General features: G+C 73.5%; 93 protein-coding genes (2 of these 93 running past the window's edge). 54 read left to right on the top strand and 39 right to left on the bottom strand.

The window, feature by feature from the left end:
* The 4 genes from rny to EV189_RS11525 all read right to left on the bottom strand — a co-directional run.
* A protein-coding gene (gene rny / locus EV189_RS11540) for a ribonuclease Y (protein ID WP_231116309.1) crosses the window boundary here: on the bottom strand, positions 1-1,307 show its 5' portion. Its footprint begins 208 nt before the window's first position; 1,307 of the gene's 1,515 nt are visible here — the first part of the coding sequence; its start codon is at positions 1,305-1,307; its stop codon lies beyond the left edge, outside the window.
* Positions 1,308-1,413: 106 nt separating this feature from the next.
* Positions 1,414-2,316 (bottom strand): regulatory protein RecX, encoded by a 903-nt coding sequence (locus tag EV189_RS11535; RefSeq protein WP_130493130.1) that lies wholly within the window; start codon positions 2,314-2,316, stop codon positions 1,414-1,416.
* 2 nt (positions 2,317-2,318) lie between these two features.
* Positions 2,319-3,365 (bottom strand): recombinase RecA, encoded by a 1,047-nt coding sequence (recA, locus tag EV189_RS11530; protein ID WP_130493733.1) that lies wholly within the window; start codon positions 3,363-3,365, stop codon positions 2,319-2,321.
* Positions 3,366-3,608: 243 nt separating this feature from the next.
* Complete coding sequence (locus EV189_RS11525; protein WP_130493129.1) at positions 3,609-3,800, bottom strand: DUF3046 domain-containing protein; 192 nt, start codon at positions 3,798-3,800, stop codon at positions 3,609-3,611.
* Between the two features lie 9 nt (positions 3,801-3,809).
* On the opposite strand from EV189_RS11525, the gene miaB reads away from it, so the two are divergent.
* The 8 genes from miaB to EV189_RS11490 all read left to right on the top strand — a co-directional run bounded on the left by miaB (position 3,810) and on the right by EV189_RS11490 (position 13,891).
* The gene (gene miaB, locus EV189_RS11520; protein ID WP_130493128.1) at positions 3,810-5,372 is read left to right on the top strand and encodes a tRNA (N6-isopentenyl adenosine(37)-C2)-methylthiotransferase MiaB; all 1,563 of its coding nucleotides are present in this window, start codon (positions 3,810-3,812) and stop codon (positions 5,370-5,372) included.
* 30 nt (positions 5,373-5,402) lie between these two features.
* The gene (locus EV189_RS20200) at positions 5,403-5,564 is read left to right on the top strand and encodes a hypothetical protein (RefSeq protein ID WP_165400266.1); all 162 of its coding nucleotides are present in this window, start codon (positions 5,403-5,405) and stop codon (positions 5,562-5,564) included.
* 10 nt (positions 5,565-5,574) lie between these two features.
* The gene (locus EV189_RS11515) at positions 5,575-6,264 is read left to right on the top strand and encodes a class III extradiol ring-cleavage dioxygenase family protein (protein ID WP_231116307.1); all 690 of its coding nucleotides are present in this window, start codon (positions 5,575-5,577) and stop codon (positions 6,262-6,264) included.
* A complete protein-coding gene (gene miaA, locus EV189_RS11510) occupies positions 6,189-7,172 on the top strand; it encodes a tRNA (adenosine(37)-N6)-dimethylallyltransferase MiaA (protein ID WP_231116305.1) in 984 nt (327 codons plus the stop codon). Before EV189_RS11515 ends, miaA begins: the two co-directional genes overlap by 76 nt.
* A 95-nt stretch (positions 7,173-7,267) precedes the next feature.
* Positions 7,268-8,245: a gamma-glutamyltransferase gene (locus EV189_RS11505; protein WP_165400265.1), complete on the top strand. Its 978-nt coding sequence runs from the start codon at positions 7,268-7,270 to the stop codon at positions 8,243-8,245.
* A gap of 36 nt (positions 8,246-8,281) precedes the next feature.
* Positions 8,282-9,136 (top strand): diaminopimelate epimerase, encoded by an 855-nt coding sequence (dapF, locus tag EV189_RS11500; RefSeq protein WP_130493124.1) that lies wholly within the window; start codon positions 8,282-8,284, stop codon positions 9,134-9,136.
* 78 nt (positions 9,137-9,214) lie between these two features.
* Positions 9,215-10,696: a GTPase HflX gene (gene hflX, locus EV189_RS11495; RefSeq protein WP_130493123.1), complete on the top strand. Its 1,482-nt coding sequence runs from the start codon at positions 9,215-9,217 to the stop codon at positions 10,694-10,696.
* A 189-nt stretch (positions 10,697-10,885) separates the two neighbouring features.
* A complete protein-coding gene (locus EV189_RS11490; RefSeq protein WP_130493122.1) occupies positions 10,886-13,891 on the top strand; it encodes a bifunctional YncE family protein/alkaline phosphatase family protein in 3,006 nt (1,001 codons plus the stop codon).
* A 61-nt stretch (positions 13,892-13,952) separates the two neighbouring features.
* Here EV189_RS11490 and EV189_RS11485 read toward each other — a convergent pair whose 3' ends face one another.
* The 6 genes from EV189_RS11485 to EV189_RS11460 are packed head-to-tail and all read right to left on the bottom strand — an operon-like array spanning position 13,953 to position 19,835.
* Positions 13,953-14,372, bottom strand: coding sequence for a hypothetical protein (locus tag EV189_RS11485; protein ID WP_130493121.1), 420 nt, complete (start codon positions 14,370-14,372; stop codon positions 13,953-13,955).
* Positions 14,372-15,175, bottom strand: coding sequence for an ABC transporter permease (locus EV189_RS11480; RefSeq protein WP_130493120.1), 804 nt, complete (start codon positions 15,173-15,175; stop codon positions 14,372-14,374). Before EV189_RS11480 ends, EV189_RS11485 begins: the two co-directional genes overlap by 1 nt.
* Positions 15,172-16,080 (bottom strand): ABC transporter ATP-binding protein, encoded by a 909-nt coding sequence (locus EV189_RS11475; RefSeq protein ID WP_231116304.1) that lies wholly within the window; start codon positions 16,078-16,080, stop codon positions 15,172-15,174. The genes EV189_RS11480 and EV189_RS11475 overlap by 4 nt, the downstream gene beginning before the upstream one ends.
* A 53-nt stretch (positions 16,081-16,133) precedes the next feature.
* Positions 16,134-16,631, bottom strand: coding sequence for a hypothetical protein (locus EV189_RS11470; protein ID WP_130493119.1), 498 nt, complete (start codon positions 16,629-16,631; stop codon positions 16,134-16,136).
* Complete coding sequence (locus tag EV189_RS11465; protein ID WP_130493118.1) at positions 16,628-17,182, bottom strand: RNA polymerase sigma factor; 555 nt, start codon at positions 17,180-17,182, stop codon at positions 16,628-16,630. Before EV189_RS11465 ends, EV189_RS11470 begins: the two co-directional genes overlap by 4 nt.
* A 55-nt stretch (positions 17,183-17,237) precedes the next feature.
* Positions 17,238-19,835, bottom strand: a complete 2,598-nt coding sequence (locus EV189_RS11460) for a zinc metalloprotease (protein WP_130493117.1) — start codon at positions 19,833-19,835, stop codon at positions 17,238-17,240.
* A gap of 108 nt (positions 19,836-19,943) precedes the next feature.
* On the opposite strand from EV189_RS11460, the gene EV189_RS11455 reads away from it, so the two are divergent.
* From EV189_RS11455 to EV189_RS11435, 5 genes are all read left to right on the top strand, one after another.
* Positions 19,944-21,905, top strand: a complete 1,962-nt coding sequence (locus tag EV189_RS11455; protein WP_231116303.1) for an ATP-dependent DNA helicase — start codon at positions 19,944-19,946, stop codon at positions 21,903-21,905.
* Complete coding sequence (gene ligD / locus EV189_RS11450) at positions 21,902-22,855, top strand: non-homologous end-joining DNA ligase (RefSeq protein ID WP_231116302.1); 954 nt, start codon at positions 21,902-21,904, stop codon at positions 22,853-22,855. The genes EV189_RS11455 and ligD overlap by 4 nt, the downstream gene beginning before the upstream one ends.
* 197 nt (positions 22,856-23,052) lie before the next feature.
* Positions 23,053-23,565 (top strand): DUF6318 family protein, encoded by a 513-nt coding sequence (locus EV189_RS11445; protein ID WP_130493115.1) that lies wholly within the window; start codon positions 23,053-23,055, stop codon positions 23,563-23,565.
* An 80-nt stretch (positions 23,566-23,645) separates the two neighbouring features.
* Positions 23,646-24,437 (top strand): PKD domain-containing protein, encoded by a 792-nt coding sequence (locus tag EV189_RS11440; protein WP_130493114.1) that lies wholly within the window; start codon positions 23,646-23,648, stop codon positions 24,435-24,437.
* A gap of 218 nt (positions 24,438-24,655) precedes the next feature.
* On the top strand, positions 24,656-24,856 hold the full coding sequence (locus tag EV189_RS11435; RefSeq protein ID WP_130493113.1) for a cold-shock protein: 201 nt from the start codon (positions 24,656-24,658) through the stop codon (positions 24,854-24,856).
* Between the two features lie 80 nt (positions 24,857-24,936).
* On the opposite strand, the gene lexA is transcribed toward EV189_RS11435, so the two are convergent.
* Complete coding sequence (gene lexA, locus EV189_RS11430) at positions 24,937-25,611, bottom strand: transcriptional repressor LexA (RefSeq protein WP_231116300.1); 675 nt, start codon at positions 25,609-25,611, stop codon at positions 24,937-24,939.
* Between the two features lie 201 nt (positions 25,612-25,812).
* Here lexA and EV189_RS11425 point away from each other — a divergent pair, with 201 nt between their 5' ends.
* From EV189_RS11425 to EV189_RS11390, 8 genes are all read left to right on the top strand, one after another.
* Positions 25,813-26,205, top strand: a complete 393-nt coding sequence (locus EV189_RS11425; RefSeq protein WP_130493111.1) for a LysM peptidoglycan-binding domain-containing protein — start codon at positions 25,813-25,815, stop codon at positions 26,203-26,205.
* A gap of 26 nt (positions 26,206-26,231) precedes the next feature.
* Positions 26,232-26,837 (top strand): DUF7002 family protein, encoded by a 606-nt coding sequence (locus EV189_RS11420; RefSeq protein WP_130493110.1) that lies wholly within the window; start codon positions 26,232-26,234, stop codon positions 26,835-26,837.
* A 328-nt stretch (positions 26,838-27,165) separates the two neighbouring features.
* Positions 27,166-27,642 carry a transcriptional regulator NrdR gene (gene nrdR / locus EV189_RS11415; protein WP_130493109.1) on the top strand — a complete coding sequence of 159 codons (477 nt, stop codon included), beginning with the start codon at positions 27,166-27,168 and terminating at the stop codon, positions 27,640-27,642.
* A 204-nt stretch (positions 27,643-27,846) separates the two neighbouring features.
* Positions 27,847-30,642: a vitamin B12-dependent ribonucleotide reductase gene (locus EV189_RS11410; RefSeq protein WP_130493730.1), complete on the top strand. Its 2,796-nt coding sequence runs from the start codon at positions 27,847-27,849 to the stop codon at positions 30,640-30,642.
* A gap of 30 nt (positions 30,643-30,672) precedes the next feature.
* Positions 30,673-31,494: a type II restriction endonuclease gene (locus EV189_RS11405; RefSeq protein WP_130493108.1), complete on the top strand. Its 822-nt coding sequence runs from the start codon at positions 30,673-30,675 to the stop codon at positions 31,492-31,494.
* 15 nt (positions 31,495-31,509) lie between these two features.
* Positions 31,510-32,568 carry a DNA cytosine methyltransferase gene (locus tag EV189_RS11400; protein WP_130493107.1) on the top strand — a complete coding sequence of 353 codons (1,059 nt, stop codon included), beginning with the start codon at positions 31,510-31,512 and terminating at the stop codon, positions 32,566-32,568.
* A 102-nt stretch (positions 32,569-32,670) separates the two neighbouring features.
* On the top strand, positions 32,671-32,949 hold the full coding sequence (locus tag EV189_RS21145; protein ID WP_407938138.1) for a DUF262 domain-containing protein: 279 nt from the start codon (positions 32,671-32,673) through the stop codon (positions 32,947-32,949).
* Positions 32,843-34,438 (top strand): DUF262 domain-containing protein, encoded by a 1,596-nt coding sequence (locus EV189_RS11390; protein WP_130493105.1) that lies wholly within the window; start codon positions 32,843-32,845, stop codon positions 34,436-34,438. Before EV189_RS21145 ends, EV189_RS11390 begins: the two co-directional genes overlap by 107 nt.
* Positions 34,439-34,581: 143 nt before the next feature.
* On the opposite strand, the gene EV189_RS11385 is transcribed toward EV189_RS11390, so the two are convergent.
* Together EV189_RS11385 and EV189_RS11380 are read right to left on the bottom strand one after the other, a co-directional pair.
* On the bottom strand, positions 34,582-35,313 hold the full coding sequence (locus tag EV189_RS11385; RefSeq protein ID WP_130493104.1) for a VWA domain-containing protein: 732 nt from the start codon (positions 35,311-35,313) through the stop codon (positions 34,582-34,584).
* Positions 35,313-35,894, bottom strand: a complete 582-nt coding sequence (locus tag EV189_RS11380) for a TerD family protein (protein ID WP_130493103.1) — start codon at positions 35,892-35,894, stop codon at positions 35,313-35,315. Before EV189_RS11380 ends, EV189_RS11385 begins: the two co-directional genes overlap by 1 nt.
* A 90-nt stretch (positions 35,895-35,984) precedes the next feature.
* Here EV189_RS11380 and EV189_RS11375 point away from each other — a divergent pair, with 90 nt between their 5' ends.
* The 4 genes from EV189_RS11375 to EV189_RS21140 all read left to right on the top strand — a co-directional run bounded on the left by EV189_RS11375 (position 35,985) and on the right by EV189_RS21140 (position 38,138).
* Positions 35,985-36,422 (top strand): very short patch repair endonuclease, encoded by a 438-nt coding sequence (locus EV189_RS11375; protein ID WP_231116297.1) that lies wholly within the window; start codon positions 35,985-35,987, stop codon positions 36,420-36,422.
* A gap of 60 nt (positions 36,423-36,482) precedes the next feature.
* Positions 36,483-37,382, top strand: coding sequence for a nuclease-related domain-containing protein (locus EV189_RS11370; RefSeq protein ID WP_231116296.1), 900 nt, complete (start codon positions 36,483-36,485; stop codon positions 37,380-37,382).
* 94 nt (positions 37,383-37,476) lie between these two features.
* The gene (locus tag EV189_RS20680; protein ID WP_231116295.1) at positions 37,477-37,956 is read left to right on the top strand and encodes a hypothetical protein; all 480 of its coding nucleotides are present in this window, start codon (positions 37,477-37,479) and stop codon (positions 37,954-37,956) included.
* On the top strand, positions 37,956-38,138 hold the full coding sequence (locus EV189_RS21140; RefSeq protein WP_407938137.1) for an HNH endonuclease: 183 nt from the start codon (positions 37,956-37,958) through the stop codon (positions 38,136-38,138). The genes EV189_RS20680 and EV189_RS21140 overlap by 1 nt, the downstream gene beginning before the upstream one ends.
* A 200-nt stretch (positions 38,139-38,338) precedes the next feature.
* Here the strand turns inward: EV189_RS21140 and EV189_RS11360 are convergent, their stop codons facing one another.
* Together EV189_RS11360 and EV189_RS11355 are read right to left on the bottom strand one after the other, a co-directional pair.
* The gene (locus tag EV189_RS11360; RefSeq protein WP_231116420.1) at positions 38,339-38,611 is read right to left on the bottom strand and encodes an excalibur calcium-binding domain-containing protein; all 273 of its coding nucleotides are present in this window, start codon (positions 38,609-38,611) and stop codon (positions 38,339-38,341) included.
* A gap of 1,144 nt (positions 38,612-39,755) precedes the next feature.
* On the bottom strand, positions 39,756-41,051 hold the full coding sequence (locus EV189_RS11355; RefSeq protein ID WP_130493101.1) for a hypothetical protein: 1,296 nt from the start codon (positions 41,049-41,051) through the stop codon (positions 39,756-39,758).
* A gap of 296 nt (positions 41,052-41,347) precedes the next feature.
* On the opposite strand from EV189_RS11355, the gene EV189_RS11350 reads away from it, so the two are divergent.
* Both EV189_RS11350 and EV189_RS11345 read left to right on the top strand, forming a co-directional pair.
* Positions 41,348-41,779, top strand: a complete 432-nt coding sequence (locus EV189_RS11350; protein ID WP_130493100.1) for a hypothetical protein — start codon at positions 41,348-41,350, stop codon at positions 41,777-41,779.
* A 486-nt stretch (positions 41,780-42,265) separates the two neighbouring features.
* Positions 42,266-42,508 carry a PspC domain-containing protein gene (locus EV189_RS11345; protein ID WP_130493099.1) on the top strand — a complete coding sequence of 81 codons (243 nt, stop codon included), beginning with the start codon at positions 42,266-42,268 and terminating at the stop codon, positions 42,506-42,508.
* Between the two features lie 75 nt (positions 42,509-42,583).
* Here EV189_RS11345 and EV189_RS11340 read toward each other — a convergent pair whose 3' ends face one another.
* Positions 42,584-43,462: a hypothetical protein gene (locus tag EV189_RS11340; protein ID WP_130493098.1), complete on the bottom strand. Its 879-nt coding sequence runs from the start codon at positions 43,460-43,462 to the stop codon at positions 42,584-42,586.
* 238 nt (positions 43,463-43,700) lie between these two features.
* Between EV189_RS11340 and EV189_RS11335 the strand changes: the two genes are divergently transcribed.
* A complete protein-coding gene (locus EV189_RS11335; protein ID WP_130493097.1) occupies positions 43,701-44,393 on the top strand; it encodes a helix-turn-helix transcriptional regulator in 693 nt (230 codons plus the stop codon).
* Between the two features lie 30 nt (positions 44,394-44,423).
* Here the strand turns inward: EV189_RS11335 and EV189_RS11330 are convergent, their stop codons facing one another.
* The gene (locus tag EV189_RS11330) at positions 44,424-44,798 is read right to left on the bottom strand and encodes a hypothetical protein (protein ID WP_130493096.1); all 375 of its coding nucleotides are present in this window, start codon (positions 44,796-44,798) and stop codon (positions 44,424-44,426) included.
* A 273-nt stretch (positions 44,799-45,071) separates the two neighbouring features.
* Entirely contained in the window at positions 45,072-45,668 is a 597-nt protein-coding gene (locus EV189_RS11325) for a dual specificity protein phosphatase family protein (protein ID WP_130493095.1), read from the bottom strand.
* A gap of 63 nt (positions 45,669-45,731) precedes the next feature.
* Between EV189_RS11325 and EV189_RS11320 the strand changes: the two genes are divergently transcribed.
* On the top strand, positions 45,732-46,499 hold the full coding sequence (locus EV189_RS11320; protein WP_130493094.1) for an SDR family NAD(P)-dependent oxidoreductase: 768 nt from the start codon (positions 45,732-45,734) through the stop codon (positions 46,497-46,499).
* 4 nt (positions 46,500-46,503) lie between these two features.
* On the opposite strand, the gene EV189_RS11315 is transcribed toward EV189_RS11320, so the two are convergent.
* From EV189_RS11315 to EV189_RS11300, 4 genes are all read right to left on the bottom strand, one after another.
* On the bottom strand, positions 46,504-47,919 hold the full coding sequence (locus tag EV189_RS11315; protein ID WP_130493093.1) for a gamma-glutamyltransferase: 1,416 nt from the start codon (positions 47,917-47,919) through the stop codon (positions 46,504-46,506).
* Between the two features lie 18 nt (positions 47,920-47,937).
* Positions 47,938-48,399, bottom strand: coding sequence for a DUF4262 domain-containing protein (locus EV189_RS11310; protein WP_130493092.1), 462 nt, complete (start codon positions 48,397-48,399; stop codon positions 47,938-47,940).
* Positions 48,400-48,472: 73 nt separating this feature from the next.
* A complete protein-coding gene (locus tag EV189_RS11305; RefSeq protein WP_130493091.1) occupies positions 48,473-50,875 on the bottom strand; it encodes a helicase-associated domain-containing protein in 2,403 nt (800 codons plus the stop codon).
* 10 nt (positions 50,876-50,885) lie between these two features.
* Positions 50,886-52,373 (bottom strand): MFS transporter, encoded by a 1,488-nt coding sequence (locus EV189_RS11300; RefSeq protein ID WP_130493090.1) that lies wholly within the window; start codon positions 52,371-52,373, stop codon positions 50,886-50,888.
* 48 nt (positions 52,374-52,421) lie between these two features.
* Between EV189_RS11300 and EV189_RS11295 the strand changes: the two genes are divergently transcribed.
* From EV189_RS11295 to EV189_RS20195, 9 genes are all read left to right on the top strand, one after another.
* On the top strand, positions 52,422-53,057 hold the full coding sequence (locus tag EV189_RS11295) for a TetR/AcrR family transcriptional regulator (RefSeq protein WP_231116294.1): 636 nt from the start codon (positions 52,422-52,424) through the stop codon (positions 53,055-53,057).
* Positions 53,058-53,151: 94 nt separating this feature from the next.
* Positions 53,152-53,838, top strand: coding sequence for a DUF1345 domain-containing protein (locus EV189_RS11290; RefSeq protein WP_130493089.1), 687 nt, complete (start codon positions 53,152-53,154; stop codon positions 53,836-53,838).
* Positions 53,839-54,128: 290 nt separating this feature from the next.
* The gene (locus EV189_RS11285) at positions 54,129-55,157 is read left to right on the top strand and encodes a LacI family DNA-binding transcriptional regulator (RefSeq protein WP_130493088.1); all 1,029 of its coding nucleotides are present in this window, start codon (positions 54,129-54,131) and stop codon (positions 55,155-55,157) included.
* Between the two features lie 87 nt (positions 55,158-55,244).
* Complete coding sequence (locus EV189_RS11280) at positions 55,245-56,525, top strand: ABC transporter substrate-binding protein (protein ID WP_130493087.1); 1,281 nt, start codon at positions 55,245-55,247, stop codon at positions 56,523-56,525.
* Between the two features lie 34 nt (positions 56,526-56,559).
* Positions 56,560-57,471 carry a carbohydrate ABC transporter permease gene (locus EV189_RS11275; protein WP_130493086.1) on the top strand — a complete coding sequence of 304 codons (912 nt, stop codon included), beginning with the start codon at positions 56,560-56,562 and terminating at the stop codon, positions 57,469-57,471.
* 91 nt (positions 57,472-57,562) lie between these two features.
* Positions 57,563-58,357 (top strand): carbohydrate ABC transporter permease, encoded by a 795-nt coding sequence (locus EV189_RS11270; RefSeq protein ID WP_165400264.1) that lies wholly within the window; start codon positions 57,563-57,565, stop codon positions 58,355-58,357.
* Between the two features lie 31 nt (positions 58,358-58,388).
* Positions 58,389-59,915, top strand: a complete 1,527-nt coding sequence (gene arfA / locus EV189_RS11265; RefSeq protein ID WP_231116292.1) for an arabinosylfuranosidase ArfA — start codon at positions 58,389-58,391, stop codon at positions 59,913-59,915.
* Positions 59,912-60,844, top strand: a complete 933-nt coding sequence (locus tag EV189_RS11260) for a glycoside hydrolase family 43 protein (RefSeq protein WP_130493084.1) — start codon at positions 59,912-59,914, stop codon at positions 60,842-60,844. Before arfA ends, EV189_RS11260 begins: the two co-directional genes overlap by 4 nt.
* 25 nt (positions 60,845-60,869) lie before the next feature.
* Positions 60,870-61,037, top strand: coding sequence for a hypothetical protein (locus EV189_RS20195; RefSeq protein ID WP_165400263.1), 168 nt, complete (start codon positions 60,870-60,872; stop codon positions 61,035-61,037).
* Positions 61,038-61,039: 2 nt separating this feature from the next.
* Here EV189_RS20195 and EV189_RS11255 read toward each other — a convergent pair whose 3' ends face one another.
* The 3 genes from EV189_RS11255 to EV189_RS11245 all read right to left on the bottom strand — a co-directional run bounded on the left by EV189_RS11255 (position 61,040) and on the right by EV189_RS11245 (position 64,424).
* Positions 61,040-61,627 (bottom strand): TMEM175 family protein, encoded by a 588-nt coding sequence (locus EV189_RS11255; protein ID WP_130493083.1) that lies wholly within the window; start codon positions 61,625-61,627, stop codon positions 61,040-61,042.
* A gap of 116 nt (positions 61,628-61,743) precedes the next feature.
* Entirely contained in the window at positions 61,744-62,064 is a 321-nt protein-coding gene (locus EV189_RS11250; protein WP_130493082.1) for a hypothetical protein, read from the bottom strand.
* 146 nt (positions 62,065-62,210) lie between these two features.
* Positions 62,211-64,424 (bottom strand): LamG domain-containing protein, encoded by a 2,214-nt coding sequence (locus EV189_RS11245; protein ID WP_165400262.1) that lies wholly within the window; start codon positions 64,422-64,424, stop codon positions 62,211-62,213.
* Positions 64,425-64,501: 77 nt separating this feature from the next.
* On the opposite strand from EV189_RS11245, the gene EV189_RS11240 reads away from it, so the two are divergent.
* Together EV189_RS11240 and EV189_RS11235 are read left to right on the top strand one after the other, a co-directional pair.
* Entirely contained in the window at positions 64,502-67,687 is a 3,186-nt protein-coding gene (locus EV189_RS11240) for a DEAD/DEAH box helicase (RefSeq protein ID WP_130493080.1), read from the top strand.
* A gap of 546 nt (positions 67,688-68,233) precedes the next feature.
* Positions 68,234-69,004 (top strand): hypothetical protein, encoded by a 771-nt coding sequence (locus EV189_RS11235; protein WP_130493079.1) that lies wholly within the window; start codon positions 68,234-68,236, stop codon positions 69,002-69,004.
* A gap of 10 nt (positions 69,005-69,014) precedes the next feature.
* Here the strand turns inward: EV189_RS11235 and recD are convergent, their stop codons facing one another.
* Genes recD through recC form a run of 3 tightly spaced genes read right to left on the bottom strand, consistent with a single transcriptional unit; the run spans position 69,015 to position 77,343 of the window.
* Entirely contained in the window at positions 69,015-70,760 is a 1,746-nt protein-coding gene (gene recD / locus EV189_RS11230; RefSeq protein WP_130493078.1) for an exodeoxyribonuclease V subunit alpha, read from the bottom strand.
* Positions 70,757-74,041, bottom strand: coding sequence for a UvrD-helicase domain-containing protein (locus EV189_RS11225; RefSeq protein WP_231116291.1), 3,285 nt, complete (start codon positions 74,039-74,041; stop codon positions 70,757-70,759). Before EV189_RS11225 ends, recD begins: the two co-directional genes overlap by 4 nt.
* Positions 74,038-77,343: an exodeoxyribonuclease V subunit gamma gene (recC, locus tag EV189_RS11220; RefSeq protein ID WP_130493076.1), complete on the bottom strand. Its 3,306-nt coding sequence runs from the start codon at positions 77,341-77,343 to the stop codon at positions 74,038-74,040. Before recC ends, EV189_RS11225 begins: the two co-directional genes overlap by 4 nt.
* 141 nt (positions 77,344-77,484) lie before the next feature.
* Between recC and EV189_RS11215 the strand changes: the two genes are divergently transcribed.
* Positions 77,485-77,955, top strand: coding sequence for a DUF2505 domain-containing protein (locus EV189_RS11215; RefSeq protein ID WP_165400261.1), 471 nt, complete (start codon positions 77,485-77,487; stop codon positions 77,953-77,955).
* A gap of 8 nt (positions 77,956-77,963) precedes the next feature.
* Positions 77,964-79,343, top strand: coding sequence for an MFS transporter (locus EV189_RS11210; RefSeq protein WP_130493074.1), 1,380 nt, complete (start codon positions 77,964-77,966; stop codon positions 79,341-79,343).
* Positions 79,344-79,395: 52 nt separating this feature from the next.
* Here the strand turns inward: EV189_RS11210 and EV189_RS11205 are convergent, their stop codons facing one another.
* The 4 genes from EV189_RS11205 to EV189_RS11190 all read right to left on the bottom strand — a co-directional run bounded on the left by EV189_RS11205 (position 79,396) and on the right by EV189_RS11190 (position 85,358).
* Positions 79,396-81,114, bottom strand: a complete 1,719-nt coding sequence (locus tag EV189_RS11205) for an alkaline phosphatase family protein (RefSeq protein ID WP_130493073.1) — start codon at positions 81,112-81,114, stop codon at positions 79,396-79,398.
* A gap of 104 nt (positions 81,115-81,218) precedes the next feature.
* Complete coding sequence (locus EV189_RS11200) at positions 81,219-81,812, bottom strand: PRC-barrel domain-containing protein (protein ID WP_130493072.1); 594 nt, start codon at positions 81,810-81,812, stop codon at positions 81,219-81,221.
* A 95-nt stretch (positions 81,813-81,907) separates the two neighbouring features.
* Entirely contained in the window at positions 81,908-82,915 is a 1,008-nt protein-coding gene (locus tag EV189_RS11195; protein WP_130493071.1) for a LacI family DNA-binding transcriptional regulator, read from the bottom strand.
* Between the two features lie 10 nt (positions 82,916-82,925).
* Positions 82,926-85,358, bottom strand: a complete 2,433-nt coding sequence (locus EV189_RS11190) for a glycoside hydrolase family 3 N-terminal domain-containing protein (RefSeq protein WP_130493070.1) — start codon at positions 85,356-85,358, stop codon at positions 82,926-82,928.
* Between the two features lie 357 nt (positions 85,359-85,715).
* On the opposite strand from EV189_RS11190, the gene EV189_RS11185 reads away from it, so the two are divergent.
* From EV189_RS11185 to EV189_RS11175, 3 genes are all read left to right on the top strand, one after another.
* Complete coding sequence (locus EV189_RS11185; protein WP_231116289.1) at positions 85,716-87,143, top strand: extracellular solute-binding protein; 1,428 nt, start codon at positions 85,716-85,718, stop codon at positions 87,141-87,143.
* 80 nt (positions 87,144-87,223) lie between these two features.
* Positions 87,224-88,066: a carbohydrate ABC transporter permease gene (locus EV189_RS11180; RefSeq protein WP_130493068.1), complete on the top strand. Its 843-nt coding sequence runs from the start codon at positions 87,224-87,226 to the stop codon at positions 88,064-88,066.
* A gap of 1 nt (position 88,067) precedes the next feature.
* Positions 88,068-88,964: a carbohydrate ABC transporter permease gene (locus tag EV189_RS11175; protein ID WP_130493067.1), complete on the top strand. Its 897-nt coding sequence runs from the start codon at positions 88,068-88,070 to the stop codon at positions 88,962-88,964.
* Between the two features lie 119 nt (positions 88,965-89,083).
* On the opposite strand, the gene EV189_RS11170 is transcribed toward EV189_RS11175, so the two are convergent.
* Positions 89,084-89,623, bottom strand: coding sequence for a hypothetical protein (locus EV189_RS11170; protein ID WP_130493066.1), 540 nt, complete (start codon positions 89,621-89,623; stop codon positions 89,084-89,086).
* Positions 89,624-89,702: 79 nt separating this feature from the next.
* Between EV189_RS11170 and EV189_RS11165 the strand changes: the two genes are divergently transcribed.
* Positions 89,703-92,843 carry a glycoside hydrolase family 2 TIM barrel-domain containing protein gene (locus EV189_RS11165; protein WP_130493065.1) on the top strand — a complete coding sequence of 1,047 codons (3,141 nt, stop codon included), beginning with the start codon at positions 89,703-89,705 and terminating at the stop codon, positions 92,841-92,843.
* A 4-nt stretch (positions 92,844-92,847) separates the two neighbouring features.
* Here EV189_RS11165 and EV189_RS11160 read toward each other — a convergent pair whose 3' ends face one another.
* Positions 92,848-93,381, bottom strand: a complete 534-nt coding sequence (locus EV189_RS11160; protein ID WP_130493064.1) for a hypothetical protein — start codon at positions 93,379-93,381, stop codon at positions 92,848-92,850.
* A gap of 71 nt (positions 93,382-93,452) precedes the next feature.
* On the bottom strand, positions 93,453-93,908 hold the full coding sequence (locus tag EV189_RS11155) for a MarR family winged helix-turn-helix transcriptional regulator (protein WP_130493063.1): 456 nt from the start codon (positions 93,906-93,908) through the stop codon (positions 93,453-93,455).
* An 87-nt stretch (positions 93,909-93,995) separates the two neighbouring features.
* On the opposite strand from EV189_RS11155, the gene EV189_RS11150 reads away from it, so the two are divergent.
* Together EV189_RS11150 and EV189_RS11145 are read left to right on the top strand one after the other, a co-directional pair.
* On the top strand, positions 93,996-94,364 hold the full coding sequence (locus EV189_RS11150) for a cupin domain-containing protein (protein WP_130493062.1): 369 nt from the start codon (positions 93,996-93,998) through the stop codon (positions 94,362-94,364).
* A 357-nt stretch (positions 94,365-94,721) separates the two neighbouring features.
* Positions 94,722-95,999 carry an HNH endonuclease signature motif containing protein gene (locus tag EV189_RS11145; protein ID WP_130493061.1) on the top strand — a complete coding sequence of 426 codons (1,278 nt, stop codon included), beginning with the start codon at positions 94,722-94,724 and terminating at the stop codon, positions 95,997-95,999.
* A 112-nt stretch (positions 96,000-96,111) separates the two neighbouring features.
* Here the strand turns inward: EV189_RS11145 and EV189_RS11140 are convergent, their stop codons facing one another.
* Positions 96,112-97,254: a DUF1015 domain-containing protein gene (locus EV189_RS11140; protein WP_130493060.1), complete on the bottom strand. Its 1,143-nt coding sequence runs from the start codon at positions 97,252-97,254 to the stop codon at positions 96,112-96,114.
* The gene (locus EV189_RS11135) at positions 97,254-97,820 is read right to left on the bottom strand and encodes an HhH-GPD-type base excision DNA repair protein (protein ID WP_130493059.1); all 567 of its coding nucleotides are present in this window, start codon (positions 97,818-97,820) and stop codon (positions 97,254-97,256) included. The genes EV189_RS11140 and EV189_RS11135 overlap by 1 nt, the downstream gene beginning before the upstream one ends.
* A gap of 56 nt (positions 97,821-97,876) precedes the next feature.
* Here EV189_RS11135 and EV189_RS20190 point away from each other — a divergent pair, with 56 nt between their 5' ends.
* Positions 97,877-98,053 carry a hypothetical protein gene (locus EV189_RS20190; RefSeq protein WP_165400260.1) on the top strand — a complete coding sequence of 59 codons (177 nt, stop codon included), beginning with the start codon at positions 97,877-97,879 and terminating at the stop codon, positions 98,051-98,053.
* 17 nt (positions 98,054-98,070) lie between these two features.
* On the opposite strand, the gene EV189_RS11130 is transcribed toward EV189_RS20190, so the two are convergent.
* Both EV189_RS11130 and EV189_RS11125 read right to left on the bottom strand, forming a co-directional pair.
* On the bottom strand, positions 98,071-98,352 hold the full coding sequence (locus EV189_RS11130) for a DUF427 domain-containing protein (protein WP_130493058.1): 282 nt from the start codon (positions 98,350-98,352) through the stop codon (positions 98,071-98,073).
* A gap of 12 nt (positions 98,353-98,364) precedes the next feature.
* The gene (locus tag EV189_RS11125) at positions 98,365-98,646 is read right to left on the bottom strand and encodes a hypothetical protein (protein ID WP_130493057.1); all 282 of its coding nucleotides are present in this window, start codon (positions 98,644-98,646) and stop codon (positions 98,365-98,367) included.
* A gap of 95 nt (positions 98,647-98,741) precedes the next feature.
* Between EV189_RS11125 and EV189_RS11120 the strand changes: the two genes are divergently transcribed.
* The 5 genes in view from EV189_RS11120 to EV189_RS11100 are tightly spaced (at most 1 nt apart) and all read left to right on the top strand, a layout consistent with a single transcriptional unit that may run on beyond the window.
* Entirely contained in the window at positions 98,742-99,500 is a 759-nt protein-coding gene (locus EV189_RS11120; protein WP_130493056.1) for a hypothetical protein, read from the top strand.
* Positions 99,497-109,195, top strand: a complete 9,699-nt coding sequence (locus EV189_RS11115; RefSeq protein ID WP_130493055.1) for a DUF6603 domain-containing protein — start codon at positions 99,497-99,499, stop codon at positions 109,193-109,195. The genes EV189_RS11120 and EV189_RS11115 overlap by 4 nt, the downstream gene beginning before the upstream one ends.
* 1 nt (position 109,196) lies before the next feature.
* Positions 109,197-111,224 (top strand): hypothetical protein, encoded by a 2,028-nt coding sequence (locus EV189_RS11110; protein ID WP_130493054.1) that lies wholly within the window; start codon positions 109,197-109,199, stop codon positions 111,222-111,224.
* Positions 111,221-112,276: a hypothetical protein gene (locus tag EV189_RS11105; RefSeq protein WP_130493053.1), complete on the top strand. Its 1,056-nt coding sequence runs from the start codon at positions 111,221-111,223 to the stop codon at positions 112,274-112,276. The genes EV189_RS11110 and EV189_RS11105 overlap by 4 nt, the downstream gene beginning before the upstream one ends.
* Positions 112,273-115,343 carry the 5' portion of a hypothetical protein gene (locus EV189_RS11100; protein ID WP_130493052.1) on the top strand. 820 nt of this gene lie beyond the right edge of the window, so the window shows 3,071 of its 3,891 coding nt (coding positions 1-3,071); it begins with the start codon at positions 112,273-112,275; its stop codon lies off the right edge, out of view. The genes EV189_RS11105 and EV189_RS11100 overlap by 4 nt, the downstream gene beginning before the upstream one ends.

Here is a 115,343-nt window from a genome sequence, read left to right as displayed (position 1 = left end):
GCGATCTCCTCGAGCCGCTCGAGGCGCTTGACGTAGGCCTCGACCGGCTCGCGGCGCGCACCGGGGCGCGAGCCGCTGATGGCGTCCGCCGCCTGCACGAGCACGGCCTCGACCGTCCGCGGCTCGACCTCGTTGTGGTGGGCCTCGATGGCGTGGACGACCTCGGCGTCCTCGCCGTACTTGCGGGCGACGTCGGCCCCGACCAGCGCGTGGCTGCCCTGCGCCTCGTGGGTCAGCGCCTTGCCGAGGTCGTGGAGGAACGCGGCGCGGCGCAGCAGCTGCTGGTCCAGCCCCAGCTCCCCCGCCATGAGGCCGGCGAGGTGAGCGCTCTCGACCGAGTGGCGCAGGACGTTCTGGCCGTAGGAGGTGCGGTAGCGGAGCTTGCCGAGCAGCGCCACGAGCTCGGGGTGGAGGTCGGTGACGCCGACCTCGACCAGGGCGTTCTCCGCGGCTCGCAGGCAGCGGGCGTCGACGTCGCGCTGGGCCCGCTCCACGGCCTCCTCGATGCGCGAGGGGTGGATGCGCCCGTCGAGCACGAGGGCCTCCAGCGCGGTCCGGGCCACCTCGCGGCGCACCGGGTCGAAGCTGGAGAGCAGGACCGCCTCGGGCGTGTCGTCGACGAGCAGGTTCACGCCGGTGACGGCCTCGAAGGCGCGGATGTTGCGGCCCTCGCGGCCGATGATGCGGCCCTTCACGTCGTCGCTCGGCAGGTGCAGGGCGGTGACGACGGACTCCGTCGTCTGCTCCGAGGCCACGCGCTGGATGGCGGAGGTGACGACCTCGCGGGCGCGCGCGTCGCCCTCCTCCTGGGCGAGCCGCTCGATCTCGCGCACGCGGAGGACGGCGTCGCGCTTGGCCTGCCGCTCAGCTGCTGCGAGGACCTCGGCACGGGCTTGCGCCACACCGAGCCCCGCGGTCCGCTCGAGGACGGCGAGGCGCTCCTCCTCGAGGCGGGAGAGCTGCTCCGCGCGCTCGGCGAGGGCCCGCTCGCGCTCGGCCAGGGCGGCCTCGCGCTCCGCCGCCCGCCGGGCCAGCTCCTCGACCCGGTCCTCGCGGTCGGACGCGCGCCGCTCGCGGCGCTCGAGGTCCTCGCGCAGGCGGGTGAGCTCGCTCCGGGCGGCGCCGAGCTCCTCGTCCACGCGCAGGCGCACGGCAGCGGCCTCGTCCTGGGCGGCGCGGAGCAGGGCCGCGGTGTCGAGCGCGCGGGAGGCGCTGTGGCGCTGCTGGCGCAGCAGCAGACCGAGGGCGAGCAGGGCGACCGCACCCAGCACGAGCAGGGCCAGCAGCTGCGCGGCTCCGCTCGACACCGGTCGCTCCTTCCGCCTCCGTCCCCCTCCCGGGGGCCCGTCCCACCTGGGGTGGAAGGTCCCACGGTACGCCGTGGGCGGGCCAGGTCGTGCCCGGGGACACCCGTCAGGACCAGCCGCGCCGGCTCCCGGCCCTGCCCCCGAGGGGCCGTCGGCCGGCCGACCGGAGGCGCCCGCCGCGCCCGTCGCCGAGGGGGCCACCGGGATCATCGCCGGGGTCCTCGCTGGCGCGAGTGCCGGTGGTGCTGGAGGCGCCGGGCTCGCCGTCGTGCTCGCCGTCGTGCTCGCCGTCGTGCTCGCCGTCGTGCTCGTCGCTGTCCTCGTCGAGGCCGCCGACGCCGTCGTCCAGCGACCAGGCGCCGGTGTCCGCCTCCCCGGTCGCCACGGCGTCCAGCTCCTCGCGCACGAGGGCGAAGGCCGTCCCCGGCGAGTGCCCCTTGCGGGCGAGCATGGCCACCAGGCGCCGTTCGGCCACCTCCCGCGGGAGGCTGCGGGCCGCGCGCACGCGCTTGCGGACGAGCGCCCGGGCCGCCTCGCGCTCGTCGTCGGGGTCGACCTGCTCCAGGGCCGCCTCGACGTCGTCCCGGTCCACGCCGCGCTCGCGCAGCTCCATGGCGACCGCCCGCCGGGACAGGCCGCGCGAGGCCACCCTGCTGCGCGCGAAGCCGGCGGCGTACGCGGCGTCGTCGACGTAGCCGAGCTCGGTGAAGCGGTCGAGGACGCGTGCCGCGACGTCGTCGGGCACGCCCTTGCGGCGCAGCGCCTGCTCGAGCTGGCCGCGGGTGCGGGCCGCGGCCGTGAGCTGGCGCAGCACGGCCTCGCGCGCGACGGACTCGTGCTGCTCGGGGGTCCGCGCGGCCGCGGCCTCGGCAGCGCGCGCCGCCCGGTCGGCGGGGGAGGGCCGGGAGCGGGCGCCCTCGGTCCTCGTCCGCCGACCGCGCCGTCCTCCGGCCGGCCGGCCGCGGCCCTCGTCGGGCGCGTCGGCCGGCCCTGGGGCTCCGGAGTCCACCGCTAGAAGTCGACGTCCTCGATGCTGACGTCCTCGGCGGGGGCGTCCAGCTGCGGCCCGACGCCGAGCTTCTCCTTGATGCGCTTCTCGATCTCGTCGGCGAGGTCGGGGTTGTCGCGCAGGAAGGCGCGGGCGTTCTCCTTGCCCTGGCCCAGCTGGTCGCCCTCGTACGTGTACCAGGCGCCGGACTTGCGGACGAAGCCCTGCTCGACGCCGAGGTCGATGAGCCCGCCCTCGCGGCTGATGCCGATGCCGTAGAGGATGTCGAACTCGGCCTGCTTGAACGGCGGGGCCATCTTGTTCTTCACGACCTTGACGCGGGTGCGGTTGCCGACGGGGTCGGCCCCGTCCTTCAGCGTCTCGATGCGCCGCACGTCGAGGCGGACCGAGGCGTAGAACTTCAGCGCCTTGCCACCGGTCGTCGTCTCCGGCGAGCCGAAGAACACGCCCACCTTCTCGCGCAGCTGGTTGATGAAGATCGCGGTGGTGCCCGACTGCGACAGCGCACCCGTGATCTTGCGCAGCGCCTGGCTCATGAGGCGGGCCTGCAGGCCGACGTGCGCGTCGCCCATCTCGCCCTCGATCTCGGCGCGCGGCACGAGAGCGGCGACCGAGTCGATGACGATGACGTCGAGGGCGCCCGAGCGGATGAGCATGTCCGCGATCTCGAGCGCCTGCTCGCCGGTGTCCGGCTGCGAGACGAGCAGGGCGTCGGTGTCGACGCCGAGCTTCTTCGCGTACTCCGGGTCGAGGGCGTGCTCGGCGTCGATGAAGGCCGCGATGCCGCCGGCGCGCTGGGCGTTGGCCACTGCGTGCAGGGCGACGGTCGTCTTGCCCGAGGACTCCGGGCCGTAGACCTCGACGATGCGGCCGCGGGGGAGCCCGCCGATGCCGAGCGCGACGTCGAGGGAGATGGCGCCGGTCGGGATGACCTCGACGGGGGCGCGCCCCTCCTCGCCGAGCCGCATGACGGAGCCCTTGCCGAACTGCCGCTCGATCTGCGCGAGGGCGGTGTCGAGCGCCTTCCCCCGGTCTGCTGCTGGTGCCACGGAGATCCTCCCGGTCTTGGTGCCCACTTGTCTCGCCACGTCTCCGGAGGCTAGGGCCGGGCACCGACAGAGCCGCTCCGCGCGGGCCGCGCCTGTGGACGACGGGCCCTGCGTGCGCGCCTGTGGACGACCGGCGTGCTGCCGCACGCGAGGTGCGTACGGTGTGCTCCCAGTGAAGCGAACACGTGTTCGAGGATCAACACGACACGCCGCAGCGGGCGGCGGGGAGGAGCGGGCGTGCGACTACCTCAGCGCCGCGGGCAGCTGCAGCTCGGCGTGGACCACGCGCCACACCTCGCGGGCGTCCTCGCCGGCGGCGAGCGCCTCGTCGACCGTGCGCTGCCCGAGCCCGAGCAGGACGTGGTCGCGCGCCACCCACTCGGCCTGCGCGCCGAAGGCCTCGCGCATCCGCTCCTGGAAGTCCGTGAGCCTCACCCCTCCAGGATGCCCCGGCGCCGGCGGTGCGGCCAGGCGCCCGCTCCCCGCGCCGGGACCGCGCACCGCCCCCCGGCCGTACCCTTGTGCCTCGTGGCCCGCACGTACCAGGTGCGCACCTACGGGTGCCAGATGAACGTCCACGACTCCGAGCGGCTCTCCGGCCTGCTCGAGGCCGCGGGCTACGAGCGCGCCGAGGGGGACGGGGTGGCGGACCTCGTCGTCCTCAACACCTGCGCGGTGCGCGAGAACGCCGACAACAAGCTCTACGGCAACCTCGGGCACCTGGCGCCGGCGAAGGCCGCCAACCCCGGGATGCAGATCGCCGTCGGCGGCTGCCTCGCCCAGAAGGACAAGGGCGAGATCGTGCGCCGCGCCCCCTGGGTCGACGTCGTCTTCGGCACCCACAACCTCGGCTCGCTGCCGGTGCTGCTCGAGCGCGCCCGGCACAACGCCGAGGCGCAGGTGGAGATCCTCGACGCCCTCGAGACCTTCCCCTCGACGCTGCCGAGCCGGCGCGAGAGCCCCTACAGCGGCTGGGTGAGCATCAGCGTCGGCTGCAACAACACCTGCACCTTCTGCATCGTGCCGGCGCTGCGCGGCAAGGAGCGCGACCGCCGCCCCGGCGACGTGCTCGCCGAGGTGGAGGCGCTCGTCGAGCAGGGCGTCGTCGAGGTGACGCTGCTCGGGCAGAACGTCAACGCCTACGGCGCGGAGTTCGGCGACAGGGGGGCGTTCGCCAAGCTGCTGCGCGCCTGCGGGGGCGTCGACGGCCTGGAGCGGGTGCGCTTCACCTCACCGCACCCGCGCGACTTCACCGACGACGTCATCGCCGCCATGGCCGAGACGCCCAACGCCATGCCGAGCCTGCACATGCCGCTGCAGTCCGGGTCCGACGACGTGCTGCGGCGGATGCGCCGCTCCTACCGGCAGGAGCGCTACCTGCGGATCGTCGAGGACGTCCGCGCCGCGATCCCCGACGCCGCCATCACCACGGACATCATCGTGGGCTTCCCCGGAGAGACCGAGGCGGACTTCCAGGCGACCCTCGACGTCGTGCGGGCTGCGCGGTTCTCCAGCGCGTTCACCTTCCAGTACTCCAAGCGCCCGGGCACGCCCGCCGCCGAGATGGAGGGCCAGCTGCCCAAGCAGGTCGTGCAGGAGCGCTACGAGCGGCTCGTCGAGCTCCAGGAGCAGGTGTCCTGGGACGAGGCCAAGCGGCTCGTCGGCCGCCGGGTCGAGGTGCTGGTCGCCGAGGGCGAGGGCCGCAAGGACGGGGAGACCCGGCGGCTCTCCGGGCGCGGGCGCGACGGGCGCCTGGTGCACTTCGCCCCTGGAGCGACGGCGCCCAGGCCGGGCGACCTGGTCGAGGTCGGCGTGACCTACGCGGCCCCGCACCACCTCGTCGCCGACGAGGCGCCGACCGGGGTGCGGCGCACGAGGGGCGGTGACGCGTGGGAGGCGGCGCAGGCCCGGCCGCCGGCCCAGCGGCGCGCGGTCTCCCTCGGCCTGCCCGCTGTCGGCGCGCCTGAGCCGCTGCCTGCCGACGCCCCGGCCTGTGCGGCGTCCTGAGGCGGAGCGCCCGCCGTGCCCTCCCACGCGATGCCTGACGCGGTGCCCGACGTGATCCCCGGCGTGATCCCTGGCGTGGTCCCTGGCGTGGTCCCTGGCGTGGTCCCTGGGAGGCTGCCCGGCGTGCTCACCGAGATGCCGTCCCGCTCGCTGACCGCGGGCGCCGACGTGCTCGACGGCGTGGTGGTCTGACGTGGCGCTCGTGGCCGCAGCGGTCGTCCCCTCGCCGCCTGCCCTCGTCCCCGAGCTCGCCTCCGGCGCCGCGGGCGAGCTCGACGAGCTCCGTGCCGCCTGCGACGCGGCCGTCGCCGCTCTGGTGGCCCACGCCCCCGACCACGTCGTGGTCGTCGCCACGGCCCCCTCGACCGGACCGCGGGAGGCCGACGAGCGGGCCGACCTCGCGGCGTACGGGCTGGACCTGCGGCTGGGTGGCGGCGAGGGCCCGGGGCGGTTCCCGCTCGGGAGTGCGCTCGGCGCTTGGCTGCTCGGCCGCGCCGGCTGGACCGGACCGGTCGAGCACCTCGGCGTCGCGACGGACGAGCCCACGGCGACGTGCCTCGCGCTCGGGCAGGCCCTGGCGGACGGGAGCGGCCGTACCGCGCTGCTCTGCGTCGGCGACGGCAGCGCCCGGCGGGGCCCCGGCTCCCCGCGCTGGCCGGACGAGCGGGCCGTGCCGTGGGACACCGCTGTCGAGGAGGCGCTCGCTGCCGGCGACCCGGCGGCCCTCGCCGCCCTCGACCCGGCGCTCGCCGTGGAGCTGGCCGTCGACGGGCGGGCGCCCTGGCAGGTGCTCGCCGGTGCCGCCGCCGGCCGGTCGTGGAGCGGCGAGCTGCGCTGCTCGTGCGCGCCCTGGGGCGTGGCGTACGCGGTGGCGAGCTGGACCCCGGCGTGACCCTGGTCGCCGTCGTCGGGGCGACGGCCACCGGCAAGACCGAGCTCGGCGTCCGGCTGGCGCTCGCGCTCGGCGGCGAGGTCGTCAACGCCGACTCGATGCAGCTCTACCGCGGCATGGACATCGGCACGGCCAAGGCGAGCGAGGAGGAGCGGCAGGGCGTCCCGCACCACGTGCTCGACCTGTGGCCGGTCACCGAGCCGGCGGACGTCGCCCGCTACCGGACGGCCGCCCGTGCGGCGGTCGCCGAGATCGAGGCCCGCGGCCGTACCCCTGTCCTCGTCGGGGGCTCGGGGCTCTACGTGCGCGCGGTCCTCGACGACCTCGAGCTGCCCGGCACGGACCCTGAGGTGCGCCGGGCGCTGGAGGCCGAGCTCGCCGAGGTCGGTCCAGCCGCCCTGCACGCGCGGCTCGCGACGAGGGACCCCGCTGCGGCGGCGGCGATCCTGCCGAGCAACGGGCGCCGACTGGTCCGCGCGCTGGAGGTCGTGGAGCTGACCGGCTCGTTCCGCGCGCAGCTGCCGGAGCCGCGCTACCTGCGCCCGACCGTCCAGCTCGGGGTGCGCCGTGAGCGGAGCGTCCTCGACGAGCGGATCGCCGCCCGCGTGGACCGGATGTGGGAGCGCGGGCTCGTCGACGAGGTCGAGCGGCTCGTCGGGGAGGGCCTGGCGGAGGGGCCGACCGCGAGCCGGGCGCTCGGCTACGCGCAGGTGCTGCGCGCGCTCGAGGGTGCGACGACGCTCGACGCCGCGCGCGAGGAGACGGTGCGGGCGACGCGGCGCTTCGCCCGCCGCCAGGAGTCGTGGTTCGGGCGGGACCCGCGCGTGCGGTGGGTCGACGGGGGCGACGCGGCCGGTCTCGACGCCCTTGTCGCCGAGCTCGCCGCGTCACCCAGCACGTCGCGTTGATCACCTGTGCAACACGCCCGTAACACGAGCGTGAGTCGATCGCCGCGGGCGGGTACAGCCTCGTCATGCGAGCGAGATGTCGGGTTTCTCCCCACATGGGATTGCTCGGCGCGATCTGCCTCGGGCTCCTCGTCGTCCCCCCGCCGCTCGGCGCGTCGGTGGCCGAGCCCGGCAGCGCGGCGAGCGCGGCGGGCTTCGGGGGCGGGGTCGCCAGCCAGGACGACGAGGCGACGCGGGCGGCCCACGACATCCTCGCCTCCGGCGGTACCTCGACCGACGCGGCGGTCGGAGCGGCCGCTGTCCTCGCGGTCCGCCAGCCGAGGGTCGCGGGCCTGGGAGGCGGGTCGGTGGTCGTCCACGTCGACGCCTCCGGTGCCGCAGCGGTCGACGGCTGCGCCCCGCTCTCCGCGCCGGACGCCTGGCGCGCTGCCGAGGCCGCGTGGGGCGCGAAGGAGGAGGACCTCGACGTCTACGGCGCGGCGGAGCACCTCGCCGCGGCCCCGCTGCGCCGTGCCCTGGCGAGCGCGACGGCCCATCTGTCGCGTACCTCGTCGGCTGTCGCCCCCCAGTCGCTGCCGACCGAGCGCCTCGGCGACCTCGACGTGGCGGGCGGCGCCGTCGGGGCACGAGCCGCGCACGTCGCGGGCGACGCGTACGCCACGGTCGTCGTCGCCGACCGCTGGGGCAGCCTCACCGCCGTCGTCAGCTCGATGGGCCGCGTCGGCGGGAGCGGCGCTGTGGACCGGACGACCGGCGTCGCGCGGGGCGCGGACCTGCCGGCGCTCTGCGGGGACGCCCTGCCCACCGTGCTGCTCGCGCCCGGCGCGGGCGGCCAGCTGGACCCGCTGCTCGCGGTCGCCCCGGGAAGCGCGCGGAGGCCGGCGACAGCCGACAGCCGGGCGGCGGTGCGCGACGTGCTGCAGGCGCGGACGAGCGACGGCAGCGGTCTCCGCGACGCCGTACGCGCCCAGGCCGCGCCGCTCGTCGCCGTCGAGTACGTCCGCGACGGGCGGGTCGAGGCCGTCGGTGACCCCCGCGGCGGGGGCAGTGCCGCGGTCGTGCACGCGGAGTGAGGACGACCGGGTGACCGGTCCGGGCACACTGGAGCCATGAGCGGCTTGCTGCAGCTGACCAAGGGCCACGGCACGGAGAACGACTTCCTCCTGGTCGCCGACCCCGACGGGCTGCTCGACATCGGCCCCGACCTCGTCGCCGCGCTCTGCGACCGCCGGGCGGGGATCGGCGCGGACGGGCTCATCAGGGCGGTGCGCAGCGGCGCGCTGCCCGAGGGGGCGGCGTACGACGAGGCGACGTGGTTCATGGACTACCGCAACGCCGACGGCAGCATCGCGGAGATGTGCGGCAACGGGGTGCGGGTCTTCGCCCGGTTCCTCGCCGCGCAGGGGCTCGTCGAGCCCGACCTGCCGCTGTCGGTGGCGACGCGCGGCGGCCTGAAGGCCGTGCGCTTCGAGGACGACGGCGCCATCACGGTCGGCATGGGCGTGCCGGGACCGGGGCCGGAGCGCGTCACGGTGACGACCGGGGCCGGGCAGTGGACGGCGAGCGGCGTGCACCTGCCGAACCCGCACGCGGTCGCGCTCGTCGACGACCCGGACGCGGTCGGCACGCTCGTGGACGTGCCGCTCGTGGAGCCGGCCACGGCGTACCCCGAGGGCGTCAACGTCGAGTTCGTGCAGGTCGTCGCGCCGGGCCTGCTGCGCATGCGGGTCCACGAGCGCGGGGTGGGGGAGACCCGCTCCTGCGGCACGGGCATCTGCGCGGCGGCGGTCGTCGCGGCGCGCAGCCACCCCGGGACCAGCACGTGGCAGGTCGAGGTGCCGGGCGGGACCTGCTCGGTGGCGCTGCTGCCGGACGGCACCCTCGAGCTGACCGGGCCGGCCGTGCTCGTAGCCACGCTCGAGGTAGACCCCTCCGCGCTGACCCGCTGGCGGATTCCCGCGTGACGCGACGGGGTCGGCGTGCCACCCTCGTGGGAAGCATCGCCGACCCCGGAGCGTTGACCCCGACGTATGACGAACCCCATGACGGCCGCCACGGCCGAGACGTACGCCCTCGACGACGAGCTCGAGGACACCACCGACATCCACCTCGACGACACCGGGCTCGACGACACCGGGCTGGATGACGACCCCGAGACCGGCGAGCTCGACCGCTCCGACCGCCAGGCCCTGCGCCGCGTCGTCGGGCTGTCGACCGAGCTCCAGGACGTCACCGAGGTCGAGTACCGCCAGCTGCGCCTCGAGCGCGTGGTCCTCGTCGGCGTGTGGACCGAGGGCACCGCGGAGGACGCGGAGACGAGCATGGCCGAGCTGGCCGCGCTCGCCGAGACCGCCGGCTCCGAGGTCCTCGACGCGCTGATCCAGCGCCGCGACAAGCCCGACGCCGGCACCTTCATCGGCTCGGGCAAGGCCAAGGAGCTCCGCGAGGTCGTCATCGCGACCGGCGCCGACACCGTCATCTGCGACGGCGAGCTGACCCCTGGCCAGCTCATCGCGCTGGAGAAGGCGGTCAAGGTCAAGGTCATCGACCGCACCGCGCTGATCCTCGACATCTTCGCCCAGCACGCGAAGTCCCGTGAGGGCAAGGCGCAGGTCGCGCTCGCGCAGATGCAGTACATGCTGCCGCGCCTGCGCGGCTGGGGTGAGTCGATGTCCCGGCAAGCCGGTGGTCGCGTGGCCGGCGGTGGGGGCATCGGCACCCGCGGCCCCGGTGAGACGAAGATCGAGACCGACCGCCGCCGCATCCGCCACAGCATGGCGAAGCTGCGCCGCGAGATCCGCGAGATGGGTACGGCGCGCGAGACCCAGCGGGCGTCCCGTCGTCGTGGCGGCGTCCCGTCGGTCGCGATCGCGGGCTACACCAACGCGGGCAAGTCCTCGCTGCTCAACCGGCTGACCGGTGCCGGCGTGCTCGTCGAGGACGCGCTGTTCGCGACCCTCGACCCGACCGTGCGCCGGGCGGAGACGCCGGAGGGGCGGGCGTACACCATCACCGACACCGTCGGGTTCGTGCGCCACCTTCCGCACCAGCTGGTCGAGGCGTTCCGCTCGACGCTGGAGGAGGTCCGCGACTCCGACCTCATCCTCCATGTCGTCGACGGCTCGCACTCCTCCCCGGAGCTGCAGCTGGCCGCGGTCCGCGAGGTGCTCGGCGAGATCGACGCGCGGCACGTCCGCGAGCTCGTCGTGGTCAACAAGGCCGACGCGGCCGACCCGGCGGTGCTCGACCGGCTGCGGCGCAACGAGCGCGACGTCGTCATCGTCTCCGCGAAGACCGGCGAGGGCATCGCCGAGCTCAAGCGCGCGGTGGAGGAGGCGCTGCCGCGGCCCGAGGTGACGGTGGACGTCGTGCTGCCGTACGCCGCGGGCGCCCTGGTCGCGCGGGTCCACGAGCGCGGCGAGGTGCTGCGCGAGGAGCACCTCGGTGAGGGCACGCGCCTGGTCGCCCGCGTGAGCGAGGCGCTGGCAGGCGAGCTGGCGGCGTACGCGCCCAGCGCGGTGTAGCCAGCAGGAGCAGGTCGGAGGGGCGGGGTGCCGAGCACCCCGCCCCTCTCGCCGTCCCCGGGGGCGGGCACGGCAGCGAGGAACGTGCAGGTCGAACCCCCCTTTCCGGAACTCTTCGGGCGGGCGTAGCGTTCGGCTCGCCGGGCGCACAGCACCCGGACAGCCGGTGCTCAGGTCCAGGAGGACTGCATGCGTGTCCGTCGTCTCCTCCCGCTCAGCGCGGCGCTGGCCCTCCCGGGCCTCGCCCTCGCGCCGAGCCTGCTGCCGGGCGGCGCGTCCGCCGGCACCGGGCCCGCGCCGCTGCACGGTGCCCAGCTCGCCGCCCTCGGGTCGCCGGCGCGCAGCGTCCCCGGCCCGGACGGGCCCAACCTGTTCTCGGCGACGCTGCCCAACGGCCGTCGCATCACCCCGGCCGGCCGCAGCATCCAGGTCGGGCAGAACCCGCTCAACTCCGTGCTGACGCCGGACGGGCACTTCCTCGTCACGAGCAACTCCGACGAGCGGAACACCCCGCCGAAGGTCGGCACCATCATCGACCCGGCGGACCGCAAGCGCGGGTCGGGCGCGGCCCTGTCGTCGTACGCGCTGAGCATCGTCGACACGACGACGATGACGGTCGTCGCGTCGGTGACGCCGCCGAAGACGAACTACCCGCACCCCGGGTCCACCTCCAACGGGCGCGTCGACTCCGACGCCAGCAACGGGCTCTTCCTCGGGGTGGCCGTGCAGGCCAACCCCGACGGCACGCCCGGCTACCGCGTCTTCGCGAGCGGCGGCGTCGCCGACGTCGTCTACGTCTACTCGGTGGGCGCGGACGGGACGATCGCCGCCGCGCCGCAGCAGATCCCGCTGCCGGTGCCGACGGACACGACGCAGGCGACGTACGGCATGGCGGCTCCCGGCTGGCTGACGCTGTCGGCCGACAAGCAGACGCTCTACGTCGTCAACAACAACGGCAACAGCGTCACCCCGGTCGACCTGCGGACGTTCACGCCCGGCACGCCGGTGCCCGTCGGCTACTTCCCGTACGCCGCGCTGCAGGTCAAGGACAAGCTGTTCGTCAGCAACTGGGGCGTGACCACGCGCACCTTCGCCGACGGCCAGGGCACGGTCGACCCGAAGACCGGCGTCGCGACGCACGCGTTCACCACCAAGATCGGCGGCGGGACGACCAACCGCTTCGCCAACCCGGACACCGACCCGGCGAAGTCCTCCAGCCTGTCGGTGCTCGACCTCGCCAGCGGCCTGACGGCGAAGACCTCGGTGAGCCTCGCCCGCCCGATCGACGGGATCAACGTCGTCGGCGGCACGCACCCCTCCGCCCTGGCGTACGCCGCCAAGCGCGGCAAGCAGGCGGTCTACGTCGCCGACGCCAACGAGGACGCGATCGCGGTCGTCGACCCGACGAGCGAGAAGCTGCTGCGCCGCGTGCTGCTCCCGGTGCCGACGCTGCCGGGTGCCGTGCAGGGCGGGGAGGGCACCGGCCCGACCACCTTCGGCCTCACCCCGAACGCCCTCGCGGTCAGCCCGGACCAGAAGACGCTCTACGCCGCCGAGGCCGGGCTCAACAGCATCGCGGTCTACGACCTCAAGGACCCGACGGCGCCGTCCTTCCGCGGCCGGATCCCCACGGGCTGGTACCCGGTCGGGGTGACCGTCTCGCCGGACGGCTCCCAGCTCTACGTCACCAACGCCAAGGGTGCGGGCGCGCCGTACCACTACCAGGGCACCTACGTCTCGCCCGGCGTCTACACGAACCCCGACGTCAACTGGTTCTACGGCTCGGTGCAGAAGGTCGACCTCTCGCGCATCAACCTGCCGCGCTCGACCGCGCAGGTCGTGAAGAACACCGTCGTGAAGAAGGCCGCGGACACCGCGAAGCTCGGCGTGCTGCAGAAGAACCTCAAGCACGTGGTGTTCATCCTGCGGGAGAACAAGTCCTACGACACCTACTTCGGTGACGACGCGGTCCTCAACGGCCGCGGCGCCCGCGGCAACCCCGACTACGCGCAGTACGGCCCCTACGTCCGCAACGCCAAGTCGCTCGCCGAGACCTTCAACGTCGGCGACAACAACTACGCCGACTCGGAGGAGTCGAACGCCGGTCACTCGTTCGCGCTGGCGGGCACGTCGACGGACTACCAGCAGAAGACCCTGCTGTCGCGCTTCCAGCGGCCCCTCGTCAACATCAAGAACGAGGACCCCGAGGACTACCCGCTGCAGGGCTACATCTACAACGCCATGGCGCGCAACGGGAAGTCCTACCGCGACTACGGCGACAACATCCGCATCAGCGGCTACGACGACGGGTCGAGCAACGACTTCTGCAGCGACGACCCGAAGCCCGGCTGCAGCAACGCGACCTACAACACGATCGCCGACACGACGTCGCCGACGGCGGGACTGGGTGGCACGTACAGCGAGACGCTGCCGGCGCTGAAGGTCCTCGGCGGCCACCTCGACGAGAACTACCCGGGCTGGAACCTCCGGATCTCGGACCAGCGGCGCGCCAAGGAGTTCATCTCCGACTACGGCTCGCTCGTCAGCAAGGGCACGGCGCCGCAGTTCGCGTCCGTGTGGCTGCCGGGTGACCACACTGGCGGGTGCGCGACCCCGACGACGAAGTGCACTCCCAACCAGGAGGTCGCCGACAACGACGTCGCCCTGGGCCAGATCATCGACTACCTCACGCACTCGCCGATCTGGAAGGACACCGCGATCTTCCTCACGCAGGACGACGCGCAGAGCTCGCCGGACCACATCAACGCGCACCGCACCTACACGACGGTCATCTCGCCGTACGCCGTGCGCGGCCAGGTGGTCCACGACTTCGGCTCCACGGTCTCGGTGCCGAAGACGATCGAGGAGATCCTCGACCTGCCGGCGATGAGCTACGGCGACCTGCTCGCCAACGACCTGCTCGGCTACTTCACCACCAAGCCCGACCTGACGCCGTGGAGCCCGGTCGCGACCCAGGCTGCGGCGCACGTCCCGGCTGAGGTGGCGAAGGTCTGGTCGCTGGCGTCGAAGCTGCCGACCGGGACCTACGACACGGGGACGGGCCAGCTGCAGAAGCTGACCTCGGTCTACTTCCAGTCGCTGGCGCTGTCGAAGCACAAGGCGGCGCTGTCGGCTCCCGCGTACGCGAAGCAGCAGGCGGCGCTCTACGCGAAGGCGGAGCGGATCGTCTCGTAGCACCGCAGCGACGCACGACGCCCCCGGGGAGATCCCCGGGGGCGTTCGTGCGTCTGGACGCTCAGGTGCCGAAGCAGCCGTCGATGCCGTAGACCGGGTTGACGAACCGCGAGCCGTCCGGCGCCGAGAGCTCGGGCGCGCCGACGACGGCCTGCTGGCCGGTCGCCGTCCAGCAGCCGCCGGCCTTCGCACTGACGTCGTAGTCGGCCTCGAGCGGAGAGCCGTCGGCGGCGAACCAGCGCAGCGTGCACGTCCACTCACCGGCACCGGAGCGCGACGCCGACCCGGGCTTGGCGCAGGAAGCCCGTGCTGACACGGCTTCTTCGGACAGCCCGGCCGTGCCGAGCCGCGCCTGCTGGCGCACGTAGAGCCGGTCGAAGCTCGTCTGCAGCGACGTCTGGAGGCGGTCGACCGTGACGTCGTCGGGCCCGCAGGCAGCGATCAGCAGCGCGAGCGGCAGCAGTGGGAGCGCGCGGCGCATCAGCCCACCTCGTCGCGGTCGTGGAACCGCCACCAGGCGACCGACACCAGCACGACGACGTACGCCGCGCTGACGGCGAGCGACTCGACCAAGGGGCGCAGGAACACCGGTGCCGCAGCCAGTCCGTGCCAGGCGCCGAAGTCCAGCGTCAGCAGCAGGTGGCCGAGCAGGTCGGAGCGGCCGAGGAAGGCGTAGAGCTGCATGAGCAGCCCGAGGACGACCGGCGCGACGACCCCGACGACGGAGCTGCGCGAGACCACGCTGAGCGCGACCCCGAGCGAGGTGAAGCCGAGCGCGGGCGGCAGGCAGGTGAGCCACGCGCCGAGGTCGAGCCCGAGGGCGGAGCCCGGCGACAGCACGTTGCCCGACAGCCCGACCAGCGGGTGCGACCCGACGAGCAGCACCCCTGCGAGCGTCGAGGAGACGGCGAGCAGTGCGACGAGGAAGACCGTCCAGCACGCGGCGGCGAGCACCTTGCCGGTGAACACCTCACCCCGGCTGCGGCTGCGGGTCAGCAGGGTCTTCCACGTCCCGTGGGCGTCCTCGACGCTGAAGATGTCACCGGCGACGACGCAGGTGAGCGCGGGGAACGCCCACTGCGCGACGAACCCCAGCACCAGCAGGGGGAGTGCGTAGCCCGACTCCTTCACCCACCGCCCGAACAGCGTGTCGACGGGCAGCTGCGACTGCGACTCGAGCAGCACCACGAAGGCGAAGGGGCCGACGAGGCAGAGCAGGGCGGCGATGCGGACGCGCCACAGTGACGCGAGGGTGCGGAGCTCCCAGCGGAGGACCGTCGTCACGCCACATCCGTCAGCGCGAAGAACAGCGCCTCGAGCGGAGCGGTCTGCAGCTGCAGGGTGCGGATGGGGACGCCGGAGCGGCCCAGCACCACGGCGTACGCGTCCATGTCGGCCTGCGTCGCGCTGACGACGAGCCCGGCGGGCGTCCGCTCGACGGTGACGCCGGCGGGAGCGAGGGTCGCGGCGGTGGCGTCGTCCGCCGTGCACAGGAGGTACGCCGCGACCGGCGCCTCGGTGCGCAGCCCCGCCATCGACCCGGTACGCGCCACCCGCCCCCGCGCGAGGATCGTCACGCTGTCGCAGAGCTCGTCGACCTCGGCCATGTCGTGGCTGGAGAGCAGCACGGTGGTGCCCTCGTCCGCGAGCTCGCGCACGAGCATGCGCACGTCCCGCGCCCCCGACGGGTCGAGCCCGTTGGCCGGCTCGTCGAGCAGCAGCAGGCGCGGCCGCCGGACGAGGCAGGCGGCGATGCCCAGACGCTGCCGCATGCCGAGGGAGTAGTGCCGCACGGCACGAGTCTGCCTGCTGTCGAGCCCGACGCGCGCCAGGGCGTCCTCGACGTCACCCGCGGCGCCGAGCCCGTCGAGGTCGGCGAGCATGCGCAGGTTGGTGCGCGCCGACAGCGACGGCTTGAAGCGCGGCGACTCGATGAGCGACGCGACGCCCTCGCGCGCCGCCGGGCCGAGCGCGGGATCGTGACCGAGCACGCGCACGGTCCCGGCGCTCGGCGACACCAGGCCGACGAGGATGCGGAGCAGCGTGGTCTTCCCGGCGCCGTTGGGGCCGAGCAGGCCGTGGACGGAGCCTTCGGGCACCTCGAGGTCGACGCCGTCGAGGGCGGTGACGTCGCCGAACGCCTTGACCAGGCCGCGGACCTCGATGGCGGGCTGTGCCGTGTCGATCACGCTCCGGACGCTAGTACGCGAACGGCGACGTCAGGTGAACGACGCGGGAAGACTCAGCCGACGCCGGGCTCGGGCGCGTACTCGCCGAGGAAGTCCTGGCCGATGAGCTGCTCGTCGACGGCCTTCTGCCCGGAGTAGCAGACCCACACCGTGCCCTTGGCGTCCTGGCTGCGGCAGCCGCCGGCGATCCGCTCGTCCTTGCCGGTGAACGGCTCGATCGTGCCGGTCCAGTCGCTGACCGCGGTGCTGCGCAGCCCGCCCTCGACCGTGCAGCGGAACGTGCTGTCGCCGGTCGACGTGCACACCGGCTGGACGCCGGCGAACCACACGTTGGCCGCGGGCAGGCCGGTGGCCACGTCGCCGGACCCCAGCAGCGCGTACGCCGCGGCGCTCCCCGCTCCGGCGACGACCACGGCGGTGGCGACGCCGGCGACGAGGGTGCCGCGGGAGCGCAGTCGGCGGGAACGACGGGTGACGACACCGCGGGTGGTGAGGCTGCGGGACACGGCGGTCTGCAGCTCGTCGCCGAGCAGGACGAGGTCGGGGTTCACGGGGTGCTCCGATCGGTGGAGGAGAGGGAGACGCGCAGGGCGGCGAGCCCGCGCGAGACGCGGATGCGGGCCGCGCCGGGGGAGATGGCCAGGTCGTCGGCGACCCGGTCGTAGGGCAGGTCGTCGAGCACGCGCAGCTGCACGGCGCGGCGCTGGCCCTCGGGCAGCTCGGCGAGCGCGGCGTGGAGGTCCTCCTCGAGGCCCTCGACCCACGCGTCGGCGGGCGGGACGGTGGCCCGGTCGACGGTGAGGTGGAGGCGGCGCGCGGCGTCGGAGGCGAGGCGCTGCTCGCGTACGGACCGGAGCAGCAGGTGGCGGGCGATGCCGAACAGCCACGGCCCGCACGAGCCGGCGTGCTGGTCGTCGAAGCGGTGCCGGGAGAGCCACGCCTGGGCGAAGGTCTCGGCGGTGAGGTCGAGGGCGGCGTCCCGGTCGCGCGTACGCCGCTCGAGGAAGGCCGCGACGCGCTCGGCGTGCCGGTCGTAGAGCTCGCGGTACGCCGTGGGGTCGGAGCCGGAGCGGCGGAGCAGCTCGGCGTCGGTGGGGGTCACGTCTGCACATGCCTCCGGCGGCCGCTGTTGTTTCAGTGGATGTTCCAGCCCAGTGCTACGCCACCGTGAGGAAGCCGTCCACCCGCACGAGGGTGTTGCGCCCGACCTTGCCGACGCCGACCTTGACGACGTGCTTGCCGGCGGGGACGGCGGCGGCCCAGAGCACCTCCGTGCCGGTGCCGCGCGAGGGGTCGACGCGGGCGACCTTGCGGCCGTCGAGGTAGACGTCGAACGGCGCGTTGCCCGGGCCGCGCGGGCCGGCGACGCCGACCGAGGTCCCGTTGAAGGTGTACGCGAGGGCGCTCCCGCGGGCCGCGGACGCGAGCATCCGGCCGCCGAGCGCGGTCCGCCGGCTGACGGGCAGCCAGATCCCGGTCCACACGCTGGTGCTCTCCGCGGTCAGCGTGACGACCGGGTGCGCGGAGGAGTTCGCGCTGCGCCCGCTGCAGTCGGTGACGGTCTGCGCGACGCTGCGCCTGCCCGGAGCGACAGCAGCGGGCACCGAGGTCGGCACGCTGGCAGCCGTGAGCAGGTCGCGGCCGTCGGCGCGGGCCGTGTAGGAGCAGAGGGCGGAGGACCCGGCGGCGACGCTGCCGCTGACGGACAGCGGGATCGCCAGCGGGCTGACCGGACCCAGGCGCAGGGTGACGGCGGCGCCGGTGAAGGTCGGCGGGACGGGCGCGGGGGTCGGCGTCGGAACGGGGACGGGTGCGGCCGCCACGGGCGCGGGCACGGGCACGACGACCGGCGCCGGGACCGGGGGCGGCGGCGGGGTCACCCGGGTCGAGCTCGCGGTCGCCACGGCCGAGGTGTTGCCCGCCGCGTCGACGGCCGCGAGTGCCACCGTGTGCGCGCCCACGGGCAGGTCGAGCATCGTCCCCGTGACGCTGCCGGCGAGCGACTGGGCGGCGCCGCCGTCGACCCGCAGCAGGTAGTGGTCGAGCCCGGAGCCGGCGTCGGTCGCGGCGGGCCAGGAGAGCTGCAGGGGGCCGATGGTCTGCGGGGGCACGGCGAGCAGGGGCACGCTCGGCGGCGTGCTGTCCGCCGTCAGCGGCAGCGTGGCGACGGTGGCGAGGCCGCCGGCGTTCCAGGCGCGGACGGCGAGCGTGACGCTGCTGCCGTCGCGGGCCGCGCCCGGGGTGACGGTCGCGCTGGTCGTGCCGGGCGGCAGGGTGGCGAGCACGGTGCTGTCGGCGAGGACCTCGTAGCGCACGAGGCCGGTCGCGTCGCTCGGCGCCGTCCACGACAGCGACACCGGCTGCGTCGGGTTGGCCCAGCCGGTCGTCCGGTCCGTACGGACCGGAGCCGCCGCCCACGCGGGAGCCGCGCTCGTGGAGGTGACCTGCACGGTCGCGCCCGTCGCGTCGGCGGAGGTGACGTTCACGGTGAGGCTGGTGCCGGGGACGGCCCAGCTTCCGCCGGCGCCGAGCGCGGGCGTACCAGCGGCTCCGGTCGGGCCCGTCGGCGTGAGGTCGAGCAGCCGCGTCTCGTCGCCGTCGACGACGCGGGCGACGAGGCCGGTCCACCCCGGGTAGCCCGCGGGCGCGGCGGTCTGCTCACTGCGTACGGAGGTGGGGGTCTCGGCGTCGAGGTAGACCGAGGCGTTCGCGCCGTCGAGCGGGATCGTGAGGCGCAGGGCGCGCAGGCCCGTACCCGTGTCGACGCCGGCGAGCGTCCACGTGCCCGGGCCGGTCACGTCGGTCACGGCGGCGGAGGGCAGAGCGCCCAGCAGCTGCGCCTGCGGCGGGGCGAGCGTGCCGAAGCCGTAGCCCATGATCTGCGAGTAGTCCTGGTAGGGCTGCTCGGTGCAGCTCGCCGCGGCGGCGAGGGGCAGCGTCCCGCAGGAGTAGGCGTTGGCGTGCCCGAGCCCGAGGTTGTGGCCGAGCTCGTGGCCGAGGACCTTCGCGGCGTACGTCTCCGACCCGGTCGTCGCCGACGGGCTTCCGGTGAGGCTGTCGGCGAGCCAGAGCACGTTGCCGCCGACCTCGCCGAGCCCGAGCCAGCCGTCGACGCAGGTGGAGTCGAGGCCGCCGGGCATCGTCGGGAAGACCACGACGACGTGCGCGGAGGTGGTGCTCGGGTTCACGCGGGCGAGGGAGAGCGCCTGGCTGGTCGGGTCGGTCGAGCAGTCGCCGGGGTCGGTCACGGTGACCGTCCGCTTGACGGTGACGCTGCCCTCGGTGACGAGGCCGCCGGTCTCGCTCGACCAGAAGCCCCACGCCTTGTCGACGACCGTGCGCCAGCTCGTCGCGGAGCGCGGGTTGGTCCCGCTGCCCCACTTGACCGGCACGATGATCGTGCTGTGCACGCCGGGCACGGTCATCGCGGAGGTGTACGCGTCGGTGACCGTCGCGCTCGACCCGCCGGTCGCGAGGGCCTGGAGCGCCTCGGTGCTGCTGCGCGCGCCGGCGACGGAGACCGCGACGTGGGTGCCGCCGGGGACGTCGCCGAGCCCGGCGCTCGCGAGGTCGACGGTGCTGGCGCCGACGCGCAGGACGTGGCGGTGCTCGGGGCCGGTGGCGCCGGGGGCGTAGTCGACGTCGACGTCGGTGACCCGGCCCTGCACGGTCGTCGCGGGCGCGGCGTCGGCGGGAGCGGCGGTGACCAGGCCAGTCACAGCCGCGACGAGCGCGAGCAGGGCGGTGCGTCTCACGCGGGGCTCATCGGCTGGTTGCGGCTGCACATGCAGCCCGCTCACCCGCACGGCCCAGCCTGTGGATGGCGCGGGATCCGAGCCCTGCACCGCTTAGGCTCGTACGTCGTGGCAGAGCGGGCGACGACGCGACCCGCCGCAGGGGTCCGGGAGGCCCTCGCGGCGGCGGTCGGCGCGCTCGGCGGAGCGGAGCGGCCGGGCCAGGTCGAGATGGCCGAGGCGGTCGCGGCGTCGATGGCGTCGGGGGAGCACCTGCTCGTCCAGGCGGGCACGGGCACCGGCAAGTCGCTGGCCTACCTCGTGCCGTCGCTGCTGCACGCGGCGGAGGGCAAGGGGCCGGTCGTCGTGGCGACGGCGACACTGGCGCTGCAGGCGCAGATCGTCGACCGCGACCTGCCGCGGCTGGTCGAGGCGGTCGAGCCGCTGCTGGGCCGCAAGCCGACGTTCGCGATCCTCAAGGGCCGCTCGAACTACGCGTGCAAGGCGAAGATCGCGGGGGTCGTGCCGGACGACGACCCCTCGGCACTGTTCTCTACGCCGTCGACGCCGCTCGGCCGCGAGGTCACGCGGGCGCGGCAGTGGGCGGCGGACTCGGACACGGGCGACCGCGACGAGTTGCTGCCGGGCGTCGGGCACCGCGCGTGGCGGCAGGTCTCGGTGTCGGCGCGCGAGTGCGTGGGGGCGCAGAAGTGCGCGTACGGCCTGGAGTGCTTCGCCGAGCTGGCCCGGGCGCGGGCGGCGGAGGCTGACGTCGTCGTGACGAACCACGCGCTGCTGGCGATCGACGCGCTGGAGAGCTTCTCGGTGCTCCCCGAGCACGACGTCTGCGTCATCGACGAGGCGCACGAGCTGGTCGACCGCGTCACTGGCGTCGCGACCGACGAGCTGACGGTCTCGATGGTCGAGCGCGCGGCGCAGCGGGCCGCGCGGGTCGTCGACGACGGGGTGGACGGGCTCTCGGAGGCGGCTGCTGATCTGTCCGACGCGCTGGCGGCTGCGGCTCCCGGGCGTTTGGCTTCCCTGCCTGCTCAGCTCGGCGACGCGCTGGTCCTGGTCCGCGACTCCGCGCGGGCGTGCCAGTCCGGGCTGCAGCGCGACAAGGACGGCGACGAGGTGTCGCGCCGGGCGGCGCGGGCGCTGGTGGACGCGGTGTTCGAGACGGCGTCGCGGATGCTGGCCTGGTCGCAGTACGACGTCTGCTGGATCTCCGCCAACGGCCCGGCCCGCTCGCTGCACATCGCGCCGCTGACCGTTGCGGGGCTGCTGAGGGAGCGGCTGTTCGCGGAGAAGACGGTGGTCGCGACGTCCGCGACACTCGAGCTGGGCGGGTCGTTCGACCTCGTCGCGGGGCATCTGGGTCTCGGTGGCTCGGACGGTCCGGCATGGACATCCCTTGATGTCGGTACGCCATTCGACCCCGCCCGCCAGGGCATCCTCTACATCGCGTCGCACCTGCCTCAGCCCGGGCGGGAGGGCGTTTCCGCTGCTGCGCTGGAAGAGTTGGTGTCGCTCGTGCGCGCGGCCGGCGGCCGCACGCTGGGGCTGTTCTCCTCGATGCGGGCGGCGGAGCAGGCGGCGGAGTACGTCCGCGGCGAGCTGGACCTGCCGATCCTGCTGCAGGGCGAGGAGGGGACGCCGGAACTCGTGCGGCAGTTCGCCTCCGATGCGGCGACGTGCCTGTTCGGGACGATGTCGCTGTGGCAGGGCGTCGACGTGCCCGGTTCGGCGCTGCAGCTCGTCGTCATCGACCGCATCCCGTTCCCGCGGCCGGACGACCCTTTGGCCGCCGCGCGACGAGATGCTGCTGGTGCGTCGGGGTTCGTCGCGATCTACGCATCGGCTGCTGCGCTTCGGCTCGCGCAGGGGGCGGGCCGGCTGCTGCGTCAGGTCGACGACCGCGGGGTGGTGGCGGTGCTCGACCCGCGGCTGGCCTCTGCCGGCTATGCGGGGTTCCTGCAGAAGTCACTGCCGCCGTTCTGGAAGACGCGGTCGCGGGAGGCAGTTCTCGCAGCGCTGCAGCGGATCGACGAGTCGGCGCCGCCGGTCCGGCCCGTACGCGGTCGGCCGTGAGCTTCGTCGCGCCGATGCTGGCTGTCGCTGGTTCTTTGCCTGCGGCTTATGAGGACTCCGCCTTCGGCTACGAGATGAAGTGGGACGGCGTACGCGCCATCGTCGTGACGTCTGCGTCTGGCGTCGAGCTGTGGTCGCGCAACGGCAACGAGGTGTCGGGCGCCTATCCGGAGCTCCGCGGGCTGGCGGGGCGTTCGCTCGTGCTGGACGGGGAGATCGTGGCGTTCGACGCTGCGGGCGCGATCTCGTTCGCTGCCCTCCAGCAACGGATGCACGTACGCGGGGCGTCTGCCGTCCGGCAGCTGATGGCCTCGGTCCCGGTGTCACTGCTGCTGTTCGACGCGCTGTCGATCGGCGGCCGGTCGCTGCTGGACCTCCCGTACTCCTCGCGGCGGGCCGAGCTCGAGTCGCTCGGGTTGTCGGGGCCGTCGTGGGACGTGCCGCCGGCGTTCTCGGGTGGAGGCGGGGCTGCGGCGCTGGAGCTGTCGCGGGCTCAGCGGCTGGAGGGCGTGCTGGCGAAGCGCCTGACGTCGGTCTACGAGCCGGGGCGGCGGTCCGCGGACTGGCTGAAGATCAAGCACTTCGCGACCCAGGAGGTCGTCATCGGCGGGTGGAAGCCGGGGGAGGGGCGGCGATCGGGCGCGATCGGCTCGCTGCTCTGCGGGCTGCCGGTGGCCGGCGGTGGGCTGCGGTACGTCGGTAACGTCGGCACGGGGTTCTCGTCGGCGGCTCTTGATTCCGCTTTGGCTTTGCTGCGGCCTCTCGAGGTCGCGGCGTCGCCGTTCGTGGACGAGGTGCCGTCGCTGCAGCGGCGCGGCGCGCACTGGGTGCGGCCCGAGCTCGTCGGCGAGGTCGCGTACGGCAACTGGACCCCGGATGGCCGGCTGCGGCACCCGTCCTGGCGCGGCTGGCGGCCGGACAAGAGTCCGGGCGACGTCGTCAAGGAGTGACGGCGCGTGGCCGGGTTCGGTCGTCCGGGTCATCGGGTTGTGGATAGTCCCGTTTGATCTTGCTGGTCTGGCTATGTTCTCGCTCCATGCGTGGAGTACGGAGTGCTGCGGCAGGACTCGCGGCTGTCGTCGTCGGGTCGCTGGCGGCGTGCTCGGGCGGGGGTGCGCCGGCCGCGGCTCCTGTTCCTGTCGGCTCGGTGACGGCGGTGGCGAGCGCGGCTGCGTCGGTGTCGGCTTCTGCGTCGGCGAGTGCGTCACCTTCCGCGTCCCCATCGGAGCATGCGGTACGGACGGCCATCGGCGCGAACACGCCTGAGTCGGCGGAGGCGTTCGCGCGGCAGTACATGGCTGAGCTCGAACACGCCTACTCCTCGGGTGACGTGACTCTGCTGCGCGGCCTCAGCGACTCGAAGTGCACTGTCTGCGCGAGATACATCGATTCCGTGAAGAAGCGCTACGGCGCGGGTGGCCGATATGTACAGACAGACTGGGATGTCAGTCGGGTCACCGCGCTCGGGATTGACGGCAATACGGGCCGCTACGTGCGCGTGTGGTTCGCCGGCCGTACAGCCTTGATTGGCGAGGACAAGAGCGGCCTTCGCAAGACGATCGAGGACCCGGGACCTGGACACCTAACGTACCTGTTTCGACTGCACGGCCACAGTTGGAAGCTTCAGGAACAGTCGGGGCGATGGGTCGCTGGCGCGTGAGTCGCCGGCGCTGGTCAGCAGTATTGGTGCTTGGCGCCCTTGTGGCCTCACTTCCGGCGGCCACTGAGGCACTTGCTGACGTGTCGGAGTGCGGCAGTGTCTGCGGCCCGGGCGGTGGCGCTGACGTCAAGGGCGGCACGGGCACCCCGGGCGACACGCCTGACCCGTCCCTCCCTGGCCACCACGCCCCCGGCCCCGTCTCCGACTGGACGGAGCACGCCTGGGTCGTCGCCTGCCCCGAGAACACCCCGGGCAACAACATCAACGTCGACTGCCCTGGCGCCCACGCGGACTGCCCGCCGCCCGACCTGCGCATGTGGCGCTGGGAGCGGCCGCACTCGGTCACCGACGGCGTGGGCGGGTGGACGCGTACCGACGCCGTCGACTGCCGCAGCCTCACCGAGCCGGACCCGCCGCCCCGGGCGACGCCCGCCGAGATCGCGGAGGCGGTGAAGCACCTGCCGTTCCCGCGGGCCGTGGTCCACGTGCAGCCGGACGACCGCACCGTGATGGGGCTGGAGACCATCTTCTGGACCCGCGTCGAGTCGCAGTCGTGGAGCGACGTCGTCGTCGCGGGTGAGGCGATCGACGTGCGGGCGTCCGCGAGCACGTACACCTGGGACTTCGGGGACGGTGCGGTCAGGACGAGCACGAGCCCGGGTGCGCCGTACCCCGACCAGGACGTCACCCACGCGTACCGCACCGCCGGCGAGACCGAGCACGTGCACGTGACGGTGCGCTGGCAGGCGGAGTACCGGCACGCGGGCGAGTCCACGTGGGAGCAGGTGCCCGACCGCATCGACGGCGAGGGACTCGTCGCCGATGTGCCCGTCGCCGCGGCGCACAGTCAGCTCATCGAAGACCCCGTGTAGCACTACCTACTGAACGGTCGGCAACAGGGGGTAGAGCGTAGGTGGACAATGCGCACGGAAGCACTACCCAAACGCTTGGTGCCCTGCTACCGTCGCCATTGGTCGCAAGGTTCGTGCGTGTCTGCTGTGAGGCTGCTCGCAAGGGAACATCACGCGGGCACGTTGGTCTCAGCAGAGGTGAGACCCCCGTGGCGACCAGAGCCAGGAAGGCCGAGGTTATGGCTCAGGGCACTGTCAAGTGGTTCCGTGACGACAAGGGTTACGGGTTCATCGAGCAGGAGGGTGGTCCCGACCTGTTCGTCCACTTCCGCGCTATCCAGGGCACGGGCTTCAAGACCCTCGCCGAGGGTCAGCGTGTGGAGTTCGACGTCGAGCAGGGCCAGAAGGGTCCGCAGGCGGTCAACGTCCACGTCCTGTAGGACGTCTTCGTCTCGCGCGCAGCCCCGCTGACCTCTTGGTCAGCGGGGCTTCGTGCACCATCGTGTGAACGCTCGCGCGCTCAGACCTTGCGCAGCACGGCCACAACCCGGCCGAGGACCGTCGCGTCGTCGCCGGGGATCGGCTCGTAGGCGCTGTTGTGCGGTAGCAGCCACACGTGCCCGTCCTTGCGCGTGTAGGTCTTGACGGTCGCCTCGCCCTCGATCATCGCCGCGACGATGTCGCCCTTGTCGGCGACCGGCTGCTGGCGCACGACGACCCAGTCGCCGTCGCAGATCGCGGCTTCGACCATCGAGTCGCCGCGGACCTCGAGCAGGAAGAGCTGCCCGTCGCCGACGAGCCGGCGGGGGAGCGGGAACACGTCCTCGATCGCCTGCTCGGCGAGGATCGGGCCGCCGGCCGCGATGCGGCCCACGAGCGGCACGTAGCTCGGCATCGGCCGGTCGTCGCCCTCGGCCGTCGGGTCGTACGCCGGGACCGCGGGGTCCGGCATGACGACCTCGATCGCCCGCGGGCGGTTCGGGTCGCGGCGCAGGAAGCCCTTCTTCTGCAGCGAGCTGAGCTGGTGGGCGACGCTGCTCGGGCTGGTGAGGCCCACGGCCTCGCCGATCTCGCGCACGCTCGGCGGGTAGCCGCGGCGCTCGACGCTGTGCTTGATCACGTCGAGGACCTTGCGCTGGCGCGGCGTCAGGCCGTCCGCGTCCGCCGGTCCGTCCGGGATCTCTCGCACGCCCACGGGTCCTCCTGCTTCCTCTGCCGACCACCCGCCCCGCGGGCGCGGGGCCGTCCCGGCACCTGCTGGGACGTGATCGACGCTACCGCCGTCGGCACCCCTGTTCAAACATCTGTTCGACTCGGCGTGTTGCTTGTCGGCGCCAGGTGGTAGAACGTACGTACGTTCGAATCGAACGTACGTACGGCTCCCAGGAGGTCGGACATGAGCACCATCACCGCCGAGCGGCACCTCGTCCTCGTCGCCCCGGTCGCGCGCGACCCGCGCGCCCGCCAGCGTCCCGCCGCGCCCGCCGGCCCCGCTGCGCGACCGACCCGGCTGACCCGCCGCGGCCGCCTCGTGGTCCTGCTCGTCGCGCTGGCCGTGCTCGTCGTCGGGCTCGCCGTGGGCGCCCAGGCCGTGGGAGCGAGCTCCTCCGGCGGCCCCGCCACGCAGTGGGTCGCGGTGCAGCCGGGCGACACCCTCTGGTCGATCGCCGAGCGCGCGGAGCCCGGCCGGGACACCCGTGACGCGGTCGCGACGCTGGTCCGGCTCAACGGCCTCCACGACTCCGCACTGGCGCCCGGTCAGCTGCTGGCGGTCCCCGCTTCGCGCTAACCGGCCCGGGAGTGGGATGGTGGGGTGTGGACCCTCTCGCTCGTCACCCCGTCCTGTGGCACGTCGCCTTCACGGAGTCGTGGCCCAGCATCCAGGAGCACGGCCTCCTCAGCGCCGCCGCGATCGTGAAGCGCTGGCAGGTGCCGGCCGACCAGGCTGACCAGCTGCTCGCCCAGCGCCGGCCCGAGATCGTGCGCCTGGAGCACCCCGTGCACGGGGTGGCCGTGCTCCGCGACCAGGCCCCGATCCAGGAGAGCCGGCTGCAGTCGGACCTGCGCGACGGGATGACGGTCGAGGACTGGTTCCGGCTGCTCAACAGCTTCGTCTTCCTCTACCCGACCGAGGAGGGCGCGCGTCAGCTGGCCGAGAAGTACTCGGAGCAGGCTGACGTCACCCTCCTGCGGCTCCGGACCTCGAGCCTGCTCAACGAGTACCGCTCGACCCTGCGCCTCACCTCCATCAACACCGGCGCCACGCGCTTCTCCGTCCCGCGCGGACGCGCAACGTTCTCCTCGGTCAACGGGTTCCGGAAGGACCGGGTCGCCGAGGTGGCGGTCCAGGAGCAGGTCTACGACCTCGACGCCCACCTGCTGAGCGTGGAGCACCTCCCGCAGCAGGTCGCGGCGGAGTAGCCGCCGACGGCCCTGGAGCCGTCCCCAGGAGCCCGGTTCCGCTGCTGCGGACCGGGCTCCTCGCTGTCCGGAGGGGCCGGTGGGCGTCTCTCACTGCGCGTGATCAGGGCCTCTACCTGCAGCGATGCGGAGGCTCTCCGCGACACGCCGCTGGGTGCCGCGCCCGCCTTGACAGCCGTAGGGACGACGGGCGTAGGGTCCCCTACATCTAGTACTTACAGCCGTGTAGTTCTCCACATCTGGTCCCCAGGATGTCCGCAGGTTGTCCCCAACCTGGTGCACAGGGACCGCGGAGGACCATCCGGAACCACCCTCGAGGAGGCGTCAGATGCACTGCCCGTTCTGCCGCCACCCCGACTCCCGCGTCATCGACAGTCGCACCCTCGACGACGGCACCGGCGTGCGCCGGCGTCGGCAGTGCCCGGAGTGCGGCCGCCGCTTCACGACCATGGAGAGCGCGAGCATCGCCGTGGTCAAGCGCTCCGGCGTCACCGAGCCGTTCAGCCGGCCCAAGGTGCTCGCCGGGGTCCGGAAGGCCTGCCAGGGCCGCCCGGTCACCGAGGACGACCTGGCCCTGCTCGCCCAGCGGGTCGAGGAGACCATCCGGGCCTCCGGCTGCGCCGAGATCGACGCGCACGAGGTCGGCCTGGCCGTCCTGGAGCCGCTGCGCGAGCTCGACGAGGTCGCGTACCTCAGGTTCGCCAGCGTCTACCGCGCGTTCGAGTCGCTCGAGGACTTCGAGGCAGCCATCGCGCTGCTCCGGGCGGAGCGCGAGGCCCTCGGCCTCGAGCCCGCCGCCACCTGATCCACCAGCTCCACCGCACAGCCGCAGGACCCGGCGCTCCGGCGCCCACAAGCAACCAGCCCCATCGGGAGTGCCAGCGCTCCCGTCGTTGTTGACACGTCCAGGAGGACCGTCGTGACCGAGACGTCGAGCGAGCGCAAGCCCGAGATCGTCAGCAGCAAGCCGACGATCAAGCGCCAGCGCCGTGGGGGAGCGGGTGTGGCGATGGAGCGCATCTACACGACTCCGGGCGTGCACCCGTACGACGAGGTGACCTGGGAGCGGCGCGACGTCGTCCAGACCAACTGGAAGACCGGCGAGACGATCTTCGAGCAGAAGGGCGTCGAGTTCCCTGACTCCTGGTCGATCAACGCCTCGACGATCGTCACGACGAAGTACTTCCGCGGCGCGCTCGGCACCGACGTGCGCGAGTGGAGCCTCAAGCAGCTGCTCGACCGCGTCGTGCTGACCTACACCAAGGCCGGCAAGGACTTCGGCTACTTCGCGACCGACGAGGACGCGGAGGTCTTCGAGCACGAGCTGACGTGGATGCTGCTGCACCAGGTCTTCTCGTTCAACAGCCCGGTGTGGTTCAACGTCGGCACGAGCTCGCCGCAGCAGGTCAGCGCCTGCTTCATCCTCTCCGTCGACGACTCGATGGACTCGATCCTCAACTGGTACCGCGAGGAGGGGCTGATCTTCAAGGGCGGCTCCGGCGCGGGCCTCAACCTCTCCCGCATCCGCTCGAGCAAGGAGCTGCTGTCCTCCGGCGGTACCGCGAGCGGGCCGGTCTCCTTCATGCGCGGTGCGGACGCCTCCGCGGGCACGATCAAGTCCGGTGGCGCGACCCGCCGCGCGGCGAAGATGGTCGTCCTCGACGTCGACCACCCCGACATCCGCGAGTTCGTGCAGACCAAGGCGCGCGAGGAGGACAAGATCCGCGCGCTGCGCGACGCCGGGTTCGACATGGACCTCGGCGGCGCGGACATCACCTCGGTGCAGTACCAGAACGCCAACAACTCGGTCCGGGTCACCGACGAGTTCATGCGCGCGGTCGAGGCCGGCACGGAGTTCGGGCTGCGCTCGCGCACCGACGGCAGCGTCATCGAGACGGTCGACGCGCGGCAGCTGTGGCGCGAGATCGCGCAGGCGGCGTGGGAGTGCGCCGACCCCGGCATCCAGTACGACGACACCATCAACGCCTGGCACACCAACCCCGAAACCGGCCGCATCACCGCGTCCAACCCGTGCTCGGAGTACATGTCGCTCGACAACTCGTCGTGCAACCTCGCCTCGCTCAACCTCATGAAGTTCCTGCGCGACGACGACACCTTCGACGCCGAGACCTTCAAGAAGGCCGTCGAGGTCGTCATCACGGCGATGGACATCTCCATCTGCTTCGCGGACTTCCCGACCGAGCCCATCGGCGACACGACCCGCAAGTACCGCCAGCTCGGCATCGGCTACGCCAACCTCGGCTCGCTGCTCATGGCGACCGGCCACGGCTACGACTCCCCCGGGGGCCAGGCGCTCGCCGCGACCATCACCTCGCTGATGACCGGCACCGCCTACAAGCGCTCGGCCGAGCTCGCCGGCGTCGTCGGCGCGTACGAGGGCTACGCCCGCAACGAGGCCGCCCACAAGCGCGTCATGCGCAAGCACGCGGCGGCCAACGACCTGATCCGTACGCTCGACGCGACGGACGGCGCGGTGCACGCGCTCGCGACGCAGGTGTGGCAGGAGTCGCTCGCGATCGGCGAGAAGAACGGCTGGCGCAACGCGCAGGCCTCGGTCCTCGCGCCCACCGGCACCATCGGCTTCATGATGGACTGCGACACCACCGGCATCGAGCCCGACTTCTCGCTGGTGAAGTTCAAGAAGCTCGTCGGCGGCGGCTCGATGCAGATCGTCAACCAGACGGTGCCGCGCGCGCTGCGCAAGATGGGCTACACGCAGGAGACCATCGAGGCGATCGTCGAGTACATCGCCGAGCACGGCCACGTCGTCGACGCCCCCGGCCTCAAGCGCGAGCACTACGAGGTCTTCGACTGCGCCATCGGCGAGCGCGCGATCGCGCCCATGGGCCACGTGCGCATGATGGCCGCGGTGCAGCCGTTCCTCTCCGGCGCGATCTCGAAGACGGTCAACATGCCGGAGACGGCGACCGTCGAGGAGATCGAGGACGTCTACTTCCAGGGCTGGAAGTACGGCCTGAAGGCTCTCGCCATCTACAGGGACAACTGCAAGGTCGGCCAGCCGCTCTCGGACGGCAAGGCGAAGAAGGACGCGGCTCCGGCCGCTGCCGAGGTCGCCGCGCCGGCTCCGGTCGTGGAGTATCGCCCGACCCGCAAGCGCCTGCCGAAGTCGCGCCCGTCGCTGACGACCTCGTTCCGCGTCGGCGGCGCCGAGGGCTACATGACGGCCGGGTCCTACCCCGACGACGGCCTCGGCGAGGTCTTCCTCAAGCTTGGCAAGCAGGGCTCGACCCTCGCCGGCGTGATGGACGCCTTCTCGATCGCGGTGTCGATCGGCCTGCAGTACGGCGTGCCGCTCGAGACCTACGTCGAGAAGTTCACCAACCTGCGCTTCGAGCCGGCAGGCCTCACCGACGACCCCGACGTGCGCATGGCGCAGTCGATCATGGATTACATCTTCCGTCGCCTCGCGCTCGACTACCTCGACTTCGAGACGCGCTCCGAGCTTGGCATCTACACGGCCACGGAGCGATCGCGTCAGCTCGAGACCGGGTCGTACGAGGAGGTCGCCGACACCTCCGGTGACCTCGAGGACGAGCTGGAGACGTACGCGCAGTCGGCTCCCGTGGCTCAGGCTCCCGCTGCGCCCGCTCCGAAGGCGGCGGCTCCGGCTCCCGTGACAGTGCACTCGTCGGCCGAGCTCATGCAGCAGCAGTACGGGCTCACCGCTGACGCGCCGCTGTGCATGAGCTGCGGGACGAAGATGAGGCCGGCTGGATCGTGCTACGTGTGCGAGGGGTGCGGGAGCACCAGCGGCTGCAGCTGATCGAGCCTGCTTGAGACGACAGGTCACTACATGAGCCAAGTCGACGCTACCGACCTTTGTGGGTGGTTGCGTGCCACCTGCGGAAGTTACAGCTACCAGCTGACAGGTGTCCTGCGCTCCTCCAACACGGTGGATCTGGCATGGCCACTCATCGCAATTGACGCGGCCGACCTCGCCTCTCAGCTCGCGGACAGGGGGCAGTTGATGCCGCTGCCCAAGGAGCCGGCGGCATTGGCAAACGTTCTTGAAGTGAGCATTGTTGATTTCCTACTCGATCGCGTGGTGCGGGTCGCTGGCGCCGGGGCCCGGCGAGGAACCGAACGAGGCTATCCAGATTTGGAGATCTTTGGCTCCGCGTTCGGTGGCGGCTTCCACGCCGTCGACGTCAAGATTGCGCAGCGGAAAGTTCTGAAGCGGAAGGCGAGCACACAGACACAAAGCAGAATCACGTTGTACACGGGAAACACGTACTTCAGGTACCCCGACGTCCAATGGCCCGGAACCTTCCGGGCATTTAGGGAATACGCTAGCCATCTCGACGTTGTTGGTATCTATACCCTTGATGACACCTCTCCGGGTAGAGTTCGCGATTTGGAGATAATCGTCCAACCCCCTTGGCGGATTGCGAGCAAACAACGCTCTTCGACGACCAGGGAGTACATCGGAGCCGTGATGGGTCTCGAGGACCTGCGGAGCGGTACCGGAGAGTTCTCGTCAGAAGCAGAATTCTATCGCTTCTGGAAAGCGTACAAGTTTAAGATCGGACCGGCCGTCCAACATCAACTCGACAAAATCATCGCCGAGCGGAGTTCATCGCCTGATACCCCGCCGCCAACCGAACCCCTATTCTGAGCGATGGAGTCCCTCATGACCACGGCACCAGTAGCCGTCTCGCTTTTCTCTGGTGCTGGTGGACTTGACCTCGGAGCTGAAAACGCTGGCGCACAGGTTGCGGCCGCCGTCGAGCACAATCCGGACGCGGTGGCCACAATGGAGAAGAACTTCACGCATCTCCGCGGCGGGGTGATTCAACGGGACATTTTGCAAACGTCGACCGAAGAGCTGCTAGGGGCAGCGGAGGTCGACGCGGTTGGTGGTCTTGATCTACTTATTGGTGGACCCCCCTGCACGCCGTTCTCTAAGAGTGGCTTTTGGCTGGAGTGGAAGCGCGCCGGTCTCGATCCGGGGGCCTCCCTCTTGCAGGCGTACACCCGCGTACTCGCGGAGTCGCGGCCGCGGGCCTTCGTGCTCGAGAACGTCTACGCTCTCACCTACAACAATCGTGCGTCGCGGCCTGCCTATGAGCGGCTTCAGCGCGAGATTGCTGAAGCTGGTTACGATTTCCACGCCCGCGTGCTGAACGCAGCGGATTTCGGTGTACCGCAGGCAAGACCCAGATTGTTCGTCATCGGTGTCCCAGAAGGCCACCGTCTTCCCGACTTCCCAGAGCCAACGCACGGTGGTTCATGGGAGCGGCGGCAGTCGGGGAAATCCGGTAAGCCCCATGTGACCACGGGCATGGCGCTTGAAGGTGTAATTGCAGATCCTGAGCCGGAGGAGGTGTTGCGCGGACAGTATGGGCACCTCCTGGAGGAAATTCCGCCAGGCGACAATTACCTATACTTTACTGCTCAACGAGGTTACCCTGCTCCGAAGTTCGAGTGGCGGAGTAGGTACTGGTCCTTCCTGCTGAAGCTGCACCCCGACAAGCCTTCTCCAACCATTCAAGCACAGCCTGGACCGAACGTTGGCCCCTTCCACTGGGACAGCCGTCGACTACGGGTCCCGGAGGTGAAGAGGCTATTCACGTTCCCAGACGAGTTCGAGTTCGTGGGGTCTCGCAGCAGTGTGCAGGCTCAGCTCGGAAACTCTGTCCCTCCGTTGCTCGCTCAGAGGGTGGTTGAGTCCGTCCTGCAGGTCTTGTAGGGTCAATCAACTGCCTCCGTCAGAGCTATCCGAGACTAGGAGAACGCGTTGAAGGCTGAAGAGATCGAAGCGGGTAGGCTCTTCAGCAGCGATCAGCAGCTCATGATTCCGCTCTGGCAGCGGCACTACAGCTGGGAGCGGACTCAGCTGCTGGAACTGTGGTCCGACTTGGAGCGTGTCCAGGCAGAGGGACTGCCCAGTCACTTTTTGGGCAGCATCGTCTTGAAGGCGCTTCCGTGGTCCGGGCTTCCAAGCGAAGCGCGCCGGTTTCTCGTTGTCGACGGGCCAGCAGAGAGTAACGACGCTCACGATCCTGATCTGCGCTATTCGAGATCGATTGGGACAGCTGGATCCGCCAAGCGGCGAGGAGTCCTGGCGTGATCCCTACACAGCACAACTGCTTCTGAATACGAATCTCCAAGCTGGTCATCGTGAGCGCCTGGTCTTGCAGGAAAAGGATGCGGCGCTACTCAGACCGATTGTTGAGGGCACCTGGGGTGGCGGGGAGAGTAGCCTTGTCGAGTCGGCCTACCTCTTCTTCAGGGAGCGCCTCGGCTCGCGAAGTAAGGAGGAGATCCTCGCACTTCTTTCCGTGGTGCTGGTCAAGCTCTCCGCGGTTTGGGTGACACTGCAGGACGGCGACAATGCACACCGCGTCTTCCAGACCCTAAATGCTGGCGGCAAGAAGCTCAAGCAGTCTGATCTGGTGAGGAACTACTTCTTTCTGCTGCTCGGTGAACTCGGGAATGAGTTCTACGCTAGCCATTGGCGGCTTCTCGAGCGGGACCATACCGATCGGGAACTCGAGGAGTACCTCGTCGCGTGGACTATCAGCCAGGGGCACTCTGGAGGCAAGGACTCTCTTTTCAATTACTTTCATAAGGACCTGCTCCCAAACGAAGGGTCTCCGAGCGAGATCCTGCGGTATGGCGAAGACCTTGTCTCCACAGTGCGCCTTTTCGACTGGATCAGGCGGCCGGATGACAGTAGCTTGAATGAAGCCTGCAAGCGGAGTCTTTCAGACCTGCGCAATTGGGGTCCGCTGCCCGCCGAGGGACTTATCCTCTGGCTGCTCCGCGGCTACGCCGCCAACTGGTTGTCGATGAGTGACCTTCACGAGGCTCTCGAGATCATTCTTTCTTTCGTGGCGCGGCGACAACTCGCTGGCTTTGAGCCGAACCTGCACAAGTCGATCTTTGTTGCAGTCACGCGAAAGCTTCACTCGGGGCGGAGCGATGAATCGAACGGCACCTCGATTGTGGAGCACTTGCACTACCTCCTTTCCATCGGTGAGGAGGTGCGTACCTGGCCAAGTGACGAACTGGTGAAGGCGCGAGTCCGCTCGACGCCGGTCTATACCGAAAGTCGCGCCGCGTGGGTCTTCGTGCTTCTTGATCGCATCAATCGCCAGTTGTTCGACAATGTGAAGCACGCGCCACCTCCTCTCAATCGAGCTAAGTATTCAGTTGAGCACGTCCTGCCGCAGAACCTCAGTGAGCGGTGGGTGGAGGATCTTCGTGAGTGGGGTGTGGACAACCCTCTACAGCTGCATCAGGGTCTGCTGCACGTGCTAGGCAATCTCACCTTGACGCCTATCAACAGCGAACTCAGCAATCTGCCCTTCGCTGTGAAGCGCGAGAAGCTTCAGGATGATTGGTTGAGATTGAACTCGGACATCAGCGCGGGGAGTACCTGGACCCGCCATCGCATAGATGAACGGTCGTCCAGTCTCGCACAGAAGGCCTGTGCCTCTTTCGTTCCCCCCTTGAACGGAGCAGAACTGTTGGCCGCCAGCGCCAAGTTCGGCGCGTCGCGTGAGCAAGCTGCGGACTTATCGCTCCAGGTTGACACAGATGACGTCGAGATCTGAGACGAAGTAATTCGCGATCAGACCTGGGTGGTTGCGGGCTGCCTGGGCGGTTCCCCAGACCCCCAGGTCGGTCAGGTCTCCGCCCGGGTCGGCGGTCAGACAGACCTGCGCACAGAATCAGAAGCGGACAGTCTCGCCGTCCCTCAGTGGATGAGCCCCCGGTTCCGTGCCTGCGGCAGCCACTCGGGGTACTCGGCGAGCATCAGGTCGAACAGCTGCTCGTCGCTCAGCGCTCCGGCGTCGTTCGCGGCGAAGAAGTTGGCGTTGTCGATGAGCCGTCCCGGGACCTCGCTGTCGAGGCGGTGCAGGTACTCGAACTTCTCCCGCCCGACGCCCATGAACTGCCAGAAGATCCCCTCGCGGCTGGCGGCGACGAGCTGCCGGGTCGCTTCGGTCTTGCTGTCAGGGTTGCCGTCGGTGATGAACATGACGTACGCGGGAAACTCCGCTGCCTGCGCTTCCTTGCGGAAGAGGCCACGGCGTACGGTCGGGCTCTTGTAGTGCTCGCGGATCAGCCGCATGACGGCGGCGTAGTTCGTCGTCCCCATGCGCCGGCCCTCGACGAGCCGGTCGACGCCGTTCTGGTAGTTGTCCAGGGTGAGCTCGCCGGCGTACTCGGCGCTGCTGTGGAAGAGGAAGACGTCGATGGCGCCGTCGTCGTCGAGCCGGGTGGCGAGGGCGAGGACGCGCTCGGCGAGCCGCTGGACGGTGCCGTCCTGGTAGAGCTTGCGCATGGAGCCGCTAAAGTCGAGCGCGAGCGCCATCTTCGCGGTGTGGCCGGTGAGGTCGCGCTTCTGCAGGCTGACGTTCGCGGTCTTGGCGAGCGAGACGAGCCCGGGCGCCTGGGCCTCGAGCTTGTCGAGCGAGACCGCCATCAGGCCACCCCGACCCCGAAGTCGAGCGCGATGCCGCGCAGGCCGGACGCGTACCCCTGGCCGACGGCGCGGAACTTCCACTCGCCGCCGTGCCGGTACAGCTCGCCGAAGATCATCGCGGTCTCGGTTGAGGCGTCCTCGGTGAGGTCGAACCGCGCGAGCTCGCGCCCGGTCGGCTCGTCGACGATGCGGATGAACGCGTTCTGCACCTGCCCGAAGTTCTGCCGCCGCGCGTCCGCGTCGTAGATCGACACGACGACCACGACCTTGCTGACCTCGGGCCCGAGCGCGGCCAGGTCGACGATCACCTGCTCGTCGTCGCCCTCGCCCTCGCCGGTGCGGTTGTCGCCGGTGTGCCGGACGAGGCCGTCGGGGCTCTGCAGGTTGTTGAAGAACACGAAGTACGCGTCGGAGAGCACCTTGCCGCTCGCGCCGCAGACGACCGCGCTCGCGTCGAGGTCGAAGTCCATGCCGGTGGTCGCGCGGACGTCCCACCCGCAGCCCACGACCACCGAGGTCAGGCTGCCGCCCGCCTCCTTGCTCAGCGAGACGTTGCCGCCCTTGGCCAGACTGACGCCCATCCACGCCTCCGTGTCGCTGCCGACTGTCCTCGCAGCCTAGCCAGCGCGGCTGGGGGAGGCCTGTCAGTGGCCCCGCCTAGCCTCCCGGGCGTGCAGCTCCCGCCCGCGCCGCCCGCCTCGTCCGAGGCCGTACGACGCGTGCTCTCCCGCAACCGGCGTCGCGACACCGCGCCCGAGCTCGCCGTGCGGCGGGCGCTGCGCAGCCTCGGCATCGGCTACCGCGTCGACTGGAGCCCGCCGGGGACGAGCCGGCGTCGACGCGCGGACATCGTCGTACGACGCGGCCGCGTCGCCGGGTTCGTTGACGGCTGCTTCTGGCACTCGTGCTCGGTTCACCTGCACATGCCGAAGGCCAACGCGGAGTGGTGGGAGCTCAAGCTGGCTTCGGTCGTGGCTCGGGACCGGGACACCGACGCGCAGCTGCTCGCGGCGGGGTGGCTGCCCGTCCGCGTGCGGGAGCACGAGGACCCCGAGGACGCGGCGCTGCGGATCGCGCTCGCGGTGGAAGAGCGGAGGGCCAGCGCGTGAGCTTGGTCCGCTCGGGGGACACGTCTGCATCTCGGGTCCGGGAGCGCCGAGAGAACACCAGTGGAGCAGACGCTGACCCTCGTCCGCTGGCGGCGCTACGGCAAGGACCGCCTCTACGTGCGGGACGGCCAGGACCAGCAACTCGGGTGGCACGACCTCCTGACCGGTCACACGATGCTGAACCCGGGCGCGAGGGCGCTCGAGGTCGAGCGCGCTGTCGCCCACTGGCGCTCGCAGCACGGCTTCCCCTCGCTCGGAGATCAGCAGCAGGTGCCGCAACCGGTGCAGCCGCGACCTGCTCCTGCTCGATCGACTCCTCCGTCGCCGCCCGGCGAGGACCTCGCGCAACGCCGCGCCGGTGCGGCAGCGCGCGAGCAGGCGGACGCGGAGCGGCGGGCGGCACCGGTGCGCACGCTGGTCGCTCGCGTGCTCGGCGTCCACACCGACGAGCGCGCGTGGCGCATCGGTGCGAAGGGCGAGGAGAAGGTCGCCGCGGAGCTCCAGAAGCTCATCGCCTCGGACCCGCGCTGGTGCGTGCTCCACGCCGTGCCAGTGGGCAACCGCGGCAGTGACATCGACCATGTCGTCGTCGGACCCGGAGGCGTGTTCACGCTGAACGCGAAGCACCACCCCGACGCCACGATCTGGGTCGGTGGCGACAGCCTCCGCGTCAATGGCCGGCCGTACCCGTACGTCCGCAACAGCCGGCACGAGGCGGCCCGGGCCGCTCGCCTCTTGAGCGCCGCGTGTGGCATGCCTGTCCCTGTGCAGGGACTGGTCGTGCCGGTCGGCGCGGCCAAGCTCACGATCCGCGACCAGCCGCGCGATGTCACCGTCGTGCCTCGCTCGCAGGTGGCGCGCTGGCTCCGTGCGCTGCCCGAGCGGCTGTCGCCGCAGGCGGCTCAGCTCGTCTACGAGAAGGCGCGGGATTCGCGCACCTGGACCTCGCGCTCGGGCTGACGTGCGAAGCTGTCGCCGTGCTGGAGCTGGACGAACGAGCCGTACGCGCCTCGGCGATGGAGTGGCTCGAGCGGCGAACGGCGGACGGCACGGCGTGATCAGCTCGGACGAGCTGCGTGACTTCGTGTACCCGGGGGAGCGGCTCCCGATCCTCGACGCGCAGCGCGGCATCCGGAAGCCGGCCGCCCTGAGCGCGGCGCTGTCGATCCGCACGGTCTACCGGCCCGAGGGTGCTGCGCGGCCGTACGAGGACGCTGAGGGAGCGGACGGCCTGATCCGCTACGAGTGGCGCGGCGACGACCCCGAGCACCCGGAGAACCGCGCCCTCCGCTCGGCTATGACGCAAGGTCTGCCCCTCAGCTGGTTCTTCGGTGTGGGCCCGGGCGTCTACAAGCCGATCTTCCCGGTTCATCTCCTGTGGGAGGAGCCGCAGGACCAGCAGTTCGTCCTGAGCGTCGGCGACGATCTCGCGGACCTGCGCCAGTCGGACAGTCCGACGGAGGCGTACCTCCGGCGTACATCACCCGTGAGACGAAACGGCGTGTCCACCAACCCGTCTTCCGCGCGACGGTGATGCGGGCGTACGCGACACGCTGCGCCGTCCGCGCTCTCGCTCATGGGCAGCTGCTCGATGCGGCGCACATCATCGGCGATGCCCACGAGCTCGGAGTCCCGAGCGTCACGAACGGCTTGGCGTTGTGCAAGATCCACCATGCGGCGTTCGAGCGAACATCCTCGGGGTTCGGCCCGACCTAGTGGTGCAGATTCGCAGGGACCTGCTCGAGGAGGTCGACGGTCCCATGCTGCGGCACGGGCTGCAGGAGCGGCACGGGCAGAGGCTGTTGAAGGTGCCCGACTCTCCGCGAGAGCGTCCGGACCGGGAGCGGCTCGAGTTGCGTTACCAGGAGTTCCTCGCGGCAAGCTGAGGAGCTCGCATCGCCGACGAAGGGCTCGGACTACTGCTCGCAGGCGATGCCGTCGTGGTCGCGGTCGCTTCCCGAGTTCGCGTTGTAGAGCGCGGCGCTGACCTTCGGGGCGTACTTCGCATGGCCGCCGTGCCGGCGCTTGTCCGTTGCGCCCGGTCGCGCGACACCGCCGATGTAGACCGTGTGCATCTGTGTGCAGTTCGCGAAATGACGTGCGCCGGAGGCAGCGGCAGGCAGTTCGGCGGCGCTGAGGCCGGCCGCGAAGACTGCTGCCGTGAGAAGAAATGGGACAAGCTTCATCATCACGTCGGGTCCTTGCTCCCGTGCGCGGAGTGACTGACGGACCGAAGGCTAGTGTCCAACTTCGGCAGATGTCCGGCCGATCGCGCGGTTGCTCCAGTCCTCTTCCGGTGGTCTGGTCAGGGGAACGCCGAGGGTGAGCCCCTCGCGGAAGACCCCGGCTGCTCGGTCCTCCGAACGCAGGGCGCCACTAAGGTCGACCCCCAAGGGTCGCCAGTGGCTCCGGCGCCCAGAATCTCGAAGAGCACGAGCGAACGCCTTCTTGCAACGACGTCTCATAGGGTATTCAGGACGGTCTGCGCCACCACTGTCGCACCACCCTCTGGCTCCCTTGCCCACTCGTCACGATCACCGTGCTCGTGCTGCGCTGATCGCGGCTTCTTCTTGGTTGATCCACTGGTGTCGCACCTGCCTGCCGAGCAACCACCACCGTCGAGCCCCCGCGCGGCAACGCCTGACCCATCAGGTCGTGGCCACGTCCTCTGCACCGGGCTCTTCCGCAGCTGCTCGTGTCACTGACGGAACCGCCGCCAAGACCGAGCGGCCATCTCCGAACCGCACCACGATGTCGGCCTTCCGCCGCTGGTCGGCACTCAGGTCCCGGGACCACTGCCTGAGCTTCGCCGGACTGATCCACCACTCTGCCTGCTCCCCTGCCTCGATCGGGACAGGCAGTTGCGGCCCCTGCTTGGCCGTCGGCTGCCTGCCACCACGCTCCCAACCGACGAAGGTCCCGCCGTCGTCGGGAACACGCAGACCGACGAACGTCGGGTGAAACGGACGGAACTCCGGTTGCGCACGACCAGCCACGTACAGTCGCCGTCCGTCATGGGCTCCACGTCAGGGAGGGGTGGCCTTCGTCCTTCACGCCTGTAGCGGAGTACGTCGAGGACCATCGTCGTGGAAGCGGCGGCCGCCCCGACGATGGATGCCACCAGCGTGCTCACATCCACTGCACTGCTCATCCGCGTCTCCTTCTTGCCAGAATCGGAAGTGGAACCACACTCAGTCGCCGTATGCCCCTCCCGCTGCCCGGCTTCCAGTGGGTGGGAGTGCTTCCCTTGCTCGACAAGGCCAGCTGCTCCACCGCTGTGTGAGGCGACTGGTCGAGTCGGGGCGAGCGGGTGAGCACCGGGGGGCTCGAGAATCACAACGTCGTGAGCGTGACGCTGCTCGGGATCGTCACCTCGCCGTACGGACCCGAGTGCGTCACGACGAGCCGGTGCCCCGCCTTCGCGGGCAACCGGAAGACGAGATTGCCAAACATGCCGCTCCGGTAATCCGTGGAACCGCTGTACACGAGCATCTTCGTCACCGCGTCGCGAACCTCCACCCGGTCCAGCGTCCGCAGCACACCTCCGAGGCTGGCTGGCCCGCTGCCCCAGTTCTCCGTGATCGTTACGTGTCGCGCGCGGTCCACCGCCCCCCACAGCTTGACCCGCGGACCGGGGTCGGACCGCCACGAGAAGGATGGCCCGGGGACGCAGCCATAGCGGTTGCAGTCCGCCTGGGTCACCACGACGGGCACGTTGAAGGGCAGCAACGCTCGGATCGTCGTGTCGTCGGTGATGTAGAAGGTGTGGCTCGTGGTGCCGGTGGTCAGGGTGAACACGGAGTACGCCGCGCCCTGGCCGGGCATCGCACGCCCCTCCAAGCCCTGCTTCACCGCGGAGACGTAGGAGAGGTTGCCAGTCTTGTCAGTCGACGGGAGGCTGCCGTGTGCGCGCTGATCGGCAGGAGCGCTCGTGAAGCAGCTTGCCGCCGCGCCCCAGGGTGCTCCGGTCGACTCGCAAACTGGGGTGAAGCCCCGCTTCATGATCGCGAGCGACCCGCGGGAGTCAGTGCCAGGAGGGTTGACGTAGGCACTGCCCGGCTGCGGCACGGTCGTCGGACCCGTCGGCGTGGCCTGGCGGAGCGCACCACCGGCTCCGTCGATCAAGTCCCAGCCACTCGACATGAGGGACTTGCCGCCCACCGGCAGCATGAGGCCGCCGGCGGGACTCAGTCGCCAGTCTGGAATCTGAGCGCCCACGGGGAACTCAGTGGTGCCGTCAGGAGTCGTGGTCCCTCCGTACCACCCGCAGCGCCACTGCACGACGACCGGGTGCGCGAGGTCCGTGGCATCCTGGCCGAGGCAGTGCCCCGAGTCCTTCGCCGCCTGCGTGTAGACCGCAGTGACGGTGTAGACGGCGTGGAAGGCGTCCCAGGGCAGTCCGTCGAACTGGTCCAGCTGGCTGCCGTCCATCCAGCCGTCCCCGATGTAATCGACCATCGGCTGACCGGTCTGCGGACTCACCGGGAACACGCTCGTCACGTCCGCACAGGCCGGAGCCATCTGCGCGAACGGCAGCAGGGCGAGCAGGGGCGTGAGGAGACGGACCCTGGTCCTGGTGATCCTACTCAATTCGGAGATCCTCTCGCGGTGGGCGGCGCGCCGCGTCACGGCGGGCTCTCTCGACGAGGATCGACGAGGCCGGCGATCTCACGACCTCCCTGGCAGGAAACTGCCAGCAGATCCACCACTTGGAGCACGTCGTGCTCTCCAGGTCCCCAGCGCAGGCGGAGCACCCCCACCGTCGTACGCCCGCACGTCGTTCCGTAGGAGCACCTGCCACCCGCGTAGGGCGACAGGGCCGAAGCCGTTTTCCTCGTTGGCGGATGAGGGAACGTGAAGTCGGGATCTTGGACCTGGGGGCGGGCATGGCGAGGTTGCGAGGATCGGCGGCAACGACGGCCGTTATGGTCCTGCTCGCAGCGCTGGGGGTCGTGGCAGGACTGGCACGTACGGCATCGGCCGCTCCCGCGACGATGGGCTACATCGCCATCTGGTCGGCGGACCGCCCGTTCGACGCGCTCGCGCAAGAGAAGCCAGCGCTCCTCGCGTCATCGACCTCGCAGTTCCAGGTCGACGTATCTCAGAGCGCACCCGACCTCACCGCCACCGCTCCTGTCGAGGCAGACGGGGTCGTCGACCGCGTCCGGATGCGGATGCAGCGCAAGGACGGACCGCTCGCGCCCGGAGCGTTATCGCACGTCCAGCGGCTGCCCGAGGATCCGCGCCCGCTGTCGTTCACGCTGAGCGTCGGGGAGTTCGGGTGCTTCCAGAGCGCCGGGATAATCATCATCCGCGAGAGGTCGTTCGACTCCCATGAGAACCCCACGCGGCTGTAGATGCAGTCCCTGACGAACCGCGGCTACGGCCCGATCGTTGGCGAGGTGCATTTCGGCAGACCGGTCGGCACTTCTCCCGTCATCCTGCCCACCGCGATGCCTCCGACGACGAGCAGCCGGGGCACCGGTCCACGTCCGGGCCGGTTCTGGGTGCTCCCCGCAGGTACGCCGGGTAACGCGTCGCCGCCCGTCCAGTCGGTCCGGGTGACCACGGACATGTCGTCCGTCTCCGCTGCGCGGAAGGACTGCACAACGGGCGTCGGCTGCCGGGTGGACGTGCCCTTCGTGCCGGCGACGGTGGCGCGCAGGGAGCGCGCCTCGAGCTGACGACATCAGCAGGGCGTGTGATCGAAACCTCGGGCACTCTCAGGGGCGACCCTGGTGCCATGACCAGGGCTCAGCCAGGGGCTGTCCCTGATGTCCGTGGCAGCGTGCGCGAGCAGTCTGGAGACGTCAGCACGCACGTACTCCTGAAGGGCTCCTCCCATGGGCAGCATCCACGACAGCCTCGCCACCGCCGGCCTCTCGCGCCCCACCTCGGGCCGCATCATCGGAGGCGTCTGCGCCGGCCTCGGCCGCCGCTTCGGCATCGACCCCTGGCCCACGCGCGTGCTGTTCGTGCTCACGATGATCGTGCTGCCGGGCTCACAGATCCTCGTCTATCCGCTTCTCTGGATCCTCATGCCGAGCGACGACTGGCAGCCCAGCACGTACGGCTACAGCGCCTGACGCGTCAACGGCGCGGGACGTCGTGTGACCGGTCCCGCCGGCAAGCGGGAGCGCGCGGAACTCGACGCCACGGCACTACCTCACCGACACGGGCCACCAGCCCGCGAGGGTGGACCAGCCGTCCAAGTAGACGGCGGCCTCGTAGGCACCCTGCTGCGTCGGCACCCACGTGACCGTGCAGACTCCCTGGCTGTCGGTGTAGGACTGCTCCCCCTTGCCGAACAGAGGTACCAGTGGCCCATGAGTCTGGCGCTGTTCGACGCGGCAGCTGCTGTGCCGGATGGGCGCGTGGCTCGCAGGGTCGCGGAACGTGGCGGTAATCACGACGCGGCTCCCGCGCTTGACGGTGACAGGCCTGACGCGTGCGCTCCACGCTGCGGTGGCGAAGACGTTCAAGTACTCGTCCGACAGCAGCAGGCCGTTGTCCGCAGCTGGTGCGTCACCGTTGCCGCTGTAGTGCAGGATCACCGACCCCGTGACGGGGATGAAAACGTGCTTGATCTTGAAGCTGCCGTCGGACTCCACCGGCGCGGACCCGAGTGACCGCGGCGGCGCTGCCAGTACTGTCGCGGTGACCGAACCGCCCGCGGCGAACGGCTCGTAGCAGTGGCCCCAGCAGACGCCCGGCACCGGCGGCACGTTCCTGACGACGAGTCCGGTTAGATCGATGAAGTTGCCAGCACGAGTCTGCCCGGGCTGGTCCGCGTCGCCCCACGGACTCACGTTGTTCCCCGGATCGACAGTCCCGCCGAACACGGCAACCGGGCCTGCACCAGCTTTCGGATGCTCACAGTTCACGTAGAACTGGACTCGCAGCTGCACCAGGTAGACGGGACACGCGTGCTTCGGCAGCGGGTACGCGTCATCCGCCCGGGCAGCGGTCCCGAAGCCTGCGACCGGGACGAGCAGGGTGACGAGGGCGAGCGCTGCAGTGAGGACGCGCCGGACGATCATGACGGCTCCTGGCAAATGAGGTACGGAGGAGGGGCGACGGTCAGTGCCGCCTGGCCTCCTCGGGCGGACGCGGCGTTGCGATGCCTCGAGTGTCGGCAGTCGGACCGCGGCGGACGAGCCGGTGGCAGCGACCGGACAAGGCGTCACCCACGTGGAGCAACGGTCCCTCCCTGCTCGCGCCGAGGAGTTCGATGAGCACGTCCTCGGCCAGGACGTCTGGCACTCGACTGGAGGAGACATGCGCTTCCCCCTCATGGCTGCGCTTCAGGCGCTTGCCGCACGGCCGGAGGTGCCCACCGTGCACGGAGCCGACGCGATCCAGGACCGCTTGACCTCGAGCAGCAGGCGGGCCCGCGAAGAGCTGGCCCTCTATCCGGCCGACTACGGGCAGGGGTTCCTCGACCCGTCGTTCGCCGCCACGATGCTGGAGGAGAGCAGGTGGCTGCTGTCGCACGGGTTCGTCCTCCGTGAGGTCTACGCCCACCGCTTGTGGTCGCAGCCGGCACCGGTGCGCCAGCACCTCCTCGCCGAGTCCGCGGCAGGCGCGGAGCAGCGCCTGGCGCCGGTACCGACGCGGCTGTCCGTCTTGGACAGGCGCCTGGTGATCGTGGCGACGGACCCGGAGAACTGGGCGGACTCGGCTGTCCTCTCCGAGGACCCCGGTGTGGTCGCGCTGGCGATGCGGCTCTTCGAGGACGCGTGGCGCACCTCGCGCTCCATGCAGGAGAAGGAGGACGCCCAGGAGCGGCGTCTCCTCGTACTCCGCGCTCTCGCGGCAGGTGACAGCGACACCGCCATCGCGAGGCGTCTCGACATCTCCGTGCGCACGCTGGCTCGTGTCATCGCCGCCCTGCAGGAGGAGTTGGGAGCGTCGACCCGCTTCCAGCTGGCGATCAGGGCGCAGCAGACCGGCTTGCTCGACGCGGCCTGAGGACTGGGCGCGGCGGGAGGAGGCTGCGCTTCAGTCGCGGCCGTGAGTGCCCTGCTGCGGCAGCACTTTCACTGAGACGGCGGACGAGGTCGCCATCGTGCCGTCGACAGCGACCATCATGCGGAAGCATGGGCAGCCGCTCCCGCGCGTCGTGACCAAGACCCGAACGTCGCCGCCGTTGGTCCGCAAGGGTGGCGCCACGGGGAGCCACGTGCTGCCGAAGGCGCGCTGCACCAGGACCAGGCTCGGACCCTCCGGCAGCGTCGCGGACAGCAGGATGTCGGCCCCGCGCACGACGCTGGCCGGGCCAGTCATGGGGACTTCCGCAGAGCTGAGGCGCGGGCGGCCATCACCGTCCCGACGTGGGGCCGCGGGGGTCGCCGGGAGGTCGATGAGCTTGATCACGTCTTGGCCTCCGCCTCGTGCCGTTCGGTCGCCCATCTGTCCCTGATGGACGTGATCGCGCCAGTCCGCCTGGCAGGGTCATCGAGCCGAGTTCCCCCGCTGCCCAGCCAGCATCGGCTGCATGCGGGAGGGGAGGTACGCCATGGCACAGATCTGCCACGTGGCTGGCACCGTCGGCGTCGTGCGTACATTGCGTCCGTCCTCGAACGCCGAGGTGGACAGCACGAGGAAGCTCATCCGAACGCTAGCCGAGCAAGCAATGGTCCTCTGGCCCTACTTCCGACCCTCCGCCTCGCGCACGCCGCGGATGATCCGCACGACGTCCAGCGGGTTCTTCTTCCGCCACGCGGCGAGCCGCTTCAGGTCCTCCCGCGGGTTCGTACCCCGCCGGCCGTGGTGCCAGCGGAGGGCATCCTCCGCGTACCAGACGTTGGCGACGGGCCGCGCCGTGCGGATCGCGGAGATGGCGCCGATCGGGTCCCAGCCCTGCGCGAGCAGCAGCGCGAAGCCGAGCGACGGCCCGCGGTTGATGCCCATGTGGCAGTGCGCGAGCACGACGGCGTCGCGCCCGCCGCTGGTCACGAAGCGCAGGGCCTCGTCGAACCACGCGGCCGGTACGCGCTGGCCGGCGTCGTCCATGCCGTGGTGGAGGTACGCGATCTGCGGCTGCCGCTCGGCCACGAGCTCGGCGTCGTCCCACTCGAGTCGGCAGTCGACGATGCGGGTGATGCCGAGCGCGGCGATCTCGTCGAGCTGGCGGCCCGCGAGGTGCGGGTCGTACGCGTCCAGGTCCCCGCCGATGGCGAGCGCGGGCGTGACGAAGTGCAGGTTCGCGACCGAGGCGTGCGGGAGCCCTGCGCTGACGTCCACACTGCGACGCTACCCGGACGCCGTACGCTCCGAGCGTCGACGACGACAGGAGCGAGGACGAACATGAGCGTGCTGGACGCCTTCCGACTGGACGGACGCACCGCGGTGGTCACCGGCGGCAACCGGGGGCTGGGACGGGCGTTCGCCACCGCGCTCGGCGAGGCCGGTGCAACCGTCGCGATCCTCGCCCGCGACACCGCGCAGTCGGAGCTGGTGCTGGCCGACCTCGCCGAGCGGGGCATCTCCGCGCACGCCTTCCGGGCCGACGTCTCCCGCCGCGCGGAGGTCGACGCCGTCGTCGAGGAGATCGTCGAGGCGCTCGGCGGGGTCGACGTGCTCGTCAACAACGCCGGCACCTGCGTCCACCGCCCCGCGCTCGAGGTCACCGACGCCGAGTGGCAGGAGGTGATCGACACCAACGTGACCGGTGTCTGGAACTGCTGCCAGGCGTTCGGCCGCCACATGGCCGAGCGCGGCCGCGGGACCATCGTCAACATCGGCTCGATGTCGGGGCTGGTCGTCAACCGGCCGCAGTGGCAGCCGGCGTACAACGCCTCGAAGGCCGCCGTCCACCAGCTCACGAAGTCGCTCGCCGCGGAGTGGGCTCCGCTCGGGATCCGGGTCAATGCGCTCGCCCCCGGCTACGTCAAGACCGAGATGGCGCCGGTCGACGAGCCGCAGTACCGCCAGAACTGGATCGAGGACGCGCCGATGCAGCGCTACTCGACTCCGGAGGAGATCGCGCCCAGCCTGCTCTACCTCGCCAGCGACGCCTCGTCCTTCGCCACCGGCACGGTGCTCGTCACCGACGGCGGCTACACGGTCTTCTGACGCGCTAGAGGTCGATGACGGCGGCCACCCCGCCGCGCCGGTCGTCGCCGACCGCGGTGACCGTGCCGTCGGGGGAGCGGCGCACGGCGTGCACTCCGCCGAAGTACAGGTCCGGCCGCGACCAACGGTTGACGGCGTACGCGCGCAGCGGCTCCTCGGGCAGCCCCGGCTCGACCTGCAGCCGCTCGCCGTCCCAGTGCACCCGCGGCGCGCGTACTGCCTGCTCGAGCTCGGAGCCGCGGTCGAGGAGCCGCGACAGCACGCACGTCATCGTGGAGCGGATGCGCTCGCTGCCGCCGGTACCGAGCGCGGTGACGGTGCCGTCGGGGGCACGGACCACGGTCGGTGCGGTCATCGAGCCGATCCGCGTCCCCGGCGCGAGCGCGTGCAGGCCGTCCGGGTGCAGGTCGAGCTCGCCCATCATGTTGTTGAGCTGCACGCCGGTGCCGGGTACGAACACCCCGGAGCAGCTGCCGAGCGAGGTCGTCATCGCTGCCGCCGTGCCCTCGGCGTCGACGACGCTGATGTGGGTGGTGCCGCGGCGTACCTGCGGTGCCGGCGCCGGCACACCCGACGCGTGCACGAGCGCGGAGGTCAGGCTCTGCGCCCAGTCCGCGGCCGTACCCCCTCCCGATACCCGCTGCAGCGCAGCGAGGACGCGCGAACCGCCCACAGAGGGAGGCGGGTTCGTCAGCACCTCGCCGGCGGCGTGCGTGAAGCGCAGCGGCGCGCGCTCCACCACGGCGTACGACGCGAGGTCCGCGCGCGTCAGCACGCCGCCCCCGGCCGCCGCCGCCTCGACCAGGGCGTCCGAGGCGAGCGAACGCACCTCGCCCGCGGCGACCGAGGAGAGCAGCGCTGCGTACGCCTCGTTGCGCTGGATCTCCCCTTGCTGCAGCAGGTTCCCGCCGGGCCCGTACAGCTCCCGCCCTTCGGCGGACAGCGTCAGCACCTCGCGCAGCAGCACGAGCAGCCCCGCCTGGATGCCGTCGAGCACGCTGCCCTCGAGCCCGAGGCGGCGCGCAGGGGCGACGACGTCGGAGAGCGGCAGCCGGCCCCACCGCGCGTGCGCGGCGATGTAGCCGTCGAGGCAGCCGGGCACCGCCACGGAACCCCACCCCACGTGGAACTCCTGGTCGGCGTCCTCGAAGTGCAGCGTCACCGGCACCATGTGCGGCTCGACCTCGGCGCCCTGCCCCGGGGAGCTGACGAAGAAGTCGAGCACCACCGGCTCGTTGCCGGGCCGGTCGACGAGGAGGAACCCGCCGCCCCCGAGCCCGGTCAGGGTCGGCTCGGAGACGGCGGCGGCGAAGCCGGCCGCGACGACGGCATCGACCGCTGTGCCGCCGGCGCGCAGCACCTCGACCGCGGTGCGCACGGTGTCCGCGTTGCCTGCGGCGACGCCGGCCTGCCTCCTCATGGCAGGCACCGTACGCGGTCAGGCATTGAGCTCCCCGAGGAGCGGCTGCGCCCAGCGCTCCGCCCACTGCTCGTCCCAGGGCCAGCGGCCGTGCCGGTCGGGCCAGACGAGCTGCCAGCCGGTGATGGTGTCGCCGTAGAGGTTCACGGCCGTGTTGAGGTGGGCCGGCGCGTAGGCCATCTCGACGACCTCGAAGTGCATGCCCAGCACGTGCACGCTGCCTCCCGGACGGATCTCGCCGCCCGACACCAGCTCCCGCGCCGCCTCGTTGAGGTACGGCGCGGAGCGCTCGCCCTCGATGCCCGTGATGCACAGCTCGGGGAGCCCGCGTCTCGTGAGCCCGACGGTGTAGGTGAAGGGTGGCCGCTTCCCCTCGCCCTCGACCCCCTGCAACGCCCAGCCGTGCTCGTCGATGAGTCCCTGCATGCTCCGCAGGGCGTCGGCCATCGTGGCGGTCGGGTTGTCGCAGGACCAGCACATCTGGGCTCCTCCAGAGCTCGGCGTCGGGGATGCCCGCACTCAAGCACCCGCCACCGACAGAGCGCCTGGGCTGCTAGGGCGTGGGCAGCACCGGTCCGACCGCGACGAGCTCGCCGATGCCGATGTGGGCGTAGCTCGGCCCGCCCTCGACGTTGAACAGCAGCGTGCCTGGCAGGGCCTTGAGCCCTCGGGCGACCACGCGGTGGTGGCGGTCCCGGTCGTCGACGTAGTGCAGCTGGACGGGCCTGCCGGTCCGCAGCGCCCAGTGGAGGACGCGCACCCCGTCGTTGCCGAGCCGGTCCTGCGCCGGCTCGCTGAGCCGCAGCCCCCCGGCCTGCCGCACGGTGCCGAGACCCGTGCTCGTGCCGGACAGGCTGCGCGCCGCAGCGGCCGCCGCTTCGAGCCCGTGCACGGCTGACTCGAGCCCCTCCGACGCCGGAGGCAGGACCAGTGCAAGGCTGCCCGTCCTCGCCGTCGTCGCCGACCGGCGCACGGCGGCTCGCTCGATGACGATGGCCCCCGACGTGTCCTCCAGCACCGGCGCGTACCCCGCGGCGCGGAGGGCGTCGAGCGTCGCCTCCGGCGGCTTCGCACCGGCGAGGACGGTGGGCGCCAGCGCACGCAGCCCCAGCCCGGCGAGCGCGCGGGTGCGCACGACCTCGGCCAGCAGCGCGGCGTCCTGCCCGACGACGCAGCACGCCACCGGGACCACATGGACAGCGCCGTGGCGCCGCGCCACGTCGTGCACGAGGTAGGTCAGCGGCTGCGGCAGCGGCAGCTTCGCGGCGACGCGCTCGAGGTCGGCGACGATGCCCTCCGCGGTCGCGCCGGCGTCGAAGGCACGGCGTACGGACCCGGCCGAGAACCGCCAGACGGTCGCCGCGCCGCGGGACTCGACGTCGGCGAGCGAGCCGAGCAGCGCCGAGAGCCCTGCCGGCGGGCTCCCGGCGACGAGCGCCGTGAGATCGGCCTGGAACGTCGCAACCGTGCCCGCGGACGGCACGAGCGCGCGCGCAGCGGCGAGCAGGTCGTCGACCGAGCCCTCGACGAGCGCGCGGGCCGCGGGTCCGGCGGCGTCGAGCGCGACGACGCCTAGCCGCTCCGCCTCCTCCGCTACCGACGCCGCATGGTCGGCGAGCTCGTCGGGGAAGGCCAGCGGGCGCTGGAACGCCCGCCACGCCGTCAGCGGCTCCCACGGCACCGCACCGCCGAGGGCCACCAGGGTCCGGATCAGGTCGTGGCGCAGCAAGCGTTCCGGAGTCGCCGCCACCTGCGTACGCGGCGGTGCCGTGAGCACCGAGCCGCGCGCCTCCCTGCCGACGGGGCGGCCGGGGGTCGACGCCATCCCCCACCAGGCTGCGAGCAGCACGGCGTAGCGCTGCTCGGGTGCAGCCGCGCTCCACTCGTCGTAGGCCGGCGTCACCAGGACCGAGTCGCCGGTCCCGTCGGCGAGCCCGGCCTCGCCCGCGACCTGCAGCGCGAACGCGATCTCCTGCTCGCCCCGGCCGATCTCCTTGGCCAGGCGACGGACCTCGCGGACGCCAAGCCCGCCCGTCTTCAGCGCGGGCGGCGGGGCCGAAGCGACCGCTTCGAGGACGGCGCGGCAGGTGTCGAGGCATGCCGCCGCCGCCCCCGCACATGCCCTCTCCACGGCGGTCACCTCAACCGCGACGGGGACAGGCGCGGGCGGCGCCGGCCTCAGGGGCACCGTCTCGGGTGTCCCCATCGCGCGGGCGATCGCGAGGTGGATGTCGCGTGGCAGGACCGCCTGCCCGTAGTCCACCCGGTGCAGGACGCCCATCTGCAGCAGCCATGCACCGGGACGGTCAGTCCTCGCGTACCTCGAGCTGCGGTGGCCGGCGATGTAGTCGGGGTAGTCAAGCTCGGTGAGCGGCTCCACGAGCAGCCGACTGAAGAGCTCGACCGTGCCGGGTGGTCCGCCGCTCAGCACCGCCGCGGTGGTGTCCGGGTCGCGGAGCCGGTGAAGCAGGCGCTGGAGCAGGACCGCGCGCCGCCCATCGGGGGAGATGCCGTGAGCCGACAGGTAGTCCCTCAGCTCGGCGACCGTGTAGCCCTCGAGGACCTCCTCGAGTGCCGGACCGAGCCCCAGGGCGTCGGGGAACAGCCGTCTGAACCCCCTGCTGCTGCGCCACTCCTCGCCGTCGCGCCAGACCAGGCCGCGACGCGCCAGCTCCTCGAGCGCCGCCCGTGCCGTCCCGGCCGGCTCGGGGACGAGCGACTCGAGGTCGGCGGTCGTGAAGCCGTCGCCCAGCGCTGCCGCTGCCTGCGCTATCGCGAAGCCGTGCCCGTCGACGAGGCTCAGCGCGCGCATCCCCGACATCCCGCTCTCCAGCCGGGCCGCGAGATCGCCCAGCGTCTCCGGTCTCGGCTCCGCGAGCGCGTCCGCGCGCAGCGACAGCAGGTCCGCGAGCGCGTCGGGGGAGAGGGAGGCGAGGTGCTCGGCGAGGGTCCGCACCCGCGCCAGGCTAGTGCGCTGGTGTGACGACGATCGCGTCGTCCACAGCGTCGCGCTGCCGCTCTCCGGCGCGGCCCAGCAGCACCCCCACGACGACTGCGGCCACGGCCACCACGCCCGCTCCTGTGAGCAGCGTGGCGCCCAGCCCGTCCACGAACGCCGTACGCGCCGCCTCCGCCACCCGCCCGCCCACCTGGGACGCCACCCCCGCCGACTCCCGCGCCGCGGCGGGCAGGCCCTGCGGGAGGTTGGACCGGTACGTCGAGGTGAGCACACTGCCGAGGATCGCGATGCCCAGCGCTCCGCCGAGCTCGCGGGACAGGTCGTTGACCGCCGACGCGACGCCCTGCTGCTCGTCGGGCAGCGCTGCGGTGATGGCCGTCGTCGCCGGGGTCATCGCGAGTCCCATGCCGATGCCGAGCGGGACGAGGAACGCGGCGACCCACGCGTACGACGTCCCGGCGTCCACCCGCGAGAGCAGGCCGAGCGCGACGGCCGCGAGCCCCAGGCCGGTCACGCAGACGACACCCGGACCGCGAAGACCCACGAGTCGCGGCGCCAGCCGCGCCGCCGGCATCAGCCCCACCGCGAGCGGCAGCATCGAGAGGGCCGCGACGAGCGCGCTGTCGTGCCGCACGATCTGCAGGTACTGCAGGAACACGAACGCGAACCCGAAGAACGCCAGGAACTGCACGCACACCGACAGCGTCCCCGCGGCGAAGGCGGGACGCGCGAAGAGCCGCGGGTCCAGCATTGGGCGCGCCATCCGCAGCTCCCACACGAGGAACCCGGCGAGCACGAGGATCCCGACCGCGAGCCCCGTGAGCGTCGAGCCCGAGCCCCAGCCGTTCGTCGGCGCCTCGATGAGCGCCCACACGAGCACGCCGAGACCGGCGACCGAGAGCAGCGTCCCTACGAGGTCTGCCGGTGGCGCAGCGGGATCTGCCGACTCGGGAACGATGCGCAGCGTACCGACCAGCGCGAGCAGGGCGAGGACGACGTTGAGCCCGAAGACCGAGCGCCACGAGAACCACTCCAGCAGCAGCCCCGACGTCAGCAGGCCGAGGACTGCCGACGCACCAGCCACTCCTGTCCACGCCGCCACGCCCTGCGCGCGTCGCTCCTCGGGGAACGTGCTCGTGATCGTCGACAGCGTCGCCGGCATGATGAGCGCGGCCGCGAGGCCGAGGACCGCCCGCAGCGCAACGAGTTCCGCGAACCCGCCAGCGGTCATGGCGACGAGCGCGGTGAGGCCGTACACCGACAGCCCGACGGCGAGCACCCGCCGCCGGCCGAAGCGGTCGCCGAGCGCTCCGCCGGGCAGCAGGAGTGCCGCGAACACCAGGGAGTACGCGTCCACCACCCACGCGAGGTCGCTGGACGTGCCGTGCAGGTCGCGGGCGAGGCTCGGGATCGCGACGTTGAGCGAGGTCACCGCGGAGACGACCGTCGCCAGCGCGAGGCAGACGACGGCGAGGACAGGTCTGGTGGGGCGCATCGGATCCTCGATCCACGAGAGGAGCAGGTGCGACTACCGTGGGCGCCCGTGGAGACCAATGCAACGGCGTTGAATTCCGTACGCGCCCGCCGCGGCCGGCGCCCCGGGCCGTCCGACACCCGCGAGCGGCTGCTCGCGGCGGCCCGTACGGAGTTCGCCGAGCACGGCTACCAGCGGGCGACCATGCGCGCGGTCGCGGCGGCCGCGGGCGTCGACGTCAAGCTCGTCGCGCACTACTTCGGCAGCAAGAAGGGGCTGTTCGGGGCCGCCATGGAGCTGCCGGTGAACCCCGCCGCGATCCTCGGTGCCCTGCTCGAGGGCGACGTGCGCCTGCTCCCGGAGCGCATCGTGGCCAGCGTGCTGCAGGTCTGGGACGACCCGGTGGACGGCCCGCTGCTGCGGACCCTGATGCTCAGCGCCCTGCACGACGAGGCGATGGCGACGGCGTTGCGCGAGTACATCGAGCGCGAGGTGTTCGACCGGCTCGCCGAGCGGCTGCCCGGGCCGCACGCCCGCGCCCGTGCCGCAGCGGGCATGGCGCAGATCGCGGGGCTGATCTTCGCGCGCTACCTCCTGCAGGTCGGCCCCGTCGCCGCGATGCCCGCGGGCGAGCTCGCCGCGCAGGTGGTCCCCGCGCTGCGGACGGCGCTCGGCCTCGACCCGCGGCGCCGGCCCGGCCGTTGAATTCGGCACCCAACGTTGTGGTGCTGGTTCGGGGCTATGACGCGAACCAGCACCACAACGTTGGGGAGCGCGCGGAGCGGGGTAGCCCAAGATCATGACCGACAAGGCGTCGTCGCAGCAGGACCTGCCGCAGCACGGGCTGGCGCCCTCGTCCCACGCCGCCGTCCAGGTCGTCACCTCGGCCGTCATCGGGACCGCCGTGGCCCTCGCCGTGGGGCTGACGACGCCGGTTCCCGCTGCGTACGCCGCGATGCTCGGCTGGGTCGTCACCCTCGTCGTCTACCTGGCCTGGGTGTGGCGGGCGAGCTGGCACCTCGACCCCGAGGGCACTGCGGCCGCGGCCGTGCGCGAGGACCCGACACGCAGGGCGGCCGACCTGCTCCTCCTCCTCGCGGCGGTGCTCAGCCTCGGGGCCGTCGCGTACGCCCTCGGGCAGGCCGGCCAGGCCAAGGGGCTGGAGGAGCTGGGCCTCGCGGCGATCGGGGTCGCGACCGTCGCCAGCTCGTGGTTCCTCGTGCACACGGTCTACACGCTGAAGTACGCGCAGGAGTACTACAGCGGCGAGGACGGCGGCATCTCGTTCAACTCCGACGCGCAGCCCGTGTGGAGCGACTTCGCCTACGTCGCGCTGACCATCGGCATGACGTTCCAGGTCTCGGACACCGACTTCCAGACCTCCGCCCTGCGCCGCCTCGCGATCCGGCACATGCTGCTCTCGTTCCTGTTCGGCGCGGTCATCCTCGCCACGACCATCAACCTGCTGGCGGGGCTGAGCAAGTAGCGGTCCTGGCGCGGCGAGCCCCCTCGCGCACCCGACGTCGTGGGGCTGGTTCGGGGCTATGGCGCGAATCAGCCCCACAACGTTGGGGAGGGCGCCGAGGGGGATGCCCTGCTCAATCGATGCAGCAAGGACGCTAGTGCGAGCCGGAGCCGCCGTCAACAGCGGTCACAAGCTGACCCACCCGATCAGGTCACGGTTCGATAACGGTACTTGACGGCGCTTTCGCCGCAGCGCACAGTCTGCTCAATCGTTACAGCGAGCCGGTCGACCGGCCCGACGAAGGGCACTCCATGGCACAGGCGCCGATCTCCCGGCGGGTGACGCTGCGCGACATCGCGGAGCGCGCCGGGGTGTCCGTCAGCGCCGTCTCGATGGCCCTGTCGGACCACGCCCGCATCGGCGAGCAGACCAAGCGCGAGATCCGCGCGGTCGCCCAGGAGCTCGGCTACGTCACCAACTCCGCCGCCCGCGCCCTGCGGGCCCAGCGGACCGGCACCCTCGCCCTCGTCGTGCCCAACACCGGCCAGCACGTCTTCAACCACCCGTACTTCATGCACCTGCTCGACGGAGTCAACGAGGTCGTCAACGAGGTCGACGGCACGCTGCTCATCTCCACCAACCCCGACGAGCGGCACGGAGTGGCGGCGTACGAGCGGATCCTGCGCTCGCGCGCCGCCGACGGCGCCATCATCGCCTCGGCCGCCGCCGACGACCCGGGCGTGCTGCGGCTGCTGGACTCCGGCGTCCCGGTCGTGCTCGTCGGGCACTACCCGCGGATCCCCGACGCCGTGGCCATCGGCGTCGCCGACGTCGACGGGGGCCGCGCGGCGACCGACCACCTCGTCGGCCACGGCGCCACCCGCATCGCCACCATCACCGGCCCGCACAACCACCAGACGTCCATCGACCGGCTCGAGGGCTTCACCCGCAGCCTGCACGCCGCCGGCCTCGAGCCGGTCGGGATCGCCGAGGGCGACTTCGGCGAGGAGTCGGGGCGCGCCGCCACCGCCGCGCTGCTCGACGAACACTCTGACATGCAGGCGATCTTCGTCGCCAACGACGAGATGGCGTACGGCGCGCTGCTCGAGCTCCGCGCCCGCGGGCTCGACGTGCCGGGCGACGTGCGGCTCGTCGGCTACGACGACTTCGGCGTCTCCCGCCTCACCACCCCTGCCCTCAGCACCGTCACCGTCCCCGCGGTCGACGTCGGGCGTCGCGCCGCCCGACGGCTCCTCGACCTCATCGACCGCAACGTCCCGGAGCCGCGTACGGAGACCCTGCCGGTCTCGCTCACCACCCGCGCGTCCTGCGGCTGCTGACGCAGGAACCCCCCCTCGCGCCCGGCCAGCGGTCGGGCGCACAGCCGCCCCATGCCTGCACGTCCACGGTCCGTCAAGGAGGACACCATGTCGTACGCCCCCCGCCGCGCGCTGCCCAGCGCGGCGATCGCCCTGAGCCTCACCGCCCTCGCGGCGTGCGGCTCGTCCAGCTCGTCGAGCACGCCCGCGTCGGACAACGGCAAGGTCGTGAAGCTGCAGATGCTCACCGGCTTCACGGGTCCGGACCGCCCGTCCTACCAGGCGCTCGTCGACAACTGGAACTCCGCGCACCCCAACATCCAGGTGACCATGGACGTCCAGCCCTGGGCCGCGATCGGGCAGAAGCTGCCGCAGTCGTGGGCCACCGGCCAGGGCCCGGACCTCGCGACCCCGAGCTTCGACCCGAACGCGATCTTCCAGTACATCAAGACCAACTCGGTCGAGCCGCTCGACTCCGCTGTCGGCACCGGGGACGCCAAGGTCGAGGTCAGCACGTTCCCGAAGACCGTCACCTCGGCGTTCACGGTCGACGGCAAGCTGTACGCCGTCCCCGCCAACCTCGCGACACTCGTCCTCTACTACAACAAGGCCCTGCTGCAGAAGGCCGGCGTCACGGCCCCGCCGGCGACGGTCGACGAGCTCGTCACCGACGCCAAGAAGCTCACGCTGCCGGCCGGGTCGAGCACGCCGACGCAGTACGGCATCTCCCTCGCCGACCACGAGACCATCCAGATGTGGCCGATCCTGCAGTGGCTCGGCGGCGGCGACATCGTCGACGCGAAGGGCTGCGCGACGATCGACAGCCCGCAGAGCGTCGCGGCCCTCAAGACCTGGGCCGACCTCGTGCAGAAGGACCACGTCAGCCCGGTGGGCCAGACGGGTGCCGACGCCGACACGCTGTTCTCCTCGAAGAAGGCGGCGTTCGAGATCAACGGCCCCTGGGCGGCAGCCGGCTACCGCAAGGCCGGCATCGACCTCGGGATCGCTCCCGTGCCCTCGGGCAGCGCCGGCCCGGTCACCCTCGCCTCCACCGTTCCGCTCATGGTCGCGAAGTCCAGCAAGCACAAGGCGGAGGCGGAGCAGTTCCTCGCCTACTGGACGGGCAAGACCGCGCAGCTCGCGTTCTCGAAGGGCGGCTTCCCGCCGGTCCGTACGGATCTGGCGAGCCAGGTGACCGGTGACGCCAAGGAGTTCGCCGCTGCCCTGCCGAACGCCCGGCTCTACCTCGCCGGCCTGCCCACCGGGTCGAAGGTCGACAGTGACGTCTACGTCCCGCTGATCGGCAAGATCACCCGCGGCTCCGACGTGGCCGGGGCAGCATCGGCTGCAGCCAAGCAGATCAACGGCATCACCGGCTGCAAGGCCTGAGCCACCTCACGAGCACGACGGGAGCAGGAACGAGATGACCGCGTTGACGACGGGGACGTCGCCGGGCCCACGGGCCCGGAGACGCCTCCGCTGGAACCCCGCCTACGCCTTCGTCGCCCCGAGCGTCGTGCTCATCGCCGTTTTCATCGTCGAGCCCATCGTCCAGTCCGGGTGGATGAGCCTGCACGACTGGTCGATGGGCGAGGCGTCGCACCGCATGCGCGGGTTCGGCAACTACGCCGACCTGCTGCACGACAGCCGCTTCTGGAACGCGCTCAAGGTCACCTGCCTCTACACCGCAGGGACCGCGGCGGGGCAGGTGGCCCTCGGGCTGCTGCTGGCCGAGGCGCTCCGGCGCACGACGTGGTTCAGCTCGGTGCTGCGGACGGCGTTCTTCTTCCCGTTCATCGCCTCCATGGCAGTCGTCGGCATCGTGTGGCGGTTCCTGCTCGACCCCCAGGTCGGCCTCGTCGACGCGTGGTCCGGCCACCTGGGGCTCGGGCACCCGAACTGGCTGCAGTCCACATCGCTCGCGCTTCCCACGATGATCGGGGTCGGCATCTGGAAGGGCTTCGGCTTCACCATGATCGTGCTGCTCGCGGCGATCCAGGCGATCCCGACCTACCTGTACGAGGCCGCGCGGCTCGACGGCGCCGGCAGGGTGGCGCAGTTCCGCCACGTCACCCTGCCGACGCTGCGCCCCTCGGTGCTCTTCGTCACGGTCATCGCGACGATCCAGGGGCTGCAGCTGTTCGACCTGTCCTACGTCATGACCGGCGGCGGACCGGTGTTCCACACCGAGTCGGTCGTGCAGTACCTCTACCAGCGCGGGTTCGTCGACTTCTCCCTGGGCTACGCGAGCGCCATCGCCTGGGTGCTGTTCGTCGTGATCCTCGCGGTCGCCCTCGTCCAGCTCCGCGTCCTGAGGTACCGCGATGTTGACTGAGACCGCCCCCGGCACCCGCAGCACCAGGGCGGCATCACCGGGTCGGCCGGCGCCTCGCGCCACCCGGCTGCTCGCCCGCACCGGATCCCTCATGGCCGCAGTGGTCCTCGCGGGCGCCGCGCTCGCGACGATCCTGCCGTTCCTCTGGATGCTGGGCGTCGCGCTCCGCCCGGCCTCCGACCTCTACGCCCACCCCGCCTCGATCCTGCCGGGTCACTGGTCGCTGGACGGCTTCCGCGCCGTCGTCGACCAGCTGCCCTTCGGCCGGCTCGTGCTCAACACCTTCGTCTTCGCCGGCGGCACCTGCGTGCTGCTGCTGTTCTTCGACTCGCTCACGGCGTACGCGCTGGCGCGGCTGGAGTTCCGCGGCAAGAACGCGCTGTTCGTGCTCATCCTCGCCACCCTCATGGTGCCGTTCCAGGTGACGCTGATCCCGGTGTTCCTCACGCTGTTCCACCTGGGCTGGCTCAACACCGAGCACGGGCTCATCCTCCCGCGCGCCACCAGCGCGCTCGGCATCTTCATGCTGCGCCAGTTCTTCGTCCAGCTTCCCAAGGAGCTCGACGAGGCCGCGCGCATCGACGGCGCGGGCCCGTGGACGATCTACTGGCGGATCATCCTCCCGCTGTCCAAGCCCGCACTGGCCTCGCTGTTCGTCATCCAGTTCGCCGCCCTGTGGAACGACTTCCTCTGGCCCCTGGTCGTCACCAGCGACCCGTCCAAGCGCACGCTGCCCGCCGCGCTGACGATGTTCTCCAGCTCGGACGGGGTCGACCACGCCGCGCTCATGGCCGGCGCCGCCATCTCGCTCAGCCCGCTGGCGCTGGCCTTCCTGCTCGCGCAGCGCTTCTTCGTCCAGGGCGTCGCCGCCTCGGGGCTCAAGTGACACCCGCCCCGCCTCCCACCCGGAGCCTCCCGTGATCACCTGCCGCGTCACCCTCGACCCCGACTTCACCGTGGGGGAGGTGCCCCGCCGCCTGTTCGGCTCGTTCATCGAGCACATGGGCCGCTGCGTCTACGGCGGCATCGTCGACCCCGGCCACCTCGAGTCCGACACCGCGGGCTACCGCGCCGACGTCCTCAAGCTCACCCGCGACCTCGGCGTCAGCCTCGTGCGCTACCCGGGCGGGAACTTCGTCTCCGGCTACCGCTGGGAGGACGGCGTCGGCCCGGTCGAGCAGCGTCCCTCCCGGCTCAACCTCGCCTGGCACAGCACCGAGCCGAACACCTTCGGGCTGCACGAGTTCATGACGTGGGCCGCGCAGGCCGAGGTCGAGCCGATGATGGCGGTCAACCTCGGTACGCGCGGCATCGAGGACGCCTGCAACCTGCTGGAGTACGCCAACCACCCCGGCGGCACGGCGTGGTCGGACCTGCGCGCCCGCAACGGCTCGCCGGACCCGTTCGGCATCAGGCTCTGGTGCCTCGGCAACGAGATGGACGGGCCCTGGCAGCTCGGCTTCAAGTCGGCCGACGAGTACGGCCGGCTCGCCGCCCAGACCGGCAAGGCGATGCGCGCGGTCGACCCGACGATCGAGCTCGTCGCCTGCGGCAGCTCGACGCCCAGCATGCCGACCTTCGGACAGTGGGAGGCGACGGTCCTCGAGCACGCGTACGACGTCGTGGACTACATCTCGCTCCACGCGTACTTCACCAACGACCCCGAGGACCGCGCCGGCTGGCTGGCCTCGGGCGTCGCCATGGACGAGTTCATCGACGGAGTCGTCGCGACCGCGGACCACATCGGTGCGAAGCGCCGCTCCCGCAAGAAGCTCATGGTCAGCTTCGACGAGTGGAACGTCTGGTACGACGGCAGGACTCCCGGCACCACCGAGGACTGGGTCCCCGACCCGCGGCTCATCGAGGAGGACTACGACGTCGAGGATGCGGTCGTCGTCGGCGGCCTGCTCATGAGCCTGCTGCGGCACGCCGACCGCGTCGGGGTCGCCGCGCTCGCCCAGCTGGTCAACGTCATCGCCCCGATCCGGGCCGAGCCCGACGTCGCCGCCTGGCGGCAGACGACGTTCTTCCCGTTCTCGCTCACGGCGCGGCTCGCCCGGGGGATAGTGCTGCAGACCCGGCCGCAGGTCGCCGCGATCCCCACCAAGGCCCTCGGCGAGGTCCCCGCCGCTGACGCAGTCGCGGTGCACGACCCCGCGACCGGCGCGGTGACGGTGTTCGCGCTCAACCGGCACCAGGACCAGACCGTCGACCTTCAGCTCGGCCTGCGGGCGTTCGGTGCTCTCACCGTCGCCGAGCACCTGCTGCTGGGCGGGGCCGACCTCGACGCGAGCAACACCCGGGCGACCCCCGAGCGCGTGGCACCGCGCAGCGCCGCGGGGACGGCGGAGGCCGCACGCGCCACGGAGACCGGCTTCTCCGTCCCGCTGCCGCCGGTCTCCTGGAGCGTGCTGCGGCTGGTCCCGGCGCAGGGGGAGGCATGACCACGGTCCAGGCCGGCCCGGTGTCCGCCCGCATCCCCGCCTGGGACGGCTACTGCGCCGACCCCTTCGCGCTCGCGACGCCCGAGGGCTTCGTCCTGTACGGCACGGACCCGACGGTCGCCCGGGACGATCCGCGTGTGTTCTGCCTGCTGCACAGCGAGGACCTGCGGACGTGGCGACACGTGGGCGGTGCACTCACCCGGCTCGCCGACGAGCCCGAGGGCGCGGAGTACTGGGCACCCGAGGTCGCCCACGCCGACGGCACCTACTACCTCTACTACTCGGTGGGGGCGGGGGAGGTGGGTCACGCCCTCCGGGTCGCCGCCTCCCGTTCCGCGCTGGGGCCCTTCGAGGACGTCGGGGTCGTCCTCACGCCGGGTCTCCCCTTCGCCATCGACGCCTCGCCTGTGCAGGACGCCGACGGCTCCTGGTGGCTCTACTTCGCGACCGACCACCTGGCCGGTCCCCGGCCCGGGACCGTGATCGCCCGTGCGCGGCTCCACCACATGACCGAGCTGGGACCGGTCGAGATCGTCCTCACGGCCGACGCGGACTGGCAGGTCTACCAGCGCGACCGGTTGATCTACGGCGAGCGGCGCGACTGGCACACGCTCGAGGGTCCGTCGCTGCAGTACCGGCAGGGCCGCTGGTGGATGCTCTACAGCGGCGGCAACTGGCAGGGCGAGGGCTACGGCGTGGGCCTCGCCGCCGCGGCCAGCCTCGACGGGGACTGGGCTCCCGTGGGGGAGGGGCCGAGCGTCCTGTCGTCGGCGAGCGGCCTGCTCGGGCCCGGGCACTGCAGCGTGCTGCTCGCGGAGGGCAGGGACTTCCTCGTCTTCCACGCGTGGGACGACGCACGCCGACTACGGCGCCCGCACCTCGCGCCGCTGACGTGGACCGAGCAGGGGCCCGTGGTCGAGCTCGGCTGAGGCACCATGGCTGCGTGACCCGGCGATGAGGAGTGCGCGGCTGCTCGGCGTCGCGGCCGCCGGCCTGCTCGCGGCCGCCGCCTTCGCCTGGGCTTCCGGCCAGCGCGGAGCCGCCGCGTTCTACCTGCTCGCGGCCCTCGGGCTCGGCTCCGCGTCCGTCGTCGAGCGGCGCAGGCACCGGCGCCGCCGCTAGCCCTACGCCTCCGCCCGCCCGGCCACGACCCGCTCGATCCGCCGGTCGGGCACCAGCCAGGCGCTCGCCAGCACGACGTACGCCGCCAGCCCGGCCCACGCGCTCAGCGGCGTCAGCGCGATCCCGAGCAGGCAGAGCACCGGCGACAGCTTGCCCTTGAGGTCGCTGCCGACGGCGATGCGCACCAGCGACTGCTCGCCCTGCAGCCGGATGATGCACGTCTGCAGCAGGAAGTACGCGATGGCCGCCGCGAGCTGGATGGCGCCGTACAGCGCGACGGGGACGGCGTCGAAGTGGTGCTCGCCCATGAAGCCGGCCGCCCACGGCACCAGCGAGAGCCAGAACAGCAGGTGCAGGTTCGCCCACAGCACCAGCCCGTCCACGCGGTCGGTGGCGTGCAGCATGTGGTGGTGGTTGTTCCAGTAGATGCCGACGAAGATGAAGCTCAGCACGTAGCTCAGCAGCACCGGCAGCTCGTCGTGCACGGCCGCCCACGTGGTCTGCTCGGGCACCTTCAGCTCGAGCACCATGATCGTGATGATGATGGCGAGGACGCCGTCGGTGAACGCTTCCAGGCGAGAGGTGGGCATGGCCAGACGCTAGCCGGGACGGCGCCGACCCGTACCCGAGTCGCCCCGTCCCCGACTCGGGTACGCCACGCGGCCTGCGACCGGAGCGCCCCTCCCGCCGCTCCGGTCGACGGTCGCTACGCCGGTCGTCCCGCGCCGATGCCCTCGGTCTCCAGCCGCTCGCGGACCTGCCCGCCCTCGGGCAGCACCTCGAGCCGCGCGCCGCGCAGCAGCGCTGCCTCGATGGCGCTGTGCAGGAAGAACGCCAGCGACACCGACGGGCCCTGCACCGCCGCGGTGTCCAGCACGATCACGTCCCCGGCCCTGCTCGTCCGGACCGCTTCTGCCACCCGCTGCCGCTCGACGCTGAGGTCCCCGTCCGGGCCCATCGTCACGAGCACGGGGCGCCGCGCCTGGCTCGGCAGCAGCTGGCTGATCCGACTCTCGTCCTGCTCCACACGGACCTCCTCGTCCGACGGGTGAGACAAGCGACACCGTGGCACCGCGCCCAGCCGTGCGGAACACCGTGCCCGCAGTCGTGATGCGATCGTGACGCAGCGGGCCGAAGAGAGCGCTCCCCGCCTCCGAACGGGTGACGGGAAGCTCAGTGGTTGGCGTGGAAGTGCCAGGCGACCTGCTGCGCGGTGAGCTGGACGGGGTAGACCGCGACCTCGTCGAGGCTCCCGACGAGGTACGGGTTCGACGGGGAGTTCTGCCACCCCGACAGCTGGTTCCCGCCCCAGCGCCAGTAGCCCGTGTAGTTCTGCACGGTGGTGTAGGCCGGGCCCGTCATGGCCTGCTTGACCCCGTCGACGTAGAGCAGCATGCCGGCGGGACCCGAGGTCGCCGCGACGTGGTGCCAGGCGCCGTCGGCCTCCGGGCTGTCGGACTTGATGATCGTGAGGCTGCTGGCGCCGTTGTTGACGCCGAACTCGACGTATCCGCCCGTGTCGATGTAGAGGTTCTGGTTCCAGGCCGAGCTCGACATCCCGGTCTTGTCGTTCGTGTAGCCGATCAGCGCCCCGCCCTGGCCCGGCGCGACCTTGAACCAGCACTCCAGCGAGAAGGTCGAGCTCGGCGTCGTCACCTGCGTCGTGTCGTAGCCGTTGGCCGTGCCGGAGTACGCGACGGCCGTCGACCCCGTCTGCCCCTGCTGCGCCCCCTGCAGCGCCCCGGTCTGCGCTGCGGCCATGGCGATGACGTCGCTGCTGACCGGCTCGGTGCCCTGCGCGCCGCCGCTGTTGTAGAGCGTCGTGACCTCGGCCTGGGTCAGCGCACGGTTGTAGACGTGCACCTGGTCGAGCGTGCCCGGCCAGTAGTTCGTCGGGCTGCCGGCGTTGCGGCCGCGCCCGACCTGCAGCCCGCCCATGGTGGTCGGCACGTAGTTCAGCGTCACCGAGGCCGTGTTGACCAGGGTGCTGCCGACGTACAGCTTCATCAGGTGCGTGCTCGCGTCGTAGGTCCCCGTGAGGAACGTCCACGAGTTCACCGGTGAGCTCGCCGGTGCGTACGTCGCGGTGACCGCGGTGCTGACCGTGCTGTTGATCCCGAAGACCCAGCGCCCGTAGCTGCCGTAGGTCCCGTCGAAGGTGAGCCAGAAGTAGCTGCCGGTGTCGGCGACCTGCGTGACCGCGTCGGCGTAGCTGCCGAGGGTGTTCGTCAGCACCCACGCGGACGTCGTGAAGCTGGTGTTCGCCGGGACCACGGGTGTGCTGCCGCTCGTGGCGTACTGCTGGCTGGCGGCCGCCAGCGCGAGGCCGTTGCCGTACTTCCCGCCCTGCCCGAACGCCGGCGGGGAGCCGGCGTCGCTGGCGAGCGTCAGCGGGATGGTCGGCGTGTTGCCCGACGTGTCGGCCGCGCTCGACGCGCCCGCCGACTCGGAGAAGTCCCAGCGGCCGTAGTACGCCGTGCTGCTGGAGATCGCCGAGATCTCGCTCGGCGTCAGCGCCCGGTTGTAGACGCGGATGTCGTCGACCTTGCCGTTGACCGGGTCGCTCGCGGCGCCGTGGTAGAGCGACCGGCCGACCTCGAGCGACCCTGTCGCGTTCCACAGCGCGGGCACGCTGGTGGCACCGCCTGCCGTGCCGTTGACGTAGACGGTCGCCGTGCCGGCGGTGCTGTCGTAGACCCCGACGAGGTCGTACCACGAGCTGGTGCCCGCCGTGCTGGCCAGCAGGGACTGGTTGAGGGTCGCGCCGGAGGTGTCGGCCGACGTGAGCACGAACCGCCAGCCGGTCCCGGCCTTGTAGCCGAGGTAGAACGCGGAGTTGACCGAGCCGTCCTGGCTGACGACGGTCTGGGTCCCTGCGGTGCCGGCGAACATGATGCGCGCCGAGACGCTGAAGCTCCGGTCCGTACGCACGGCCGGGCGCGCCGACGCCACCACCTGGGCGCTGCTGGCGCCGAAGGAGAACGCGTTGCCGGACCAGCCGGTCGCCCCGACGGTCGCGCCGGTGACCGTGCCGGGGTCGGCCCCGCCCGAGGAGTCGTACGCCGTGGTGCCCGACGCCTCGTCCGCCTTCCACCACAGCGACGGGCCGTCGGTGCGCCCGTTGTAGGTCCCCGACGAGGAGCCGCTGCTGCTGGTGGCGGTGCTCGTGGAGCTCGCCGACGCGGCCTCGTCCTGGCGGTAGTAGAGCGAGGGCGACTGGCGGCCCACCGCGGTCGGGTAGTCGTCGAACGAGGACGCCGCCGTCAGCGTGCTCGAGCTGGTCCCGGTCCCGCGGAAGGCGGCGCGGGCGACGCCCACGGGGACCACGAGGAGGGCGAGGAGCAGGCAGAGCACGGCCCGCGTGCGGCGTCCCTCTGCGCTGCTCACGCGCGTCCCATCGGCAGGGACGTCCCCGGCATGACGTGCGCGAGGGCCTGTCACCCCCGCTTCCTAGACTCGCCGGCATGGCCCGCTCGCTCGACGCCCTCGCGGACGCGGAGATCCGCGCGCTCGTGGGCACCCGTGCGTACGAGCTGGGGCGGGCGCTGGCCGAGGCCGGCCGTGTCACCGGCCTGACCCGCGACGCCGCGTCGGGGGAGATCTCCGGGCTGGTCAAGGGGACGATGCCCGCGCCTTACCAGGTCCTCGTCGCGCCCAAGGGCAAGGGCGTCGCGGGCCACTGCTCCTGCCCGGTGGCGTTCGACTGCAAGCACGTGGCCGCCCTGCTGCTCGCCGCGCGCACCGGGCCCGCCGGGTCGAGCTGGCAGCGCAGCCTCGCCGCGGTCGTCGAGACGGTGCCCGCCTCGCGAGGGAAGCCGCTCGCGCTGCTCGTCGACGCGGTGGCGACGCCGGCGGTGGGGCAGCGGACGCGCCAGGAGCTGCGGCTGCGCCCGCTGTGCCAGGGGGCCAAGGGGCAGTGGGTGAAGACCGGGGTGTCGTGGCTGGACCTGCGGCGCACGGACCTGCTCGGCCGCTACGACAAGGCCCAGCGCGAGGCGCTGCGCGACATCGCCCAGGCGCATGCGGCGGTGTCGGGGGCTTACTACTACGGCAGCAGCTCGAGCTCGATCCGCGTCACCGACTTCGGCCCGACCGCGCTGCGGCTGCTGCAGCGGGCGGCGGCGCGCGGCGTCGCCCTCGTCGACGACCGGCTGCGCCCGGTGGCCCTCGCGGAGTCGGCGCCGGTCGCCCTCGACCTGGCCGACGAGGACGGCGCGATCCGCCTGCAGCCGGTCCTCCAGCACGCTGCCGGGGGCGTGCCGCTCTCCGAGCTCGACCTCGTGGGCGAGCCGCCGGTGGGGGCGTTCTCGCACGACCCGCGCGTCGTCGCCGCCCTCGCGCCGGACCAGCAGGACGCCAGCCTCGTCGTCGTGCCCTTCCCCGAGCAGCTCGACGACCGGCTCCGCGAGCTGTGGCGCGCGACCGAGCCGCTGACGATCCCGGCGACCGAGTCCGCCGCGTTCTTCTCGGGCTACTACCCGGCGCTGCGCCAGGTCGCCCCGCTCGTGTCGCGCGACGGCAGCGTCAGCCCGCCCGAGGTCGAGCCGCCCGTGCTGGCCCTCACCATCGCGTGGTCCGGGCTCGAGGCCGACCTCGCCTGGGGGTTCGAGTACCGCGTGGGCGACGCCGTCACCCGCGTCCCGCTCACCGGAGCCGCGAGCGGGGTCTCCCGTGACCTCGACGAGGAGCACCGGGTGCTCGACGCCCTCTCCGACCGGGTCCAGCGCTTCCTCGACATGCCGCCGCACGTCCGCGACATGGACGCGGTCGAGCTCGTGCAGGAGGTGCTGCCGCTGCTGCGCTCCTCCGGCGTGCGGCTCACCGAGCTCGGGGAGCGGCCCGACTTCCGGCCGGTCACGCTCCCGCCCGTCATCGGCATCACCGCGGAGGAGACCGGGCGCCACCGCGACTGGTACGACCTGGCCGTCACGGTCTCGGTCGACGGTGAGGTCGTGCCGTTCGACAAGCTGTTCCGCTCGCTCGTGCAGGGGCGGACGCACCTCATGCTCGAGGGCGGCAGCTACCTCGACCTGCGCCGACCGGAGCTCGAGACCCTGCGCGAGCTCATCGAGGAGGCTGAGCGCGTGCAGGACCGCACCTCGGAGAACCTCTCGCTGAGCGTCTACCAGGTCGGCCTCTGGCAGGAGCTGCTGCGGCTGGGGATCGTGCAGTCGCAGAGCGAGCGCTGGAACACCGCCGTACGCGGTCTGCTGGAGCTGCCCGACGCTCCGCCTCCGCCGGAACCTCCCGGCCTGCAGGCAGAACTGCGGCCCTACCAGCGTGCCGGCTTCCAGTGGCTGGCCTTCCTCTGGCAGCACCAGCTCGGCGGCATCCTCGCCGATGACATGGGCCTCGGGAAGACTCTGCAGACGCTGGCGCTCGTGCTGCACGCTCGCGCTGCTTCCCCTGCTGGTGGGCCGTTCCTCGTCGTCGCGCCGACGAGTGTGGTCGCGGGCTGGGCCCGGGAGGCGGCGCGGTTCGCGCCGGGTCTCGACGTGCGCACGGTCACCGCGACCACGTCCAAGCGGCGGGTCCCGCTCGCCGAGGACATCGCCGGGGCCGACGTCGTGGTCACGTCCTACACGCTGCTACGCATCGACGAGCCGTCCTACAGCGCGCTCGACTGGGCCGGGCTCGTGCTCGACGAGGCGCAGTACGTCAAGAACCCGCGCGGGCGCACGTACGCCGCTGCCCGCAAGATCTCCGCGCCCTTCCGGTTGGCCGTGACGGGCACCCCGCTCGAGAACAGCCTGCTGGATCTGTGGTCCTTGCTCTCCATCGCCGCGCCCGGGCTCTACCCGGACCACGAGGTCTTCACCGAGATCTACCAGCGGCCCATCGAGCGGGGCAACCACCCCGAGCTGCTCGCGCAGCTCCACCGGCGCGTACGGCCGCTTATGCTGCGGCGCACCAAGGAGCAGGTCGCCTCCGAGCTGCCGCCCAAGCAGGAGCAGATCCTCGACGTCCCCCTGGAGCCGAAGCACTTCCGCGTCTACCAGGCGCACCTCAACCGCGAGCGGCGCAAGGTCATGGGGCTGCTGCACGACTTCAAGCGCAACCGCTTCGAGATCCTCAAGTCGCTGACGATGCTGCGCCAGCTCGCGCTCGCGCCGGAGCTCGTCGACCCTGAGTACACGGGCCTGCCCTCCAGCAAGATCGAGGTCCTGCTCGAGCAGCTGGTCGAGGTCGTCGCCGAGGGCCACCAGGTGCTGGTGTTCAGCCAGTTCACCCGGTTCCTCCAGCTCGTCCGCACGCGCCTGGACTCCGCCGGGATCCGCAGCGCCTACCTCGACGGGCGTACGCGCGACCGCGAGGCGCCGATCGCCGAGTTCAGCTCGGGTGCCGCGTCGGTGTTCCTCATCAGCCTCAAGGCCGGGGGAGTGGGGCTCAACCTCACCGCCGCCGACTACGTCTACATCCTCGACCCGTGGTGGAACCCCGCCGTCGAGGCGCAGGCCGTCGACCGCGCCCACCGCATCGGCCAGGACAAGCCGGTCATGGTCTACCGCCTTGTGGCGACCGGGACGATCGAGGAGAAGGTGCAGGACCTCAAGGCGAAGAAGGAGGCGCTGTTCCGCCAGGTGGTCGACGACGACGGCGCGGTCTCCGGCCCGCTCACGGCGGACGACGTACGCGGCCTGCTGGGCTGAGTGCGGGCGCCGTCGCTGAGGTCCTCGCGGGCCCCACCTCCCCGCGCTGATCATGCACATCTTGTGGCGGCGGAGCCCCCTCCCTCGCCCGTGATCATGCAGATCACGGGCCGTCCTGGGGTGAACTTGATCAGGCTGCCCGATCGAGTGGAGTCACGCCGAGGGGGAGGAGTGGCTGCGCGAGAGCGGTCTCGTCGGGGCCCGCTGACGCGGTACGGCGCCCGACGGCCCGGACCCGCCCCCGGCCGGCCGGCCTCCTGCGCTGGCGGCTACCCGATGGGGGTCCATCCGTACTCGCCCACGACGGTGGCCCCGGCGGCACAACACTGATGGGGCGACGCACCGCCAAGGCCGTCCGCCTCCTCAGCCGCGCGGCACACGAACTGACGGCGAGCATCACGAGATTCAACCCCTTCGGCGACCACCTCGTGCTGCTGGGCGCGAACCTGATCGGGCAACCTGATCAACTTTCCAGCGGTGAGCCGAAGGCCCTCGCGCGAGCGGCGAGCAGCCGTCCCCGCACCTGCCGTGGCTAGAGTCGCCGTCGTGCGCCTCCCTCGCCTGCTGGTCCCGCTGCTCGCCGCCCTGCTGAGCGCGATCGTGAGCTCGCTCGCCCTCGTGGCGCCGGCCTCGGCGGCGACGCCGCTGCCGAAGCTCCGCGGCTGCGACGTCAAGGCCGCGCTGCGCCCGCACACGCTCTGGCTGTCGTGCGACAGCACCTGGGAGCTCAAGGGCCTTCGCTGGACCCGGTGGACGGCGACGGGCGCGACCGGCACGGGGACCGAGTCCGTCAACGATTGCAAGCCGGACTGCGCCGACGGCTCGTGGCGGAGCTACCCCGTCCGACTGGCGCTCAGCGGGCCGATCGACACCGAGGCCAGCGGGCGCATCTTCGGCCGGATCGTGCTGACCTACCCGAAGCACGACGCGCAGGGCCACCGTTCGCGCTCGATCGACATGGTCCGCGACTACCAGGTGGTCCCGATCGGCGGTCGGCCGCCGACGGCGACGGAGCTGACCGCTCTCACGGCGGCCTTCACCGCGGAGTGCGCGTCGCGCGGTGCGAAGCTCGGCGGCGGCCCGCTGGGCTTCCACGTCTCCACGGTCAATCGGGGCTGGGCGTGGGGCGAGGGCGTGTGCACGCAGACCGAGCTCGTCGCCGTGCTCGAGCGCTCCGGCGGCGCCTGGCACATCGTCGTCGACGAGTCCGGTGGTCCCGTCGCCTGCGCCGACGTCGAGAAGCAGGTGCCGCTGCCGGTCGTCCGCGACCTGCGCATCCTGGGGACGGACGCCACGGGCATGGAGACGCACTGCTAAGCGGACACGCTCAGCCGAGCCGCTCCCGCAGCCCCGTCGCGCGCGCCGCCGTCCGCTCCACCGCCGCGACGACCGCCTCCTCCGAGCCGATGACGCGCACCGATCCGATCGCCCGGGTCAGCGCGGTGTAGAGCGTCTCCCGCGTACCCAGCGGCGAGCTCGCCGGCGGCAGCACGAGGCTCACCCGGGCGAACTGGCTGCCCTGGCTGCGGTGCACGGTCATCGCGTGCAGCGGGCGTACGGCGCCGAGCCGCGCGAGCGGCACCACGACGGGAGCGCCGCCCCGCCCGAACGCCCCCACGATGCCGTCGCGCCGCTCCACGACGGCGCCCGTGTCGCCGTTGAACAGCCCGATCTCCGCGTCGTTCTCCGTGACGAGCAGCGGCTCGCCGACGTAGCGCCCGTCCGGGCGTACGTCGAGGTCGAGCTCCTCCTCGAGCCAGCGCTGCACCAGCCCGCTCCACCGCTGGACGCCGCGGGGACCGGTGCGGTGCGCGCAGAGCAGGCGGTGCCGGTCGACGGCTTCCAGCGCGCCGGGGAGGTCGCCCACCCGGGCGGCCGCCAGCAGCGCGCGCCCAGCGTCGAGCGCGTCCGTGCGGATGCCGGCCCAGGCGTCCTCGCCGACCGGGTCGTCGTCGGCCACCTCGACGAACTGCACGCTCGGGTCACCGGAGCGCAGGACCTGCAGCGCCGCAGCGGCTTCGCCGTCCTGCACCGCGCGGGCGAGGCGGGCGATCGGCCCGGTCGAGGCGAAGCGCCGGTTGGAGGTCAGCCGCGCGACGCTGCCCGCGAGCCGGGTCGAGGCGGCGACGTCGCCGAGCACCGCGCCGGCCTCGACCGAGGCTAGCTGGTCCGGGTCGCCGACGAGGATGACCCGGGTAGCCGGGCGCAGCGCCTCGAGCAGCCGGGCCATCATCGTCAGCGGCAGCATCGAGGCCTCGTCGACGACGAGCACGTCGACCGGCAGCCGGTCGTGGCGGTCGTGCCGGAAGCGGCTGCGGGCGTCGGGCCGCCAGCCGAGCAGCCGGTGCAGCGTCGTCGCCCTCAGCGTCTGCACCTGGTCGCGGGCAGGGGAGTCCAGCGTGGCGGAGGAGGCGCGGACCGCCTCCTCGAGGCGCACCGCCGCCTTCCCGGTCGGCGCAGCCAGGGCGACGCGCCAGGTCGGGTGCTGCTCGAGCAGCAGCGCGAGCAGCCGCGACACCGTCGTGGTCTTCCCGGTGCCGGGGCCGCCGGCGAGCACGCTCACCCGGTGCCGTGCGCAGAGCTCCGCCGCGACCCGCTGGTCCGCGTCGTCGACCTTCGGGAACAGCCGGGCCAGCGCCGCCTGGAGCAGGGACTCGTCGAGGTCGTCGGGCGCGGAGTCCGTCCGCGCCAGCAGCTCCTCCGCGACCTGCTCCTCCTGGTGCCAGTAGCGCGCCAGCCACACCCGCGACCCCTCGACCCGCAGCGGCCCGCCGACGAGCGGGCTCGCTGCCACGCGCGCCGCCCAGTCCGCGCCCGGCCACGGCAGCACCACGGGCTCCGCGTCGACGTCCTCGTCCGGGCTCGTCGTCTGCTCGGCGGTGGCGAGGTCGAGCACGACCGAGCCGTGCCGCGTCGAGCGCACGGCCAGCGCCACGGCGAGCAGCACGGCCTCGTCGGTCTCCCCGGCCAGCGCGGCGAGCCGCGTCGCGACGTGCACGTCAGCCGGCACGAGCACCCCCGCTGCGGCGAAGTCCGCGAGGGAGCCGGACGCGGCGACGGAGACGGCGCTCACGGCGTACCTGCCAGCAGGTCGGAGGTGTCGACCACCAGCCCGGGCGGCGGCTGCCAGGAGAAGACGCCGGGCGCCGAGCCGTCGGACGCGCTGACGCCGGGGCCGACCATGCCGCGCAGGAACAGGTAGAGCGCGCCGCCGAGGTGCTGCGCCGGGTCGTACGCCGGCAGCCGCCAGCGCAGGTAGCGGTGCAGCGCCACGGAGTAGAGCAGTGCTTGCAGGGGGTAGTGCGACTCGATCATCGCCCGCTCCATCGCCGCCGGACGGTAGTGCCAGGCGGTCAGCGGCTCGTCGTACGGTGCGAGCCGGTTGGTCTTGTAGTCCACGACGACGAAGCGCCCGTCACCGGTGCGCAGCACCGCGTCGATGCTGCCGGTGAGGTAACCGCGCACGGGCGGTGGCGCGAGGTGCGCCAGGGCGGCGGCGTACGCGCTGAGCAGTCCGCCGGGGACGTGCCGGCGCCACAGCGGGGCGAGCCGCTCGAGCAGCACCTCGAGCGCGCCGGGGTCGTCGCCGCCGGCGAGGGGCAGCTCGAACTCCAGCTCCGCCAGGCGGTCCTTGCCCTCGAACGCGGCCAGCGGCACGCCGCCCGCGAGGTCGAGCGGTGTCGCGAGCGACGACTCCAGGGCGGCGACGAGCCCGTCGGGCGCGAGCCCGGGCGCGTAGCGGCCGACGGCGCGGGTGACGACGCCGCGCAGGTCGCCGGAGAGGTCCTCGAGGGCCGCGTGGACGAGCGTGCCGAACGCCGTGCCCCCGGGCAGCTCCGACCACGGCGACGGCACGTCGTGCAGGTGCGCCTCGCCGTTGTGGGCGGCCTCGACGGGCAGGTCCGCCTCGTCCTCCTTCTGGGCGGTCTCGGGCTCGGAGCCGAAGCGCATGCCCTCGTGGGCCGCTGCGGTGAGCGACGAGTAGGACGTCCTGCGCCACAGCAGGTCCAGCGGCCGGTCGAAGCGGGCGAGCTCGAGCTGCGGCGGCGGGGGAGGGGTCGGCTTCCACGCCTGCAGCTCGCGCGACCCGACGACCTCCACGGCGAAGCCGCCGTCGCTCGCTGCGGCCCGCTCGCGGAACTGCTCGACGCTCGCCGCGTCGGACAGCACGTCCAACCGCTGCGGCAGGACGCCGTCGGGGCCGCTGCCGGCGAGCAGCCGGTGCAGCGGTGCGGCGGGGGTGTTCGTCGTCGGCGCCCACCACATGACGAGGTGCCCCTGCGCTCGCGTCAGCGCGACGTAGGTCAGCCGCAGCTCGTCGTCGGTCTCCTCGGCGTCGTGGTCGCGCAGGTGGCGCTGCCAGTCGGGCGCCGTCGGGCCGCCCACGTCACGCACCCGCTCGTCGCCCTCGTGGAACACCACTGAGCTCGGGTTCGTGCGCGACCAGTGGGAGTAGGCGAACGGCACGAGCACGACCGGGAACTCCAGGCCCTTGCTCGTGTGCACCGTCATCACCTGCACCGCGGCCGCGTCCGACTCCAGCCGGCGGCTGCGCTCCTGGCCCTCGTCGCCCTCGGCCTCCGCCCGCCGCCGGCGCAGCCAGGTGAGCAGCGCGGTGAGCCCCAGCGAGCCCTCGATCGCCGCGCGGTGCAGTGCCTCCGTCACGTGGCGCAGGTCGGTGAGCAGCCGCTCGCCGCCGAGCTGCCCGAGCACCCGCGGCTGCAGCGACTCCGCGAGCGACACCTGCTCGAACAGGGCGGCCACCCCGCGCTCCTCGAGCAGCAGCGCCCAGGTCCGCAGGGCGAGCGCGAGGTCGTCGACGCGACGCAGCGCGTCAGGGGCGTCGAGGTCCTCGGCGGTGAGCCCGACGAAGGCGCTCACGGCCAGCCGGCGTACGCGCGTCGCCCGGTGCGGCTGCTCCAGCGCCTCGAGCAGCACCAGCCACTCCTGCGCCGCCCGGCTCGCGAACACGCTGCTGCGGCTGGAGAGCACGACCGGCACTCCCGCGCCGCGCAGCGCCTCCTCGACCGCCAGGGCCTGCTTCGCGGTCCGGCACAGCACCGCGATGTCCCCCGGCTCGACCGACCGGTCCGCGGAGCCGTCCCGCGGGTGCAGCCGGGCGCGGGCCAGCAGGCCCGTCACCTCGGCCGCGACGTCGGCCACGACAGCGGGGAGGGCGACCGCGGTGGAGAGCAGGCCGGACTTCAGCACGTCGCGGTCGGTGCGCGTCACCACCCGCAGCCGGACGGGCGCGGCTGCGGGCACGAGGCGACCGGCGTGCGTCGACTCCACGGGCACGACGCGGATCCGCGGGTCGCCCAGCGCGGCGCCGGAGAACACCGCGTCGAGCCCGCGCAGCAGCAGCGCGTCGCTGCGCCAGTTGGTCGGCAGCGTGCTCACGGCCTCCGCCGACGACAGGGCGTTGAGGTACGCGTGGACGTCCGCCCCGCGGAAGCGGTAGATCGCCTGCTTCGGGTCGCCGATGAGCACGAGCGTGCGGTACCGGTGGAACGCCTCCCGCAGGATCGACCACTGCACCGGGTCGGTGTCCTGGAACTCGTCGACGAGCACTACCGAGTAGCGCCTGCGCAGCCGGGCCTTCGCTGCCGGTGCGGAGGTCGTGTCGGTGAGCGTCCGGGCCAGCCGCTGCAGCATGTCGTCGTAGTCCAGCAGCCGCAGGCGCCGCTTGCGCGCCTCGAACTCGCCGCGCACCGCGGTCGCGATGCGCGAGCGCTGCCCTGCGGGCTCCGGCGCGTCCGGACCCGGCACGAGCCGCGTCGCCGGGTCCTGCGCCACCGCACTCGCGAGGTCGAGGAACTCCTTGCGCGACATGTCCGGCGGAGGAGCCCCGGGCAGGCCCCACTTGCGCAGGTAGAGGTCGTCGGCGACCTCGGCGAGCAGGTCGCGGGGGTTCTCCAGCAGGACGGCCGCGGGATCGTGGTCGGCGCCCGTACCGAGGGTCGCCAGCACCTGCTGGCAGAACCCGTGCGTGGTCGTCACCGTCGCCGCGTCGAAGGACGCCAGCGCCACGTCGAGACGGCGCAGCCGCTCCCGCCGCTCCTCCTCGTCGGTGTCGAGCAGCCGCTGCAGCACCTCGTCGCGCTCGTGGGCGCGGCCACTCGCGAAGCCGTCGCGCGCCGTCACCAGGCGCTCGCGGACCCGCTCCCGCAGCTCGCGGCTCGCGTCCCGGCTGAAGCTGACGACGAGCAGCTCCTCCATGGGCGTACCGGCTTCGAGCAGGTAGCGCAGCACGAGGGCGGCGATCGTGAACGTCTTGCCCGTGCCGGCGCTCGCCTCGAGCACGGTCGTCCCTGCGGGCAGCGGGCCGGCGAGGTCGAAGCGGGCCGCGCTCACGACGACAGCCTCTCGTGGTCGAGCAGCCGGCCCCAGAGGCGGACGGCGAGCAGGCTGAAGCGGTCCGGCTCGTCGGTCGGCCAGCCCGGCCCGGCCTCCTCGGGCCAGGGCTGCTCGCCGAGCAGCGCGTCGAGCGGGGCGTCGTCACCGAGCAGCAGCCGCCACTCCGCCTCCGCCCGCTCGCCGGGGTAGCTGTCACCGCTCCACGCCCAGTCGGCCCGGCGCAGGGCCATCGAGCGGCGGTCGCCCCCGTGCCGGCGCGCGGCGTACGCGGCGGCCGCCTTCACCGGCAGCGGCAGCGGCGCGCGCAGGCCGGAGCGGTAGAGCGCCACGAGCTCCTCGAGCGCGACGCGGGCCTCGTCGGCGTCGAGCGGCGCCAGCTCGGAGCGCCCGGCCCCGCCCTTGCCGCGCCCGACGGCGACGGCGCGCAGCTCCCGGCCGGGGTGCGCGGCGCTCGCCGCCACGAGCTCGACCCACGCGCGCAGCCGGTGCTTCGCGGCGAGCGAGGAGTAGGCGACCGAGAGCAGCACGCCACCGCGTACGCCGCTGACCGTCCCCGTCAGCCGGGTCCCGTCGGCCAGCGCCACATCGACGTCGAGCGCCTCGGGCGGCAGCTGCCGCTCCCGCTCGCTCGCCGCGAGGACGGCCTCGACGGAGGCCGCGAGGCTGCGGCCCTTGAGCTCGCCCAGCGCGCCCGGCGGCAGGGCGCCGCGCCCGAGCTCGCGCTGCAGGCACTCGTGCATGTCGACCCCGGTGAGCCGCGCGCGCAGCATGCGGTCGCCCACGGCCCAGGTGTCGAGCCCCTCGGGGTCGACGGGCAGCGCGTCCTGCGGCTCGTCCTCGTCGCGCGGCACGGCGACCTCGAGCCGCTGGCGCAGGAAGCCCCGAGCCGGGTGGTCGAGCAGGCGCGCGAGGTCGGCCAGCGCGACGTCGGCCGCGGGCTCCGGGGGCAGGGGAGCGCTGAGCAGCGGGCTCGGGGGTACGCGCCCCGCCGCCTGCGCCCGCGCGCCGGCGAAGGCGAGCGGGTCGAAGGAGAACGGCTGCGGCAGGGCGAAGTTGCGGTCGTCCGCGGGCTGCAACGGGTGCCGCCGGACGACGAGGTCGCGGGCGCGCGTCCCGGCGGGTGCCGCGACGGTCCTGTCCACGGCGTCGAGCAGCTCGCCGAGCGGCACGGCCGGGGGGACGGTGGCGCCCGAGCGCTCGTCGGCCCCCGTGTAGGTCACGACCAGGTGCTCGCCCGCGGCGCCGATGGCGTCGAGCAGCAGCTGGCGGTCCTCGCTGCGCGGGTCGCGCTCGCCGACCCAGGGGTCGCGGGCGAGCACGTCGTCGCCGTCGCCGGTGGTCTGCCGCGGGAAGGTCCCGTCGTCGAGCCCGAGCAGGCAGACGACGCGGTGGGGGACCGAGCGCATGGGGACGAGGGTGCAGACCGTCATCGTGCCGGTACGGAAGCTCGAGCGCGTCGGGCGTCCGGCGAGCACGGGATCGAGCACGGCGCGGACGTCGGCGAGCGTCAGCGGCGCGGTCGACCCGGCGGCGTCCTCCGCGACCTGGCTGAGCTCCTGGCGCAGCTGGAGCTCCTGCCAGCCGGCGGTCGGCGGCGCCGCGGCCACGCCGAGGACGGCGTCGAGCAGCCCCGAGCACCACTCGGCGGCGGTCCAGGTGCCGCCGAGGAGCAGCTCGGCGCGCTCGACCCGGGCCACGAGCTCGGCCAGCCGGCCGGCGAGCTCGATGTCGCTGCTGTCGACGTCGTCGAGCGGCACGATGCCGGCGAGCTCGCCCTGCGCCTCCTCCATCGCGACACCCAGCAGCAGCCGGTCCAGCCCCTCGCGCCACGTGCCCTGCCCGATGCCGCCGAGCTTCCACGTCTGCCGGTGCTCGCGGTCCAGCCCCCACCGCACGCCCGAGGCGGCGACCCACGAGCGCAGCCGCTCGACCTGGTCGTCGTCGAAGCCGAAGCGCTCCCGCACCGCCGGGTCGTCGGCGAGGTCGAGCAGCTGGGTCGCCGTCACGCGACCGGTGCCCAGCGCGACGAGCGTGGCGAGGACCGCGAGCAGCGGGTTGGTCTGGCGCAGCGAGCGGTCGGCGATCCGGACCCGCAGCCGGGCCGCCGGGTGGACGGACGCCGACTCGTCGCCGAGCGCGAAGGCCGCGGCGAGCAGCGGCGCGAACGCCTCGACGTCCGGGCACATGACGATGACGTCGCGCGGCTCCAGCGTCGGGTCGGCGGCGAGCAGCCCCAGGACCGCCTCGCGGAGGACCTCGACCTGGCGGGTGCGCCCGTGGCAGGCGTGCACCTGCACCGTGTCGTCGGCGGGGTCCAGCGGCCGCGGCTCGGTGGGGACGCTGTCGGTCGCGAGGTCGTGCTTGAGGCGCTGCAGCAGCGTCCGGTCCGGGTCGGGCGTCGCGTGGTGGACGTCGGCGTGCGGCGGGAGCGACTGCTGCAGCTCGACGACGTCGCGCGAGAGCGAGGCGAGCAGCGGGTTGCGCAGGCGCGTACGGACCACGTCGTCCCCGCGCCGGCGCGGCGCCGGCTGCGCGGAGACGGCGTCCCACAGCGCGGGGGAGGGGTGGTTGAGCCACAGGTGCACGTCGCGGTGCTCGGCGAGCGCGTCGAGCACGCGCAGCCGGGCCACGGACAGGCGGCTGGCGCCGAAGACGCTGAGCCGGGCGGGGAGCCCGGCGAGGGCGGGCTCGCGGCGCAGCCGCTCGCAGCCCGGGCCGAGCAGCTCGGCGGGGGACGGGACGCCCAGCTCCTCGCGCAGCCGCCGCCACAGCTCGGCCTGCCAGTGCAGGTCCTCCGGCAGGGGCGTGCCGTCGCCCTGCTCGTCGCGGCCCGAGCGCCAGGCGAGCAGCATCTCCGGGCGGGCGGAGGCGTAGCGCGCGTACGCCGCCGCCAGCCGCGTCACCACCCGCAGCCGCCGTCCGCTCTCCGTGCCGCCGAGGTGCTGCGCGAGGCCCTTGCACCAGTCGTCGCCGATGCAGCCGTCGAGCACCGCCAGCAGGTCCCAGGCCACGCGGCGCGGCGCCCACCGCGCGACCGCGTCCGCGTGCTCCGGGCTCGCCGCCTGCAGCGCGTCGTCGAGGACCGCCGCGGGGGCGGGGAACAGCACGTTGGCGCAGACGCCGTCGCCGTCGACCGCGCCGAGCACGTGGGACAGCCGCTGCGCGAGCCACCGCTCCACGCCCTTCGCGGGCACCGCGACGACGTCGGGGGCGAACGGGTCGTCGAGGGGAGTCCGGAGCACCTCGGCCAGGGCGCCCACGAGCGCCGTGCCGCTGGCGGCGCGGTGGACCACGAGCACGGGCTGCCCTCCTCTGCCTCGGTGCGCCTGCACGCTACAGGCGGGGTCCGACAGTCCCTGCCGCGTCGGGCACGTCCTGCCGCCTCGGTAGCCTGCAGGGACCCGTACCAGGCAGCGGGCCGGACAGCAGGGAGCACGCGCGTGAAGAAGGTCGACTACAGCGGCGAGGTCCCCCGCAGCCCGGAGGACGTCTACGCCGCGCTCACCTCGCCGGAGTTCTGGCGCTCCTACGCCACCTCCCACCGGCTCGCCGCCCCGACGGTCGAGACCGTGCAGGAGGGCGGCGCGACCGTCACGCGGATGAGCTCGCGGGTCGGGGTGCCGTCGCAGGCCCGCGCACTGGCCGGCGACTCTGCCGACGTCAGCACGACGACCCGGTGGTCCACGCCGAGCGCCGGCGACCTCCGCGTCGACGTCGCGGCCAAGCAGAAGGCCGACGTCACGGGCACGATCACGCTGACGCCGGCGGCGAGCGGGACCCGGCTCGCCTTCTCCGGCGAGCTCAACGTCCGCGTGCCCTTCCTCGGCGGCGTCGCCGAGGGCCAGGCCGTCAAGTACGTCCCGCAGGCGTTCGCCGACCTCGCGAAGACGCTCACCTCCTGGCAGCAGTAGCTCCACGGGTGACCGCCGCCGTCCCGCGCTCGCTCGCGCTGCTCGTCGCCGGGGCGTTCTTCCTCGAGACGCTCGACGGCACGATCGTCGCGACCGCCGCCCCGAGCATGGCCCGGGCGCTGCACGTCGAGTCGAGCGCGATCGGCGTGACGATGACGGCGTACCTCGTCACGGTCGCGGCGCTCATCCCCGTCTCGGGCTGGCTCGCGGACCGGCTGGGGGCACGGACGACCTTCGCCGTCGCGGTGGCCGGCTTCACCGCCGCCTCGGCGCTGTGCGCGGCGAGCACCTCGCTCGGCGAGCTGACCGCGATGCGCGTCCTGCAGGGGGCGGCCGGGGCGCTGATGGTGCCCGTCGGCCGGCTCGTCGTGCTGCGCGACACCCCGAAGGACCAGCTGATCCGGGTCGTCGCCTACCTCACCTGGCCGGCGCTCGTCGCGCCCGTGCTCGCGCCGGTGCTCAGCGGGCTGTGCACGACGTACCTCTCCTGGCGCTGGATCTTCCTCGTCAACGTGCCGCTGGGGGCCGTCGCGCTCGTCGCCGCCCTCCGCCTCGTGCCGCAGGTCCGCCGCGACGACCGGGCCCCGCTCGACTGGACGGGGTTCCTGCTCAGCGGGGTCGCCCTCGCCGCCCTGACGTACGCCGGGGCGCTGCTCGGCGAGCGGCACCCCGCGCTGCTCCCGGTCGTCGTGCTCGCCGTGGTCGGCGCTGCCGCGCTGGCCCTCGCGGTCCGGCACCTGCGGCGCGCGCCGTACCCGCTGGTCGACCTGGGAGCCCTGCGGCTGCGGACGTTCCGCGTGGTGCACGCCGGCGGCTCGCTCTACCGGGTCGCGGTCGCGGGCGTGCCCTTCCTGCTGCCGCTGCTGTTCCAGGACGTCTTCGGCTGGAGCGCGCTGCGCGCCGGTGCCCTGGTGGTGCCCGTGTTCGTCGGCAACCTCGTCATCAAGCCGGTGACGACGCCGCTGCTGAAGCGGTTCGGCTTCCGCCCGGTGATCTGCGGCGCCGCGGCCGGGCTCCTCGTCACCCTCGTGCTCGCCGGGCTGCTCTCCCGGCACACACCGACGGTGCTCGTCGCCGTGCTGCTCCTGCTGAGCGGAGCGTTCCGCTCCATCGGGCTGTCGGGCTACAACACCATCGCCTTCGCCGACGTCCCGGCCGAGGAGATGGTGCACGCCAACACGCTGTCCAGCACCATCCAGCAGCTCGCGGCCGGTCTCGCCGTCTCCGTCGCCGCGGTCTCCCTCGGGGTGAGCGAGGGGCTCGGCGCGTCGGCGGCCACGGCGTACCGGCTGTCGTTCTGGCTGCTCGCCCTGCTCGCGCTCGTCGCGCTGCTCGAGGCCGCGGCCCTGCCGGCGGACGCCGGCTCGCGAGTCCGCGCGGGCCGCTAGACCGGCGAGGGGCCGGGCCCGCAGGCCCGGCCCCTCGCCCACCTCGTACGCGTCAGCCGACGGCGCCCGGGAGCACCGCCGTGCCCTGGATCCGGACCGCCTGCAACTCGCGCGGGTCGATGCCGAGCAGGCCGAGGATCGTCGGCGCGATCTGCGTGGTCTCGACGCTCGTGCCCACGACGCCGCGCGCGACACCACCGCCGCTGACGACCAGCGGCACGTCCCGGTCCTGCGGGTCGAAGCCGCCGTGCTCGGCGATCTTCTTGGTGCCGCCCGTGAACACCACGCCGTGCTGGGCCAGACCGACGACGTCGGGGACGCGGGCGTCGCCGGGACGTACGCCGAAGAACTCCGCGGCACCCGCGCCCGACAGCACGCTCGTCAGGCCGGACGCGGCGTAGGGCCGGGGCTTCCCCGCCGAGTCGGTCGCCTTCGCCGCCCCGTCGGCACCGGTGCCGTTGCCGTTGACGGACAGCAGGAACGACGCGGCGAAGCGGGTCGCAGCAGCAGAGCGGTCGCTCAGCCAGAGGAGCATGCCGTCGTCGTCGGACGACCCGGCGACGAGGTCGGTCGTGTGCGACGCGGTCGGGTCGACGTCCGCGGCCTTGCGCCATGCGGCGTTGAGCGCGTCGAGGACGGCGCCGTCGTCGATCCGCGTGAGCGAGCCCATGTCCTCGGGTGACTGGCCGTGCTTGGCCGAGAGGATGACGGTCGTGCTCGCGCCCAGGTGCTGGCGGGAGATCTCCTGCTCCAGCCGGCCGACCTGAGCGTCCACGAAGGTCAGCGCCGAGGTCAGGACGGGGCCGAACCGCTTGCCGTCAGCGGTGTACCCGCCCGCCTCGCCGCCGGAGACGGGGAGCTTCTCGGCGGTCGAGACCGCCTGGAAGTTCAGGCCCAGCACCGCCGGGACGCCGAGCCTGCCCTTGCGGCTGTGGTCGTAGCCGTCGAGCTCGTTGACGACCGCCTGGACCTTCGCGGCGTCGTACTGCTGCGTGGCGGCGTTGTCCGTGGTCCAGTCGCCCTTGGTGGCGGCGTCGTCGCTGTTGATCTCGGGCGTGAAGAGGTCCTGGATCGCCTTGCCGCCGGGACCGCCGAGGATCTCGTACGCCGGGTGCTTGTCCGACCAGGCCGTGCGCAGCCCGTGCGCGCGGGCGACCGAGAAGACGGTGTTCACCTTGAGGTACTGGTCCGGGTAGACGGGCTTGCACGTCGTGGGGTCGACGGGCAGCTTCGTCGGGTCGATCAGCGCGCGCGGCGCCCCGGTCATCGCGAGGATGCCGCCGGGTGCGGTCGCGACGCCCTGGCCGGCGTCGAGGCGGCTCGGGTCCTTGTCGATGCTCTCGTCGTAGGCCACGGTCGTGCCCGGCGTGGCGCCGGTGCAGCTCTTCGTGCCGGGCGCCAGCAGCGTCGGGTTCCAGGTGACGTCGTAGTAGACGCCGGTCGTGCGCGGGTCCCCGCCGGTGAGCTGCCCGACCAGCCCGGGGAAGCTGTCGCTGGGGAAGGGCGTCTGGGCCGCGGTGAACTCGCGGCCGCCGGACACGAGCCGGGCGAGCGCGCCGTGCGGGTGCAGGCGCACCCAGCGGGTGAGGTCGTCCTGGTGCAGGCCGTCGACGGAGACCAGCAGCACGTGCCGCTGGGGGCCCGTACGGGCGGGCGCGGCGGCGGCGACCGCGCCCGGCGCGGCGAGCGCCACCGCGGTGACGGCGAGGGGGAGTGTGCGGGACAGGCGCAAGGGGTCACCTCGGGACGGAGCGGACACGGGCGCCCGCATCGGAGCAGCCCCGGGTGACGTGTCCGCGACCAGGACCTGGCCGGCGGGTGAACGCCGCGGCCCTCGGCCCCCCGCAGTCAGGTTGCAGTCAGGTCGCCGTCTGCTCAGGCCAGCTCGGCCGGAACCTCCTCGTAGCCCACGACCTCCTTGCGGACCTCGCCGGTGCGCACCTCGTCGCGGACGTCGGTCTCGATGACGAGCCGCGCCGTCGCGTACGGGCGGGGGCGCAGGACGACCTCCGGGACCTCCTCGTACAGGGTGTACGCGACCTCGGAGGGTCGTGCGCGGCCCGGCACGACGGGCCCGTCGACGACCGGCTCGACCACGAGCCGCGCGACCTGCTTGCGCACCTCGACCTCGACCGTCCGGACCTCGGTGACGAGCTCGACGACGACCCGCGCGCGCTCGGCGGCGAACGCCTCGACGCCACCGACGAGCCGCTCCTCCGAGCGGACGACCTCGGCGACGGTGGTCCGCATGACGACCGGGGGCTCCTCGGCGCCGAGGCGCAGCGTGGTGCCCTCCAGCACGGCGCCGGCCAGCGGGACGGACCGCTCCTCCCCGCCGCTGCGCACGGTCGCCGCGAGCGGCGAGCCGTCGGTGTCGAGATCGAGGGCCGTGACCTGGCCCAGGCGCGTCCCGTCGGCGTCGTACGCGGTGGCGCCCGAGACGTCGGGGACCTGGTCGGGACGGATCACGGCGTACCTCCTGCAGTGCTGGCCGGGGGTCGGCCGGGTGTCGGCTGCCCGACACCTACCCCCGCGACCGCCCACCCCACGCCCCGCAGGGCGCCTCAGCGCAGCGCGACGGCCGACTGGCGCACGACGAGCTGCGTGGCGAGCTCGACGTGGTGGGACTCCGGGCGCTCGCCCGCCGCGAGGCGCAGCGCCGTCCGCAGCGCGACCGAGCCCATCTCGCTGAGCGGCTGGCGGACCGTGGTGAGCGGCGGCGAGCCGAGGCCCGCGACCTGCACGTCGTCGAAGCCGACGACGCTGAGGTCGTCGGGCACCCGCAGCCCGCGGGTGCGCGCCGCCTCGATCACGCCGAGCGCGACCTCGTCGGAGCCCGCGAAGACCGCGGTCGGCGGCGTCGGCAGGGAGAGCAGGTGCTCGGCGCCGGCGACGCCGTCCTCCCAGTGGAACTGCCCGGTGCGGACGTAGTCGCGCGGCACGTCGACGCCGTGGGCCTCCAGCGCCCCGCGGTAGCCCGCCATCCGGGCCTGGTTGCAGGCCGCTGCGACCGGCCCGCCGACGTAGCCGATCCGCCGGTGGCCGAGGTCGAGCAGGTGCTGGGTCGCGGCCATGCCGCCGGCGAAGTTGGTCGAGCCGACGCTCGTCAGCTGCGCCTGCGGCGCGTTGAGCGGGTCGATGACGACGAGCGGCACCCGGGCCCGGGAGAGCAGGTTGAGCTCCATCACCATGAACTCGCTGCTCACCCCGATCGCGGCCCGGCGCCCTGAGGCCGCGATCCGCCTCGCCCAGGCGCCGGAGCGGTCGGGCTTGGTGCGCGTCGTCACGACGACGTCGACGTCGAGCTCCGCGGCGCAGTCGAGCACGCCCTGCAGCACCTCGGTGGAGTACGACCCCAGTCGTCCGCCGAAGAAGATCTCGATGGCCGCGCCGCCGCTCGACTCCGCGCGGCGCGGCTCGTAGTCGTGCTCCTTGAGCAGGTCCTGGACGCGCGCGCGGGTGGAGGGCGAGACGTCGCTGCGCCCGTTCACCACCTTGGAGACGGTCGCGACGGACACGCCGGCCGACTGGGCGACCTTCGCGAGCGTCGCGCGGCTTCCTGCGGCGCGCACCGGACCTCCTCTAGCCTGCGGGTGTCGTGGGGACGGGTCGGAGGGTCACCGGCGTGTCGAGCCGCCGGTCGTGCCCGACGACCCGCGTCGGTCCGGTGACGCGCACCGTACCCGAGCAGGGCAGGTGCGCGGCCGACGTCCCGACGAGCAGCTCGACCTCGCCCGGCTCGACGATGCGGCGCAGGTCCGGGCCGGTGTAGGCGAACCGGTCGGCGTGCACGCGGAACTCGACCTCGGCGCTGGCGCCGGGCTCGAGCGTGACGCGGGCGAAGCCCGTGAGCAGCCGCACGGGACGGGCGACCTGGGCGACCGGGTCGGAGGCGTAGAGCTGGACGACCTCGTCGCCGGCGCGGCTGCCGGTGTTGGCGACCCGGACGGTCACCGTGACCTCCCCGTCGCTCGCCAGCTGCTCGCTGGACAGCGCCAGGTCCGCGACCTCGAACGAGGTGTAGGACGCGCCGAAGCCGAAGGGGAACAGCGGGCGCGCGTCGAGGTTGCTGATGCCCTCGCTCTCCGGGCCGCCCAGCGGCGGCTGGAGGTACGTGCTCGGCTGCCCGCCGACCGTGCGCGGCACCTGCACCGGCAGCTTGCCGCCGGGGTTGGTGCGCCCGGACAGCACGCCCGCGAGGGCGCCGCCGCCCTCCTCGCCCGGCATGAACGCCTGGACCAGCCCGGCCGCGCGCGGCGCGACGTCGCCGAGGGCGTACGGACGGCCGGAGACGACGACGACGACCACGGGCGTCCCGGTCTCGAGCAGCGCGTCGAGCAGGTCGGCCTGCACGCCCGGCAGGCGCAGGTCGTCGGCGTCGCAGCCCTCGCCGGAGGTGCCGTGGCCGAAGAGCCCCGCCAGGTCGCCGACGTACGCGACGGCGAGGTCCGCCCCGCGCGCGGCCTCGACGGCCTCGGCGATGCCGGAGCGGTCGGTGCCCGTGACGGCGCAGCCCGCGGCGTGCACGACCTCGACGCCGGGGAGCTCGTCGCGCAGCGCGGCGAGCGCGGTCGTCACCTCGAGCCCCAGGCCGAGCTCGGGGTGGCGGGGGAGCACGTGGTTGGGGAACGCGTAGCAGCCCATGAACGTGCGCGGGTCGTCGGCGCAGGGCCCGACGACGGCGACGCGGGACAGCGCCGGACGGCCCTCGCCGAGCAGCGGCAGCGCGCTGCCCGCGTCGAGCAGCACGACCGAGCGCTCGGCCAGCTCGCGGGCGATCGCGCGGTTCTCGGCGGAGTCGAGGTCGCGGGCGGCGTCGGCCACCGAGCCCTCGGGGGTCCAGTCCGCGTCGAGCAGCCCGAGCTCGGCCTTCTGCAGCAGGACGCGGCGGACGGCGCGGTCCACCAGCTCCTCCGGCACCTCGCCCTTGCGCACGAGCGCGACCAGGCCCTCGCCGAAGCCGAGGGTGTCGGGGAGCTCGACGTCGATGCCGGCGGTGAGGGCGAGCGCCCCCGCCGCGTCGTAGTCCGCCGCGACCCGGTGCATGGTCGCGAGGAACGGCACCGCCCAGTAGTCCGAGACGACCGTCCCGGTGAAGCCCCAGTCCTCGCGCAGGACCTGCGTCAGCAGCCACGGGTCGGCGCCCGCGGGCACGCCGTCGACGTCGGAGTAGGAGTTCATCACCGAGCGCGCCCCGCCGAGCGCGACCGCCGCCTCGAAGGTCGGGAGGATGACGTCGAGCAGCTCGCGCCGGCCCATCGAGACGGGCCCGTGGTTGCGGGCGGCGCGCGAGGCCGAGTAGCCGGCGAAGTGCTTGAGCGTGGCGATGACGCCCGCGCTCTGCAGGCCCCGGACGTAGGCCGCGCCCAGCTGCGCCACGAGGTACGGGTCCTCGCCGATCGTCTCCTCGACCCGGCCCCAGCGGTAGTCGCGGACGACGTCGAGCACGGGGGAGAGGCCCTGGTGGACGCCGACCGCGGCCATGTCGCGGCCGATCGCCGCGGCCATGCGCTCGACGAGACCGGGGTCGAACGTCGCGCCCCAGGCGATGGCGGCCGGGTAGACCGTCGCGCCGTACGTCGTGAAGCCGGTGAGGCACTCCTCGTGGACGAGGGCGGGCACGCCGAGCCGGGAGCCCTCGAGGACCACGCGGTGCTGCCGGACGAGCTCGGCCACGCCCTCGGCCACGCTGAGCGGGTTGCTGCCGTAGACGCGGGTCAGCTGCCCGAGCCCGTGCCGGCTGGCCTCGTCGAGGGGGATCGTGCCCGACTTCGCGAACACGTCCTGCATGGGGGCGACGTTGATCGTCTCGGCGTCCTCCGCGCCGTCACCGGGGGCGTGCTCCTCCTGCATGTCGTTGCCCACCCAGCGGCTGCCGAGCTGCGCCACGCGCTCCTCGAGCGTCATCTCGGCGAGCAGCAGCTCGACGCGCTCCGCGGCGGACCGGGACGGGTCCTGCCAGGGGCGCGGGGCCGCCGTCGCCGACGTCGCCGTCTCGGGTGGCACGGACGTCATGCGGGGTCCTTCCTCCGGTGCGTGAAGTAATCGCTCTCTCGAAACTTTTCGATGCACTGCCGAGACCCCGTCGTGACCAGATCGAGACCATGTCGGGAAGGGCGTTCTCGCTGCGCAGCAGTCCTTCGAGCGGCTCTCACTGTGAACTCCCTGGACGATCTGTGCAAGCCTCTTGACACGCGATGTTTCGAAACCTACGTTGCGTCTGCGGTTCCCGCCCGCACCATCCGCCTGAGGGGACACAGGCGGCGGGGGCAGCGCTGGTCAGGTCGCTCCCCGGCCAGCCGGCGGCACCGCGCGAAGCTCGACCCATCCCGCCGCGGCCTGGCCACGGCCCTCTCGAGTACGGAGATCACCGTGGATCCCACGACGTCCCGTCGGACATTCCTCCGCATCGCCGCCGGTGGCGCCGCTGCTGCCGGCCTGGCGGCATGCGGGAGCTCCGGCCCCAAGTCCTCGACCGGCAGCACGGGCAGCGGCGCGTCCGCGGCCCCCGCCGGCAGCTCCGCGGCCGGTGCCAGCACCGGCGCCAGCGCCGCCGCCGGTGGCGGCAGCGTCACGGGCAACGCCAGCTACTGGTTCCTCAACGGCCAGCCGCAGCAGGGCGTGCGCGAGAACCAGGTCAAGCGGTTCAACTCCAGCCACAAGGGCGCCTCGCTCAAGTCGACGGAGTTCCAGAACGACGCGTACAAGCAGAAGATCAAGACCGCGATCGGCGCCGGCCAGGCCCCGACCCTCATCTGGGGCTGGGGCGGCGGTGGCCTCAAGAGCTACGTCGACGCCAACCAGGTCGTCGACCTCACCGACTGGGTCAACGGCCCGGCCGCCTCGCTGAAGAGCAAGATCTTCCCGTCGGCCTTCGGTGCCGCCACGGTCAACAACAAGGTCTACGCGCTCCCGGTCGAGACCGTCACGCCGATCATCTTCTACTACAACAAGAACGCGTTCGAGAAGATCGGCGCCCAGCCCCCGCAGTCCTGGGGCGACGTCATGGACCTCGTGCCCAAGTTCAACGCCAAGGGCATCGCGCCGTTCTCGCTGGGCGGCCAGTCCCGCTGGACCAACATGATGTGGCTCGAGTTCCTCCTCGACCGCGTCGGTGGCAGCGAGGTCTTCCTCAACGTCTTCAACGGGCAGAAGGGCGCCTGGTCCGACCCGTCGGTCGAGAAGATGCTGACGATGGTGCAGGACCTGGTGAAGCAGAAGGGCTTCATCAAGGGCTTCTCGTCGATCACCGCCGACTCCAACGCCGACCTCGCCGTGTTCTACAGCGGCAAGGCCGCGATGATGGTCCACGGCGCGTGGACCTACGGCACGATGAAGTCGCAGGGCGGCAACTTCGTGAAGAGCGGTGCCCTCGGCTACATGAACTTCCCGCCGGTCGACGGCGGCAAGGGCGACCCGAGCGACACGACCGGCAACCCCGGCCAGTACCTCTCGATCAGCTCGAAGTCCTCCGCCGAGGAGCAGGCCGTCGCCAAGCAGTTCCTCCTGGACAACACGCTCGACGACGCGTCGATCAAGGACTGGGTGGGCACCGGCGCGGTCCCGGTCGTCCAGGGCACCCGCGACCAGCTCGCGGCGCAGCCGGACAAGATGGACTCCGACTGGCTGACCTTCAACTACGACATCGCCAGCAAGGCGAAGGTCTTCCAGCAGTCGTGGGACCAGGCCCTGCCCCCCACGCAGGCCGAGGTGCTCCTCGACAACATCGCGAAGCTGTTCCAGCTGCAGGTCACCCCGCAGCAGTGGATCAGCAACATGAACGCGGTCATCGGCAAGTGACCACGGCCGCTCCGCCCGCTGCGCGGGCCACGACACACCGGACCGCTTCGCGCAGCGGGCGGAGCGGGTCTGTCTCCTGGATGGCGATCCCGGCGCTGGTGTTCTTCATCGCGTTCGGGGTCGTCCCCCTGGTCGGGGTGCTCGCCCTCAGCTTCGCCCGCTGGGACGGCATCGGCGCCATCCACCCCGCCGGCTTCGACTCGTGGCACGCGGTGCTCACCGATCCCGGTCTGCCGCACGCCCTCTGGGTGACCTTCGAGGTCATGTTCTTCTCCTGGGCGGTCCAGACGCCGGCCTCGATCCTCATCGGCGTCTTCCTCTCCGGGCACCAGCGCTACCGCGAGTTCCTGGCGGTGCTGTACTTCGTGCCGCTGCTGCTCTCGTCGGCCGCGCTCGCCGTGACCTACAAGGCCCTGCTGGACCCCAACTTCGGCCTCGGCCCGGGGCTCCACTTCGGTCTGCTCACGCGCGACTGGCTCGGCTCCGGCGGGCTTGCGATGGGCGTCATCATCTTCGTGGTGTCCTGGCAGTTCATCCCGTTCCACGCGCTCATCTACCAAGGCGGCGTGCGGCAGATCCCGGCGTCGATGTACGAAGCGGCCTCGCTCGACGGCGCCGGGCGCGTGCGGCAGTTCTTCTCCATCACGCTGCCGCAGCTGAAGTACACCGTCATCACGTCGTCGACGCTGATGGTGGTCGGGTCGCTGACGTTCTTCGACCTCATCTACGTCCTGACCGCCGGCGGCCCCGGCGACTCCACCCGCGTGCTCGCGCTCGACATGTACCAGCAGGGCTTCCAGGCCAACCTCATGGGCCCCGCCAGCGCGATCGCCGTCATCATCGTCCTCGTGGGCCTCGTCCTCGCGCTGGTGCTGCGCCGGCTCGGCGGCCGGGGTGTCGAGAGCCAGCTGGAAGGGGCCTGACATGGCGACGACGCTGACCACCGGCAGCGACCAGGTCACCGGACGCGGCCCCCGCGCCAGCCGCAAGGGCAAGGCCAAGGGCAGCGAGCGGCCCAACTGGCTCGGCGCGCTCATCGCCTGGGTCTGGCTCGCGATCGTCATCATCCCGATCTACTGGATCGTGGTGACGAGCTTCAAGCTGCAGGCCAACTACTTCGGCAGCAACCCGCTCAAGCCGCCGACGTCGCTGGACTGGACCAACTACAAGCTGGTCCTGGACAACGACTTCGTGCAGTACTTCGTCAACTCGGTGCTCGTCACGGCGGGGACGCTCATCCCGGCCGTGCTGATCTCCTTCATGGCGGCGTACGCGATCGTCCGCGGTGAGGGCGTCTTCCTCCGCGGGACCAACTCGCTGTTCCTCATGGGGCTCGCGATCCCGCTGCAGGCGACGATCATCCCCGTCTACCTCATCATCATCAGGCTGCACCTGTACGACACCCTGCTGGCGATGATCCTGCCGTCGATCGCGTTCGCGATCCCGCTCTCGGTGCTCGTCCTGTCGAACTTCATCCGGGACGTGCCCAAGGAGCTCTTCGAGTCGATGCGCGTCGACGGCGCGACCGAGTGGGGCATGCTCTGGCGCCTCGCGTTCCCGCTGACCCGCCCGGCGCTCGTCACGGTCGCGATCTACAACGGGCTGCAGGTGTGGAACGGCTTCCTGCTGCCCCTCATCATGACGACGAGCCCGAGCAAGCGCACGCTGCCGCTCGCGATCTGGACCTTCCAGGGCCAGTACGGCGTCAACGTCCCCGCGATCGCCGCGTCGGTCTGCCTGACGACGCTGCCGATCCTCGCGCTCTACATCGTCGGCCGCCGCCAGCTGCTCAGCGGCCTCACCGCGGGCTTCAGCAAGTAGCGCCCGCCTGATCGGGGGTGCTGAGGGGCCGGGCGACTCGTCGCCCGGCCCCTCAGCCGTCCCCGCGGGTCCTCGGCCGAGGGTGCCAGCGCGCCCATGGTGCTCAGGCGCTCAGGCGCTCAGGCGGGGCGGACGAGCGCGAGCCGCGGCCCGTCCGGCACGCCCGCGACCGCCGAGGCGCCCGCCAGCAGACCGGGGGCGGGGCGCTCGCCCCGCGGCGCCAGCAGGACGTACGCGTCGGGCAGCAGCGTGAAGGCCTCGTCCAGCGAGCAGATGAGCAGCTCGACCTGCGGGTGCGCTGCGTGCTCGCGCCACGCGGCCGCGAGGAGCCCCTCCGCCGGGTCGCCGGGGAGCAGGCGCACCCCGTGCCGGCGCGCCCACCCGCGCACGGACGGGTGGCCCAGGAGCGGGCCCGCGGCGTACGCCACGTCCACCCGGCCGGCACCGGCGACGAGGTCGGGTAGCCAGCCCGGGCCGACGGCGCTGAGGTCGAGCAGCAGCACCCGGCGGAGCGGGGCCGTCGGCACCGGACGCCCGACGAGCGCGTCGAGGTAGCCCGTGGTGGCGGCGTCGAGCAGGGCGGCGCGCCGAGCCGCCGGGAGCCCGGGCGAGGACGTGCTGCCGGTCGGGGTGGTGCCCGGGGAGGTCGCGTCGGTCATGGGGCGGAGCATGCCGCACCCCACTGACAGTGCCCCTCCCAGCAGTGCCCCTCCCGGCGCGCGGTGGTAGGGATGCTGCATGACGCCCTCCCCGTCCGCCAGCCAGTCCGCCAGCGGGACCGTCAGCGCCGACCGCCCGTGGGACGACCCGGCCCTGGTCTCCCGCGGACGCCTGCCGATGTCCGCGCTGCGCCACCGGGCGACCGATGTCGGCATGGAGCGGCTGGAGCTCGACGGCACCTGGGCGTTCGAGCTGTTCGCGACCCCCGAGGCGGCGTTTGCCCTGCCGCACGACGTCTCGCCGGCGAGCGAGCTCCAGGTGCCCGGTGCCTGGACCCTGCAGGACTTCGACGACGTCCGCTCGGTCGACGCCCGCCCGCACTACACCAACGTCCAGATGCCCTGGCCGGACCTGCCGCCGCACCCGCCCGCCGCGAACCCGACCGGCGTGCACCAGCGGACCTTCGTCGTGCCCGACGAGTGGGAGGGCCGCCGCATCGTCCTGCACGTCGGCGCCGCGGAGTCCGTCCTCGTCGCCTCGGTCAACGGCGTCGAGGTGGGCGTCAGCAAGGACTCGCACCTCGCCGCGGAGTTCGACGTCACCGCGCTCGTCCGCCCCGGTGAGCCCGGGGTCGTCCGGCTCACGGTCGTGACGTGGTCGGACGCGACCTTCATCGAGGACCAGGACCAGTGGTGGCACGGCGGCATCACCCGCTCGGTCGCGCTCTACTCGACGCCCCTGGTCCACCTCGCCGACGTCCGCACGACGGCCGGCGCCGACGGCCGGCTGCACGTGCACACCGAGGTCGAGGCCGCGGGCGGGGTGCCGGCCGGCTGGTCCGTACGCGCCGAGCTGTCGGGCGCCGACGTCCCGCTGCTCGAACTGCAGGGCAGCGTGCCGCCGTCACGGCCCGTCGACAGCGGCCCGCCCGACGAGGCGGCGCTGCCTCCGGGCATCGACGTGCGGTCTCCGCGCGCGCGGTGGGTGCTCTCCCTCGCGGCGGCGGGCGTCCTCGACGACAGCGAGCAGGGCCGGCAGGACCGGGCGCTCGCCGACGCGGTCCAGCAGGTGCGCGCGCCGCTGGGCATGGGGCGCGTGGCCCTCGAAGGCGTCGTGCCCGGCGTGCTGCCGTGGACGCCGGAGACGCCGCACCTCCACGAGCTCCTCGTGAGCCTGGTGGACCCGGCGGGGGAGGTGGTCGAGACGACGAGCATCCGCGTCGGCTTCCGCACGGTCGAGGTCGTCGGCAACGACCTGCTGCTCAACGGCGTGCGTCCGATGGTCCGCGGCATCAACCGCCACGACTTCCACCCGCTCAGCGGCCGCACCCTGGGCGCGGACGACCTGCGCGCGGACCTGCTGGTGCTCAAGCGGTTCGGCTTCAACGCGGTCCGCACTTCGCACTACCCCAACGACCCCGCGCTGCTCGACCTCGCCGACGAGCTCGGCTTCATGGTGGTCGACGAGGCGGACATCGAGTGCCACGCCTACCTCCACCACCTCGCCTCGGACCCGCGCTACCTCGGCGCCTTCGTCGACCGCGTCTCCCGGATGGTCCGCCGTGACGTCAACCACGCCAGCGTCATCGTCTGGTCGCTGGGCAACGAGAGCGGCTACGGCGAGAACCACGACGCGGCAGCCGGGTTCGTCCGCCGCTACGACCCGAGCCGGCCGCTCCACTACGAAGGCGCGATCCGCTTCGACTGGACGAGCGACCAGACGGCCAGCGACCTGACGTGCCCGATGTACCCGAGCGTCGAGTCGATCGTGCGGCACGCGCAGTCCGGGCTGCAGCGCCACCCGGTGGTCCTCTGCGAGTACTCCCATGCCATGGGCAACTCCAACGGCACGCTGGCGGACTACTGGCACGCCTTCGAGACCGTGCCCGGGCTGCAGGGCGGCTTCATCTGGGAGATGTGGGACCACGGGATCCTGCAGCGGCTCGACGACCTGCGCCCGGCCGGCCTCGGAGGGCCTGCGGCGTCGGGGGGAGTGGCTCCGGCCGGCCACCGCTGGGCCTACGGCGGCGACTTCGGCGACGAGCCCAATGACGGCAACTTCGTGGCTGACGGCATGCTCTTCCCGGACCGTACGCCGAAGCCCGCGATGCTCGAGCACCGCCAGCTCTCCGCACCGATCCGCGCGCGGCTCGTCGACGGTGCTGTGCGCATCGAGAACTGGCTGCACTGGAAGGACTCCTCGGAGTTCGCGTACTCCTGGCGGCTCGTGACGCCGTCCGAGTCGACCGCGCTTCCCGCTGTCGTCCCCGTGCTCGGTCCGGGGGAGTCGGCCACCGTCGCGCTACCGGCGGTCGCCCTCCCTGACGACGGGTCCGCCGCCGAGCTGGTCCTCGAGGTGACGTACGCCGTGGCTCGCCCGTGGGCCGCCGTCGGTGACCCGGTGTGCTTCGCCCGGCTGCCGCTGCGGGCGGAGACGCGCCCGCTGCTCGAGCGGGTCGGCGTGGGCCCTGCGGGACCGGTGGAGCTGGACGCCGAGGGGCTCCTGGTCCACCCCGTGCTCGCCGCGGGTCCGGTGCTCACGCTGTGGCGCGCGCCGACCGACAACGACCGCATCGGCGGCATGGCGGGAGCCTGGGCCGCAGCGGGCCTCGACCGGCTGGAGCGACGGCTCGTGGGCATCGAGCACGACGGGCCGCGCTCGACAGTCACGGCCGACTACAGCGCGGCGGATGTCCTGGTGCGCTCCACCCAGGTCCTCACCGGGCTCGCGGGCGGCGCGGTGCTCGTCGAGGAGTCGGTCGACGTCCCGGCGTCGCTCGAGGACCTGCCGCGCGTCGGGTCCGTGCTGCGGCTGCGGGAGGTGCCGGACGAGCTGACCTGGTCCGGCCCCCGCAGCGAGACCTACCCCGACCGCAGCGCCGCGGCCGAGCCCGGCACGTGGACGGCGCCGGTGGGGGACTGGCACACGCCGTACCTCCGCCCGCAGGAGAACGGCGGGCGCCACGGCGTACGGTCCATCGCCTTCGGCGACCTGCTCGCGCTCGAGCTCGACGAGCCGCGGCAGGTCAGCGTGTCCCCGTGGAGCGCGGCCGAACTGGCTGCGGCGACCCACCCGCAGGAGCTGCCCGCGACCGAGGGGCTCGTCGTGACGCTCGACGCGGCGCACCGCGGGCTCGGCACGGCGAGCTGCGGGCCGGACACGCTGGCCGAGCACCTGGTGGGGCCGGGGACCTACCGGTGGTCCTACGTCGTGCGCTGAGCCCTCAGCCGCAGGTGTCGCAGACGCCGGTCATCGGGAGGACCTGGAAGCAGCCGGGGCAGACGGCGGGCGGCCGCTCGACCTTCTTGGGCGCGGCAGGGCTGCGCGGCGTACGCGGTGCCCGGGCCGCCCGCGAGGCCCGCGTCGCCGTCGGTGCGGCCCGACCGCGGCGGGCGAAGGACTCCTCGAGCGCCTGCTTCGCCACGCGCGTCGCGAGGCCGTGGCCGATGCTGTCGACGAGCAGGTCGGCCGGCAGCGTGACGTGCCAGGTGGTGTCGCCCGTGCTCGCCTCGAGGTGCTGCTCGTCGCGGAAGCGGCGGCCGGTCTCGGGCTGCAGCGACACCTGGACCGCGTCGCGGTGGACGTAGAGGACGACGAAGCCGCGGGGCTCGGTGGCCACCGCGACGTACCCGGTCTCGTCGGAGGAGGAGCCGTCGTAGGGCACCAGCGAGTGCTGCGCCGAGAGCTCGTCCAGGAACGCGACGATGCGGACATCGACCTTGGCGCCCAGCAGCGCGGCGCGCAGATCGTCCTGCATGGGTGGCCTCCTCGCCCGGGGCAGCGTGCCCTCCGATGCAACCACGCGCCCCCGGGGGAGCGCGAACCGCCTCACCAGACGGGCTTGAGCCGCAGCGGCGGCTCCAGCATCCCGCCGGCCCCGGCGAGCCGGGCGAGGCTCTCGCGGAGGGCGGCGTACGCGTCGGCGCCGAGCACCGCGACGGCCTCCCGCTCGCTCTCCCGCCACAGCCGCTCGCCGTGCCGGATGCACTCCCACCCCCGCTCGGTGAGGACGGCCGGGCGGGCGCGGTGGTCGCTCGGGTCGCTGCCGCGCGTGACGTAGCCGGCCCGCTCGAGCCCGTCGAGCAGCTGGGCGGCGGCCTGCTTGGTGATGCCGAGGTGCGCGGCCACGTCCGCGCCCGACGCCCCTCCCGCGCTGGCGATCAGCTGGAAGGCGAAGCCGTGCGCAGGCCGGATGTCGTGCCCCTCCGCGGCGAGCTGCTCGTGCACGCGCTCGAACACCCCCCGGGTCACGACGAGGAGCAGCTCGGGCAGGCCGAGGTCCACAGGTGCTCCTCCCGGTCAAGTCACTTGACCTTGTGTGACGGTGACTGCTGGAATGTGGTCAACCTACCTGACTGAGGAGCGCCGCTCATGGCCGTCGTCCGCGCCACCGCCGAGCCCGTCGAGATGCACGGCTTCCGCTTCACCCCGCTGGCCTCGCCCAGCCGCGGGACGACCACGCTCGCGATGTGGACCGTCACCGCCCCGCCCGGCGCGAGCAGCCCGCGCCACTCGATGACCGAGGAGGAGGTGCTCCTGGTCCAGCGCGGCCGCGTGGTTGCGCACGTCGGCGACGCGTCATGGGAGCTCGCGGCAGGCGATGGCGTCGTTGTGCCCCCGGGGGAGGAGTTCCTGCTGGACAACCCCTTCGACGAGCCCGCCGACCTGCTCGCCTGCACGACGGCGGGGATGCGCGCGAGGGTGGGCGGCGCGGAGATCACGCCCCCGTGGGCGCTGTAGCGCCCAGCTTCCCCGTGATCATGCAGGTCCTGGGGTGGCGCGGGTAGGGGTGGCGGCACGGGCACCAAGACCACCGTGATCATGCACGTCTTGGGAGCACGGGCACCAAGACCACCGTGATCATGCACAACTTGAGAGCAGGGCACCAAAATCCCCGTGATCCTGCACGTCGTGTGGCTGCCGCTCTCCCCGGGTGACCGACTTGCGCTGTCCGTCCGACGGCTCGGGTCGTGCTCTCAGGAGCGTGCAGTCGATACCTTGCGGCTGTGTGCCACTGTTGCCGATGTGGCGTGCATTCTTCCGTTCCGGCAGCGCTTTCTGCTTCCGGTCCAGCTCCCCTTCGGGTAGAATTCGAACATGCGTTCGAGTGCTCGTGAGCTGGTGGAGCAGGCTCGTGCCTGCCTCGCCGAGCTCGCCGCGCTCGATCTGACCGAGGTCGATCTCGCGGAGCTCGGGCCGCTGCTGAAGGAGCTGCACGCGACCCGCGCGGTGCTCGACGCGGCGGACGCGAGGGTGCTGGAGGCGTTCGACTCGCGGCAGGCGTACCGGGCGGACTTCGCGGTGACGGCGGCGTCGTGGCTGCGGCACCACACCCACGTGGGTGAGGCCGATGCCCGTGCTCGGGTACGCGTCGCGCGCGCCCTGCGCTCGCTGCCACTTGCAGCTGACGCACTGTCACACGGCGAGGTGTCGTGGCAGCACGTCCGCCGCATCGCGCCCGTGGTCGGCTACCTCGCCGACACCCCGGACGAGCTGCCGCGCTTGGAGAAGGCGCTGGTGGACTTCGCCCGGGACAACACCCCCGACGACCTCACCCGCCTGGTCCAGGTAGCGGCGGAGGCCGCCGGGGTCGGGGAGTCTGCGGCGGAGCGGGAGCAGCGCCGCCTCGCCCAGCGCTCCTTCACTACGACGAGGACGCTGGACGGGTGGCGGCACGTCACGGGCCTGCTCGCCCCCGAGCTCGGGGACCTGCTGGAGCAGGTCCTCACCGGCCTCGCCACGCCGGTGCCGGGGATCGACGGCGCCCCCGACGACAGGACAGCGGCGCAGCGCCGGCACGACGCGTTGGCTGACGCAATCGGCCTGGTCGCGGACCTCGACACCGTCCCGGAGGTCAACGGGTCCCGCCCCCGGCTCACCCTCGTCGCTGACGTCGCGACCCTCCGCGGCGACGACCCCGCGTGGGCCGCCCGGTCGCCGCTCGCCTCGCTGCTCACCCGCTCACTCGGCCCGACGGCGCTGGAGCTGCTCACCTGCGACGCGGTCATCACCCCGCTGCTCACCACCGAGCTGGGAGTCCCGCTCGCCGAAGGCCGCGCCAAGCGGTTCGCCACCAACGCGCAGCTGAGAGCGCTCAAAGCGCGGGACGGGGGGTGCATCGTCCCCGGCTGCGACCGGATCCGCCTCGAAGCCCACCACGTGATCCCCTGGTCGGAGGGCGGGCTCTCCGACGTCGGCAGCTACGCGCTGTTCTGCAAGCGGCACCACCAGATCGCCCACGAGGACGGCTGGACCGTCGAACCCGACCCCGACCGGCCGGGCCTCTTCCACCTCAGACCACCCGACGACCGGCCACCCATCAAAGCCCGGCACACCATCGACCGCGACCCCGGCAGCACCACGCCCATCTGGTGACGCCGCGGTTTGAGGTGCTCGCCTGCGGGTCAGCGGCTCAGGGGAGAGTGACGCCCTGGGAGGATCCTCGCTTGCGGCTCGCTCGCGCCCACTGACCCGCGCGTCCAGACCCTCAGCCCCACCGGTGCACGAACAGCCCGCTCCCCAGCTTCGGGTCGAACCACGTCGACTTCGGCGGCATCACCAGCCCGGCGTCCGCGCAGCGCAGCATCTCCTCGACCGATGTGGGGTGCAGCCCCACGGCCACCTCGCCCTCCGCGGCCTCCAGCAGCCGCAGATCCTCCGCCCCGCCAACGAACGAGATCCGCGGATCCGTACGCGGGTCGACGATCCCGAGCAGCGGCCCCAGCAGGCGCTCCTGCAGCAGGGTCACGTCCAGCGCGCCCACCGGGTCGTCCGGGACGTCGAGGGCCCGCAGCGACCACCACGAACCCCTCAGTCGCAGGCAGAACTCGTGCGGCGACGCCGGCCGGGACGGCGACGGGACCGCCGCCACCGTGAACCCCGCGGCGGCGATGTCGGCGACCTCGAGCCCCCCGGCAGAGGAGACCACCCGGTCGTAGGCCAGGACGCGTACGTCCTCGACCGGCAGCACCACCGCGAGGAAAGCCGACGTCCCAGGCAGTCGCAATGCCTCGTGCACCCGTGCCGCCGCGGCGGAGCGGTGGTGCCCGTCGGCGACGTAGATCCGTGGCACGCCAGTGAAGAAGTCCCGCACGGCAGGCACATCAGACACCCGCCACACCTCGTGCAGCACCCCGTCCGGCGCGACCACCGAGGTCTCCGGCGGCTCGTCGAGCGAGAGCTCCGGGAACTCCCGCGACACCAGGAACACCGGTTCGTCGTGGGCCGACAGGGCCTCCAGGTGCTGCACCCGGTCGAGCTCCTTGTCCGCCCGGGTCAGCTCGTGCGTCGCGACGGCGCCGGACCGGTAGTCCGCCACCGACGCGAGGCCGACCAGCCCGGTCTGCACGTGCGCACCTGACGTCTGCCGGTAGGCGAAGTACGCGGCAGCAGGCTCTTCGCGCAGCACGCCCCGGGTCACGAGCCCGTCGAGGGCGGCGTGCGCCCACGCACCCTCGTCCGCACCAGGAGGGCAGTCGATGTCCGGCCGCGACACGTGCAGGAAGCTGTCGGGGTCGACGGCGAGCGCGCGCGCCTGCGCCACGTCCACCACGTCGTACGGCGGGGCCAGGACCCGCGACGCCGCAGCGGGAACCGGCCGCCAGGCCGCGAACGGCCGGAAGTCCACCATCAGCGCGCCTTCGCCTTGGCCTTCATCTCCTGCTTGAACGCGCGCACCTTGAGCAGGGACTCGCCGTCGACTACGTCGGCGACCGAGCGGAACGACCCCTCATCGCCGTAGGAGCCCGCAGCCTCGCGCCACCCCTCAGGCTGTACGCCGAGCTGCTTGCCCAGCAGGGCCAGGAAGATGCGCGCCTTCTGGTCGCCGAAGCCCGGCAGCTCCTTGAGCCGCCGCAGCACCTCGGTCGCCGGCTCGACGCCCTCCCACACGGCGGCCGCCGACCCGCCGTACGTCGCGACCAGCACGCGGCAGAGCTCCTGCACGCGCCCGGCCATCGAGCCCGGGAAACGGTGGACCGCCGGCGGCTGTGCGAAGACGGCGGCGAGGTCGGGGTGCCCCGCGATCGCCTCGGCGGTGAAGGGGCCGTCGAGCCGCGAGCGCAGCACCTCCGGACCCTTGAACGCCTTCTCCATCGGGATCTGCTGGTCGAGCAGCATCCCCAGCAGCAGGGCCAGCGGGTCGGCGGCGAGCAGCGCGTCGGCCTGCTCGTCCTGCGCCAGTCGCAGCCTGGTCATCTGGGCGTCACCTCCGGCTCGTACCCTCGTGCGACGAAGCCTAGGGAGGAGGAGCGGTGGCCCTCACCAGCTGCACCTCGTGCGGCGCCTCGTGGCCGTCCGCGGACGGCGCGGCCAAGGTCGTCGCCGGCGCACCCGCGTGCCCCGTCTGCCTCATCGACGTGACCGGAGTGCGCCCCGGCTGCTGCGGCAGCCCTGCCGGCGCGGAGGACGTGTCCCTCGCGCTCGGCTGAGCCCCCCAGGGGGACCGCTACTCGCTGACGACGACCCCGCGCCAGAACGCCACCCGGTCGGTGATGGACGAGGCGGCGGCCTTCGGCTCCGGGTAGTACCAGACGGCGTCCGGGTTCTCCTTGCCGTCGACCTGCAGCGAGAGGTACGACGCCTCGCCCTTCCACGGGCAGGTCGTGTGCGTCGTCGAGGGCACCGTGAGGTCCTCGCGCAGGGACGCCCGCGGGAAGTAGTGGTTGCCCTCCACCACGACCGTGTCGTCGGACTCCGCCACGACCGTGCCGTTCCAGACCGCCTTCATGCCAGATCCCTCTCAGCCCCAGCTGCGCCGGTACGGCAGCACCACCCGCCACGTACGCCGTCCAGCCAACCCCAGGACCGCGCTGCGCGCCAGTGCTGCGGACAGCGCGGTGAGCGGGACGTCGACGAGCACCAGCTCGGGGCTGACGGCGTACTCGCCGGTCAGGACCGTGACGGCCGCGCCGCAGACCAGGCTGCCGATGAGCCAGCCGAGGGCGCGCGCCCGTGACGACGGCAGCCGCTCGACGAGCACCGCCAGCAGCACGCCGAGCACCGGGTTGAGCAGTTCCTGCACGGGAGCCTCCAGCCGGCGGTGACGACCATCGTCCTCAGGCCCGCCGAGACGTCACAACGCCCGAAAGGGAAGGCCTGCAATCACCGTTGCGGAGCGTGATCACCGAGGAGCAGGCTGGCGGCATCCCGGCGCAGCAGGCCGCCGGAGCCCGCAGGGAGGCGCGGCTGATGACCGAGGCCGCAGGTCCCGCGCCGTACGCGGTCTCGCCCGTCGACGAGCGCTGCGCCGCGATGCTCAAGGCCCTGCGCGCCCGCTGCCCGCATCTCGTGCTCGACGGGCCGGTCGCCCCCGGCGGGACCCCCGGCCCGATCCCCGTGCCGCCCGACGGCGTGCAGAGCGTGCTCGTCACCGCGCTGCGGCAGAACGCCGCGGGCGGCACGGTGACGACCGGTGACGCGCTCCCGCAGCTGCTGCTCTGGACCTCGGGCCCCGACCGCCTGCTGCTCGACCTCACCGGCGTGCGGGTGGAGGTCGGCGAGGGCCAGCTGCTGGTCCATCTGCTGGTCATCTGCGACCAGCTGACCGACCCGGCCGGCGGGCAGGGCGGCGGGGAGCAGGTCGTCACGGTCCGCTTCGTGCTCGGCAGCCCCAAGCGGCCCGCCGGGCTGCTCGCCGCGACGCCGCGGCTGCCGGAGGGGCCGCCGGTCGTGGTGGAGCGGTGGGGCGAGGCCCTCACCGCGTACGCCTGGCAGGCCGTCCTCGACGCCAGCGCCGGGCTCGCCGCGGCGACCGGCCGCGACACCGACGGCGCGCCGCTCGTGCCGACCGCGCTGACGGCGTCGGCCGACGGGCTGGAGGTGCTGCCGCAGGCGCGGCACCCGATGGACCGCCGGCGCGCCGGAGCCTCGACGTGACCGACCTCGGCGAGCTCACCGGCCTCGCCACCGCGCTCGGGCTGCTCGACGCGGGAGGCGGGTTCCGCGGCGACTGGTTCGCCGACCCGGGCCGCTACCTCTCGCAGGTGCTCCGCGACCCGGGCCAGCGGGCCGCGCTGCTCGCCTTCGCGCGGACCCTGCTCCCGCCCGGCACCACCCCGCCGCCGGACGGCTGGGTGCCGCTCGTCGCCCCGCCCGGTACGCCGCTGGAGCTCGGCGTCGTCGTCGTCCCCGGCGCGGCCCAGGTGGAGCTCGGGCTGGGGGTGCGGCTCGACCTGCGCACCGGCTCGGGCGTGGCGGTGCACGCGAGCGCCCACCTGCCGCTGTTCGCGCAGCCGCTGGCCCCCGGCGACCTCGTCGTCCTCCCCGGCCGTCCCGGGAGCGCCCTGCTCGTCACCCTCGGGCTCGGCCTGCCCCCGGATCCAGACGCCGCAGTGAGCCTCGCCGGCCTGGACGTCACGGCGACCGTCCCCACCGACGGGACCAGCGCCCCCGACCTCGCCGTCGTGCTGCGCGGGCTCCGCCTGCCGGGATCGGTGCCGCGCGACCTGCGCCTGGACGCCGCCGCGCTGCCCGAGCTCGAGCACGCCCTGGCGCCGGTCCTGCTCGCGCTCGTCCGCGCCGAGGTCGCCGCACCGGGTACGCCGCCCGACCTCGCGGGTCTCGCCGCCCTGCTCGGGCTCGCCGACGACGCCGTGCCGGACCTGCCCGTGGAGGACCTGCTGCGGCCCGGGGCGCTGCTCGGCTGGCTGCGCGGCGCCCTCGCTCCCGGGCCGGCGCGGGACGCCTGGCTCGCCGGGCTGGCCGGGCTGCTCGGCGGCAGTGCGACCGCAGACGGCGTGGAGGTCGTCGTAGCGGGCGCGACCCTCACCCTCGCCCCGGAGCTCGCGGGCAGCGTGCTCGTGGTGCGGACGGGCCTGCACGTCGCCGGCGCCGACGGCGTCCGCCTCGCGCTGGACGCCGTGCCCGTACGCCTCGACCTCGCGAGCGGTGCGGCCACCGCGCTGCCCGAGCTCGCGCTCTCGGCCGTCCTGTCCGGCGCCGGCGGCACGCCGCTGCTCGCTCCCGAGGTCGGGCCCGCGGGGCTCGAGGTCGGCGTGGGCAGCCTGGCCCTCGGCTTCGCGCTCGACCCGGCCCGACGGCCGCTGCTCGTGGTGCAGGCGCGGGACGCCGACGTCGGGGCGTCGCACTTCCCGGTGCTCGACCTCACCTCCCCGGACGCGCTCGCCGCCGCCGCGCAGCAGGCCGTCAGCGACGCGGCGGGGAGCCTGCTCGCCGGGCTCGGTGGCGCTGCCGGCGTGCTCGGCGTCGTCCTCGGCCTGCGCGACCTGCCCGACGGGACCGTGCTGCCCCGCGTCGACCCGGCCCACCTGCTGGCCGACCCGCTGGCAGCGCTGGCGGCGTACTGGCAGGCGCTGCTCGCCGAGTCGGCCGCCACCGTGGGAGCCGTCCTCAGCCTCGCGCGGGACGGGGTGTCGAGCGCCGCTGGGGCGCTCGCCGGCACCGGGACCGCGGACGACCCGTGGCTGCTCGGCCTCGCGGCGGGCCTCGACCTCACGGTCGCGCGGCCCACCGGTCGGCTGGAACTCGGGCTGCGCGCGACGGCCGCTCAGCCGGGCACGGGGGACCTGCTGCTCACCGCGCGGCTCGCCGACCTCGACCTCGGCGACGGGGGAGCACCACGGCGCGCGACGTTCCTCGCGAGCGGCAGCGCGGCCGTACGCCTCGGCGGGGGACCGGCCGACCCGCTCGCCCTCGGCGGCGACGCGCTCTCACTGCGTGCCAGCCGGGTCGGGCTGGCGGTCGGCTGGACCGGGGCGTCGGTCGCGGTGCAGCCGGTCGCCGAGGACGTCGTGCTGCTGCTCGACGGGGCGCCCCTCGCCGTCCCGCTGCCGGTCGTCGGCCCGGACGGGACGCTGGCCCTCGACGAGAGCGCGTGGGACGCCCTCCAGCTGCTGCTCGCGGCGGGTGGCGCGGCGTACCCGGACAGCCCGCTGCCGGACCTCGTCGCCCTGCTCGGCTGGACCGGCGAGCTCCCCGCCCTCGCGCTCGCCGACCTCACCGCCGATCCCGCCGGCGCCCTGCGCGCCTGGCTCGGCGCCCTGCTCGACGTCGAGGCGCCCCGGGTCGTCGACGCGCTGGCCCAGCAGCTGGCCGCGCTGCTCGCGCCGTCGGGCATGCGGCTCGGGACGGGGACGCCGGGGCGCCCCTGGCTGCTTCCGCTCAGTGCCAGCGCGGACCCGCTGTCCCTCGCCCTCGAGCTGCTCCCCGGGCTGCTGCTCTGCGCGGGTCCCGGCGGTCCGGACCCCTCCGCAGCGACGCTGCTAGGACCGCCGCTCGCGCGCTGGCGGCCGGGCGACCCCGGGCTCGACCCCGTGGTGCTGGCGGACGCCCTGGCGACCGAGTCCGCGCTCGACGAGGAGCTCGCCGCCCTCCTCGCCGGCCGCGCGGACGTCGCCGACGGCCTGAGGGAGCTGCTCGACCGCTGGACCAGCACCGACGGGCTCGTCGCCCTGCCGGCAGGTACGCCGCTGCCCGCCGGCTGCACCGCCGTCCCGGTCGCCGACCTCGTCCACACCGCGCCGCTCGACTCCCTCGACCTCGCGGCCGTCCTCGGGGTGGCCCCTCCCGCGACCGTGGCGTACGTCGCGATGGACGGCTCGCCCGTCCTCCCCGGGGTGCCGGACGGACGGCGGCTCGCGCTCACCGGCGCGGGGCCCGCCACCGCGTACGTGCTGCCGGGGCCGGCCGGCGACGGCTCGTGGGCGTTCACCCTCGGGCCCCGTCAGGAGGCCGGCGGGGTGGACGGCCAGGCCACGCGCCTCGCCGCCGTCCTCGCCCCGCTCGTGGCCGCAGGCCCGGTCGTCGTCGTCGCGCACGGCGGTGCGGGCCACGCGGCCGTCCGCGCCGCCGCGACGGCGGGCGCCACCGCCGTCGTCACGGTCGGTACGCCGTGGTCGCCCCTCACCGTCGACACCCTCGACCGGCTGCCGGGCGGCGACGCCCTGCGCCTGCTCGCCACGCTGCTCCAGCAGCTCGACGCCGCCGAGGCGGCCGACGCGCCCGGGGCGGACGACGACGAGGACCTCGCCCGCGGCCGGGCGCTGCTCGGGCTGTGGTCCGCGCTCGACCTCACCGGCGACCCGCTCGGCGAGCTGGTCGCCCCGTCCCCGCCCGCCGCCTCGCCCGTGCCCGTCTCGGTCGTGGTCGGCGCGCTGTCCGGGCCCACCGTGCTGCGCGCGGTCACCGCCGTCGTAGCCGCCACGCTCTCCGCGCGCGCCGCCGCCAGGGCCGCGAGCGCGCCGGACGACGACCCGTCCGACGGCTCCGCCGAGGACCCGCCCACCGCCACCAGCGGCGTCCAGGCGCTCTGCTGGGGCCTCCGCCTCCCGCTGCTGCGGCCCGTCCCGCGCGCCGGGCTGCTCGTCACCGCCGGCGTCGACCTCGACCTGCCCGTGCCCGGTGCCGCGGGCCACCCGCCACGGATCGTCGTCCGCGTCGCGGTCGGGGCGGTCGACGGCTGGCTGGTCGGCGGCCCCGACCCGGGACGTACGCCGGGGCAGGCCCGCCCGCTCGCCCTGCGCCGCGTCACCGCGGAGGTCCGCCTGCCGCTCGGCGCCGGTCAGGCGGAGGCCCGGCTCGACCTGCACGACCTGCGCGCCTTCGGGACGACACGGCCGCGCTGGACCGTCGGCGGCCCCGGTGCCGAGGCCCTATTGCCCGAAGTGCGGGCCGTGCTGGGCGAGCTCGCTGCCCGGCTGGAAGCCGCGGCCGGGCTGGACGCCGGACTGGCGAGCGTCGTCGCGACCCTGCGCGCGCTCGGCGTGCTCGCCCCCGGTGGCGGGGTCGACGCCGTCACCCTCGAGCGGCTGCTGCTCGACCCTGGTGCCGTCGCGGCCGAGATCCGGACGGCCCGCGCCGCGGAGCTCGTCGCCGCCCTCCAGCCGCTGCTCGGAGCGGGCGCCGGGGGGAGCGTGCTCGCCGTCGACCTCGCCGCGGCCGGGGACGCGTCCACACTGAGCGCGACGCTCGACCTCGCGACCGGCCGGGTCGGCGTCGTCGGCTCGGGCAGCGTGCCGGTGCCCTGGGCGCTCACGCTCGACGCCGCGGGGTCCGGCGTCACCGGCAGCCTGCGGCTCGGGCCCGACCCCGCCAGCGCAGCCATCGACACCGCAGCGCCGTACGTCGCGGCCCTCACGATCTCGGGCGCCCCGCTCACCGCGACCCTCACCCTCGTGCGTCCCGGTGGCACGACGCCCGTCCCGCTGTGGCCGACCGCCGACGCCGGCGCGCTCGGGCACGCCCTCGCCGAGCTGGTCCCGGCGGGGCTGCTCCACGTGCTCCTCGACGCGGCGCGCTCGGCGCTGCGCGACGAGGGTGCGGCTACGGCGGACTCCCTCGACGCGCTCCTCGGCGCGGTGGGCCTGCTCGCGGCGCCCGTCGGCGACCAGCCGGCCCGGCTCCGCCTCCCGGCCGGGCTCGTCGCCGACCCCGTCCGCTGGCTCGGCGCGCTCGGGCCCGGTGTCGCGGTGCGGCTCCTCGACGCGGTCCGTGCGCTGCTGGGGGCGGCCGGCGACGCCGGCCGCCTCGAGCTCGCGCCCGGCGTCTCCGCCGTCGCCGCCGTGGACGCGGGGCACGCGTCGCTGGCCCTGCGGCTCGACCCGGGAGCACTGGGCGGTGCGACCCTGCGGCTCGGCGGCTCCGCCGGGGTCGTGCTCGGGCCGGGCGTCGCCGCCTCGCTGTCCCTGGCCTGCGCCACCGACGCGGGCGAGGTGCGGCTGGCCGTCGCCCCCGCGGGGGTGCGCCTCGCCGTCGTGCCCCCGGGCGGGACGGAGATCGTCCTGCTGCCCGCCGGGCCGGGGCTCGGTGGCGTCGTCGCCGACGCTGCCCTCGGCGCGGCGGTCAAGGCCCTGCCGGCCCTGCTCGACGCGGTCGCCGCGCACGACCCGGCGGGCGACCCGGCGACCGCGGCCGAGCTCGCCGGCCGCGCCGTCGCCGCCTTGGGGGACGCGCTGGTCCTCCGCGCCGGCGTACCACTCCGGTTCCAGGCGCCGGCGCTGTCCGCCTTCGCCGCCGACCCGGCGGCCGCCCTGCTCGCCCGCGCCTCGGTGCTCGGCGCGGAGGGGCTGGCCCGCCTGCGTGACGCTGCCTCCCCGCTGCTCGGCCCCGCCGCGACCCGCGCCGTCACCGTGGCCGACGGCGGGCTGCGGATCACGGCGGGACCGCTCACCGCCGGCTGGGCTCCTGCCACCGGCCGCATCAGCGTCGCGCTCGCCGCGGACGGCGTGCCGGGCGTCGCGCGCGTCACGGCGAGCGCCGCTGCCACGTCGACCGGGCTCGAGGCGCTCTCCGTCGAGCTCGGACCCGCGTCGTTCGACACGGGCACGCTGCTGCTGCGGCCGTACGCCCGGGCCGGCGCCGGCTCCGCCGCCGGGCTCGAGGTCGGGCTCGCCGTGGGCGACGGGAGCACGCGGGTCGCCGCGCGGCTCGCGCCCGGGGCGCCGGGCCTGCTCGTGCAGGTGGCCGGCGTGCCGGTGACCGACGCCGGCGAGGTGGCGCGGGCGGCGCTCGAGGCCGTCGTCGACCTGCTCGGCGCGTACGTCGTCGGCGCGGCGCCGGTGCGCACCGCGCTCGACGCGCCCCTGCTCGGGAAGACCGGCCGCCAGCTGCTCACCGGCGTCGTGCTGGACGCGGCGGCGCCCGCGCGGCTGGACCCCGACCTCCTCGACCCTTCCCGGCTGCTGGGCCGCGTCGGCGCGCTGCTCCAGGGGCTCTCCGGGGCCGGCCTCGACGCCGGCCCGCTCCACGTCGCCGTCGCCGACACGGGCGGGGTGCTCGGCCTCGCGCTGACGACGACCGGCCCCGTCGAGCTGGTGTCGGGCGAGGTCACCGTCACGCTCGACGCGCTCACCGACTGGATCGAGGAGCCGAAGCCCGCCGCCGGGCTCACGCTGGACCTCCTCTCGGTCACCGGCGCGGGCGTGCACCTGCAACCGGGGCTCACCGTCGGCGGGCTCGGCCTGCGCCTCGGGAGGGCGTCCGGCCCGCTGCTCGACCTCGGGATCCGCCTCGACGGCGTCGCCCTCCACGCGTACGCGGAGGTGGGGGAGGGCGCGCCCTCCGGGGGCGTGCGCGTCGAGCTCACCGGGCTGGGCGTCGCGCTCGCCGGCGCGAGCGGCGGGGACAACCCCGTGGCCCGCGGCCTGCTCACGGGCGGAGGCGGCTCGGACGACACTCCTCGCCCGCGCTTCAGCCCGGCGCTCGCCGTGCAGCGCAGGGCGGGCGGCCCGCTGGACGTCTCCTTCTCGGCCGGCGACCCGCCCGGGCCGTGGTGGGTCGTCGTGCAGCGCGGCTTCGGCCCGCTCTACCTCGACAAGGTCGGCCTCGCGGTGCAGCAGGCCGACGGCCGGGTGCAGACCGTCGGCGTCCTGCTCGACGGCAGGGCCAGCGTCCTCGGGCTCACCGCGCAGGTCGACGACCTCGGCCTGACGTGGAGCATCGCGAGCGGCTCGCCGTTCGACCCCGCGCACTGGCGGGTCGACCTCGCCGGGTTGGCGGTCACGGCGGACCTCGGGGGAGTGGCCCTCGCCGGCGCGCTGCGCCGCTTCCCCAGCGCGGCGGGCGGCGTCGAGTACCTCGGCATGCTCGTCGCCCGGCTGGGCGTCTACGGCCTGTCGGTCTACGGCGGGTACGGCGTGGTCGGCCCGCCCGGGGACACCTTCGCCAGCCTGTTCCTCTTCGGCGCGGTCAACGGCCCGATCGGCGGCCCGCCGGCGTTCTTCGTCACCGGCATCGGCGGCGGGTTCGGGATGAACCGCGGGCTGCGCTACCCCAGCGACCTCAGCCAGTTCGGCGACTACCCGCTGATCAAGGCCCTCGACCCGGCGGCGCGGCCGGGCGACCCGCACGCGGAGCTGGAGGCGGCCCGGGCGTACTTCCCCGCGGAGCGCGGCACCTTCTGGTTCGCGGCCGGGCTGTCGTTCACGTCGTTCGCCCTCGTCGACGGCGTCGCTGTGCTGGCCGTGCAGATCGGCGACGGGGTCGAGGTGGCGCTGCTCGGCCTCGCCCGCATGGCGCTGCCGCGGCCCGAGGTGGCCCTGGTCTCGGTCGAGCTCGGGCTGGTCGCCCGCTTCTCCACCAAGGAGGGCGTGCTCCTCGTCCAGGCCCAGCTGACCGAGAACTCCTGGCTGCTGTTCCCCGGGCTGAAGCTCACCGGCGGCTTCGCCTTCGCCGCGTGGTTCGGCGGGCCCAACCGCGGCCAGTTCGTCCTCACGCTCGGCGGCTACCACCCGGACTTCTCCCGCCGAGGCTACCCCGTGGTCCCGCGCCTCGGCGTCGCCTTCCGGCTCGGCGACTGGCTCGTCATGAGCGGCGGGTCGTACTTCGCGCTGACCTCCGAGGCGATCATGGCCGGGGTCCGCAACGAGGTTCACGCCTCGCTGGGGCCGGCCTGGGCGGACCTCGCGTACGGCGCCGACGGCATCGTGTTCTACGACCCGTTCTGGTTCGAGGTCACGGTCTACGCCTCCATCAGCGCGGGCGTGACCATCGACCTGTGGATCGGCGAGATCGACATCTCGGTCCACCTCTCCGCGCGGCTCACCGTCAGCGGGCCGCCGGTGCACGTCAAGGCGGAGTTCTCCGTCGGGCCGGTCGAGCTCACGGTGGAGTTCGGGGACGACCCGCACCACACCACGGCGATCTCGTGGGAGCAGTTCGTCCCCAAGTACCTCGAGGAGGCTTCGCCCGGCGTCGCCCACGCCCTCACCGCCGTCCCCGGCAAGGGCGTGGCCGCGCCCGGGGGGAGCGGCACGACCGGCGGGGCGCCCACCCCGGACGGCAGCGACGCCAAGCCCTTCCGCGTCACCCCGGAGTTCGACCTCACGGTGACGAGCACGGTGCCGGTCCGCGAGGTCGACGCCGGGCAGGGCGTGGTGCCGCTGCCGACCGTCCCCGAGGTGGCTGTCGCGCCGATGGGCGCGCAGGGGCGCCCGCGGGTCACGCTCTCCTTCGTCGGTCCCGACGGGCCCGCCGCCGTGGACCGGGTCGCCCGGCTCGTCGCCGACCCGCAGCGCCTCGGGGCGTTCGCGATCGGGACCTGGGGCCCCGCGCAGCAGCAGGACGACGCCAAGGTCCCGTCCGGCGACGTGCTGCCGGCGGTCGACCGGGTGCGCGTCGTCGCCGCGGCCACCATCGGCTCCAGCACGACGCCGCTCGCTCCGATCCCCTTCCACCAGGTCGAGACGGGTTCGCGGCGACCGCTGCCGTTCGTGCAGGAGGGCAGCGCGAGCAGCCTCGCCCGGCTGGCCGAGGGTGCGGCGCGGCTCGCCGCCCTGGTGCCCGCGGTGCAGGGCACCGCGCTCGACACCGCAGCCGTGCTCCTCGCGGACCGGGGTGGCGCCAGCGCCGCGACCGTGCGCGCCTGGGCGGGCGAGCGGGCCAGCGACCCCATCCTCGGCTTCCTCGGGGAGGGGCTCGGCGGCGCTGCCCGTAGCGCGGCGGTCACCCCGGCCGCGCCGACGCCGCCGGAGCCCGTCCGGCTCCGGCCGCCGGTCCTGCGCGCGGTGCTCGCGTCCGCGGGCGCTCCCGCCGAGCGGGCGCACGCCGCCTCGACGACCGTCGCGGACGAGCTGCTGGCGCGGGTGGTCCAGCGCACGGGCGGGCGCCTGGTCGCCGGTGCGCCGCCCGTGCTCGCGGCCGTCGACGCAGCGCTGGACCCGGCTGTGCCGGCTCGGCTCCTGCGTCCTGGAGCGCCCGCCGGGCCCAGCGGCGACACCGTGCTGCCCGGCCGCGAGGTCCCCCTGACCCGTTCAGGGCGCACGGGGGTCGAGAGCGTCGCGGGGCGCGGCGGCTCGGCCGCCGACCGCGACCGGCTCGCCGCGCTCGGAGCGGGCCTGCTCCAGGGCGAGCTCCCCGTCACCGCGCTGACGGTGCTCGCGCTCCCGGACGCGGCGCGCGACGTCGACGAGCAGCGCCGCCCGGTCCTCGTCGTCCGCAGCGGGACGGTCCGCGTGCTCGCGCTCCTGCCGGGCGGTCGCGCGGGCCTCGACGCGGTCGTCGGGGAGGGCGCCGGGCTGCCCGTCCCCGCCGGCACCCGCGCGGTCGTCCTCGTGCCTGCCGTGGAGGGCGCGCCCGTGGCCGGGTGGGACGCCGCCACCGCGCTGCCGTACGCCGGGGACGGCGTCCACGTCGCCGCCGGGTGCACCGTCCGCGCGTCAGGCAGGGTCCCGCGCCGGCGCACCGCGCCCACGCGGCTCGGCTGGTCCGCTCCCGACCTCGTCGTCGGAGGCGCGTCGGGCGTCACCACGACGTTCGCCGCGCCCGTCACCCTCGTCGCCGTCGCGCTCGAGGGTGGCGCCGGCGACGACCTGCGGCTCGGGCTCGACGGCGCGGTCCGGCCCGTACGTGCCGATGGGAGTCCCGAGCCTCCCTCCGTCGTCGCCGACGGTCCGCGCGGCGTCGCGGTCTTCCGGGTCGTCCCGCAGCAGGTCGGGCCCGTCGCCGTCACCGTCGTCACCGGCCCGACGCGGGGGCTCGCCGGCGTGCTCGGCCTGACCGGGGACGACCCGGCCGCGGTGGCCCGCGACATCGCCGCGCGCGGCTTCCCGGCCTCGGTCCCGCCGCCCGTCCCCCCGCTGCCGCACCCGCCCGTCGTCGGCTGGAAGGAGGCCTGACGTGCCCAGCGAGCCCCCACTCCCCGCGCCCGGGACCTTCGCGCTCTACCCGTACGCCGTCCCCCCTGTGCCCGCCGGCTCGTACCTCCTGACGGGGGCGACGAGCGGGCTGCCGGGACCCGTCGAGGACCTGCGGACGCGCGTCGTCGTGACCGGCCCGCGTTTCGCCCTGCCGCCGGACCAGGTGCTCAGCACGTACCCGCCGGCGCGGGCGACGGGCTACTTCGCCTCCCGCCTCCCGCAGGTCGTGCTGCGCCGCCGGACGCTGCCGTGGGAGCGCTCGCCCGACCTGCCCGTCGACGGCAGCGTGCCCGGACCCGACGACCCACCGCCCACGCCGTGGCTCGCGCTCGTGCTCGTCGCGGAGGGGGAGGGACAGCTGCGCCACGACGTCCCGGTCGCCGAGTGCGTCTCGGCCGACGCCGTGCTGCCGCCGGGGGAGGCGGACGTCGCCCGCACCAGCTGCCTGGAGGTGCCGCTCTCGGTCGTGCAGCGGACGTTCCCCACCCGCGAGGACCTGGCTCTGCTCTGCTCGGTGCGCGCGGTCGACCTGCGCGACACCGAGCTCGCGCTGGGCGACGACGACGGGTGGCTCGCCGTCGTGCTGGGCAACCGGCTGCCGCAGCCGGGTGGGCACTACCTCGCCTGCCTGGTCAACCTCGAGGGCCAGCTCGACGTCCTGCCGACGAACCCGCCGCTCGCCCACGACGACCTGTACGACCGGGTGATCTCGGTCGTCGACGTCCGCGCCGACCTGCAGCCGGAGGTCGCCTTCGACCCCGCGGTCATGCGGCTCCCGTCCGCGCTGCGCGAGGCCGAGGGCGCGCTCGACATCGAGGAAGCGGCCCCCGGCTTCGCCGCCCCGCACACGGCTTCCGGCTCCACCTTCGTCACGGCCGCGACGGGCACCGCGGTCCCTACCGGCGGTGGCTGGGCATCCGCGCTCGAGAGCGCCGGTGAGCCGCTCGGCGTCTCCGGGCTGAGGGCGAAGATGGAGCTCGGCGCGGCGTTCGCCATCCCGCCGCGGCTCTTCGACGAGCCGAAGCGCTTCCCGGTCCTGGCCTACTGGTCGTTCGACTGCGCCGGCACCGGCGACTTCCGCACCCTCGCCAGCGAGCTGCACGTGCGCCTGCTCGGCCACGTCGTTACCGGGCCCGAGACGCCGGACGGGGACCCCGTCGGGCCCGGCAGCCCCGCGCAGGCGGTGGCGTCCGAGCCCGTCAGCCCCCGGCCGCTGCCGCTCGTCGCCGAGACGGGCCACGTCCGGCTGGAGGCCCACGGCCGGCGGGGGGAGACCGGCCAGGCGTGGTTCCGCGGCCCGCTCGCGCCTGCTCCCGTGCCGCGCGTCGAGCCCGACCCCGACCAGCCGGAGGGCCTGCCCGCGCTGCCGCTCACCCACCACGCCGACCAGCTGCGCCGGGTCGTGCCGGACGGCAGCGAGGACCTGGGCTACGCGGCGGCGTTCGAGATCGGGCGGCTGCTCGCCCTCGCCCAGCCGGCCGTCGTGGGCGCGCTCTCGCGCTGGCGCCAGGAGGCGTACGGCGCGGCCCGGGTCCGCGCCGTCGGCGGCAGCACGACCTCCGCCCTGCCCGACCGGCTCCGCGCTGCCGCGGAGGCCGTCGACCCGCTCACGGGGACGGCGGCCTCGGCCACGCTCGGCGCCCGCGCGGCCCGCGCGCTCGTCACCGTGCTCGGCGACGCCCCGGAGGTCATCCCCGGGGACCCGCGCCCGCTCGCCGACCCGGGTGCGGCGGCGGGCGTCCTCGACGGCCTGCTCGAGGGGCGTACGCCGCTGGCCGCCGCGCTCGCCGGCGTCGGCCTGGCCGAGCTCGCCGACGTCGACGGGCCGGACCTGCTCGCGCGGCTCACCGCCGCCGGGGTGCAGCGGGCGCAGGTCGGCGAGGAGGGCGAGCAGCTCGCCCTGCGCTCGGTGCTCGAGCGCGAGGCGGGGCAGGTGGCCCAGGCCGCGGCGCGGGGGGTCCAGGGCGTACGCCGCCTGGATCCGGCGGACCAGGGCGGGCCGGCATGATCCGGGCGACCACGGGCCAGCAGGTCACCGCGCTGCTGCAGCTCGCCGTCGCGGCGGCGGCGGCCGAGCTCGTGGCCGACCTCGACACCGACGCGCCGGACCCGGGGCCGCGGGTCGTGCCCCGCGACCTGCGGCTCTGGCTCGCCCGGCTGCGCCTGCTCGAGGGCGTGCCCTTCGGCCACCTTGTCGCGGACGCAGCGCTGCTGCCGCCGGAGTCGATCCGGTTCTTCTACGTCGACCGCGGGTGGACCGACGCGCTCGTCGAGGGCGCCCTCTCGGTGGGGACCGTGACGACGGCCGACCGGGCGGCGCTCACTGCGCTCTACCCGACCGTCCGCGACGAGGTCGACGAGGCCGAGCGGCTGGTCCGGCTGCCCGGGGTCGCCGCCGGCGCGGCGGTCCCCACCGGGGCCGCCGGCACCGTCGCGGGCTTCCTGCTGCGCTCGCAGCTGGTGTCGGGCTGGCCCGCCCTCCACGTGCGGGGGTACGCCCGCGACAACCTCGCCGAGCCCGGCAAGACGCCCGACCGTGCCGTGGGCGACGGGGACGACGCGCGGCTCGGGAAGCTCGGCCTGCTGCGCCTCGAGCGGCTGGCCCCGGCCGTCCTGCTCGTGCTCTTCGACGGCGTCCCCGAGGTCGTGCACCTCGAGGAACCTCGTGCGGGTGTGCAGTTCGGCGTGCTCGAGTCCACGCCGGACGACACCCGCGCCGGCGCGCACGTGCTCCTGCGCGACCCGCGCACGAGCGCCGACGTGGTGCCCGAGACGCCCGTCACCGTGCCCTTCCGGGCGGGCGCTCCCGGCGTCATGCACCTGCGCGAGCTGGCCCGGCGGATGAGCGCGGCGGCGGGGGCGCTCCCTCCCGCGAGCCGGCCGCCCCTCGGGCCGCGGCTGGACTCCGCGGAGTTCGCCCTGCAGATGCTGCGGTTCCCGTGGCGCGCGGTGTTCGGCGACCGCACGCTGGCCGGCGGCCCGCCCCTGCCCGACGACGCGGTGTTCGTGCCGCGGCTGCACTTCGCCGACCTCGCGCTCCGCTTCGGGGAGGACCAGTGAGCTACGACCCGGACCTCGCCGCGAAGACGATGTCCACCGCGGCGTGGAGCGCCCTCGCCCGCACCGCCGAGCCGGCCTCCGTGCTCGCCACCTGGGACGGGGGCCTGCTGCGCGAGCCGCGCGTCCTCGTCCCGGTCGACGTCCAGGCCCTCGTCGTCTCGCCCGGCGATGCCGAGCCCGCGGTCGTCGTGCCCTCGCCGCTGTCCCCCGGCGCGGCCGAGGACGCCACCGCCGTGGACGGCCCTGCGCCCTTCGCCGACGGCGCGGCCCGCGCGCCCGGCGTGCACCTGCAGTGGGCCGCACCCGACGCGCTGCTCCGCGGCACGCTGCGCGACCCGCGCGGGTCGAGCGGCGGTGGGCTCGGCATGCCCCCGCTGCCGGACCGCTGGGCGGTCCTCCGGCTGGTGCTCGGCGCGAAGGGCGGCCCCGCCGCGGTCCGCGGCTGGCTGCTCGACGCCGCGACCGCGACGGTCCGCGACCTCGCCCAGGGCTTCACCGGCACGCCGCTGCCCGACCAGCTCCCGGCCCGCACCCTCGCGCCGGCCGAGCTGACCGGCGCGGCCGGCGGGTCGCCGACCTGGACCGGGGCGTACGACGCCTCGCTCGGCCGGCTCGCCTGGGTGGACCCGCTCGACGACCTCGCGGCCGACCCCGAGCTCGGCGGCGCGCTGCCGGGCGGGCCGGCGGGCGGCTCCGCGACGTACGTCGTCGTGGGGTGGTGGAGCGACCCCGCGCTCGACCCGCTCGACGGGGTGCGCACCGAGGGCGGGCTCGCGGAGCGGACGGCGGGGCTCGGGTGGCGCGTGGTCGAGGGCGGCGGCACCGAGCACACGCACCGGCAGGGCCCGCTGGACCGGCTGGCCGACCTCGGCGTGCCGGTCGCGAGCCGGCTGGAGCGGCCGGTCGACGCCTTCCGTCGCGCTGAGCCCTTGGCTCTGGGCGCGCGCCCTCCCGGCGCGGTGCTGCGCTCCTCCACCGTCAGCGCGTTCCAGTCGCTCGGGTCGGCGGTCTTCGCGCAGGAGGCGACGAGCTGGTTCACGGGCATCGGCGCCGGGGTCGAGGCCTCGACGCTCGTGCACGGCGCGGTGCTGGGCGTGCCGCTGCCCGTCGTGGGCGGGGCCGTGGCCCCCGACCTGCGCCCCGCGTCCGAGTCCCTGGCCCTCGCCCTCGGCGAGCAGGTCGACGACCTGGTGGCGGCGAGCGTGGCCGGCCCGCTGGGGGAGGACCTGGACGCGCGGCGCGCGGTCGAGCGGCTGCTGACCGCGTTCACGACCGGGCTGGTGCGCGAGCTCTCCTCGCCCGACGGCGTCGCGGACCTCGACGCGCGCGAGCACGCCGGGGGCTTCGCCGGCATCCCGAGCGGCGAGCCGCCACTGGTCGACCGCGCGAAGAGCGGCCGGGCCTCCGTCCCCGCCCGGCCGCCACGGCCCTCCGCGGGGGCGACACCCGGCCGCCGCCCGGTGCTCGTGCTCGCTCAGGCGAAGCGTGCCGTCAGCGAGCTCGTCGTCGAGAGCGCGGCCGAGACCATCGCGCTCACCGGCGGCATCGTCCCGCCGAGCAGGCCCGCCCCCGCGGCCACCGTCGCGGGCGCCGAGGAGCGCGTCGAACGCCCCGCACCGCCCCGCTGGCTGCCGATCGACCCCGTCGCCGGGGTCGCCGGCGCCCGCCGGAGCAGGCGGCACGGCGGCGACGGCCGGGCCGACCCCTCGGAGCGCCTCGCCTGCCGGCGCGCCTCGCAGGTCGGGACGGCGTACACCGGGGTGGTCGACGGCGCGGACCTGCTGCCGACGCTCGGGTCCGGCGCTCTCCCGCAGGAGATGCTCGCCCTCGCCCGCGAGGCGCTGCTGCTCTCGCCCCACCTCGTCGACCGGCTGTCCGCGGACGGCGCGGCCGGCATGCCCGGCGCCGAGCCGGCGCAGGTGCGCCGTCGCCTCGCCGCCGAGGTCGCGCTGCGCTTCACCCCCGAGGGTGGCTACGTCGGGGGCGCCGGGGCGTACGGCGCCACCACCGCGCGCGGCGACGTCGACGGCCTGGCGCTCCAGCTGCTCGAGCAGCTGCGGCTGCACTCGCTGTTCGACGGGGTCGAGCCCGACCTCGTCGCCCTCACCTCCTGGGCCCAGCCGTGGCTGCCGCTCTGGCTCGAGTGGGAGGTCGCGGTCGAGGTGGCGCCCGACCTCTCCGGCTGGACCCTCGGCGGCGTCGACCTCGAGCCTGCAGCACCACTGGCCGGCACCCCGCGCGTCGTCAGCGGCCGCAGCCCGCTGACCGCCGCGCCGGGCGACGCCCTCGCGGGCGCGGTCGCGCGGTGGCTGCAGGACGAGGACGCGCGGGACCGTACGGACCAGGGCGAGGCCGACGAGGCCACCGAGGCGCAGCTGGCCGCGCTCGCCGGCCGCGTCGCCGGGCTCGACCTCGTCAGCGCCTCCCTCGACGGCGTGCGCACTGCGCTGCTCGGCCTGCCACGGACCGCGCTGCGCCCGCGCGGCCCGGACGGCACGACCGCGCTGCCGGCGCCGGTGGGGCCGCCGGACCTGCTGGCCGGGGGAGCAGTGACGCTCACCCGGCTGCGCGTGGTCGACGCCTTCGGCCGCACGCTGGACGTCCCGCTCGACTCCGCCCGGGTGCCCGCGCGGCTCGCGCCCCCCGACGGGGCGCCACCCGCGACGCTCGTCCGCCCGCCGCGGCTGCAGGCGCCCGCGCGCTGCGTGCTCCGCCTCGTCGACGCGGCCGCCACCAGCCCGGCAGGGGCGGCGGACGCCGTCGTCGACGAGATCGACCCCGCCCACCAGGTCGACCCGGTTTCCGGGTTCCTCCTGCCGGACCACGTCGACGAGTCCGTCGAGGTCTTCGCCGCGGACGGCACTCCGCTCGGCGAGCTGCTGCCCGAGCCCACCGGGGGCGGCGTCGTGTGGGAGCCCGCCCCCGGCCGCCCGCTCCCGGCCGACGCGCCGCCGTCAGCCGGACTGCCTCCCGGAGCCCGCGCGCTCGGGATGCTCGCCGCCGGGCTCGTGGCGGCGGACGCCGCTGCCCGCCGGGGCCTGCCGGCGGGGGACCCGGGGTTGCCGCC

Origin of the sequence: Motilibacter rhizosphaerae, assembly GCF_004216915.1 — a bacterium.
Taxonomy (GTDB): Bacteria; Actinomycetota; Actinomycetes; order Motilibacterales; family Motilibacteraceae; genus Motilibacter; species Motilibacter rhizosphaerae.
This window is presented reverse-complemented; position numbering and strand designations above follow the sequence as displayed.

Excerpts from the sequence above, each read along its gene's own strand:
- EV189_RS11130 (WP_130493058.1), bottom strand. The coding sequence starts at position 98,352 with ATGAAGGCGGTCTGGAACGGCACGGTCGTGGCGGAGTCCGACGACACG.
- EV189_RS11350 (WP_130493100.1), top strand. The coding sequence starts at position 41,348 with ATGGTCCTGCTCGCAGCGCTGGGGGTCGTGGCAGGACTGGCACGTACG.
- EV189_RS11435 (WP_130493113.1), top strand. The coding sequence starts at position 24,656 with ATGGCTCAGGGCACTGTCAAGTGGTTCCGTGACGACAAGGGTTACGGG.
- EV189_RS11190 (WP_130493070.1), bottom strand. The coding sequence starts at position 85,358 with ATGACGTCCGTGCCACCCGAGACGGCGACGTCGGCGACGGCGGCCCCG.
- EV189_RS11300 (WP_130493090.1), bottom strand. The coding sequence starts at position 52,373 with ATGCGCCCCACCAGACCTGTCCTCGCCGTCGTCTGCCTCGCGCTGGCG.
- EV189_RS21145 (WP_407938138.1), top strand. The coding sequence starts at position 32,671 with ATGATTCCGCTCTGGCAGCGGCACTACAGCTGGGAGCGGACTCAGCTG.
- EV189_RS11270 (WP_165400264.1), top strand. The coding sequence starts at position 57,563 with ATGGCCGCAGTGGTCCTCGCGGGCGCCGCGCTCGCGACGATCCTGCCG.
- EV189_RS11505 (WP_165400265.1), top strand. The coding sequence starts at position 7,268 with ATGGGATTGCTCGGCGCGATCTGCCTCGGGCTCCTCGTCGTCCCCCCG.
- EV189_RS11260 (WP_130493084.1), top strand. The coding sequence starts at position 59,912 with ATGACCACGGTCCAGGCCGGCCCGGTGTCCGCCCGCATCCCCGCCTGG.
- EV189_RS11290 (WP_130493089.1), top strand. The coding sequence starts at position 53,152 with ATGACCGACAAGGCGTCGTCGCAGCAGGACCTGCCGCAGCACGGGCTG.
- EV189_RS11410 (WP_130493730.1), top strand. The coding sequence starts at position 27,847 with ATGGAGCGCATCTACACGACTCCGGGCGTGCACCCGTACGACGAGGTG.
- EV189_RS11160 (WP_130493064.1), bottom strand. The coding sequence starts at position 93,381 with ATGCAGGACGATCTGCGCGCCGCGCTGCTGGGCGCCAAGGTCGATGTC.
- EV189_RS11405 (WP_130493108.1), top strand. The coding sequence starts at position 30,673 with ATGAGCCAAGTCGACGCTACCGACCTTTGTGGGTGGTTGCGTGCCACC.
- EV189_RS11380 (WP_130493103.1), bottom strand. The coding sequence starts at position 35,894 with ATGGGCGTCAGTCTGGCCAAGGGCGGCAACGTCTCGCTGAGCAAGGAG.
- EV189_RS11340 (WP_130493098.1), bottom strand. The coding sequence starts at position 43,462 with ATGATCGTCCGGCGCGTCCTCACTGCAGCGCTCGCCCTCGTCACCCTG.
- EV189_RS11320 (WP_130493094.1), top strand. The coding sequence starts at position 45,732 with ATGAGCGTGCTGGACGCCTTCCGACTGGACGGACGCACCGCGGTGGTC.
- EV189_RS11175 (WP_130493067.1), top strand. The coding sequence starts at position 88,068 with ATGGCGACGACGCTGACCACCGGCAGCGACCAGGTCACCGGACGCGGC.
- EV189_RS11275 (WP_130493086.1), top strand. The coding sequence starts at position 56,560 with ATGACCGCGTTGACGACGGGGACGTCGCCGGGCCCACGGGCCCGGAGA.
- EV189_RS11280 (WP_130493087.1), top strand. The coding sequence starts at position 55,245 with ATGTCGTACGCCCCCCGCCGCGCGCTGCCCAGCGCGGCGATCGCCCTG.
- EV189_RS11170 (WP_130493066.1), bottom strand. The coding sequence starts at position 89,623 with ATGACCGACGCGACCTCCCCGGGCACCACCCCGACCGGCAGCACGTCC.
- EV189_RS11335 (WP_130493097.1), top strand. The coding sequence starts at position 43,701 with ATGCGCTTCCCCCTCATGGCTGCGCTTCAGGCGCTTGCCGCACGGCCG.
- EV189_RS11490 (WP_130493122.1), top strand. The coding sequence starts at position 10,886 with ATGCGTGTCCGTCGTCTCCTCCCGCTCAGCGCGGCGCTGGCCCTCCCG.
- EV189_RS11205 (WP_130493073.1), bottom strand. The coding sequence starts at position 81,114 with ATGCGGGCGCCCGTGTCCGCTCCGTCCCGAGGTGACCCCTTGCGCCTG.
- EV189_RS11240 (WP_130493080.1), top strand. The coding sequence starts at position 64,502 with ATGGCCCGCTCGCTCGACGCCCTCGCGGACGCGGAGATCCGCGCGCTC.
- EV189_RS11255 (WP_130493083.1), bottom strand. The coding sequence starts at position 61,627 with ATGCCCACCTCTCGCCTGGAAGCGTTCACCGACGGCGTCCTCGCCATC.
- EV189_RS11105 (WP_130493053.1), top strand. The coding sequence starts at position 111,221 with ATGATCCGGGCGACCACGGGCCAGCAGGTCACCGCGCTGCTGCAGCTC.
- EV189_RS11310 (WP_130493092.1), bottom strand. The coding sequence starts at position 48,399 with ATGTGCTGGTCCTGCGACAACCCGACCGCCACGATGGCCGACGCCCTG.
- EV189_RS11135 (WP_130493059.1), bottom strand. The coding sequence starts at position 97,820 with ATGACCAGGCTGCGACTGGCGCAGGACGAGCAGGCCGACGCGCTGCTC.
- EV189_RS11315 (WP_130493093.1), bottom strand. The coding sequence starts at position 47,919 with ATGAGGAGGCAGGCCGGCGTCGCCGCAGGCAACGCGGACACCGTGCGC.
- EV189_RS11165 (WP_130493065.1), top strand. The coding sequence starts at position 89,703 with ATGACGCCCTCCCCGTCCGCCAGCCAGTCCGCCAGCGGGACCGTCAGC.
- EV189_RS11345 (WP_130493099.1), top strand. The coding sequence starts at position 42,266 with ATGGGCAGCATCCACGACAGCCTCGCCACCGCCGGCCTCTCGCGCCCC.
- EV189_RS11385 (WP_130493104.1), bottom strand. The coding sequence starts at position 35,313 with ATGGCGGTCTCGCTCGACAAGCTCGAGGCCCAGGCGCCCGGGCTCGTC.
- EV189_RS20195 (WP_165400263.1), top strand. The coding sequence starts at position 60,870 with ATGAGGAGTGCGCGGCTGCTCGGCGTCGCGGCCGCCGGCCTGCTCGCG.
- EV189_RS20200 (WP_165400266.1), top strand. The coding sequence starts at position 5,403 with ATGCCTGACGCGGTGCCCGACGTGATCCCCGGCGTGATCCCTGGCGTG.
- EV189_RS11150 (WP_130493062.1), top strand. The coding sequence starts at position 93,996 with ATGGCCGTCGTCCGCGCCACCGCCGAGCCCGTCGAGATGCACGGCTTC.
- EV189_RS11485 (WP_130493121.1), bottom strand. The coding sequence starts at position 14,372 with ATGCGCCGCGCGCTCCCACTGCTGCCGCTCGCGCTGCTGATCGCTGCC.
- EV189_RS11285 (WP_130493088.1), top strand. The coding sequence starts at position 54,129 with ATGGCACAGGCGCCGATCTCCCGGCGGGTGACGCTGCGCGACATCGCG.
- EV189_RS11360 (WP_231116420.1), bottom strand. The coding sequence starts at position 38,611 with ATGATGAAGCTTGTCCCATTTCTTCTCACGGCAGCAGTCTTCGCGGCC.
- nrdR (WP_130493109.1), top strand. The coding sequence starts at position 27,166 with ATGCACTGCCCGTTCTGCCGCCACCCCGACTCCCGCGTCATCGACAGT.
- EV189_RS21140 (WP_407938137.1), top strand. The coding sequence starts at position 37,956 with ATGCGGGCGTACGCGACACGCTGCGCCGTCCGCGCTCTCGCTCATGGG.
- EV189_RS11145 (WP_130493061.1), top strand. The coding sequence starts at position 94,722 with ATGCGTTCGAGTGCTCGTGAGCTGGTGGAGCAGGCTCGTGCCTGCCTC.
- EV189_RS11425 (WP_130493111.1), top strand. The coding sequence starts at position 25,813 with ATGAGCACCATCACCGCCGAGCGGCACCTCGTCCTCGTCGCCCCGGTC.
- EV189_RS11140 (WP_130493060.1), bottom strand. The coding sequence starts at position 97,254 with ATGGTGGACTTCCGGCCGTTCGCGGCCTGGCGGCCGGTTCCCGCTGCG.
- hflX (WP_130493123.1), top strand. The coding sequence starts at position 9,215 with ATGACGGCCGCCACGGCCGAGACGTACGCCCTCGACGACGAGCTCGAG.
- EV189_RS11180 (WP_130493068.1), top strand. The coding sequence starts at position 87,224 with ATGGCGATCCCGGCGCTGGTGTTCTTCATCGCGTTCGGGGTCGTCCCC.
- miaB (WP_130493128.1), top strand. The coding sequence starts at position 3,810 with ATGCCCCGGCGCCGGCGGTGCGGCCAGGCGCCCGCTCCCCGCGCCGGG.
- EV189_RS11400 (WP_130493107.1), top strand. The coding sequence starts at position 31,510 with ATGACCACGGCACCAGTAGCCGTCTCGCTTTTCTCTGGTGCTGGTGGA.
- dapF (WP_130493124.1), top strand. The coding sequence starts at position 8,282 with ATGAGCGGCTTGCTGCAGCTGACCAAGGGCCACGGCACGGAGAACGAC.